The sequence below is a fragment of the Enterobacter hormaechei subsp. hoffmannii genome, from assembly GCF_001729745.1.
In the GTDB taxonomy this organism is placed as follows: Bacteria; Pseudomonadota; Gammaproteobacteria; order Enterobacterales; family Enterobacteriaceae; genus Enterobacter; species Enterobacter intestinihominis.
On record NZ_CP017186.1, the window covers coordinates 3,328,450 to 3,439,459 of the forward strand.

A 111,010-nucleotide genomic window follows, 5' to 3' on the forward strand; every position below is an offset into this window, starting at 1 on the left:
CATCGGGTGTAACCCAAGCACGGGGCCAGTGTGCGCCGCCAGCATTGCCTGTAACGGACCATTTTTAACGGAGGCCAGGTCCACTAGAATACAATCTTCCGGCAGCGGAGGAAGTTTCGCGATTATTTGCTCCGTCACATGGATCGGCACGCTGACGATAACCATTCCGGCGTCTTTCATCAGCTCCGGCGCGTGCGACCAGTCCTCTTTCTCCAGAATACGCACCTGATAGCCAGAAAGCGTCAGCATTTTCTCAAACAGACGCCCCATCTGCCCGCCACCACCGACGATAACCACCGGGCGCAGCGACGGACAGAGGGTTTTGAAGCCCTTGTCGTTTTCGCTGGAATAGGACTCCCGCATCACGCGACGCAGGACGTCCTCAATCAAATCAGGTGATACGCCCAGGGCCTGTGCCTCTTTACGGCGGGAGGCGAGCATAGAGGCCTCACGCTCCGGAACGTAAATTGGCAGGCCGTATTTGCTTTTAACTTCGCCGACCTCAGCAACCAGTGCCATGCGGCGCGCCAGAAGATCCAGCAACGCCTTATCCACTTCATCAATTTGATCGCGTAATGCGGTCAATTCAGCAACCATAACTACCCTCTTATGCCAGACGCGTCGCCAGCTGGCCGTTCAAATCTTTGTGGATCTCACGCAGCAGCGCATCGGTGGTTTCCCAGCTAATGCAGGCATCGGTGACCGAGACGCCGGGCTTCATCGCGCTACGCGGCTGTTCCGATGACTGATTGCCTTCATGAATATTACTTTCAATCATCAGGCCGATAATTGAACGGTTGCCATCTTTAATCTGTGCAATCACAGATTCTGCAACCGCAGGCTGGCGACGGTAATCTTTATTCGAATTACCATGACTGCAATCTACCATCAGCGCCGGACGCAGTCCCGCCTGTTCCATCTCTTTTTCACACTGCGCGACATCCGCCGGGCTGTAGTTTGGCGCTTTACCACCGCGCAGGATCACATGCCCGTCCGGGTTGCCCTGCGTTTGCAGCAGGCATACCTGGCCCGCCTGGTTGATCCCGACAAAACGATGGGGCATGGCGGCGGCGCGCATGGCGTTAATCGCCGTGGCCAGGCTGCCGTCGGTACCGTTTTTAAAACCAACCGGCATAGACAGGCCAGACGCCATCTCGCGGTGGGTTTGTGACTCGGTGGTGCGCGCCCCAATCGCAGACCAGCTAAACAGATCGCCGAGGTACTGCGGGCTGTTCGGATCCAGCGCTTCGGTTGCCAGCGGCAGCCCCATGCTGACCAGCTCCACCAGCAGGCGACGCGCAATCTTCAGGCCCGCTTCCACATCAAACGAGCCATCCATGTGCGGATCGTTAATCAACCCTTTCCAGCCAACCGTTGTACGTGGCTTTTCAAAATAGACGCGCATCACCAGATAGAGGCTATCGCTGACCTCCTCCGCTAATGCTTTAAATCGACGAGCGTACTCAATGGCGGTTTCAGGATCGTGAATGGAGCAAGGACCACATACCACCAGCAGGCGCGGATCGCGGCCTGCGATAATGTCAGAAATGGTCTGGCGAGAGTGCTCAATCTGAGCTTCCTGCGCGACGCTCAGCGGGAATTCCGCCTTCAGTTGATCCGGGGTGATTAACACCTGTTCGTCAGTGATATGTACGTTGTTCAGCGCGTCTTTTTGCATGATTGCGATCCTGTAAAACTCGTTTGCGATAGTGGTTTTCCTCGAAGAGGTGACACAACGATAACACATCAAGTAAAGATTTCAATCCAAAATACGTACAGATTATTTTACAGCAGCCATTTAAATGCCAAATTACAGGTTAAAATCGTAAACATAAAATTACACATACGCTTTTAACGCCAGTCTACGCTCACACCAGGCACGCTACCCCGGCGCTGGCCGTTAGCTTAATTATCCTCGGGTGAATTGAGGGAAAGTTGCGTGGCTACATAAATCCTGGCAACAAAAAATGAATAAAAGTATGAATTCCAGCAGACTTAATTGAGCCTGCCTAAATTACTTTGAATATCGTGCTCTGTAAGATTTAGCTTAGGTCAAGACAGGGATATTTCTGACATAATGACGGCTTTGAGAAAGAATGGTATTCTGCCGGAAATTCATAAGGGCATCTATTTCCGGGGCGGTTTGGCGGATTCTGATGAGAAATACATTCTTGATCGCTTTGCTTCACCTCCCCCTGGCGCTAATGCTGTTCATTTTGGTGAGCCCTGCAAGGGCTGGCTCGCTCACGGAAACGGATAAATCGGTACGTTCGATTGTTTCTGGTATTGTAAGCTACACCCGATGGCCAGCACTTTCCGGCCAGCCTAAGCTCTGTATTTATGCCTCTTCCCGTTACAGCCAGGCGCTCAGCAGTGAAGATGTAAATAACCCGTTGCCCTATAGTCCTGTCATTGTGCATAGCGATCGGGAAGCACTCACAGCAAGGTGCGATGCCCTCTATTTCGGGAGCGAATCACCGACAAAACAACAGGAAATAATAAATCAATATCAGGGCCAGGCGTTGCTATTAATGTCAGAGCAAAATCCTGAATGCGTTATTGGCAGCGCATTTTGTCTGATAATAGAGCACAACAAGGTCAGGTTTTCCGTAAATCTGGATGCGCTGACGCGCAGTGGCGTAAGAGTCAATCCGGATGTATTAATGCTCGCACGGAATAAGAAGCATGAATAAGGAAGTCACACCAACACCGCGTCCGACGTTTAAAAGAACGTTGCGGCGAATCAGCATGATAAGCGTCATTATAACGATGACGTTTATATGGTTGCTGCTGTGTTTCGCTTCCGTGGTGACATTAAAGCAATACGCGCAAAAAAACCTCGAACTCACCGGCGCCACCATGAGCCACAGCCTTGAGGCTTCTCTGGTGTTCAACGATGCCGTGGCGGCAAATGAAACGCTGGCGACCCTCGGCAAGCAGGGGCAATTTGCCGTGGCGGAAGTGCTTAATGCACATCATAAACGGTTTGCCTGGTGGTCGTGGAACCCGGCGGATAATACCGACACGCTGGGCGCGCTGGTCAACCGGTGGTTGTTCCCTGTTCCTGTCGCACAGCCCATCATACATAACGGTAATGTGATTGGCGAAATTCGTCTGACCGCACGAGACAGCCTGATTAGCCACTTTATCTGGCTCTCATTTGCGGTCCTCACCGGCTGCATTCTTTTTGCCTCTGCCGTCGCATTGACCATCACCCGCTCGCTACATCATGGCATGGTTGTTGAAATGCAAAACATCACTGACGTTGTGCATGACGTCCGTACCAACCGCAACTTCTCTCGCCGGGTAACGGAAGGCCGCATTGAAGAGTTCCACCAGTTTGGTGAAGACTTCAACAGCCTGTTGGATGAAATGGAAGAGTGGCAGCTCAAGCTACAGGCGAAAAACGCTCAACTGTTGCGTACCGCCATGCACGATCCGCTCACGGGGCTTGCAAACCGCGCCGCGTTTCGCAACAACATTGCGGCCTTAATGAATGACGCTTCGGCAAAGACCAATTCTGCCCTGCTCTTCCTGGACGGTGATAACTTCAAGTTTATTAACGACACCTGGGGCCATGCCGCGGGCGACTGCGTACTGATCGAAGCCGCAAAAAGGATGGTCGAATTTGGCGAAAAACGTCATCAGTCTTACCGTCTTGGCGGCGACGAGTTTGCCATGATCCTTTATGGCGTCCACACCGCGCGTGAGGTCGAATATATTTGCGCTGCGCTGTCGCAGCAATTTATCCGTCCGTTTGATCTGCATAACGGACACACAGCATCAATGTCACTCAGCATTGGCTTTGCTCTGGCGTGGGAAAATGCCTCCGTCGAGGCATTGCTTGAGCAAGCCGATCGCAATATGTACCTGGTCAAAAACCAGCGTTCGAAAACAATACCCTGAAAGGAAGACGATATGTTGAAGCGATACTTCGCGCCGTTGTTACTGGCATCTCTGGTTATGTCCGGGTGCCAGACGCCGGAGGGTAAATTCACACCAGAGCAAATCGCGGCCATGAAGTCCTACGGCTTTAACGAACTGAATGGCGACTGGTCCCTGGGCCTGTCGGATAAGATCCTGTTTGATAAAAATGACGCCAGACTGCGTCCGGAAAGTGAAACGCAGATCCAGACTATGGCCTCACGTCTGGCGGCAACCGGTCTGAATCACGCCCGGATGGACGGCCATACGGATAACTATGGCGAAGAGAGCTACAACGAAGCGCTTTCGTTAAAACGTGCCAATGTTGTAGCGGATGCCTGGGCGAAGGGCGCGAACATCCCGCGCAGCAACCTCACTACGCGGGGTTTAGGCAAAAAATACCCTCTCAGCAGCAACCGTACTGCGCAAGGGCGCGCTGAAAACCGCCGTGTTGCGGTAGTTATCAGCACGCCTTAAGGCTATTTAGCGGATGTGCCGGCGAGCGACACGCCTGAAGCCGCTCGCCAGCGCAGCCAGTCAATCACGATAAATACCGCCAGACTGACGCCCATTACCGGCAACGCCAGCCCCAGCAGGAGGCTTATCATGAACGTCACTCCCCTTCCCCACAGCGGCAATGCCAGCCAGCTTTGACAGAGCGTCTGTACCGGGTTCGCGGCTGACATCGCAGGACGACGCATCCACCACATCCGGTATCCCCAGATAATCAGCACGCACAGCGCAACGCCAAACGCGATGAGCAGCAGCTGATTTGCCAGACCAAACAGGATCCCCATATGGAAATCCACGCCCCAGCGGGTGAGTTTAGCCATCAGCGGGAAATCCCCAAAGCGAGTCCTGTCCAGCACCTTCAGAGAGTGGGGGTCCACGGCAACGGCATCAACCTGCGTCGGCCAGCGGCGATCGATTTCCGTCACCGTCCAGGCCTGGTCGACCCTGCTTGCCGGACGGATCTCAACGTTGTTCGCATCAATTCCTGACTGGCGGGCGGCCTGCAATACGCTGTCAAAAAGCGACAGTTCAACAGGCATTTCAGGCATCGACATTCCGCCATGATGACCACGATGTTCGGCGTGTTCATCCATCATTTCCGGCGCACCGGAAAGGGTGGTGTTTACCTGCGGCGTCAGCCAGTTCATCTCTGCACGCAGCTTATCGACGTTCCCACCGGCCCATTGTGACCAGGTTAACCCGGTGACTGAGAACAGCAGCATTCCCGCCAGTAAGGTCCAGCCTAAGATCACATGCAGGCGACGACGATTCTGGAAACGATTGTTAATACGGCGCTTCGGTCGGGTATAGAACCACAGCGCGATCCCGCCCAGGGCAGCAACCCACATCCACGAGGCGGCTAACTCGCTATAGAGGCGTCCGAGGTTGCCCAGCATCAGCGAGGTATGCAGGTAATCGATAGTCTGACGCAGCGGTAAAATCCCGCTGGTGCCGTAGACGGTCATATCCCCTCGAACCTCAAGGCTGGCGGGATCAATAAAAATAGCCCGATGCTCGGAGGGACCCAGCGCCGGGTCGGCAAACATCACGCGGGTCGTTTCGCCCTCTTCCAGCCCCGGACGAACGGCATGCAGACGCAGATCTGATTCTACGGCCTTTTCGGCCGCGGCAATTTGTGCAGCAAGAGGCTGCGCCTCACCCACGGCATCCGTGTGGAGTGCATGATGGTACAGCGCATTTTCAAGCTGCGGCGTGGCGACATACAGCGTACCGGTCAACGCTGCGAAGAAAATAAACGGACCAACAAACAGCCCGATATAGAAATGGAGGCGACGCAGCAGGTTTCCCCATGCCGCGCGCGGAGTGCAGGTAGTCATACTTTTCCTTTTTAAGGCAAAAAGTGAGTGATTTTGTTTTAAAGGGAGAAAGCAGACCGACGCGGCGGCGCGCGGGTATCGGGGTAAAGCCAGGGGAAAAAGTGCCAGTGGCTGACCGCCTGACGAGGCGGCTTCATGCGCAGCCGCTGCAACACCACGCTGAGCAGAACGATAAGCGCCAGCATCACGCCCGGCACATGCGCTAACAGCACGCAGTAGCCGCAGGCTTCCGCATGGTCAACTGGCATGGAATGCGGCATATCCCCATGATGCTCGTCCATCGACATCATGCTCATGTCATGGTGCATGCCCGGCATGGCGCTCATGGGATCTTTTTGCAGCGAGACGGAGATCAGCGGCGCCACGACGATCAGCAGGATCGCAAACAGCGCGGTCAATGCCGCTGCGCGTTTCCAGCTATGCTGATGCAGTACGTTATCCACTTACCCTCCACCCAAGAGGCGAACATTGTAAATGATTTATGACGGAAGGGTTAACGCGAGAGTTGCGATGAGATAAAAAAAGGGCCAGCCTTTCGGCCAGCCCTTTCTGACAGGATGTCGCTTAAGCGAATCTTAGTTCAGACGCTTTTATTCACATATCTTTAAAAACAATAAGTTACATAAATAACAGTTAGTTAAGCACATCCTCGGTATGGTCTCGCACATCCTCGCACATGCTCTGTGGTCATGCTGTGGACATTATGTCGTTCAAAGGGTTCAGCTCGACGGCCTGCTCAAGATGGTCTGGGGCAAAGTGCGCATATTTCATCGTTTCGCGGATGTTGGCGTGACCAAGAATTTTTTGCAGTACCAGAATGTTCCCGCCGTTCATCATAAAATGAGATCCAAACGTATGGCGTAGCACATGCGTTTTCTGCCCTTCGGTCAACTCGATATTGGTGAGCAGAAGCATCTTTTTGAACTCCTGATAGCAGGGCTTAAACATTTTGCCTTGACGCTGGCTCAATTCATCATAAAGCCATTTCGGGATCGGAACGGTTCGATTCTTTTTCCCCTTCGTTTTGGTGAAGGTTAATTTATAGGGGGAGAGCTGAGAACGGCTAAGCCTTTCCGCTTCCCCCCATCGCGCGCCAGTAGCCAAGCATACTTTTACTATCATCGTCAGGTCAGGTTTGCCGTATCTTTCACAAGCTTGAAGAAGCTGAGGAATTTGCTCACGTGTGAGCCATGACATTTCTTTTTCGGCTTCTTTAAACACCCTAACCCCGTCAAGCGGGTTCGGTAAACTCCACTCACCTAACCTTTTCAGCTCGTTAAAAACAGCTTCAAGGTAATGATGTTCACGGTTAACAGTAATCGGTTTCGCAACCCATTTAGCCGGGTCCTTGTGGTAGCCATTATCTATCTCACCACGGAGACGACGGTCTCGATAATGAGCCCAATCTTTCGCTGTTAGCTGGGAGGCTACTGGGTCGCCTAGGCCATTGCAGATAATATGCAGTTTAGCTAAGCGTGACTTACTTGCGACCAAAGCCTGCCCGTGGAGGTTATGCCAGAGCATGATTAACTCACTTAGCTTTCTGCGATCCTCTTTCTCTGACATCCACGGTTTATTAGCAGCTTGGTCACGGTAATACTGTTCATAGGCAACCGCCTCCCCTTTAGTGGGAAAGCGTTTCCGCACGCGACGGCTATCTCTGCCATCGACACGAAAATCACATAGCCACTCGCCGGAAGTCAGTTTTTTTACTGTCATGATTAAATACTTTTACTCAGGGTAATGAAGACCATACCGACGCAGTTGACCTCTGATACCTGACATTCAAAATTTGAAGCGTCGTTTTTAACTATCAGCTTATTGCCCGGTAAGCGCGCGATATCGTATACATCGCACGTTCCATCCACATCAATTAGCCATCGGCCATTGGCAATATTTTTTGTGTCGAGATCCACAAGCCAGCGAAGGCTGTTTTTCTCTATAAGTGCTGGTTTTTTCACTGAGGCATCAATGAGTGTTTCGTCGCAGTACCACACTCCATCGTTTATCAGATTGCCGGTATGAATATTGAATTTAGCAATCTGTTTTACTCCTTTAAGTGCCTCAGAAGTTGGTTTCGAATCAGTGGTACTCTCATACATCGAGCCAATACCTGTAGCCAGCCATAGAAGCGAGGCGCCGGTTTCAAGTGAGCAGACGATAACTACTTCACCGGGGAAATGCTCTCGGCGTACCCAAGCGCTCATGGTTCCTGATGGAATGTTAAGGTGATCTCCCAGCTCTTTTTGAAGTTTGAAACCGTAAGCATCCAGAATGCGGCGGAGCACAATTTTCCCACCAGAAGCTTCCATCTTTTCGCTCAACGCGATTCCTGATAATTCGCCAGCCGGGCGACCATCAAAACTTGCATTTGCAAGCTGACCCTTTTTAAGCCATACAACATCCGCACCTGTGTCAAGAGCACATTGAACAAGATAGTCACCTGGTAAGCTGTTTCTTTTGAGCCAGTTGTTAACCGTTCCTATCGGAATTCCCACTAAATCAGCATAAGCCTGTCGCGTGCTAACACCATAAGAACTAAGGATTCTTTCGAGAATTTCCCGTACATCTTCAGATGAAGTGACCAAACACACCCCCAAAACAACCAAATGACTACTTTACACATAGCCAATTGGTCACTATTATCAGGCTCAAGCACACCACGAATGTGCGAGAACATACCAAAAAGCAACTTAACCGGAGATATTCACTGATGAATCTTCAAATTGCAATCCCTGCTGGCCCAGACTTTGTCTCTTATGAGGAGTTTGCTGAGCAATACGGGTGTAGCCTAAACACCGTTAAGGAAATGGTTAAGCGTGGCGAATTGCTACTGGTGCCTCGCACTCGTGAAGGTGGCTTAGGCCGAATCAATATGATTGCCTTCCGTGCAAAATTGTTAGCTCAGGCTATCAATTCGCGTTACGCAGTGTTTCAGTAACTTGATTTTGCAAGTTGGAAGGAGCCGCAGCATGTTAGATTTTCGCGTTTCGTCACATTCACACTTCGATGACGCTTGTCGCAAATTCGCCTTGACTCATAACGTCAAGGAGTTAGCAAACAAGGCGGATATCAAGCCCCATACGCTTTACAACAAACTAAACCCAGAGCAACCGCATCAGTTAACACCCCGTGAAATTTGGACGCTGACCGACATTACCGAGGACTCTACTCTCGTTGATGGCTTTTTAGCTCAGATCCACTGTCTGCCATGTGTGCCGGTGAACGAACTAGCAAAAGAAAAATTGCAGACCTACGTCATGCGCGCCATGAGTGAACTTGGGGAACTGGCAAGCGGTGCCGTTTCGAATGAACGTTTAACCCCAGCTCGCAAGAGCACCATGATTGAAAGTGTAAATGCTGGGATTCGTATGCTCTCGCTTTCTGCCCTAGCATTACAGGCTCGCCTCCATGCTAATCCAGCAATGGCCAGTGCGTTAGATTCCGTGAGCGGTATTGGCGCATCGTTCGGGCTGATTTGAGGTGCTTATGCTGAAAAGTGAACCGTCATTCGCGTCTCTGCTCGTTAAGCAAAGCCCCGGCATGCACTACGGCCACGGCTGGATCGCAGGTAAGGACGGCAAGCGCTGGCACCCGAGCCGCTCACAGGCTGATTTACTGGCTGGCCTATCTACTCAAAAGCAGGGGGAATCATGGCTATCGAAGCTGTTTCCGCGACTGTTCCGCTAAAAGCGGGTGAACGTCTGGCCGGTCTCAATCATGTGGCTGAATTGCGCGCGAAATATTGGGGCGATAGCTGGAAAGAGGTCGAGCGTTTTGTCGATGATATGCGCGATAAACGTGACCCACAATTTGAAGAAAATAATCGGGCGCTGGCCGCTATTTTCTTTCTGGCAAAAATACCGGCGGCTCGTCATGAGCTCGAATTAAGTGAGCTGACTACTGACGAGAAAAAAGCGCTTATTACAGCGATGAATCATTTTCGTGCAGTAGTGAGCTTATTTCCCAAACGGCTAACCATGCCGAACTAATCCAGACAGAAATTTAATGGCGTAAACCCGCCGGGCTTCTTATTGCCCGAAATCAGGAGAGTTAATTATGCGTAATACCGAAACCCTTAGTTTGAACACTGATAGTGATGCGCTGGCCGTATTGCTGACAGATGCAAAAAAAGAAGAGCGTAAAGACCGCGCGCTCGCTGTTTCCATCCGCCTTGAGGCACTGGCGATTCATATCACCAAAGAGGGGATGAGTGGTACCGAAGCCGCCGAACTACTACGCCGTGAGGCCACTCGCTTTGAGAACGAATCACAGGAGCTGCATTAATGGCCGACGCAATGGATTTAGCACAACAGCGTGAGCAGGAAGACCGCGAGCGCCACATCAACACTGCGCGCAGCCGTATCGCTGCGCCTTCCCGTTTTCTTTGCGAAGAATGTGACGCACCAATCCCGGAAGCTCGCCGTATTGCGATTCCGGGCGTGGCCTTTTGCGTGACTTGCCAGCAAATCGCTGAACTCAAATTAAAACATTACAGGGGCGTGTAAATGAGTATTCGTATCGAAGTCGGCGACAAGTGGGTTATTACCAGCGACCAATATCAATTCATCCTGAATGAAAAGAAAGTCGTTAAGACTGGCAATAAAGCTGGCGAGGAATGGCTCGACACTATCGGCTATTACCCAAAAATTAATCAGCTTATTTCCGGCTTGATTCATCACCATATTCATAACTCCGCGATTACCTCTATTGAGTCTATGGTTGCAGAGATTGACCGCATCGGTGAGTTGTGCAGTGAAGCATTTGGTGTCACAAAGCCGAGCGAAAAAATTGGCGGTTGCGATTGGGTGTCCTGGAATGAATTAAGCGCGCGCGGTCTCATCGTTCGTATCAACAAAGAGATTTTACACCCCATCGGGCTGGCGGTATTTCGTGACCCCAATACAGGAATATCTCAGGGGGCTTTAATCGCTCCTGATGGTGTGTGGGAATATGACCAGTCAGTATCCGTGAAGGGGTAAGTGTGGGTATTTCTTACGCTTATCCGTGGAATACTCCACGGTCGGCAATAGCCAGCCCATATCTTACCTATGACCAACAGTACCGCCGCGACCGTATGTTCGCGGCTTTGCTGCATGCGAGAAAAGTGCTTTCTCTCCAGCCCGAGTGCGTGCGCTTTGACGTTTATCGCACCGCGGCGGTGCTGGAGCAAAGTCAGGGCAGTCAACGAGCCAATGCCTTTTTAATCAGCTTTTGTAAAAAGGCACTGCCGCGTCTTGAACTGGTTGCAAAAAAATATGAGTGCACAGGTATCAATAGCAAGGTATCAGCCGCTGTCTTTGGTGGTCATTTCGATACTGAGCTTATGCAGTATCTGGCATCACGTATGGTCAATATGGTCGCCAGATATAACCGACTTCCGGATATGGCGCGCGCCGATATTGACCTGCTGGCCGCTGATATCGCTAATTTCATTCGCGCTGAGCTGGCGAACATTGATGACTCTGACTTTGGTGAGTTCAGGACACTTTATGCCTGGTATATGCACGCCGGTTTTATCACTCAGCAATTTAATGTAACTCCCCCCAAGTGGGAGCGAGTGATTAATAAAGTTTTCGATAAAAATGATATCGCACCAGCAGTAATCCGTATGTTTACCGAGACATGGTGGCGTGGCCGTCTACGACGCATTGCGGCGTCATGGCGCGAACATCTGCAAATTGCAGTCGGCAACGTCAGTAAGAAACGACACGCCTACGCGAGTAAAAACTGCGTGACCGACTGGCGTGAGCAGAAGCGCCGCACGCGTGAATTTCTCAAGGGTCTGGATCTCGAAGACGAAGACGGCAACCGCATCAGCCTGATTGAAAAATATGATGGCTCGGTCGCCAACCCTGCGATACGTCGCTGCGAGCTGATGACCCGCATCCGTGGGTTTGAAAATATCTGCAATGAGCTCGGATACGTCGGGGAGTTTTACACCCTGACTGCACCGTCTAAATATCACGCCACGACTAAAGCGGGATACCGTAACAGCAAATGGAACGGTGCCAGCCCGTCTGACACGCAGAGCTATCTCACCGGCCTTTGGGCGCGCATTCGCGCCAAGCTGCACCGGGAAGAAATCCGCATTTTCGGCATACGTGTTGCCGAGCCTCATCACGACGGGACGCCGCACTGGCACATGCTTATGTTCATGTTGCCGGAAGACGTCGAGCGCGTGCGCCTCATTATTCGTGATTATGCGTGGGAGGAAGACCGCCACGAACTGAGAAGCGATAAAGCCAAAAAAGCGCGCTTTCATGCCGAGGCCATTGACCCGGAAAAGGGCAGCGCTACCGGCTATATTGCTAAATACATTTCGAAAAACATCGACGGCTATGCACTCGATGGTGAAACCGATGACGAAAGCGGTGAGCTGCTGAAAGAGACTGCTCCCGCTGTTTCAGCATGGGCGGCACGCTGGCACATCCGTCAGTTTCAGTTTATCGGCGGTGCGCCGGTGACGGTCTACCGTGAGTTGCGTCGCCTCGCTGATACAGAGACTGCCCACGGCCTGAGCGTTGAGTTTGCCGCCGTTCATGATGCCGCTGACGCCGGTGACTGGGCTGGTTACGTAAATGCGCAGGGTGGTCCGTTTGTCCGTCGCGATGATTTGCAGGTACGCACGCTGTATGAACCGCGCGCCGAGTTTAACCAGTATGGTGAGGAAACAGTCTGCATCCGTGGCGTGTACGATTCCGCTATCGGTGCCGGCACCCCTATTTTAACCCGGCTCACGCAGTGGAAAATTGTACCGAAGCGTGCCGTTGATTTGGCCGTTGACGTTAAGGGCGCTCCTGCGCCCTCTCGGAGTTCTGTCAATAACTGTACGGGAAGCGAAAGCGATCCACCGATACTGGATTTATCAAAACCACTCAGTAGGCGTGAAAGACGAGAGCTGACGAACCGACTCAGAAAGCAAAAGCCAGCAATACGGCGAAAATTCATCCACGGAACGGGTGAGCAAAACGCAGCTTTAGCGAAAATTATTGACGAGGTACACCTCACGACCGGAATCACTATTAGCCGGGGCGAAGCTCTGCACCTGATTGCAGGTGGTAAAAGTTGCATTAACGGAAAATGGCGCAGGGGAACTGCATGCGGCGAACTCCTGAGAGCGACCCCTTCTTACGAATCGAAAAGCAGAAACATTCTTGAAAGAGTCGCGACGCTGGCGCAAGCAGCACAAAATTGACACTCTATCTGTTTTCATATCAGACACATACAGCAGAGCTTTAGAAATTATTTTTTCTTTCATTTTCCTTTTCAATTGTTATACTGGATGCATATACAGTATTTTTTAGAGGGAGGAATTTGATGGTTGCAGAACATTTCAACCAAGCACAACATAAATGGGCTTGTGTACAATTTATCGCCGAGGTGTCGCTAATTGCGAATTGTAAGTCTTCTGACCTCAAGCTTGCCCTCTCCATCATTGCCGATTTAGCCAGCAGGGAAAACGACAAAGAAGAAAGCGATATTTTTTATGAGGTTCAGTAAGTTATGATAATTAACATCACTCTAACCCCTGTTCAAAACTTAGACGACACTAGGCTCAAATCGCTCGAGAAAGAACTCAATCGGAGAGTGAAAAATACATTCCCCTCCTCTACCGTCGTTGTCCAAAAAGGATCCATACCAAAAATCGACATTAAGGGTTTCCCGAGCGACTCAGACCGAGAACGATTGGGCATTATTTTTGAGGATGTCTGGCAGGACGTGACATGGCATTAGCCATATGAAGACTAAGCACTAACTTTTAACCCCATGTTTGATACCATGGGGTTGTTTTTTATGGGGATTACACAAAGGAAAATCATGGATACCGTAATAGCATTTTTATCTCTGGCTCTTTTTATTGCTTTTATCGTGGGGTTAATCAAGCCATCGCTGGTTCGAATGCCGAACCGTAAGCGATCCACTGCGTTTTATCTCGGTGGATGTCTGGCGCTGGGCGTTATTGGCTCAATCTTATGGCCGACTCAGAATAGTCAGCCTGTGCCACAAACTAATGCACCAGCGGTAAAAGCGGAACCGGTAACGCAAGCATTTGAGTACGCAGACCTAACGCTCAAAGAATATCGCAACGAACCAAAGCAAACTCGGCACGATATTGTTAAAGGCTATGTTGGTTACAAAGGTGTACCGGCCAGCTCTGCTGATGCCTTTTATGCCTGTATGAGTGAGTACACTTTTACTAAAGATGATGCGTTAACACTCGGTGATGTGTTGGGGTGGTGTTTCAACTACTACGAGAAGGATCCACAGTCACTGAATAATAAAATCAACCTTGACACATTTCAGGGTAATTTCAGCGGTTGGGATGGTTCATACCGACCGTTGGAAAAGCTGATAAAAGCCAGCATGAATGATGATTCCTCTTATAAGCATGTTTCAACGGTCTATCATCTGATTTTGAATAAAGACCCGCATGCCATTGTTAAAACAACGTTTCGTGGCACCAATGCTTATGGTGGGGTGGTCAAACAGACTGTAGCGGCTCGCGTTAACGTGCGAACGGGTGAGGTCGATTCGATACTCGACAATTAAGCAACAAAATGACAAACGCCACCGGTGCTGAAACTTGTTTTCAGTGCCGGTGGTGTTGAACAACGAGCCCGGCGAGGCGTTAGCGTTTACCCCGGATATCTGCTAAAAGACTGTATGCATATACAGTCTTTTTTTATGGGGGTTATATGGGCGTCAAAGACTCGAAATTTCAGGTTGTCTATCGTGGTGAGGTTTTAGAGCACTTTAAGCCGGGCGGGTGGGTATTCTTTCAGCGACCCAAAGAGTGCGGCGGTGGGTACTGGTTAGGACGCACATATCACGATGTTTTCATGATTGAATATGAGCGGCCTTTATCGCTGAACGAGGGAATGCAATATCTGCTCTTAATGGATGAGGTCGGGTCGAAAAGTGACGAATTTATAACGAATTTTTCGCTGTTTTAGCGGCGCATGCATCAGGTGCATGAGTTTGCATTCGTTTTTTACTCCAGTTTTTGCCAGCCAGCGCAAGTGCTGGCGCGGCTCGGGGCTGATGATGCACCTGCATTAAAAGCGCCCCGTTAAGCGCGCAGGCGAGGCGGGGATAGCACTGCGCGCCAGACGTGGTGACAGGATTTATTTTACGCGTCTGTGCGCGTCGTGGTGGCGCGCTGTTATGTGAGGTCGGTTAATGAGGTGGTGTCGTGGTTGCGCCGCGTGTGCGGCGTCTGGCTCGCTCTGAGGGGATGCCGCCCGGAGGCGGCATTTAGGCGGGGGTTACTCAGTTTCGATGTTGTAATCCTTAAAGCGGATCACCTCTAAACCGAGCCATTCATTGATTTCCTTGAAACGCTCCTGCAACGGCGTCAGTTCGTTACGCACAAACACCCGCGCCACCTTCTCGATATCACCCATTGAGCCGATATTCTCGGGCTTGCCGCCCATAAGCTGGAACGGTACGCGGTGCGCATCGAGCAGGTCGGCGGCGCTCACCTTTTTGATGTTGAAAAAATCGTCCTTTGTGGCGACTTCACTCAGCGGCACTATCTTGATGCCGTCCGGTTTCCCGTTCGGGGCATAGAAAAACAGGTTTTTGAAATTCCCGAGCCCTTTCGAGTCTCGCATCGCGGAGCGCAGCGCCTCGACGTCTGTGCTGCTCTGCGCCGCGTCGGTGACGTACATGATGTAACCCGCGTGCGCGCCGTTCTGGTAATACTTGCGACGAAACAGCGTGGCGGATTCATTCAGCCAGGCTGAATTAAGCGCGCTAAGGTATTCCGGCATCCCGTAGAGCTCCTGATTGATGTCGGGCTCAAGCAGATGACAGACTGAGCCGGGGGCGAACTGGTGCGGGTGCGTGAAGTCCGACACGTACCAGTAAACCCCATCCTCGACACCCCGGCGGGTGTATTTGGCCGGAGAGGTTTCAAGCTTCATGAGCTGGCCGGTCACGCTCATGCGCTTCTCAAGATAGCCGTTAGCAAAAACCAGATAATCGAGCACAAGGCGGCTGAAATCCTGCCGTGAAAGCAACGGATGCGGGATGTAGGTGCTCGTCAGGATATTACGCTTCACGTAAATCGGGGAGCTGTGATGCACGGCGGCGCGCAGGCTTTTCGCCAGCCCGGAGAAGTTGACCGGCGGCTCGTACCATTTGCCGTTATTGATGCACTCGACATAGTCGAGGATATCGCGGCGATCCAGAACGGGTGACGGCTCGCCAAAGGTGAACGCCTCCATTTTCTGCGGTGCGCTGGCGGTCATGTTGGTCTGTTTTGGCTGTTTCTTTTGGCGTTTTTTCATCTTAATTGATATCCAGAATCGAGGTTGAATGCATACCGCTACCGGCGGAAAGTGGCTCGTTTAACAGGGCGTGCATGGTCGCCCATGCGATATCCGCGTGGCTGGCTTCCTCACTGCGGCTGGCTTCATAGGTGGCACTGCGACCGCTGCTGGTCATGGTTTTGCGGATAGCCATGAATGACTGCGTGATGTCGGTCGCACCGGCGTCATACTCCAGACACCCGCGTCGGATGGTGTCTTTCGCTTTCAGCACCATTGCGGTTTTCATTTCCGGTGTGTAGCGGATAGCGCGCGCTGCCGGGAAGAATGAACGCACGAGCTGGTAAACCCCCTGGCCGATGCCGGTCGCATCGATGCCGATATAGTCGACGGTGTATTTCTCGGTCAGCGCACGGATGGCCTCGGCCTGCGCGGCAAAATCCATGCCTTTCCACTGATGACGCTCAAGGATGCGGAACTTGCCACCGGCAACCAGTGGCGGAGCCAGCACCGCACAGCCTGCGCTGTCGCCGGTATGTGACGGGTCGTAGCCAATCCAGACCGGGCGCCAGTTAAACGGACGGTCAGCAAACGGCTCGAAGTCCTCCCATTCTTCCATCGCATCGACCATGCAACGCTGGAGCTCCTCGAACGGGAATACCGACGCCTTATCGTCGACGAACTCACACATAAACAGGTTACGGAAGTCATCCGCGCTGTTTTCCTGTCTGAGCTGGTCGAGGTTAAACAGGGTACAGCCCCCGGCGAGCGCGTCCTCAATGGTGACAATCTGCCGCCACTGGCCGTCCCCGCATAACATGCCCCCGGCAAGCGCCTGATGACTGATATCGATGTCGACACGTTCGTCGCGGTTACTGCGTCCCCGGTTAAACAGCTCCCCTGACCAGAACGGATAAGCGCCGTGCGCCAGCGTCGACGGCGTCGAAAAATAGGTTGTGCGCAGGTGCGACTGCGACGCCATACCGGAGGCGACTTTTCGCAGCTTCTGGAAATTGGGTATCCAGAAAATTTCATCGACGTACAGGTCGCCGTTGTGACTCTGCGCAGTGTTGGAATTGGTACCGAGGAAAATCAGCTCTGCGCCGTTGTTGCCGATGACAATCGGGTCGCCTGACAGGTCGACGTCGACCAGACGCGCAAAAGCGATGATGTACTTACGGAAAACGTAAGCCTGCGTTTTACTGGCGGATAAAAAAATCTGGTTTTGCCCGGTCTTAAGGGCGCGCAGGAGCGCCTCACGCGCAAAGTAGAACGTTGCGCCAATCTGGCGCGATTTCAGGATGTGGCGGATGCGGTGCTCTAACCCGGCTTTATGCCACCTGAGCTGATACTCAAAGGACTGGTCAAAGAAAATCTCTTCCAGCTTTTCAATCGCTTCTTCACTGAAGAAATTACGTTTCGGCTTTTTGCGATCCCCTTTGTTGCGGCTGGCAATGTTGGGGTTTAAATCCACCTCGTTTCCGGTCTGGCTGTAGCGGTTCACGCGCGCGAGGCGCTCCATCTGTCGCGACAGAAAATCAGCGACCTTAAAGTCGTGCGGCGTCAGGTCGGGCTTGGCGTAAAGCTGGATGAGGCGCGCCTCTAACGTCGATTCAACGCGGTTAATCGGCGCGGTTTCCTCCCATCCATCACGCTGTTTCCAGCTCTGCACCGTGGGGCGCTTGAGTTGCAGCATGTCGCAGATTTGCGGCACGGCGAACCCCTGCCAGTACAACAGCCGCGCCTGTCGTCGAGGGTCATTGAGTAGTGAAAGGTCAGTTGAAATGGTCATGCTTACCTCGTTTTGATGTTACGAGGCAAGGCTAAGTAAATGACCGTGCTTAATCGCTAAACCCCTGTTGTGTCAGGGATTGCACTTCCGCAACAGGTGGCTGATGAGGGTCTGAGTCGGGAAACTAACCCCGACCCGAAAACCCAACATCAGGACACCTGAACAATGGCAAAGAAAGTTTCTAAATGGTTTCGCATCGGCGTCGAGGGTGACACCTGCGATGGCCGCGTCATCAGTGCTGATGACATTCAGGAAATGGCCGATACGTTCGACCCGCGCGTCTACGGCTGCCGCATTAACCTCGAACATATCCGGGGGCTGCTGCCTGACAGTCTGTTTAAGCGATACGGCGATGTAGTCGAGCTAAAAGCGGAGGTTATCAGCGATGGCTCTGCGCTCGACGGCAAAAAGGCGTTGTTTGGCAAAATCCAGCCCCTTGACGAGCTGGTCAGCATGGTTAAGGCCGGGCAGAAGGTTTACACCTCCATGGAGATCCGCCCGAATTTTGCCAACAGTGGCAAGTGCTATCTGGTTGGCCTCGCCGTCACCGATGACCCGGCAAGCCTCGGCACCGAATACCTTGAATTCTGTAGCCGCGCCACACAAAACCCGCTCGCCGGTAAAAAAGACCAGCCGGGCGATCTCTTCTCTGTGGCCTCACTGGCTGAGCTGGAATTTGAGGACGTTCCCGACACCATGCTCAACAGCCTGACCGACAAGGTTAAGGCTATTTTCAGCCGCAAACAGGCCAGCGACGACGCACGTCTTGCAGATGTGCATGAGGCTGTGACGACCGTTACCGAGCTGGTGCAAACCAACCTCACCGCCACCAACCAGCGCGTCACCGAGCTTGAGACCGAACTGGCGCAGCTTAAGCAGGACGTGACCAGCAAGGCCGAAGAAAGCGCGCAGGCGTTTAACGACCTCAAAAACTCCCTCGATAACACCGAAAGCCAGCGCCAGCCGCGCCGCGAGCTTTCTCGTGGTGGTACGGGCGACGAGCTGCTGACCAACTGCTGATAACCCGCCGGGCGCGACGCCCGGCCTGATACCTATTACCCGAACAGGAAAAACCATGCGTAAACAAACCCGCTTTAAATTCAATGCCTACCTGACCCGCGTCGCGGAGCTGAACGACATTTCCACCGATGACGTGGCGAAGAAATTCACCGTCGAGCCGTCGGTCACGCAAACCATGATGGACACCGTGCAGGAATCATCCTCATTCCTGACGAAAATCAACATCGTGCCGGTCGACGAACTGAAAGGCGAAAAGGTCGGTGTGGGCGTTAACGGCACAATCGCGAGCACCGCTGATACTGACGGCGACGGTGAGCGTGAAACCGCTGATTTTACTGCGCTGGAGTCCAATAAATACGAATGCGCACAGATTAACTTTGACTTCCATATCCGCTATAAACAGCTCGACCTGTGGGCGCGATTCCAGGACTTCCAGACCCGTATCCGTAACGCCATTATCAAGCGTCAGGCGCTCGATTTCATCATGGCCGGTTTCAATGGTATTGAGCGCGCCGCAAAATCTGACCGCAAAAAAAATCCGATGCTTCAGGATGTGGCGGTGGGCTGGTTGCAGAAGTACCGCAATGAAGCGCCAGCGCGTGTGATGTCAAAAATCACCGACGAGGACGGCGCGGTCATTTCCGATGTGATCCGCGTGGGTAAAAACGGCGACTATGCGAACCTCGACGCGCTGGTCATGGATGCCACCGGCAACCTGATTGATGAGATTTATCAGGATGACCCGGAGCTGGTTGTCATCACCGGTCGCAAGCTGATGGCGGATAAATACTTCCCTATCGTCAATAAAGACCAGGAAAACAGTGAGTCGCTGGCCGCTGACATCATCATCAGCCAGAAGCGAATCGGCAACCTGCCTGCCGTGCGCGTGCCTTACTTCCCGGCGAATGCCCTGATGGTGACGCGTCTCGATAACCTGTCTATCTACTTCATGGATGACGCGCATCGCCGCAGCATCATCGAAAACCCGAAGAAAGACCGCATCGAGAACTACGAGTCAATGAATACCGACTACGTGGTCGAGGCATACGCTGCCGGTTGCCTGATTGAAAATATCAAGCTCGGTGACTTTACCGCACCTGCTGTACCGGAAAGCGGAGAGTAAGCCATGACGAGTCCCGCAGCGCGTCACATGATGCGGGTCTCGGCCTCTGAAACAGCGCGGCGGGCTGCTGTCCCGCTGCGCAATGCAACTGCCTATGAGCAGATGCTCGTTAAGCTGGCCGCAGACAACCGCACGCTAAAACAAATCCGATCCAATGAGCGCAAGGCAGATAAAAAGCGTGAGCTGCTGCCGTTCTATCTGCCATGGGTGGCTGGCGTCCTCGCAAACGGCAAGGGCGCTCAGGATGACATCGTCATGACGGTCATGCTGTGGCGTCTCGATGCTGACGATATCGCCGGGGCGCTGGAAATTGCCCGTTACGCCATGACCTATGGCCTGACCATGCCGACCGGTCGACGTCCGACGCCTTACCTGCTGGCCGAAGAGGTGGCACTGGCCGCGCAGCGCCTGCTCGCTGCAAAACAGCCGGTCGAACTGGCGAACCTGCTCGACACCATTGCGCTGACTGAACGCGCTGACATGCCCGATATCGTGCGCGCGAAGCTGCACAAAATCACCGGCTATGTCCTGCGTGATGCGAATCAACTGCCCGAGGCGCTGGCGCACCTGCAACGTGCGATCCAGTTAGAACGCACAATCGGTGTGAAAAAGGATATCGAGCAGTTAGAGCGCCAGCTCAGGCCAAAACCCGAACCGGCACCGAAAACCAAAACGACTAAACCGCGCACGCGCAAACCTGCCGCCAAACCGGCGGCACGTCGCGGGCGTCCACCAAAGGCGGCAAAAGCCGCAGGTTAACCGAGCGCTCCCCGAGCCGGGCGGCACGCCGGTCAAAGCGGGTATCAATTGCCCTGACTGCGACCGGCGTCCACCGCCCACCTATTACCCGAGGTTGTCATGACGACGCTGATTATTGAGCAAAACAAAGAGCCGCAGGATGTGCCGGGCGTGGTGATACCGCCGCCGGGCGTGAGCGAGCCGGTAATCAAAAACACCCCGTTTTTTCCTGATGTTGATCCGAAGCGCGTGCGTGAGGAAATGCGGTTAGAGCAGACCGTTTCCCCTGTGCGCCTGCGCCGGGCAATTAAGACCGCCATCGCGGAGACGAACGCGGAGCTTGGCGAATGGCGCGAGCGTCAGCTCGATGCCGGTTACGCCACGCTGGCGGATGTCCCGACCGACAGGCTCGACGGCGAAAGTGTGCGTGTTTTCCACTACTTCAACGCCGTGTGTGCCATGACGACCGCCACGCTTTACGAGCGTTTTCGCGGCGTGGATGCGACCGCCAGAGGTGACAAAAAAGCCGACAGCATCGACAGCACTATCGATGAAATGTGGCGGGATATGCGCTGGTCTGTGGCGCGCATCCAGGACAAAGCACGCTGCATTGTGGGGCAAATCTGATGAAAGCGTATGCGCTACAGGGCGACACCCTCGACGCGATTTGTGTGCGGTACTACGGGCGCACCGAGGGCGTGGTCGAAACCGTCTTAGAAGCGAATCCCGGTCTGTCTGAGCTCGGCGTCATCCTGCCGCACGGCACGGCAATTGAACTGCCAGAGACCGACAGCGCGGCCAGAACCGAAACGGTGAATCTATGGGACTGAGTATGGAGAAAATCACCACGTTTATCGCCTACTGGCTGGCCGTCGCGCTGGCATACCTCGGCGCAATATCGCCCGAAAAGATGGCGCTTTACGTGGGCGGCGGATGCGCCATTTTTACCGCGCTTACGAATTACTGGTTTAAGCGCAAAACGTACCTCTATCTGACGTCACTCGGACTCGACAAGGGGGCTATTCGTGAAATCAATCGTTAAACGTTGCAGTGTGGCCGCAGTGCTGGCGCTGGCGGCGCTGATGCCTGACTTTCGTCTGCTTAACACCTCGCCCGAGGGGCTGGCGCTGATTGCCGACCTCGAAGGTTGTCGCCTGACGCCTTACCAGTGCAGCGCGGGAGTGTGGACGTCAGGCATCGGCCACACTGCCGGTGTCGTCCCGAAAGGGGAAATCACAGAACGTCAGGCGGCGGCGAACCTCGTCGCGGATGTGATGAACGTCGAGAGGCGTCTCGCAGTCTGCGTGCCGGTAGAAATGCCGCAGCACATTTACGACGCGCTGGTCAGCTTCTCATTCAACGTGGGAACCGGCGCGGCCTGCCGGTCGACGCTGGTCTCGTATATCAAGCGACACCAATGGTGGCAGGCGTGCGACCAGCTCACCCGCTGGGTTTATGTGAATGGCTCAATCAATAAAGGGCTGGAAAATCGCCGCGCGCGTGAGCGTGCTTATTGTCTGAAAGGAGTTTCTCAATGAAAAAGTTTTTACGTTCACTGATTTTAGATGCCCTGCTGGCTGTATTCCTGCTGTGGGGGCTGGCTTCCCCGCAAAGTGCAGCACTTAATTTTGTTGCAGCGTGGGCGCTGTTTGGCTGTGTTGTCTGTATTGCGGCGAGTCTCGCCGGTGTGGCTGTTTTTGACCACTGGCTACGAAATGCGGGGAAAGGTATTCCGGTAAAACCCGAGATTATGAAAATCTTCCGCGCTGTTTTCTGTAACAAGCCCTCAAAGGCGCGTCGCGCATGGTCTCTTATTATTTTTGTTGTAACCATTGGGTGTCTGCTCGGTGCTGGCTGGATCTTTACCGGGCTGCTTTACCTGATTTGCGTCCTGACCTTTACGGGGGTGCGCACTTCATACCGTCAGCGCATTGAGGAGGCGGGGCTGTGTCCAGATACATTGTGATGTTGATTGCCGCAGGTCTGGCGCTGGCGGCTGTGCTCTGGTTAAGGCATGAGAACGGTAATCTACGGCGCTCTTTTGACCGGGCAAATAAGGTCGCGACCGAACAGAAAAACGTGATCGGGATGCTGAAAAATCAGCTTTCCGTTTCGCAGGGAATCGCCAGGCGAAATGAAACCGCGCAGGTCAGTTTACGTGGTGAGCTGATTGCTGCCGGTGCGATGGCCGTGCGCCGGGAAGAAACCATTACGAGGCTGATGAATGAAAATGAAACGTTACGCCGCTGGTACAGCGCTGAGCTGCCTGATGTTGTGCGCAGGATGCACACCCGCGCCGGTTGCGCCTCCGCCGGTCATTGTTTACAGCGCCTGCCCGAAAGTGAGCTATTGCCCGATGCCGGGAAGCGACCCGGCCACTAATGGCGACCTGAGTGCAGATATTCGCAGGCTTGAGCACGCGCTCGCCGCCTGCGCGTTACAGATTGAAACCGTCAAAGACTGTCAGGATAAACTCGATGAAGAAAGCAATCAGCCTGCGAAAAGCGCTAACTGACGCCGTCCCGCAGCTTAAAACCAATCCCGAGATGATGCGCATTTTTGCCGACGAGGGGAATATCGATGCACGGCTCGCGGCCTCCCTGTCCCACGAGAAAATTTACACCCTGAATGTCATCGTGTGTGATTTTGTGGGCGACCCTGATTCGATTTTCGTGCCGGTGGCCGCGTGGCTCAGGGAAAACCAGCCGGATATCTGCACGCTCGATGGGGGGCGTAAAAAGGGCTACCGTTTCGAGATGGATTTAAACGACGGGGATACGGTTGATATCAGCATCAGCCTCCAGCTCACCGAGCGCACCCTCATCAAAGAGGAAAACGGCGCACTGCATGTGAGTTATGCCCCGGAACCGCCACCGCCTGAACCCGTCACGCGTCCAAAAGAGCTCTATATCAACGGCGAACTGGTGAGCAAGTGGGATGAGTGAATTTAAGCCCTTTGATAACCAGCTCGCCGGGCTGCTTGCTGCCCTGTCACCCGCAGGGCGTCGGAAGCTTGCCGGTGAGATTGCGAAGCAACTCAGGACGGCGCAACAGCAACGTATCAAACAGCAAAAAGCCCCGGATGGCTCACCGTATCAGGCGCGAAAGCGCCAGCCGCTGAGAGCCAAAAAAGGTCGAATTAAACGGGCAATGTTTCAGAAGCTCCGCACTAACCGGTACATGAAAGCCAGTGGCCGTGAAAACGGTGCTGTGGTGGAATTTACCGGAAAAGTGCAGCGTATCGCGCGTGTCCATCAGTACGGCCTCAAAGACCGGCCAAACGCACACGCTCAGGATGTGCAGTACGCAGAGCGCCAGCTACTCGGATTTAGCCAGGCGGATAAACAGCTCGTCGAAACGCTGACTATCAAACATCTTAGCCGCTGATTGTTGTCCCATCCCTCATAAAACCCGCCTTAATTGCCGCTGGCCTTGCCCGGCGGCATCCTTCCCGTATGAATAATTTAAATTCTCTACAGGAAATCGCACGCGCGATCCGCAACCTCATCCGCACCGGCATCGTGACCGACGTCGACCTCGACGAGGGGCTGTGTCGTGTCCAGACCGGCGGCATGCAAACCACCTGGCTTAACTGGCTCACCTGTCGAGCCGGGCGCTCTCGCGTGTGGTGGGCTCCATCCGTTGGCGAGCAGGTGTTATTGCTGGCCATCGGCGGTGAGCTCGATACGGCCTTTGTGCTGCCGGGCATTTTCTCAGATGACAATCCCGCGCCATCAGCCTCACCCGATGCGCTTCACGTTACTTTCCCTGATGGCGCGGTCATTGAGTACGAACCCGAAAACAGTGCGCTCACCGTGTCAGGTATCAAAACCGCCGACGTCACCGCGTCGGATTCCATTACGGCCACCGTGCCGGTGGTGCTGGTGAAGGCCTCGACCCGCATCACGCTCGATACGCCTGAGGTGGTGTGTACCAACAAACTGACGACCGGCACGCTCGAAGTGCAGAAAGGCGGAACGATGTCCGGGAATATCGAGCATACCGGCGGGTCACTGTCGTCAAACGGGAAAGTGCTGCACCTCCATAAACATCCGGGCGACAGTGGCGGGACAACGGGGGCACCGATATGACAGTGCTTTATCTGGGAATGAACAGCCAGACCGGCCTCAGTATCTCTGAGGTTGAGCATATCAGGCAAAGCGTGCGCGACATTCTCGTCACGCCGGTTGGCTCGCGCGTCATGCGCCGTGAATACGGCTCGCTTCTGTCGGCACTGATTGACCAGCCGCAGACACCGGCGCTGCGATTGCAGATTATGGCCGCGTGCTATTCCGCGATCCAGAAGTGGGAGCCGCGCGTCAGCCTGACAACCATCACCTTTGAGCGGTCGGAGACCGACGGCGGGCTGTATGTCGATATTACCGGCACGCGCTCGGCTAACGGCCAGCCCTTTTCCCTCACTATTCCACTGAGTTAAACGCTATGGCAATTGTTGACCTTAACCAGCTCGCCGCGCCTGATGTCGTGGAAGTGCTGGACTATGAGACCATCCTCGCGGAGCGCAAGGCGACGCTCGTCTCGTTATACCCGGAGGAACAACAGGAGGCAGTGGCGCGCACGCTGACCCTCGAATCCGAGCCGATTGTTAAGCTGCTGGAAGAAAACGCCTATCGGGAGGTTATCTGGCGACAGCGCGTCAACGAGGCCGCGCGTGCGGTCATGCTGGCGTATGCAGAAGATGCCGACCTTGATCAGATAGGCGGAAATTATAACGTCGAGCGCCTCGTCATCACCCCGGCAGACGACACGACGTTTCCGCCCACGCCAGCCGTAATGGAATCGAATACAGACTACCGTCTGCGCATCCAACAGGCTTTTGAGGGGCTGAGTACCGCAGGCTCAACCGGTGCATATCAGTTTCATGGCCGCAGCGCCGACGGGCGCGTGGCGGATATTTCCGTCATCAGTCCTGAGCCTGCGTGTGTGACCGTGTCCGTGCTGTCGCGTGAAAATAACGGCGTGGCCTCTGACGAGCTGCTCGCCAGCGTGCGCGATGCGCTGAACGACGAGGACGTCAGGCCGGTGGCCGACCGCGTGACCGTGCAGTCAGCGAAAATCGTCGACTACAAAATCACCGCATCGCTTTACCTTTACCCCGGCCCCGAAAGTGAGCCGGTGCTCAGTGCGGCAAAAGCAAAGTTACAGGCGTATATCACCGCGCAGCACCGGCTCGGGCGTGACATCCGTAAATCGGCCATCTATGCGGCGCTCCACGTCGAGGGCGTGCAGCGTGTCGAGCTGGCCGCGCCGGTGGCTGACATCGTTCTCGATGACACGCAGGCGTCATGGTGCAGCGAGTACAGCGTCACCATAGGGGGTAATGATGAATGACACACGACTGTTGCCGGTGGGCTCCTCGCCGCTTGAGGTGGCGGCGGCGCGCGCCTGCGCTGAAATCGAAAATACCCCCGTCCCCCTGCGCCGACTCTGGAGCCCGGACGACTGCCCGGCAAACCTCCTGCCGTGGCTGGCGTGGGCGTTTTCCGTAGACCGGTGGGATGAGAACTGGCCGGAGGCCACTAAACGGGATGTGATCCGCAATGCCTGGTATATCCACGCACACAAAGGAACGATTGGGGCAGTGCGGCGCGTCGTGGAGCCGCTCGGCTACCTGATAAACGTGTCTGAGTGGTGGCAGACAAACGACCCGCCCGGCACGTTTCGCCTCGATATCGGTGTGCTGGAGACCGGCATCACCGAGGAAATGTATTACGAAATGGAGCGGCTTATTGCCGATGCAAAGCCAGCCAGCCGCCATCTTATCGGCCTCAATATTATTCAGGACATTCCCGGCTATCTGTACACCGGCGCCCTGAGCTATGACGGCGACATCATCACGGTTTACCCCGGATAAGTGAGAGCACAATGACAGTGAAATATAAAACGGTCATCACCAAAGCCGGTGCCGAAAAACTCGCGGCGGCGACCGTCCCGAACGGGAAAAAGGTGAATTTTACGGCGATGGCCGTCGGTGACGGCGGCGGTACGCTGCCGGTGCCTGATCCGAACCAGACAAAGCTGGTCAAAGAGGTCTGGCGTCACTCGCTGAACAAAATCAGCCAGGACAGGAAAAATAAAAATTATGTCGTGGCGGAGCTGCTCATCCCGCCTGAGACCGGCGGTTTCTGGATGCGCGAGCTCGGCCTTTATGACGACACCGGCACGCTGATTGCGGTCGGTAATATGGCCGAAAGCTACAAGCCAGCACTGGCGGAGGGCTCAGGCCGCGCGCAGACAGTGCGCATGGTTATCATGGTGAGTGACATCGAGTCAGTCGAGCTGACCATCGACACCTCAACGGTGATGGCAACGCAGGACTACGTCGACGACAAGCTCGCTGAGCATGAGCAGTCCCGCCGCCATCCTGACGCCACGCTCACCGCTAAGGGTTTCACTCAGCTAAGCAGTGCGACCGACAGCGCGTCTGAGAGCGTTGCAGCGACGCCGAAAGCGGTTAAGGCAGCATATGACCTTGCGAAAGGGAAATATACTGCTCAGGACGCGACCACGGCGCAAAAGGGTATCGTCCAGCTCAGTAGCGCAACCGACAGCACGTCTGAGGCGCTGGCGGCAACGCCGAAAGCCGTTAAGGCCGCGAATGACAACGCTAACGGGCGCGTGCCGTCAGGGCGTAAGGTAAACGGTCGGGCGCTGTCATCCGATATCAGCATTACGGCGCAGGATATTTTTAACGGTCAGACTGTTGGCATTGGCAACGCTGCCGACCTGAACGCCTACACCACGCCGGGACTGTATTACCAGCCAGCGAACGCGCAGGCACAAACAGGCAGGAACTATCCAGAGGCTAACGCCGGTTCGCTGGAAGTCTATAAGCATGCCGGTATCACGCAGATTTACCGGGTTTACAACAGCTCCCGCTCGTACATTCGCACGCTTTACAGCGGGACGTGGTCAGCCTGGACAAAACAATATGATGCGGCGAACAAACCCACACCGGCTGATATTGGGGCGTTACCAATAACCGGCGGAACGGTGACGGGAAATCTGTATTCAAAAGGTCAGATATCAGCGGGGGATTCGCGTCTTTTTTCTATCTATTCCTCAAATACTTCATCCCTTGCAGGGGCTATTAACCTTTGGGGGAATGCTGACCGACCAACAGTATTAGAATTTAAAGATGCTACGGGATACCACTTTTATTCACAGCGTAATGTAAATGGTTCCATATCTTTTAATTTTAATGGTGCAGCAGAAGTCAGAGGCACAATCTCTGCTCATGGTGAAATTGTGTCAAGAGCTGCGAACGGCCTGCGTATCGCCTATGGTAATTTTGGCGCATTCTGGCGAAATGATGGCTCAAGTCTTTATTTGATGTTAACGAACGCTGGTGATTCGCTGGGAAGTTACAACTCACTTCGCCCGTTGTATGTGAATCTCACCACAGGCGCGCTTCAGTCAGGAACGCCGCTGTCGGTATACAACACAATCACTGCAAGCGAAGAAATTACCGCAGGCAAAGGAATGGTTGCAGGTTATAGCGGTCCATTTGCCTGGGCTGAACAGTACAAAGCGAAAGCGCCATTTTTCAATGCGTATTCAACTACCGCCACGAGTGAATACCATCCGGTAATCAAACAACAAGCGACCATTGTGAGTAAAAACTCCTGGGCATTTTCGATGGGGTCTCTGGTTGCTGGCGATGAACTTTCATGGCATCTGCATATGAAAGGCAGTGGCGGGTCAGAGGTTAATTTTAAATGGGACACTAAAGGAAACTTCAACGCGCCGGGACAGGTGAATCCGGGAAGCTATGCCAATTTTGATAACCGCTATTACAACAGAACGGAGAGCGACAAACGATATTATACAAAAGCCCAGACCGATGCCGGTTATATGGCGAAAACGGGCGCTTACACAAAAGCGGAGAGTGACGGGCGTTTCCAGCCAAAAGGCAATTACACCCCGGCGGGTCAGGCTTATACAAAGGCGGAGTCGGATGCGCGTTACGGGGTCGGTAAAACGACGACAGGCAATAACAGTGCTTACTACACGCATGGTAATGGTGCTGTATTTATGCAGTCTGTAAGAAATATTTCAGTCGGCAACAATGCCACTGTAACCGTGACACTGCCTACGTCGTTCCCTAACGGGATACTCGGTATCGGTTCGAGTTATTACGGTGCAGGGGGTAATAACTCCGCATCATTTTATCTCTGTTCGCCTGTCGGGAAAAATCAGGTGAAAATTGAAACCCATAACTGCAACGGAACATTTTATTTAAACGTAACGGGTTACTGATATGCAGAAATATTTCAGCAATACAGATAAAAGCTTTTACCTTGAGGAAACTGTCAGAACCTATGAAGAACAGGGTATTCCCGTTCCGTCAGACCTGATGACAATAACCGATGCTGAATATGAAGCCTTCATGGTTTCACCTGACCGGAAAGCGCCTCAGTACAATGTTGAATCAGAATGCATGGAATGGGTCGACATCGAACCGCCTACCCGCGAGGAAGCTATCGAAAATGCTGAGGCATTAAAGGCGCAGCTCTTGTCTGTTGCAGCTCAGGCCATAGCACCATTGCAGGATGCGGTCGATTTGTCGATGGCGACAGATGAGGAAATGGCGAGCCTGTCGGCGTGGAAGAAATACCGGGTTTTACTTAACCGGGTTGATACCAGTGAGCCCGACGAAATTGAATGGCCTGAATCACCGTTAACAGAGTAATAAAAAACCCGCGCTAAGCGGGTTTAATCATAGGGGCATTCTTCATAATCTTTTTCTGTTTCATCACCGACAAACAATCTGAGCCAGCAAAAGCCAAAGAGCCACCATGCAGCCAGACCTCCAACAATCCAGAGTAAAATCGTCATTATCGCTTCCTCGTTAATGGCGAAACGATAGCGACAATACCCATTCATTGATAATGGTTATCAGCGATCAATTAACCGTGATTGATCGCTGATAACGCTCAATGACGCTTTCCTCACACGGCAACCGGTCACTGCGCGTTGTGCTGTCACTCCCCCAACGGCCTTTCGTTTCTAATGTCCCGCACACAACAGAAAATAGTCGCACCCCTTAACCACGGAGTTAAACGGATGAGCGACTATCATCACGGCGTCGAGGTCATCGAGATTAACGATGGCACGCGCACCATTTCCACCGTTTCGACAGCTATCATCGGCATGGTCTGCACCGCCAATGATGCTGACGATTCAACATTTCCGCTAAATGAGCCGGTGCTGATTACCAGCGTGCAGAACGCTATCGGTAAAGCCGGTAAGCTCGGCACCCTGTCAAAATCCCTGCAAGCCATTGCCGACCAGTGCAAGCCGGTCGTTGTGGTTGTGCGCGTTGCCGAAGGTATTGAAGACCCGGACGACCCGGAAGCGGCGCAGAAAGAAACCATTTCCAACATCATCGGCACGACCGACGAAAACGGCAAATACACCGGTCTTAAAGCGCTGTTGACCGCCAAAACTGTGACCGGCGTTAAGCCGCGCATTCTCGGCGTGCCGGGGCTGGATTCTCTGGAAGTGGCGACCGCGCTCGCGGCGACCTGTCAGAGCCTGCGCGCGTTTGGCTATATCAGCGCGTGGGGCTGCAAGACCATTTCCGAAGCTATCGCCTACCGTGAGAATTTCAGCCAGCGTGAGCTGATGGTCATTCACCCTGATTTTCTGGCGTGGGACACCACGGCGAATCAGACCGATATTGCATGGGCGACCGCACGCGCGCTCGGCCTGCGTGCCAAAATCGACCAGGAGACGGGCTGGCACAAAACGCTCTCTAACGTCGGCGTGAATGGCGTCACCGGCGTCAGTGCCTCGGTCTCGTGGGACTTGCAGGAGAAGGCCACCGACGCGAACCTGTTAAATCAGGCCGGTGTCACCACGCTAATCCGTAACGACGGCTTTAAATTCTGGGGCAACCGTACCTGCTCCGACGATCCGTTATTCCTCTTTGAAAACTACACCCGCACGGCGCAGGTGCTGGCCGACACGATGGCGGAGGCGCACGCCTGGGCGATTGATAAACCCGTCACCGCAACGCTTATCCGCGACATCGTCGCCGGTATCAATGCGAAATTCCGCGAGCTGAAAAACAACGGCTATATCGTTGACGGCTCCTGCTGGTACGACCCGGAGTCAAACAGCGTGGAAACGCTCAAGGTGGGGAAACTGTATATCGATTACGACTACACCCCCGTCCCGCCGCTGGAAAACCTGACCCTGCGCCAGCGCATCACTGATACCTATCTGGCGAACCTGTCAGAGTCGGTCAACAGCTAAGGAGCTCTGAGCATGGCATTACCACGCAAACTGAAATACCTGAACATGTTCAACGATGGCCTGAGCTACATGGGCGTTGTTGAATCCGTCACCCTGCCAAAGCTGACCCGTAAGCTTGAGAAATACCGCGGCGGCGGGATGCCGGGCTCGGTGTCGATTGACCTCGGTCTCGATGACGATGCGCTGTCGTGCGAGTGGACGCTCGGCGGTCTGCCTGACGTCGAGCTGTGGGCGCAGTACGCCTCACCGGGCGCGGACAGCGTACCGTTACGCTTTACCGGCTCATACCAGCGCGATGACACCGGCGCGATTTCTGCCGTTGAGGTGGTCATGCGTGGCCGTCACAAAGAGTACGACGGCGGCGAAAACAAACAGGGCGAAAGCGGTACGACCAAAATCTCGACCGAATGCGCGTACTACCAGCTCACGATTGACGGCAGGGAGGTCATCGAGATTGACGTCATCAACATGGTGCTGAAAGTCGACGGCGTCGACCGTCTGGCAGAGCATCGCAAGGCCATTGGCCTGTAACCCTCTTAACCGGTCAGTCAGGCTGGCCGGTCACTTAACTTTGACGAGAGCAACATCATGGAAAACAACATCGAAACCGGCGTTACAGAAATTGAAGTCACCGAAACCAAAAAGCCACACGTCGTGATCCTCGATAACCCCCTCATGCGCGGTGAGCAAAAAATCGGAGAGGTGACGGTTTCAAAACCTAACGCGGGAATCCTGCGCGGGGTGTCGCTGGCCTCGCTGGCAAACTCTGACGTTGACGCGCTGATTAAGGTGCTGCCGCGTATGACCTACCCGGCACTCACCGAGCATGAGATTGCCCGTCTGGATGCCTCAGACCTGATGCAGTTCGCCGCTGAGGTGATTGGTTTTTTGTCGCCATCTTCGGCTCGCTGACGTTCCCCGCAAAACTTTCGGTCGATGACCTGATGGCGGATATCGCGGTGATTTTTCACTGGCCGCCATCAGAGCTGTATTCCCTTAGCGTGACCGAGCTCCTCACATGGCGCGACAAGGCGCTACAGCGAAGCGGAAACCACTATGAGCAATAACGTCAGAATCGAGGTGCTGCTTAACGCAGTAGACCGGGCAAGCCGACCGCTAAAAGCTATCCAGAACGCCAGCAAATCCCTCGCTGGCGATATCCGCAACTCACAGACGACCCTGCGCGACCTTAACGCGCAGGCGTCCAGAATTGACGGATTCAGGAAAGCGAGCGCACAGCTTGCCGTGACCGGTCAGTCGCTTAACAAAGCGAAACAGGAGGCCGCAGCGCTGGCCGTCCAGTTTAAAAACACGGAAAACCCTACCAAAGCGCAGGCGCGTGCGATGGAGGCGGCAAAAAAATCCGCTGCTGACCTGCAACTCAAATATAACGGGCTCAGGCAGTCGGTACAGCGCCAGCGCACCGAGCTTGCTCAGGCCGGGATTAATACCCGAACGCTGTCGGCTGACGAGCGTCGCCTTAAAACCAGCATCAGCGAGACGACCGCCCAGCTTAACCGGCAACGTGAGGCGCTGGCGCGGGTCAGTCAGCAACAGGCAAAGCTGAGCCGGGTTAAAGAGCGCTATCAGGCCGGAAAGAATATGGCCGGTAGCATGGCGGCGGCTGGCGCGGCGGGTACAGGTATAGCCACGGCTGGCACCATGGCCGGGGTAAAACTGCTGATGCCTGGCTATTCGTTTGCACAGAAAAACTCTGAGCTGCAAGCCGTGCTCGGGGTCGACAAACAGTCGCCCGAAATGGAGGCGTTACGCAAACAGGCCAGACAGCTCGGTGACAATACCGCCGCATCTGCTGACGACGCAGCGAGTGCACAAATCATCATCGCCAAAAGTGGCGGGGATGCTGATGCCATTCAGGCGGCAACGCCGGTTACGCTGAATATGGCGCTGTCGAATCAGCGCTCAATGGAGGAAAACGCCGCCCTGCTGACAGGGATGAAATCTGCGTTTCAGCTTTCCAACGACCAGATCGCGCACATTGGCGACGTGCTGTCGATGACGATGAACAAAACCGCCGCCGACTTTGACGGGCTGAGTGATGCGCTGACCTATGCCGCGCCGGTGGCGAAAAATGCCGGGGTCAGTATCGAGCAAACCGCCGCGATGGTCGGTGCGTTGCACGATGCCAAAATTACCGGCTCGATGGCGGGTACGGGGAGCCGTGCAATCCTGAGCCGCCTACAGGCTCCGACCGGTAAAGCCTTTGAGGCAATCAAAGAGCTCGGTGTCAAAACCTCTGACGACAGAGGAAACACGCGCCCGATATTTTCCATCCTGAAGGAAATGCAGCGCAGTTTTGAGAAAAACAATCTCGGTACCAGCCAGCGCGGCGAGTACATGAAAACCATCTTCGGTGAAGAGGCCAGCTCGGCGGCAGCGGTGCTGATGACCGCAGCGTCAACCGGCAAGCTCGACAAACTCACCGCAGCGTTTAAAGCCTCGGACGGTAAAACCGAGGAGCTGGTCAAAATCATGCAGGACAATCTCGGCGGCGACTTTAAAGAGTTTCAGTCTGCTTATGAGGCCGTGGGAACTGACCTGTTTGACCAGCAAAACGACGCTCTGCGCAAACTGACGCAGACGGCCACGCGATATGTTTTGAAACTCGATGGCTGGATCACCCGCAATAAATCACTGGCGACCACTATCGGTGTTGTAGCCGGTGGCGCACTGGCGCTGATTGGTGTTATTGGCGGGATTGGCCTGATTGCGTGGCCGGTGGTGATGGGGATTAACGCCATTATCGCCGCCGCAGGTCTGCTGGGAACGGTCTTTACCGTTGCCGGTGGCGCAATAGTGACTGCTGTCGGTGCCATCAGTCTGCCGGTGGTCGCGGTCGCCGGGGCGGTGGTGGCCGGGGCGCTCCTGATTCGTAAATACTGGGAGCCCATCAGCGCATTCTTTTCGGGCGTGGTGGAGGGGCTTAAAGCGGCATTTGTGCCGGTGGCGGAAATCTTCTCGCCGCTGACGCCGGTGTTTGATTCCATCATCGAGAAATTGCGCGGGGTCTGGCAGTGGTTCACTGACCTGATAGCACCGGTTAAGGCGACACAGGAAACGCTCGACCGTTTCAAAAATGTCGGTGTGGTGGTCGGCAAAACACTGGCTGATGCGCTGATGCTGCCGCTCAGTTCATTCAATAAGTTACGCAGTGGCGTCGACTGGCTGCTGGAAAAGCTCGGGGTCATCAAAAAAGAGTCGGACGGACTCGACCAGACGGCCGCTAAAGCCAGTGCCGCAGCCGGTTCGCAAAACGGGTCTTATATTCCGCAGACCTCAGTTTATGGCGGTTATCAGATGTACCAGCCAGTGACGGCGCCTGCTGGCCGGTCCTATGTCGACCAGAGCAAGCGTGAATACAACATTAATCTGTCGGGTGGCGTTGCGCCGGGAACTGACCTCGACCGGCAGCTCCGGGAAGCAGTCGAAAAACTCGACCGGGAAGAAAGAGCACGCCAGCGCTCAAGTATGCGCCATGACGGATGAGGGCTAAAACATGTTAATGGTACTGGGTTTATTTGTGTTTGAACGCCGCACGCTGCCGCATCAGTCCATGCAATATTCGAAGGATTACCGATGGGCGTCAAATGACCGCATCGGTAAACCCCCGGCTTATCAGTATCTCGGCGAGGGGGAAACCTCGCGCACGCTTTCGGGCGTGCTGTACCCCGAAATCACCGGCGGCCGCCTGTCGCTGACGACTGTCGAACTGATGGCCGACGAAGGGAGGGCATGGCCGCTGATTGACGGAACGGGCATGATCCACGGTATGTATGTCATCGATAAAGTGACCCACACGCACACCGAATTATTCAGCGACGGCGCGGCCAGAAAAATTGAGTTTAGCCTCTCGCTGAAACGGGTCGATGACTCGCTCGCGGCGATTTACGGCGACCTGAAAACGCAGGCCGACAATCTGGTGACGTCTGCCGGTAACTGGATTGGAGGGCTGTCGGGATGATTACGGGTCTGAATGTTCAGGCCGGGGCGCAGATTGCTCCGGCGTTTATGCTCACGCTCGATGGCGATGATATCACGCAGAATTTCAGCGACCGGCTAATCAGTCTGACCATGACGGACAATCGCGGATTCGAGGCTGACCAGCTCGACATCGAGCTCGACGACACCGACGGGCTTGTCGAGCTACCGCCGCGCGGTGCAAAACTGACGCTGTGGCTGGGCTGGCAGGGCTCAGCCTTGCTGAATAAGGGCAGTTTCACGGTCGACGAAATCGAGCACCGTGGCGCGCCTGATACGCTGACCATCAGGGGGCGCAGCGCTGATTTTCGCGGCACGCTGAATTCCCGCCGGGAACAGTCATGGCATGACACCACACTCGGTGTAATTGTTGAGACCATCGCAGCGCGCAACAAACTCACGGCCAGCGTGGCTGACACACTGAAAGCGATCCCCGTGCCTCACATTGACCAGACGCAGGAATCCGACGCGGTGTTTCTGTCCCGCCTGGCTGACCGTAACGGTGCATCAGTGTCGGTGAAAGCGGGGAAACTGCTGTTCCTGAAAGCCGGTAGCGGTCGGACGGTCAGCGGCAAGCCCATCCCGCAGATGACGATCGAACGCGGCGACGGCGACCGTCATCAGTTTGCGATTGCTGACCGTGAAGCCTACACCGGCGTAACGGCTAAATGGCTGCACACAAAAGACCCGAAGCCGCAAAAGCAAAAGGTGAAGCTCAAGCGCAAGCCGAAGGAGCAGCACCTGCGCGCGCTGCAACATCCAAAAGCGACAAAAACCACGTCAAAGGCCGGAGCCAAAAAAGAGCAGGAGGCGCGCGAGGGCGAGTATATGGTCGGTGAGTCTGAGAACGTGCTGGAGCTGACGACCATCTACGCGTCAAAGGCGCAGGCCATGCGTGCAGCTCAGGCGAAGTGGGACAAAATTCAGCGCGGAGTCGCGGAGTTTTCAATCTCGCTGGCTATTGGTCGTGCTGATTTATTTCCTGAGACACCGATAGCGGTCAGAGGCTTTAAGCGCGTTATAGACGAGCAGGCTTGGATAATCAGTCGGGTGGTGCACTACCTTAACGGGAGTGGCTACACGACAGGCTTGGAGCTTGAGGTTAGAGTTTCGGACGTGGAGTATGAATCACTGGAAGAATAAAAAAGCAAACTTTAACTTGCAAATGTAAGATGCGCGTTTATCATCCCCAATTGTTAACGAATCGGGGGAAAGAAAGATGATGCACTGTCCATTATGTCATGACGCTTCACATGCACGCTCAAGTCGGTACTTAAGTTCAGAAACAAAAGAGCGGTATCATCAGTGCCAAAACATAAACTGTGGCTGCACATTCGTAACTCATGAAACCCTTGCAAGGTACATTGTTAAACCAGGAGAGGTAGTGCCTGCCCCACCCCACCCCTCAAAATATCATCAAGGGAACCTCTGGTTATAAACCTGCTTCGGCAGGTTTTTTTTTACCTGAGAAAATGTAAAGGGTGGACACAGTGATATCTGCGTGGACATTCCGTGGACATCAGAATAAAAAAAGGGGTTAGCTATCAGCTAACCCCTTGATTATTAACACGCTTTGGATGTCGCGTGAAAGCGAATCTTAGTTCAGACGCTCTTTAATACGAGCAGACTTACCAGTACGCTCACGCAGGTAGTACAGTTTAGCTTTACGTACAGCACCACGACGTTTAACAGCAATGCTGTCAACTACCGGAGAGTGAGTCTGGAAGACACGCTCAACGCCTTCGCCGTTGGAAATTTTACGAACAGTGAATGCAGAGTGCAGACCGCGGTTACGAATAGCGATAACCACGCCCTCGAATGCCTGCAGACGTTTTTTGGAACCTTCAACAACCCATACTTTCACTTCCACGGTGTCACCTGGACGGAAGGAAGGTACGTCCTGCTTCATCTGCTCTTGTTCAAGTTGCTTAATAATGTTGCTCATAATTTAATCTCTTATCCTGGGTAAACTGATATTCGGGAGCGTATTACGCTTTCCCATCATGTTCATGCTGCTGGTGCGCGTGTTCAGTTTTGAACTCGGCCAGCAACTTTGCTTGCTCTTCAGTCAGAGCCAGGTTTTCCAGAAGTTCAGGTCTTCTAAGCCAGGTTCGGCCCAGCGACTGCTTCAAACGCCAGCGACGTATCTCGGCATGGTTTCCAGACAGTAACACTGCCGGGACTTCCATCCCTTCTAACACTTCAGGACGAGTATAGTGTGGACAGTCCAGCAATCCATCGGCAAAGGAATCTTCCGTTGCCGAAGCTTCATGGCCCAGAACCCCCGGAATAAACCGGGCGACGGAGTCAATCAACGTCATTGCTGGTAGCTCACCACCGCTGAGAACGTAATCGCCGATAGACCATTCTTCGTCAATCTCGGTTTGAATTACGCGCTCATCTATCCCTTCGTAGCGACCACAGACCAGAATCAGCTTTTGATTCGTCGCCAGTTCGCTCACGCCCGCTTGATCAAGCTTGCGTCCCTGAGGTGACAGATAAATCACCTTCGCGCCTTCACCTGCCGCGGCTTTTGCTGTGTGAATGGCGTCCCGTAAGGGTTGCACCATCATCAACATCCCCGGTCCGCCGCCGTAAGGACGATCGTCCACGGTACGGTGCCGGTCATGCGTGAAGTCACGAGGACTCCAGCTCTGGATGCTCAGCAGGCCATTCTTTACTGCCCGGCCAGTTACCCCGTAATCGGTAATCGCGCGGAACATTTCAGGAAACAGGCTAATTATGCCAATCCACATAGCGCCGTCTTTTACCGTTTATCCGGAGAATTTAAAAACCAGGATCCCAATCTACTTCAATGGTTTGAGTAGTGAGATCGACTTTCTTGATAACCTGTCCATCGAGGAACGGGACCAACCGCTCCTTGATGCCAAATGCATCTTTCAGGTTTGCCTTAATGACGAGAACGTCATTTGACCCGGTTTCCATCATGTCGATGACTTTCCCCAGGCTGTAGCCTTCAGTGGTCACTACCTGGCAACCCATAAGGTCTTTCCAGTAGTAGTCACCCTCTTCCAGTTGCGGCAACTGCGACGAATCCACGACAATTTCACAATTAGTCAGCGCATTCGCGGCATCTCGATCGTCAATGCCTTTCAGCTTGATGATGATGTCCTGATTGTGGTGACGCCAGCTTTCCAGCTCGACCTCTTCCCACTTACCGGCTTTCTGGATAAACCAGGGCTGGTAATCAAAAATGCTATCAGCGTCTTCAGTGGAGGAAAACACTCTGAGCCAACCACGGATACCGTAGCAAGAACCCATTTTTCCCAATACGATCGGTTCAACAGGTGCTTTATTGCTCATCATGACCACCGTGACAGATTAAGCTGCTTTGTTTGCTGCTTTGATCAGCGTAGCAACGCGATCGGAAACAGTAGCGCCCTGGCCAACCCAGTGAGCGATACGATCCAGATCCAGACGAGTTTCTTCTTCTGCGCCAGAGGCCAGTGGGTTGAAGAAACCAACGCGCTCAATGAAGCGACCGTTGCGTGCATTACGGCTGTCAGTCACAACAACCTGGTAGAACGGACGCTTTTTAGCGCCGTGACGTGCTAAACGAATAGTTACCATAACATCCTCTTGTGTGAATAAAACAACCGGGCCCCATCGAGGAACGGAGCCCGGGTGTCATATTAAAAGCCCGAAAATTTTACTCATTTTCGGGCAAAAAGCAATCTCAAAAGCGATTATCGCCCAGGAAAACCGGGCGGCATCATGCCTTTCATGCCGCGCATCATCTTCGCCATGCCGCCTTTCTTCATTTTCTTCATCATGCGCTGCATGTCGTCGAACTGTTTCAGAAGGCGGTTAACGTCCTGGACCTGCATGCCGCAACCGGCTGCGATACGGCGCTTGCGGGAACCTTTGATGATTTCTGGCTTCGCGCGCTCTTTCAGCGTCATCGAGTTGATGATTGCCTCCATACGCACCAGCACTTTGTCATCCATCTGGGATTTGACGTTGTCCGGGATCTGCCCCATACCCGGCAGTTTACCCATCAGACTTGCCATACCGCCCATGTTTTTCATCTGACGCAGTTGCTCAAGGAAGTCGGTCAGATCGAAACCGTCACCTTTTTTCAGCTTGCTGGCGAGTTTTTCAGCCTGCGCGCGGTCAACCTTGCTTTCGATATCTTCGATCAGCGACAGCACGTCGCCCATGCCGAGGATACGGGAGGCAATACGATCCGGGTGGAACGGCTCCAGCGCTTCGGTTTTCTCGCCCACGCCGAGGAACTTAATTGGCTTACCAGTGATATGACGTATAGACAGCGCCGCACCGCCGCGAGCGTCGCCGTCGACTTTGGTCAGCACCACGCCGGTTAACGGCAGGGCTTCGTTAAACGCTTTTGCGGTGTTTGCCGCATCCTGACCGGTCATGGCGTCGACAACAAACAGGGTCTCTACCGGATTGATAGAAGCATGAACCTGCTTGATTTCGTCCATCATCGCTTCGTCAACGTGCAGTCGACCGGCGGTATCCACCAGCAGCACGTCGTAGAATTTCAGCTTCGCCTCTTTCAGCGCCGCGTTAACGATGTCAACAGGCTTCTGCGCCACGTCGGACGGGAAGAAGTCTACGCCAACCTGCTCGGCCAGCGTTTCCAGCTGTTTGATCGCCGCCGGGCGATACACGTCCGCCGAAACCACCAGCACTTTTTTCTTGTGCTTTTCGCGCAGGAATTTCCCCAGCTTACCGACGCTGGTGGTTTTACCCGCACCTTGCAGACCCGCCATCAGCACGACGGCCGGTGGCTGAGCCGCCAGGTTAAGCACCTGATTCTCTTCGCCCATCGCCGAAACCAGCTCGTTACGGACGATTTTGACGAACTCCTGACCCGGAGTCAGGCTCTTGTTAACTTCATGACCAACCGCTTTCTCTTTCACGCGGTTGATAAAATCACGCACGACCGGCAACGCAACGTCTGCTTCCAGCAGCGCCATGCGCACTTCGCGCAGCGTTTCCTTGATGTTCTCTTCGGTGAGGCGTCCACGGCCGCTGATGTTGCGCAGCGTGCGCGACAAACGATCGGTTAAATTATCAAACATTGTCTCTCGCCTGGGGTAGAAACGTTAGGTCGCCTGGGCGACACATACACAGAATTTTGCCGGAGTATAACATGAAGGCGCCTTTGTTGTTATGCAACGGTTGGAGCAGGCGTCACGTAACGTTATACTGCTTCTCTTTCTTATTAAGACAACTGTCGACGCCTATATGCCTGTTTTCGCACTGATCGCCCTTGTTGCCTACTCTGTCAGCCTCGCGCTGATCATTCCTGGCCTGCTGCAAAAAAACAGCGGCTGGCGGCGCATGGCTATTCTTTCGGCAGTGATCGCACTGATTAGCCATGCGTTTGCGCTGGAATCACGCATCATTCCCGGCGACGGCAGCGTGCAAAATCTGAGCGTGCTGAACGTCGGCTCGCTGGTCAGCCTGATGATCTGTACGGTCATGACCATTGTCGCGTCTAAAAATCGTGGCTGGCTGCTGCTGCCGATAGTCTACGCCTTTGCGCTGATCAACCTGGCGTTAGCCACGTTCATGCCCAATGAGTTTATTACCCATCTGGAAGCCACGCCGGGGATGCTGGTGCATATCGGCCTGTCTCTATTCTCCTACGCGACGCTGATCATCGCCGCCCTTTACGCCATGCAGCTCGCCTGGATCGACTACCAGCTGAAAAATAAAAAGCTGGCGTTTAACCATGAAATGCCGCCGCTGATGGTGATTGAGCGTAAGATGTTCCACATCACCCAGGTCGGCGTGGTTTTGCTGACGCTGACGCTGTGCACGGGCTTGTTTTATATGAAGAACCTGTTCAGCGTGGAGAATATCGATAAAGCGGTCCTCTCCATCATCGCGTGGTTTGTCTATATTGTCCTGTTATGGGGCCATTATCATGAAGGCTGGCGCGGTCGTCGCGTGGTCTGGTTCAACGTTGCGGGTGCGGGCATTCTCACGCTTGCCTATTTTGGTAGCCGCTTCATACAGCAATTTGCTGGCTAAGTAACAAAAGGAGTTCCCCCTGGAACACATCTCTACCACCACGCTGATCGTCATTCTGGTCATCATGGTGGTCATCTCCGCTTATTTCTCTGGCTCTGAAACCGGCATGATGACGCTGAACCGCTACCGGTTACGTCATCGCGCCAAGCAGGGTAACCGTGCCGCGCGTCGTGTCGAAAAGCTTCTGCGTAAGCCGGACCGTCTGATTAGCCTGGTGCTTATCGGTAACAACCTGGTCAATATTCTCGCCTCTGCACTGGGCACCATCGTCGGGATGCGTCTGTACGGCAATGCAGGCGTGGCGATTGCCACAGGTGTGCTCACGTTTGTGGTACTGGTGTTTGCGGAAGTGCTACCCAAAACCATCGCGGCGCTTTACCCGGAAAAAGTCGCCTACCCGAGCAGCTTCCTGTTAGCACCGCTGCTTATTCTGATGATGCCGCTGGTCTGGCTGCTGAATATGGTGACACGGGTGCTGATGCGCATGGTTGGTATAAAGGCAGACGTCACCATCAGTAGCGCGCTCAGCAAAGACGAACTGCGTACCATCGTGAACGAATCCCGCTCGCAGATCTCCCGTCGCAATCAGGACATGCTCCTGTCGGTGCTGGATCTGGAAAAGGTCAGCGTTGACGACATCATGGTGCCGCGCAATGAAATCGTCGGGATTGATATTAACGACGACTGGAAGGCCATTGTCCGCCAGCTGACGCACTCCCCGCACGGGCGTATCGTCCTCTATCGCGATTCTCTCGACGATGCCATCAGCATGCTGCGTGTGCGCGAGGCCTATCGTCTGATGACTGAGAAAAACGAGTTCACCAAAGAGGTGATGCTGCGCGCCGCCGACGAAATTTACTACGTGCCGGAAGGCACCCCATTGAGCACGCAGCTGGTGAAGTTCCAGCGAAACAAGAAGAAAGTCGGTCTGGTGGTGGATGAATACGGCGACATACAGGGGCTGGTGACGGTCGAAGATATTCTGGAAGAGATTGTCGGGGACTTTACCACGTCAATGTCGCCTTCCCTTGCAGAAGAAGTCACCCCGCAAAACGACGGGTCAGTGCTTATCGACGGCAGCGCCAACATTCGTGAAATCAATAAAGCGTTTAACTGGCATTTGCCGGAAGACGAAGCGCGGACGATGAACGGAATGATCCTGGAAGCGCTGGAAGAGATCCCGGCGGCAGGCACGCGCGTGCGCATTGAGCAGTATGATATTGATATTCTGGACGTTCAGGACAACATGATTAAGCAGGTGAAGGTCCTGCCCGTTAAACCTTTACGCGAAAGTATCGCCGAGTAATGTTGTAGGCCGGGTAAGGCGAAGCCGCCACCCGGCACTACGGGTCGGCAAATTACGCTTTCGCTTTCGCCACGGTCACCATCGCAGCGCGAATAGTACGACCGTTCAGGGTATACCCTTTCTGCATCACGCCCAGCACGTTACCCGCGGCAACGTCTTCGGATTCCACCATCGCAATGGCCTGGTGAACGTTTGGATCCAGTGGTACATCCGTATCGGCAATCACTTCAACACCGAACTTACGCACCACATCCAGCATGGATTTCAGCGTCAGCTCGATGCCTTCAATCATCGCCGCATTATCCGGATTAGCTTTATCCGCCACTTCCAGCGCGCGATCCAGGCTGTCGATCACCGGAAGCAGTTCGTTGACGAATTTCTCCAGCGCAAATTTGTGCGCCTTTTCAACGTCCAGCTCGGTACGACGGCGCAGGTTTTCCATTTCCGCTTTGATACGCAGTACGCCATCGCGTTCGCGATTCTGCGCTTCTACCAACTGAGCTTCCAGATTGGCAATTTTTTCATCGCGCGGGTCCACCTGCTCAGCAGACGTGTCTGGCTCTACTGCCTCAACTTCATCGTGCTGTTCCGTGATAATTTCTTCAGGGGCTTGCCCCTCAGGCGTTTTCTGTTCTTTACTACTCATGAATTTCTCCGCGTTTTTCTGCATTCATCTCGCTAACTTCGCTTATTATGGGGATCAGTTTCCTGGATTCAAGGGAACAAGGCAGATTGTCATCATTCATCAGGCACAAGGACCTCCAGAAAATGAATAATCATTTCAGGTGTATTGGGATCGTCGGCCATCCGCGTCACCCTACCGCATTGACGACACATGAAATGTTGTATCGCTGGTTGTGTGGTAAAGGCTATGAAGTGATGGTCGAGCAGCAGATCGCCCAGGAGTTGCAGCTTAAAAGCGTCAGAACCGGCACGCTGGCGGAAATTGGCCAGCAGGCGGATCTCGCCGTGGTGGTCGGCGGCGACGGCAATATGCTGGGCGCGGCGCGAACGCTGGCTCGCTATGATATTAAGGTTATTGGTATTAACCGTGGCAATCTTGGTTTCCTGACCGACCTCGACCCGGACAATGCGCAACAGCAGCTGGCGGACGTGCTGGAAGGTCACTATATCAGTGAAAAACGGTTTTTACTTGAAGCCCAGGTATGCCAGCAGGATTGCCAGAAGCGCATCAGCACCGCTATTAACGAGGTGGTTCTCCACCCTGGTAAAGTGGCGCACATGATCGAGTTCGAAGTCTATATCGACGAAATCTTCGCTTTCTCGCAGCGCTCTGACGGGCTGATTATTTCAACCCCGACGGGGTCAACTGCCTACTCGCTTTCAGCCGGAGGCCCAATCCTGACGCCCTCGCTGGATGCGATCACCCTGGTGCCGATGTTCCCGCATACGCTCTCGGCGCGTCCGCTGGTGATAAACGGCGACAGCACCATCCGCCTGCGTTTTTCACATCGCCGCAGCGACCTGGAGATCAGCTGCGACAGCCAGATTGCGCTTCCCATTCAGGAAGGAGAAGATGTCCTCATTCGCCGTTGCGATTATCACCTGAACCTTATCCATCCAAAAGATTACAGTTATTTCAATACATTAAGCTCAAAACTCGGCTGGTCAAAAAAATTGTTCTGATTTTACATCCAGCGCTTTACTGTATATAAAACCAGTTTATACTGTATACAAACACAGTTATGGTTTTTCATACAGGAAAACAATTATGCTGGCACAACTGACCATCAGCAACTTTGCCATTGTTCGTGAGCTTGAGATCGACTTCCATAGCGGAATGACGGCGATTACCGGTGAAACCGGTGCAGGTAAATCCATTGCCATTGATGCCCTCGGCTTGTGCCTCGGGGGTCGTGCAGAGGGTGATATGGTGCGCACAGGTGCGGCCCGTGCCGATCTCTGCGCCCGCTTCTCGTTAAAAGACACGCCTGCCGCCCTGCGCTGGCTGGAAGCGAACCAGCTGGAAGATGGACGTGAGTGTTTACTTCGTCGCGTTATCAGCAGTGACGGCCGCTCCCGCGGTTTTATCAATGGTACAGCGGTTCCCCTTTCCCAGCTTCGCGAGCTGGGCCAGCTGCTCATCCAGATCCATGGTCAGCACGCGCACCAGCAGCTAATCAAACCCGAACAGCAGAAAGCCCTGCTCGATGGCTACGCGGGTGAGTACGCGCTTACTCAACTCATGGCGGAGCACTATCGTCAGTGGCATCAAAGCTGCCGCGAACTTGCGCAGCATCAACAGCAAAGCCAGGAGCGTACCGCGCGCGCCGAGCTGCTGGAATATCAGTTGAAAGAGCTGAACGAATTTAACCCTCAGGCGGGTGAATTTGAGCAAATCGACGAGGAGTACAAGCGTCTGGCCAACAGCGGTCAGCTGCTTTCCATCAGCCAGAATGCCCTGAACATGCTGGCGGATGGCGAAGACGTGAATTTGCAGAGCCATCTGTATACCGTGCGTCAGCTTGTGACCGAACTGACCGGCATGGACAATAAGCTTTCTGGCGTACTGGAAATGCTGGAAGAAGCCGCGATTCAGATTTCAGAAGCCGGGGATGAGCTGCGCCACTACTGTGAACGTCTGGATCTCGACCCGAACCGTCTGTTCGAGCTTGAGCAACGCATCTCCCGTCAGATTTCACTGGCGCGTAAGCATCACGTTACCCCGGAAGAGCTGCCGAATTACTATCAGTCTCTGCTGGAGGAACAGCAGCAGCTGGAGGATCAGGCCGATTCCCTCGAAACCTTGTCTCTGGCGGTTAATCTGCATCATCAGCAGGCGCTGGAAACGGCGAAACGGCTGCACGACGTGCGACAGCACTATGCTCTGGAGCTTAGCCAGCATATTACCGACAGCATGCATACGCTGGCGATGCCGCATGGGGTGTTCACTATTGATGTTCGCTTTGAAGAGCATCACCTGACGGCGGAAGGCGCAGACCGCGTAGAATTCCGCGTCACCACCAACCCGGGCCAGCCTTTACAGGCGATTTCGAAAGTGGCTTCTGGCGGTGAACTGTCGCGTATCGCCCTGGCCATTCAGGTGATTACCGCCCGTAAAATGGAAACCCCGGCGTTGATTTTCGATGAAGTGGATGTGGGTATCAGCGGCCCGACCGCGGCCGTTGTCGGCAAACTGCTGCGTCAGTTGGGTGAATCGACGCAGGTTATGTGTGTGACTCACCTGCCGCAGGTCGCCGGCTGTGGTCATCACCACTTTATCGTTAGCAAGGAAACCGATGGCGAAATGACGGAAACGCACATGAAACCGCTGGATAAACGCTCACGCTTGCAGGAGCTGGCACGCCTGCTGGGGGGCAGTGAAGTCACCCGTAATACGCTCGCGAATGCGAAAGAACTGCTGGCGGCATAAACTTTTTCGGGATCTCAGGGTCATACAGAACAACAAAAACGCCGCCAGACCAGTTTCAAAGTGGGGCAAGGTCTATTATCATCGGCATATTACATATGAGCCGCGTACTGCTCGGGCCCGAAAAGGAATCAAATCACTATGCGCTGTAAAACGCTGACCGCTGCCGCAGCGGTTCTTCTGATGTTGACCGCAGGCTGTTCCACTCTGGAGAAAGTGGTTTACCGTCCTGACATCAACCAGGGGAACTACCTTACTCCTAACGATGTGTCCAAAATCCGCGTAGGTATGACACAACAGCAGGTCGCTTATGCCCTGGGAACCCCGATGATGTCCGATCCGTTCGGCACAAATACGTGGTTCTATGTATTCCGCCAGCAGCCTGGTCATGAAGATGTGACCCAGCAAACCCTGACGCTGACCTTCAGCAGTGCCGGCGTGCTGACCAACATCGACAACAAGCCTGCCCTGACCAAATAATCAGGCGCCAGCAACGCAAAAAGGTGCTCAATGAGCACCTTTTTTGTGTATGTTTATTTGGCTACTTACCGGATTTCTCTGCTCGCTGACGGCGCAACTCTTTCGGGTCGGCAATCAGCGGACGATAGATTTCAACCCTGTCGCCCTCTTTCAGCACATCACCGAGCTTAACCGGACGGCTATAAATGCCGACTTTATTCTTCGCCAGGTCAATATCACGGCGAAGTTCAAGGATGCCGGAGGCCCGGATAGCCGCCTCAACGGTGGCGCCCTCTTCAAGCGTCACGCGCTGCAAATACTGCTTCTCCGGCAGCGCATACACCACCTCAACAGCAATCTTATGCGACACTGTAAACCTCTTTGGCGCGCGTGGTGAACGCCTGAACCATATTCGAGGCCAGCTCTTTAAAAATTCGGCCAAACGCCAGTTCGATCAGCTTATTGGTAAATTCAAAATCCAGATGAAACTCAATGCGGCAGGCGTCAGCGCTCAGTGGCGTAAACTTCCACCCTCCCATCAGTTTTTTAAACGGACCATCCACCAGATGCATCAAAATACTCTGATTGCTCGTCAGGGTATTGCGCGTGGTGAACGTTTTGCTGATCCCCGCTTTGGAGACATCCACGGCCGCAGTCATCTGAGTCGGGCCGGATTCCAGCACCCGGCTACCGGTGCATCCTGGAATAAATTCCGGATAGGACTGAACGTCGTTCACTAACTGATACATTTGTTCCGCGCTGTAGGGAACAAGCGCAGTACGGCTAATCTGAGGCATAGCATTTTCCATGGTCACACAACAGACAAATAATAACATTTATCACCTGTTAAAAAAACGCTAAGCCTTATCTCGTGCTAAGATAGCGCGTTAGACCTCACAGGACGCAATGAGGTGACTTTTTAAAATCAGATTACCGACGGCTTTACGACACTTATGACGAAGAAAAAAGCACATAAACCTGGTTCGGCGACCATTGCGCTCAACAAGCGTGCTCGCCACGAGTATTTCATCGAAGAAGAATTCGAGGCTGGCCTTGCGTTGCAGGGCTGGGAAGTAAAATCGCTGCGTGCCGGGAAAGCCAATATCGGCGACAGCTACGTGATCCTGAAAGACGGTGAGGCCTTCCTGTTCGGCGCGAACTTTACGCCGCTGACCGTCGCCTCTTCACATTACGTTTGCGATCCTACCCGCACCCGTAAGCTGCTGCTGAACAAGCGCGAGCTGGAATCCCTCTACGGACGCATCAACCGCGAAGGCTTCACCGTAGTTGCGCTCTCTTTGTACTGGAAAAACGCCTGGTGCAAAGTGAAAATCGGCGTGGCAAAAGGTAAGAAACAGCACGACAAGCGTACTGACCTGAAAGCACGCGAGTGGCAGCTCGACAAAGCACGTATCATGAAAAACGCAGGACGTTGATTCTGCGCGCTTATTGTACTATTCAATAAGTTAGCGTTTCGGGCTGGTATCGAGGAAGTGAAATCTGGTATACTGAGTTCAACACTATTGGGGCTGATTCTGGATTCGACGGGATTTGCGAAACCCAAGGTGCATGCCGAGGGGCGGTTTGCCTCGTTAAAAGCCGCAAAAAAATAGTCGCAAACGACGAAAACTACGCTTTAGCAGCTTAATAACCTGCTAAGAGCCCTCTCTCCCTAGCTTCCGCTCTTAAGACGGGGATCAAAGAGAGGTCAAACCCAAAAGAGATCGCGTGGAAACCCTGCCTGGGGTTGAAGCGTTAAAACCAATCAGGCTAGTTCGTTAGTGGCGTGTTTGTCCGCAGCTGGCGTGCGAATGTAAAGACAAACTAAGCATGTAGTACCGAGGATGTAGAAATTTCGGACGCGGGTTCAACTCCCGCCAGCTCCACCAATCATGATTGGACAGTGATAGGACATCACTAGCAATAACAGGAAGTTAGCAGTCTCGGCAGGACACCGACCAGACGGTGAGGAGACAAAAAAGGATACGCAAAGGAGCCGCGGCTCCCGAGTGACAAAAAAGCCCGCTTATGCGGGCTTTTTTGTTTTACTTCACCGACAAGCAAACCTCTGTATCATGCCGGTATGAAGATGAGCTAAGGAAGGGCTTTTGTATCAGCTCAATGTTCATATAAAAACATTTCGAACTTTGGTGCACAACACTACATAGGGATAACTTTATGTCTCTTCGTTTCAGACAAACCTTTACTTTGTTTCCTGGCGTTAGGCTCAACATTGGTAAGCGTGGAGTAAGTGCAAGCATCGGTGTACCCGGTGCAACTGTCAATGTTGGGAAAAAAGGGCTCAGAGCGACCGTAGGACTACCGGGTACAGGCTTATCTTATACTACACCTACCGTGCCCTATGATTATGGGCACTCAGTTACTAATCCATTAAATCCGTCCTCCACAGAACCTCATTTTGGAGTGCCGGAGACATCCCCAAGTAACACACCATCGAACGCTAAAATATATATGCCCATGGCTGGCATGAATGAAATTTCCAGCGCTTCGGTAGAAGTCCTGACAAGTTCCTCCCTTTTACCTTTACGAGATTTGATTGCTAAAGCACGAGAACAAAGGGCAGAGATAAAAGCGGATCTACAAGAGGCTCTTGCTGAAGAATCAAAACAAAAGAACGAGCTGGTTCGTCGCAAATCAAGTCTTTTCCGTTGGTTTTACAAACGGCGCATCGCAGAACTTGAGACAGAGCTCCCCCTAACGCAAGCTGAGATATCTCGCCTAGTATCCTGGGAAGACAACACAAAAGTAGCCATAACATTCGAGAGCAGTGATACTTCGCAACGCGCATATGCAGCAATGGTCCGTGCATTCGATATGTTAAAATCAAGTGTTAAAAAATGGGATATTACTGCAGATAAAGCTACAGACCAGTTCGTCGAAAGAACATTGGCAACCCGGTCTGTTAATCGTCACCCAGTTACCTTTGATTTCTGTTCAACAGATCTCATTCAATTTACAGGGCGTGCGATGCGGTTTGAAAATGTGAATGGCGACGATATTTTGCTTTATCCAGGAGTTGCAGTCATACCACGAGCTGATGGGGCGTTCGCTCTGATTGATTTACGCGAGTTACAAATCAGTTCAGAATATCGAAGATTCCATGAGGAAGAAGGTGTTCCCAGTGATTCACGCATAGATGGGTATACATGGGCGAAAACGAATAAGAATGGCTCGCCAGACCGCCGATTTAAAGACAACTACCAAATCCCTATTTGCGTTTATGGCAATATTACCTTCCATTCTCAAACAGGGGTGACTGAAGAATATATGGTATCAAATGCAGATGCAGCGCAAGCCTTTACTGATGCAGTAAAGCAGTATCAGACCTCACTCACAGAATCCGAAGCGTTGGGAATGGCCTAACTTATAGCTGACATGGGGTGTCGGGGGTCGGAGGTTCAAATCCTCTCGTGCCGACCAAAAACACATTTAAAACCAGCCTCTTACGGCTGGTTTTTTTATATCTATTTTCTGTACGGGGAATCACTGGGGAAAAATCGGGGAAAAATACCGTCAAAAAATCAGGCACAACAAGCTAATTGCCACCGATCCGTTTGTAAGACTTACCAGCACGCTACTTTTTCTCACTGCCCTATACTTTCAGTCTGACTGACTGGAGGTTTATATGTGTGGACGTTTTGCACAAGCCCAAACCCGTGAAGAATATCTGGCATACTTGGCCGATGAAGCCGACCGTGACATTGCGTATGATCCGGAGCCTATAGGTCGGTACAACGTCTCGCCAGGTACCAAGGTTCTGCTGCTGAGCGAACGCGAAGAGCAGCTGCATCTTGATCCTGTTTTCTGGGGTTACGCGCCAGGGTGGTGGGATAAGCCTCCGCTGATTAACGCACGCGTCGAGACGGCGGCCACCAGCCGAATGTTTAAACCTCTCTGGCAGAATGGCCGGGCGATCTGTTTTGCCGATGGATGGTTCGAATGGAAGAAGGAAGGCGACAAGAAACAACCCTACTTCATTCACCGGGCCGACGGCCAGCCGATATTCATGGCAGCAGTCGGCAGCACGCCATTCGAGCGCGGCGATGAAGCGGAAGGTTTTGTTATAGTGACATCTGCAGCTGACAAAGGCCTAGTAGACATTCACGACCGCCGGCCTCTGGTTTTGTCACCGGAAGCGGCCCGTGAGTGGATGCGGCAGGATATTGGAGGGAAAGAAGCTGAAGAGATAGCTGCCGACGGCGCAGTGCCAGCCGACAAGTTTGTCTGGCACGCCGTGACGCGTGCCGTGGGTAATGTGAAGAATCAGGGGGCTGAATTAATCGAAGCCATATATTAAAATCGGTTTTGTTAATGCATCTTCTATAAGGTATTTAAGCTGCCCTGTTTGCTTAAATATAACACTGAAATAAACAAAAGGATTCTGAACCTTTTCTTTTTAAATAACACTTAACTATAATTTTAGGAAAATAATAAACCTTCACCGCCACTGAAGTTCAAACACACATGAACCCCAGACAATAATTAATCCATACAAAACACGACTAATAAAAAAATTCAATATTAAAACACATTTATAAACAATGACCAACAGATTAATAACAAATTAAATCCTTTTGCATTCACATTTAACAAAGAACGATAAAAAATCTCTATAAATTCGTTAAAAACAACAAGTGAAGTTATTGTTTTTCAATTGCTCTTGTAATTTACCTAACGACATAATTGAACACTATTCATTTGAAAGTTAAGGCAATATGCACAAGAATGATACGGTGCAGTTAAAGCAATAACAAAGCAACACTAATTTGGGGGAAGATGTCCCCCTTTTTTTTCAATTATTGAATGAAATCACTACCAAGATGAATAACCCATAAAATTCATAATGAATCACTGGGTAGAAGTGGATCAATAAAAATGTGGCGCCGGGTGCCTCCCGGTGTTTCCCTTACAGTCCCAAGAAACGCGAGCATACTGCAAAATATTGACTGTTCGCCCCTCCGCTTAGGGGGATTCGCCACGGTAAAAAAGTAATGCATCATTTTTGATATGTCAAAATTAAAGCCATATAAATTATATATTCACGCATGGAATATGCACTTAGATAAATCGAAAACAAATAAATGCTTTACGAATTTCGTTGCAGATAAAAAACCCGTCTCGTAGAGACGGGCCTCTGAAATCCAGAAAAAGATTGTGTACCATAGCATAGCTTCATAAGAAGCTAATTAACTATAGACTACTCACAATAACGATTGTGTCAGAAATAATATTTTTTTAAAGATAATGATTTGCATTTCCAGAAAAACCACCCAACCAATTGATTTTTAATCATTTATTGTAATAGCAATACCTTGCCACCTAAAATTCCATCTATCATCTGAGCAAATCAAACCAGAAGCAGTTAATTACCTGACAACTAACAAATCTGAAAACCGGGTTGTATACCGCGGCGACAGCATTTCGCGTTTCATCTGCCACGGCTGCTGTATTCCCTGCCCGGCAAAGTAGAGTGTTCCTTTTCCGTCCTTTGCATTCAGGTGATCAAGCACCTCCATTAAACGGTCGCTGCCGGCGCGCGGTGCATTCTCGTCAAAGAGGTTCAGTTGGGCAACGCCCCGGCTGAAGAAATCCCCGAGCATAATGCCGGCTTTCTGGTACCGGTGCCCATCCTGCCAGATTTTGTCTAGGCATTTTACCGCTGCGTTAATGATGTCTCGGGAATCCTGTGTAGGGGTGAGAAGCGTCATTGACGCACTATTACCGTAATAAGGCTCATTAAGCGCAAAAGGGGATGTCTTCACGAATGCAGAAATAAAGCGGCAATATTGATGCTCTCCGCGAAGCTTTTCAGCACCTCTTGCCGCATAACTGCATATAGCCTGGCGTATCTGCTCATAGGCGGTAACGCGTTCACCGAATGACCGGCTACAAACGATTTCCTGTTTTGCGGGGGCAAACTCTTCCAGATCAAGACAGGGTTCGCCGCGCAGCTCCCTGACAGTGCGCTCGAGTACCACATTAAAGTGTTTCCGGATTATCCATGTACTCTGCTCTGAAAGGTCTAAGGCCGTTTTAATACCCATCGCGTTTAGCTTTTTACTGATTCGGCGACCAACACCCCAGACGTCCTCTACAGGTACCACAGAAAGCAGTCTGCGCTGGCGATCAACATTTGAGAGGTCAACTACCCCACCCGTCTGCCGCTGCCATTTCTTTGCGGCGTGGTTGGCCAGCTTAGCGAGTGTTTTTGTCTGCGCAATGCCAACCCCGACAGTCAGATGCGTACGCTTCAGAACTGTCGCGCGGATCTCTTTGCCGAAGTCAGTCAGGTCCCGGCAGTTCCTAACGCCCGTCAGGTCACAAAAAGCTTCATCGATACTGTAAATTTCGACGCGGGGGCTCATTTCCTCAAGCATCGTCATTACCCGGTTCGACATATCAGCATACAGCTCATAGTTGCTGCTGAAGCAGACAACGCCTGCGCGCCGGAAAAGCTCCTTTTGCTTGAAGAACGGCTCCCCCATAGTAATTCCAGCCGCCTTGGCCTCAGCGCTTCGGGCTATCACACAGCCATCGTTATTCGAGAGAACAACAACCGGCCGGCCTCTTAAATCGGGCCTGAACACCGTCTCGCATGATGCGTAGAACGAATTCACATCACAGAGCGCGAACATGTTTAGCTCGCCGATTTGACGATGAAAGTCACGACGCCGAAAACGTCCAGCGTGTCTTCGCAGCCAACAACAATAGGACTGTAGGCGCTGTTCATAGGATTGAGTTGCACGGTCGGGCGCAGTTGCAGGCGTTTAACAGTAAACTCCCCTTCCACCGCGGCGATGACTATGTCACCGTGCTCAGCAGTTCTGGAGCTGTCCACCACCAGCAGATCGCCGTCGCTGATCCCGGCTTCGATCATAGAATCACCCGCGGCTTTAACGAAATACGTTGAACTCGGGTGAGCGACAAGTAACTCATTGAGATCGATGCGCTGCTCAACGTAATCAGCCGCGGGGCTTGGGAAACCACACTGCACTATGTCACTGAAAAGCGGGAGAACAATAATTTCTCTCAGTTCTGTAGGTCTGAAGAATTCCATTACGCATACCTCTAATACTGTTTTTATATACAGTAGTTTCATTTGGGTTTGCGCGCAAGACACCACGGTTCCAGCGACTGAACGAAGCTTCACCGTTTCGTTTGTAAGTTTCTATCTCACTTCAAATTTCGGCTTTTGTAAATTTTCCTGGCATGCCCCTAACTGCACATAATTAAATCAATCTCAAGCACTAAATTTTATCTAAAGCGCTTAAAAAGCCAGTAGCCAGGTTTTCTATCCACAACTTAAACCCTGAACGTCCAATATCAGGGTCTGGTTTTAACACACAAATTTTTAAACACATATAAAACGCCCGCGTAATGCGGGCTAATTATTATTCTGATTCGAGCCCTAACTTTTCGGCCAGTCGATGTAGGGCGCAAACACTGATAACTCCTTCTACGCTGGCGGCAAATTCTTGCCAGTGCTCACCTATAAAACCTGTTATAAGCTCTGCCTCTTGCTGCGTAAGTTCCATAAATATCTCCTTAAAAAGCCAAGGAGATTGTTAATGCAATACCCACACACTTCAAATAGATATCACAGATCAATTCACCACGATTGATCGTTAGCAGCGATCAATCTAATACGTTACCTGCAACGGGAACGACTGGCCATTCAATATCAGGTGCGTTTGCTGTTGATACACGGCTCAGTCTGATTCGGTATGTTTTCCATACGCGCAACTGCTCAACCTCTTTCTCTGACGCCATCCCTAAGTCAACGGAGTCCTGAAGGATTGAAATTGTGAGACCCGCATCCTCAATGAGCTGTTTTCGGGTTTGTTCGGCAAGCGTTGTCGCGTCAGGGCGGATGTCGTAAAAAACACCATCCACATATTTGTAATTCCCTAACACATCTACCGGCACACTCAGGGGGTCGACCTCATAGACATTGCGGCCTTCTTCCATCCCCATATACGAAACATCCTGCTCGTAAGCAACGACAATCCCGTCATCATCCAGAGAAACAGCACCTTTCCAGCTGGTTAAGGTTTCGTACCAGTCCCGGCCATGCTCATCATGAAAATAAAGTCCGGTACGCATTATCCCGCTTACTTCAATGTGTTCGTATTTATAAATAACTGGATTAATAAACGTATCCATATTTAATCCCCGATATTGACCCATGCATTAGTTTGTTTATTCAGGTACTGCATTTGACGGAAATAAACGCCGAGCTTTCGGCCATCACTTCTGTTTTCCATCGTGATTCCCGTTACAACGCATCCTGCAGGTGATTCCCAGTTACCAAACCACGCATCAGTCGGGTTTCTGAGCTGTTGACCACCACGGCGAATACCATTTACCACCCCATAACGCGCATCCGACTCTGCTTTTGTATACGCCTGACCTGCCGGGGTGTAATTCCCTTTCGGCTGGAAACGCCCGTCACTCTCCGCTTTGGTATATGCATCGCCTTTTCTGGCTAGTTCGACAACGGCATTACTGGCCTTATGGCGCATGTATGGCCTTGCTGCATCATTGCTCGCAAAGCCCGCATAGCTGGCGCTATCTGCAATGATGAAACGAGCATCAAAGTTGCTGTAGTTTGTCGGTATTATCTGACCAGTGAATGAAAATGTTGTGGTGTTCCAGTACCCCATAACTTTTGAATTCGCCCACAGGTCGACCTGACCATCCTTAGAGCTACGCAGCCCGGAGTCGTTATCACCAATATTTAAAGCGGCAGAGCCAACCGCGCCAACCTGTAGAGGACCGTTAACTATTGCGGATTTCCCCTGGGTAGGGTTCAGGTTAACCGTGCCGTCAGAGTTTAAAATAATGCTGTTGTTTGCCCCTTTGTAATTAAGAAGCGTGACGTTAGCATTCGTTGTTGAACCTGCGCCCACATACCAGTGGTTAGTATTAGAAGAGTCATAACAAATGATATAGCTGGCATAACCCGCCGTTTTCGGCTGTAACCTGATAGCCTCGCCATCAACATTCATGATGAGCCTACCCGTCATAGTGTCGCTGCTTTTGTTCACCGCACCAATATCAGCCGGGGATGGTTTATTGGCCGCGTCATACTGCTTAACCCATCCAGACCACGTCCCGCTGTAGAGCGTACGAATGTACGAGCGGGAGCTGTTATAAACCCGGTAAATCTGCGTGATACCTGCATGCTTATAAACTTCCAGCGAACCGGCGTTAGCCTCTGGATAGTTCCTCCCTGTTTGCGCCTGCGCGTTTGCTGGCTGGTAATACAGCCCCGGCGTGGTGTAGGCATTTAAATCCTCAGCATTACCAATCCCCACAGCTTGTCCGTTAAAGATATCCTGCGCGGTAATGTTGATATCCGTACTCAGCCCCCGGCCATTGACCTTACGCCCTGACGGCACACGACCGTTTGCATTGTCATTAGCGGCCTTAACGGCTTTCGGCGTGGCAGCCAGTGCCTCAGACGTGCTGTCGGTTGCGCTACTGAGCTGGACAATACCTTTTTGCGCCGTAGTTGCGTCCTGGGCCGTGTACTTCCCTTTGGCAAGGTCGTATGCAGCCTTAACTGCTTTCGGTGTGGCCGCCAGCGCCTCCGACGAACTATCACTGGCGCTACTTAGCTGAACAAGACCTTTACGCACGGTCGTGGCATCCAGAACGCCAATGGCTTCACGCGAACTTTTTTGGGCTACCTCGCCTTTTGCCGCTATTTCAGCAAGATTTTTGTCGATACGCAGAAACAGGCCATCGCCGGTTGCCACTTTAAGCTCGATGTTTGCCTTCTCCGATACCGCAAGACGGTATTGCAGGCTCACGCTGACACCGTTTTCCGGTTTCTCAATGGCTGCACAGTTCGCAACGGAATAGAGCTCACCTGCATCTGTCAGCAGGCCGACTTCCCTGACAACAAATCCGCCAACATCAACGGGCAATACCAGTTGCGCGATGAACTGGTTCTCCTGGTCTGGCGAAACCTGCAGCGCCGATATCGCATTGCGATAGACTTCACGTACCAGTTTCGTCTGTACCGGATCCGGCTTAACGGCCTGGCCGTTACCATCGCCCACCACAAAATCTTTAATGATGACGGGTTTTCCGGTCGCAGAGGACTGCGCCTCCAGCTCCTTGCCCCGGTTGGTCAGTATGCTGTAATACTTCTCAGCCATGGTTAAACTCCTGCTTCTATAACAACATCAATCCAGGCGGTAACGGCACCGCCGGTGTAATAGGTTCCCTTCGCGCCCAGGTCGGCAATCACATCGATGGTGGTCAGCAGGCTGCGAAGGTTTTTCGCTTTATCTACCTGCCGGCGTATACGCTGGTACAGGGCCTCATCAATGGCCTGTATGCTGTAGACCTCCACGCGAAAGGTATACGGTGCTTTGCGGGGTTCATCCTCCCACCACTCCACGACAGTAGTCGGCAGGCTGACGGCACTGAGCGACCGGCGGACCGCACCGGCCGTACCGCGATGCTGATGGACATAGGCGGCATCCTTAATCACCTGCCGCTTTTCTTCTTCCGTCCAGGCCTCTTCCCAGGAGTCCACAGCAAATTCCCAGGCCAGCCAGGGCAGAAGATGAGCCGGACAGGTGTCAGGATTTTTCACCTTACGCACCATGTCGGTATCCAGCGCAACAATCTGCTCTGTGCCGGCCTGCTCCTGTGCCCGCTCCGGATGAATGGCGGAAGGCGGCAGAAGGGAGCGAAATTTATCCACCGGAGCCCCCTTTACGTGTGATATTTATGGCGCTGCACCACGGGGCCTGTCCTGCAGCCGCTTCCAGATCTGCAGTCGGGGTGATCAACTTAACTCTGGATACACCAGGCTGCTGAAGTGCTGAGTAAATCGCGGAGAGTGGTACGATGGCGTTAATGCGATGGGAAAGAAGTGTGTAGCTCGTCAGCGTGCTGATGGCATTTTCCAGTACCGTCTGCGCATCCGGTCCGTCAGGGATCTCGAGCTCCGCCGTGACGGCATAACTTGCGATGGTGGCACTTTTCACGCTGACAAAATCGGTGAGCGGCCTGACTTCATCCGCGCTGAGTTTATTCATCACCGCTTCGATCAGGATAAGACCAGCCACGCCGTTACCGGTTCGCGAAAGCACATACACATCCACCTCGCCAGGGCGGTTGTGCGTTTCTGGCCCATAAGCATCCGCGTCCAGCACATCGTTATCCGCAGATTTGGCATGGAAACGATAGGCGTTGCGCGCACCGGCCGTATTCAGCTGCGCCCAGGATAGCTGGATCCGCTCCCGAAAAGCATTATCGTCCTCGTATACAGGATCGACGGGGGGCACCGCATCCGGATCGCCTGGATTAATCACCAGACGGGAAACGTTAAAACCCGCGCCTAGCTGATCGAGATCGGCGCCTCTGGCACTGGCAAGGAATACTGCTCGTACCGCGTCGTTAACCCGCTGAAACGCCAGGGTGAGCTGGTAGGCGTTGATTTCGCCCTGTTTATACGCCGGGTCAGATTCCACCAGCGCATCAAATTCCGGATCCAGTTCCCGCAGGCGAGCCAGCCAGCGGGTAAAAATGTCGGCCGCATCCGGTACCACCAGGGCATCCGGTACCGCGAGGGTGGACAGGTTAATTACGTCATAGTTGTTTGCCATAAATCGGTATGCCTCCGGTGCTGACAGGAAGATTGTTCTCTTTGTTAATCCCTTCGATATCCACCACACACCCCGTTTCGTCAGCCGGGAAAGAAACGACAACGCGCGTGACCTTCAGCCGTGGTTCCCAGCGCGACAGCGCCGAGGCGGTCGCTGCGATAATGCGCAGCCTCGTAAGGTCGTCACGGGGGCTATCCACCAGCGAAAACAGATCGCTGCCATAGTCACGGACCAGCACACGGCTGCCGAGCGGCGTGGAGAGAATATCGCTGACGGACTGGCGCAGATGATCGCTACCGGACAGGCGTTTCCCGGTCCGGCTGTTTACACCGTTCATAATGTTTTTCCGTATCTGTTTGCCGGATGGCGGAGGGTTAGCCGAAGTAATCCGGGCCGGTCTTATCCTTGCTGCCGGATTTTTTTGAAGATTTCGCAGGTTTACGAATATCAACCACCAGGTTGTACGTGTAGCTGAACCCGGCGGGCGTCAGGGAAAAAACCAGTGATTCCACTACCCAGGCACGATCTTCCCGCTCGCCAAAACCGGATGTGGAAACGCCGGATTCTGCCGTAAGCGGGACATGTTTCGGGCGGCACGGTCCCGTCACCGTCATTTTCTGCTCATTGCGCCGGGCCTGCGTTTTTTTCGCTTTTGCCTGCTGGTCAGCAGTGGCCTTTGCGGGCTGGGTGTAGGGATTCGCCAAAGAGGGGCCGTCATGGTCAACTGAGGTAGTTTTGGTCTTGCCGTCAGCCTCATCGTAATAACGCACGCCGATTTTGCCCGATGACTTACCGCTGTTGCCGGTCGCTTTCCCCGTCGAACTCCCCCGCTCGCCTTCATTGTATGACCAGCTGGAGACCTCTTCAGGTGTGATGACCAGTGCGCATGTCTGCTCACCGGAGGCTTTCGCTGTGGCTCCCTGACGCAGAAACAGCCAGTAACCGCCCGACGGCTTGCTGACGGCGTTCCATGTGCGGGCAAGGCGGGTCAGCAAATTGGCGTCGGATTCTGCCACCTGATCAACATGATCGATATGGATATCGGCGAGCTCTGCGGCCACTTTCGGTACCAGACCGTTTTCAGTGGCCACAGTTTTAATCAGATCCGCCAGTCGTAGATTATCCCAGCTTCGGGTCTTCTGGCTGAGCACATCACCGGGCTGTTTCTGTGCGTTCATGGGCGCGGCGGTGGCATAAATCTCGATACGACGTGGCGGACCACTGCTGCCGACGCCGGATACCACGAACCAGCCCTTATCCACCAGCTGGTCGTTGAAGCCCAGTGCAACGCGTAGTCGCGCACCTTTTGTCGGTAAAGGGAGCGTTTCCGACAGCAGCGTAATTTTCAGCTCATCCGCTTTAGCCGTGGCGCCGCCGTAATCGGTCAGCGTCAGCTCTGCCAGGCTTTGCTGCAGCGCGCGGGTAATATCTTTTCCCTCCGCGCTGACGCTGAAAGCGGGAGCATATTCGGGTTTAACACTCTGTTCGGTCATTTTAATCCCACAGGCTGAACGCAGAATCCTCAACCGGCGGAGCCAGATCCGGCAGGGTGATAAACAGGCCAGACGGATAAATAGCACCGACATCGGCCAGCCCCGGATTCGCTTCGAGTATCTGCGTCACTAAATAAGAAAGGTTTTCCGTGCCGTAATGCGCCGCACAGACAGCATCCAGCACGTCACCGTCACGGGTTTGATATATCGTCTGCATAATGTTTCAGCGTCATCGTCCAGTTTTTATTACGGTGGCCGCCGCCAGGCAGAAATCGACTGGTCGTGTCGGAGAAGTCGATCACCACCCACCAGCCCAGCACATCCCCTTCGCCGCTGACCAGCTGCTGTGGCTTATTCTGATCGGCGAGGTCGTAGAGATCGTTAACGGCCTCCACCCCCTTACGAAAGAACGCATGCGACTCCCCCTCAAGCCGGACGGTGCGCCCGGGCTTACCGGTATATTGCAACAGGTCCTGTTTGCCGATCCGCTCCTGCTCGCTCCATCGCCAGCTGGCCTCGCGGGTCAGCTGGTTGTAAGCCGTGGTGTCGATGGAAAAGGCAAAGTCGCCCAGCATCATCATCACCCGGGCAGCCTGTGCGCCACGAATCGCACTGGACCGGGACTGCCCGAAGTCTTCAAAGACAGGAATGATTTCACTCACCAGATTTGTCCTCCGTCCAGCATGCTGCTGTCACCCATAAATGCCGGGTTACTTTTCGTCACAGCGCTCACTTCATCAGCAATCCCTCGCTCGTCCTGCCCCGGCGCACCGTAAATTTCAAACCGGTATTCAAACTTACGATTATCTGTCAGTTGGTGGGGAGGTGGCGCTTTGTCCGCTGAATCCAGCCTCTGCAATAAGATTTCCCAGCCACTGCCACCCTCTTCGCCTGATTTGCCTGCTGGCGGGAGAGGCTCCTGGGCCGGATACCGGGGTAAGGCAATTTCAGGCGGGTAAAGCAGAGGATCCGCGCGGTTATCCCGGAGGCGTTGATTATCAGTGAACGCCTCCCGCATACCGCCAGATTCAGATGGAGGATAAACATCAACATTCACCTTCGGATTAACCGTTAAAGGCTTGTCTGAGGATCCTGTCAATTGCTCGGCTACGGGCCAGTTGAGGCTTTTTTCAAACGCAGGTAAGGAAGGGAATGTGTAATTATCCCAGGCACCCGCAGACTGATCGGATGTTTCACGCCCGGGCTGCGCCGGTGCCTCCTTGTTCTGGTTCAGTGCTGAGTCCCAGGAGAACGGTGCGACACTTCTTTCCGGCGTCACATACTTATCGAGTGTATTGTTGAAAGCATCCTCGTCGTCCCGGAAAAATCCCCGGGTGTCCCGGTATGATTTTTTCACGTCATCCACCAGCGCCGGTTTTTCAGTGAGCTGCTGCTCAAACCATTCGCCCTGCCCGTTTTTCTGGGCCGTCATGCGCGCGATATCAACCGAACCCGTCATTGCCAGCGACTTAAGTACATCCCGCTGATCGCTTCGCTCATCCGGTAAAAGCCAGGACAGTTTTTTCGCCAGCGCGTAGGCTACTTTCCCGACAAACACAATGCCCTGGCCGAACGTCAGCACGCCCGGGTACAGGTCGTTGCGCAGGAAGCTGACAATCCGCTTTATACCGCCACCCTTAAACCACTCCGCCAGATCGTCCGTCAATCGGCGGATATCCGGGGCCAGTTCATTACCCAGTTGTCCTGAAATCTCCGCTACAGCGGAGGATAAGACGGTGCGCAGGTTCGTGACAGCACGGTTGCCGGCCATAGCCCCTTCAGCCCCCTCTTTCGTGACGAGGTTATAGCGCCGCTGCTCGTCCATCAGGTCACGGTAGCTCTTGCCGGACTGCTTGAGCAGCATCAACAGTTTGCTGGCCTCACCACCGAACAGCGAATCCAGTGCAAACGAGGCCTTCGATTCATCCTGCAGGCTGAGTGCACGCTCAACAATTTTTTCGAACTGCGCCATATCGCTGAGCCCGGCAAAATCACCAGCTTTAAAACCCAGCGTTTCAAACGCATCCTGCAAAGAACCCTGCTTGCCGTTCTGCTTGTACTCTCCCGACTTATGCAGATACTCCTCAAACAGATCGCCGATATTCTCCCCGTTCATGTCGTACTGTTTTGCGAGCGTGTCCCAGGCGTCAAAGGTGGTGACATCGACACCATAACTTTTCGCCACGCCTGTACGACGAGCGGTTTCTGCGTTGGTTGCCGCCGGTGCAATAAGGGTACCCAGTGCGGAGGCGATAACCCCACCGCCGCCGATGGCGAGCCCGGGGGCCATCATGCCCCCCAGTTGACTGGCGATCCCCATCCCCCGGCGAAACAGGCCTTTCCCGGCCCCCTTGAACGCTGCCAGTCGCTGGGCCTTTTGCATCTGCTGATTCAGCTTCTGCTGCTCGGCCTCCGTTTTACGGATTTCACGGGAAACATCGCTGTAACGCCGTTTAAGGTCTCCCAGGCTTTGCCCGGCCAGCTTCGCTCGCTTAATCTCCGCCGCCAGCTTAGTCTGGTCTTTCGTCAGCTTTTCTGACTGCTTCCCGACGTTCTTCAGGCTCTTTTGCAGGCCGTTCGCTGAACGGCTCCAGGAGCTGTCGATATTGCCGCCAAAGGTAATGACGGCCTTAAGGTTCTGGGTTAATCCGGCCACGGTTTACCGCCTCCAGTTCGTCGGTTAGAAAATCAGAAAATACGCTGAACGGCATATCCAGGTATTCCGTCATAGGAAAATGCAGACGTCGCCCCAGAAAACGCATCGCCCGAATCAGCCCTCTTTCGGACGCTCCCTGGGCGGGAGCATAAAAACGTTAAATGCGTCCAGCAGCTGCGCATAATCCGCCGCCGTCAGCTGCCAGATATCCTGCTCGCTGAGGTTGCACAGCAGCGCAATCATGCGCGCTTCTTTTTCTTCTTCACTGCCGCGATCTTTGGAAAAGGCGATACGGTCACGCACCAGGGGCTCACGCAGCGTCACCTGGTTGAGCGCACTACCATTTTCAAGCGTGACGGGGGAATACAGTTTGATCACGCGGGTTTCACCAGGAAAAGACATGTTTATCTCCATAAAAAAACGGCCCGCAGGCCGTTGTAAGTTCTTTTGAATTAAAGGCGTACTTTCGCCGCAAGGCCGGACAGGACATCCACACCATTCACCCGTCGCGCAAAACGCTCGGTATCAATAGCAAAAAGCTCCCGGCCATCTTTGGTCTGGCGGTAATAGCTCACCGCGATTTCCACCGTGATGGCATTTTCCGACAGACTGTCCTTGCCCCGCGCATCCGGCGTAACGGTCTGCACAAAGCCTTCGATCTCCTCGATGGTGCCCAGTGCGGTACCGTTCGCCAGATAACCCTGATACGCCGTAAAGCGCGGGCGGCTGCCGCTGACAAAACCAAAAGCGGTCAGCATGTCCGTGTCCACACCGTAGAATTTCAGCTGACAGGTCAGCGCCTCCATGCCGTCATCCACGGGTGTGGGTGCGTCCTGCGCGCCGGTGCGCAGGTCAGTTTTGACAATGGACAGCGTCGGCGGTGTGAATTCATGCGCCCCCTGAATGCGGACCCCCTGCCGGAAGAAGGTCCAGACGCGTAATGTGTTTTTTTCGCTCATGCTGCCAGCATCTCCTCAAGCGCATAGTTGTTATTCACCCGGACGCGCAGGCTGATAAGCTCAGTCGGCGATTTCGGACCAAAGTCATAGTTGATGTACAGCACGCCCGCCGCCATGCTCTCAGCGGTGTTAAGCTCCTCATCCAGCCAGGCGCGGCCGCCAAAAATGGCGCCGAGCCCGACCAGCTGACGCATATAGGCGTTGATGGTGCCGATAATGTCGTCGGCATTCTCCCTGTCCAGCGGGCGGTCAACGTATTCCAGCATCGTTTCCTGAATGCTGTCCTCGATGACGTCGGCGGTACGGCGAACCGATTCAAAGCGCCACTGCGGGTTGGTACCGCACAGGCGGCTCCCCCAGTGTTTAAATCCGGCACGGCGGATAATGGTGGACACGTTCTGCATGTTGAGCAGGTTCGCGTCGCAGTTTTCATCGCCGAGAATAAACTCGTCGATCTGCTCCACGCCGAGGATATTGTTAATGTCCTGGTTGGATTTGCTCCACCACCAGCCCTTCTCGAAGTCGATACGGGCGCGCAGCCCCGCCGCAAACGCAGAATACGGACGATAAACCAGCTGGCCGTCGGCGTTGCTGACCTGAACACGCGGGCGCAGCAGCTCGGTGCGGGTACCGTAAGACTGGCGACGCTGCACCACATCCTGCAGCGTGGCACCGGACTCACAGTCAACATACGCCACCGCCCGCAGCTTGCCGGCAACGGTTTCCAGCGCCTTGCCCACCGCATCATCCTCACTGAACCCCGGCGCAATCACGATTCGCGGCTGGTATGTCGTCACGGATTTCGCCGATGACAGCGCCCCAATCCCGGCCAGCACCGCTGCACGTTTCTCCTCTTCACTGGCCCCTTCCGCCACACGCACCACCACGGTCAGGGCATTTCGCTGGTCATTGATTTCGGTGAGCGCCTGTTTCAGCGTGCCTTTATCACCGAGACGGGAAAGCATCGTGGTACCGACAATCGCAACGGGCGTATTCATCGGGAACGGCTCATCCTCACCGCCTTCAAGCTGCTGCCTGAACGGTGAGACAATACCGCTACCGCTGCCCGCTGCGGTCACTTTCACCTCTGCCACCGCGCTCACCGCAGCAACAACGGCTGAAGGGGTTGACGTCAGCTTCCCGGCTTCATCGCAGCCAAGCGTGATGGTCAGCGTTAAAGCTGCCGCATCCCAGACGGCGGAAGTCTCCACCTCCGCAGGATTTTCCAGATCGGGAATACCGGCTACCGCCTCAACCACCACCACGTTGCCTGCCCTGCCGGTGATTTTCGCGGCAAAATCAACAACGTTATCCAGAATGGGGGTTCCTGTGCTGACACTGGCCGGCGTACCGGCAGAGGCATCAGGCGCAGTACCTACCAGACCGATAATGGCCGTCTGGATCGTCGTGACCGCGACCGTACCGGATGTCAGCTCGATCGTTTCCACACCATGTAAATTCGCCATTCATTTTCTCCAGGCATAAAAAAACCTGCCGCGGCAGGTCACATTTTTTGATTGGGAGGATTCGTGGTACCACCGCCGTCACCATTTTCTTTATGGTTATGGCCGTTGTAGGTTTCGCGGATCCCGCTCATTTTCCCGGCACCGTCCGAAATCTCCTGTGTTGCACCGATATTTCCGGCCACGTTCGTGTCGGCATTTATCTGCGTTTTCCCCTGAACGGTCAGGGTGTCGGTGATTTCCACCGGGCCGTCCAGCGTGCCTTTCCCGATAATTTTGTAGGTCCCATTCTCCACCAGCGTGATGGTCAGGGCATGCGCCGCCCGGTCATAGCGAATCTCGGTACCGTCGCCGTAGCGGGTGATATGCTCACTGTCGCTGCCCTTCGGCACCGGCAGACCGCCGGTATTCCAGCCGGGAAACACCCGGCCATTATTCAGCTCGCCCGCCTCCGAGAGCACCGTGACCGCATCCCCGACCGCATACGGATTGGAATCAGCCCGGTTTTCCCCGGAAAAGCCCTGACAAAGCGGCAGCCAGGTGGTGACGATATCGCCCAGATCAACCCGGCATTTCGGTATACCATCATGCTTAACGGAGTGAATAACCCCACGCCGGACGATATTCGCCAGACGGCGCTGTAAATCGCCCTCGATATCACTCATCGGGTTTTGCCTCGTAAATCAGCTGATAGTCATCCACATGTGTCCGACCGATATCCGGTGCCTTACCCAGCCAGGCTGCTTTCAGCGGGGCATTCAGCTGTGCAAACGGATCCGCACCAAAGGCGGCTGACTGTGTGAAGGAGATTCGCCAGACCAGGTAATCATCCATGCGCGGATCAAACTCATCGCGTGCTGCATCGACAAAGATGGCTGGCTCCAGATGGGTCAGGCCGAACTGCTGGCCGTCAATCCACTGGGTGATATCTGCGGCCGCCGTGCGCAGGAAAATTTCCGGGCGACTGACACCTGCCCCGGCCGCATCCACCACCACGAACAAATCGCAGGACAGATTAACGTTGAGCTGCCCCTCGTTGCCCCCGCCCTGCTCCCAGCCGTTAATGGAGAAATAGACCGCCGGGGTTGTCAGTCCGGTAAATCGGGGGACATTTTTTTCCGGATAGGCATCGGCGTCGCGAACCCAGTCAATTTTTTTCAGCGCGCCGGTGACAGCATCGTGATACTGCCCCAGCAGCAATGGTTCGGCCATGGTTTACCTCAGACAGAAATACGGGCTTTCACGCGCCCGCGCAGATCGGTTTCAAAGTGATGCATGAAAATCTCAATCGCCTCAGCAAAGGCGTTATCCTCGATGTAGTTCAGCATCGGCTCATAAATATCGACTTCCGCCTCGCGGGTACGACGGGTATCAGGATCGCGAATAACCACCGTGCGCCGGTTTTCACGACGGGAGCGTGCCACCTCACCGTTTTCAAAAGTACGCGGGGAAAGCAGGCTGCCCTTTGGGGTAAATCCGGCGTTTTCTGCCTGGCGTCGCGCCTTGATATACCTCCCGGTGGATTTATCCCGCCGGGTATGGTGAGGCCTTACCCGCCCGTTAATCCTGCCTTTCAGGTCTTTTACCTTGATGGCATTGAGTCCAAACCAGAGACGAAAATTATCAAGTTGTGACTGAGAAGCGCGATTAAGACGAAAGGAAAGCAGACGCCGGCGCACCAGATCCAGGCTGCGGGGGGCCAGTCCGTCTTTCAGGTCTGACATCGCTTTTTTACGCAAGGTGGTGGCGGTACGTTTCAGCGCGCGGGAATACGCTGCCCGAAACTGTTTATGGGTGGCACCGATGTGCTCTGCTATCCGCCAGATGGCATCCACATCGATATCGACGGGTAAATCCCGTCGCAGTCTGGACTCACGCGCCATATCAGCTCCACTTATTGATGTCCGGCTGCACCTTACCCGGTGTGCCATACGCCAGCGTGACGCGGGTCCGCCCTTCCTCATCAGCGCCGACGTGCGTCACACGATAAGCCGTACCGTTGATCTCCACACCGTGATGCTTCTCAAGCCCCGCGATATCTGTCGTCAGCGCGCTGAATCCCGGAGAGCGATCCTGAATTTGTCCACCGGCAGGAACGTCAACCGGCGCATCGGGCGTCTCGAAAATCACTGTGACAGGACGCACCTCAGTACCGATAAACAGGACCGCCGGCAGTGCTTCCGCAAATGCCCGGGAGATCCGGGCATCTGCACGGGCCAGTCGGGCACGAAAGCGGTTCATCAGTAACCCAGCCGCACCGGAACAGTATCGACATCTGCAGCTGCAGCTGCCCAGGCGGTACCGGCCAGAGGATTCGGTGTCGCCGCTTCTCCCGCTTCAACCGTTAGTTTTCCGTCTGCCAGATACAGCTTCTGGCCGGGAGTAACCGCTTCCGCCACCTTTGGCAGAACGAAAACGCCCGTGGTATGCAGCACACCCCACAACCCTGCCGGGATGTCATCGTGAGCGACGCCAACCAGCGCCCCTGAAAGCACGGCGTCACCCGAATGAATATCGGTTGTACCGATATTCTGAAAATCAAGGGTGTTGCCGTCCTGCTGATAATTTTTCGCCATTTTTCTCTCCAGACAAAAAAGGAGCAGCACGCGCCGCTCCGTAATAAAAAACCGTAAGATGACGGTCGTTATTTTTTGGTGACTTTAACCATGCCGCGCCAGTCAAGCGGTGCCACACCTGCATCGATACGCACCTTAAACGCGGCACCGTCAACGGTGAAGCCCTGCTGCTGCTCCAGATATGGCGTATCGATACCGTCCAGATACGCCACTTCAATAGTGTCGCGTCCCTGTGCAGCAGTCAGGTAGTAATCCGTAGGGCTGCTGTCATCCAGACGGGCCTCAGAGGCCACGGTCACAAAGTTCTGAATCGGGTTAACAATACCGCTGTTCGCATCCGCGCCCGGCACGCTTGCAGACTTGATCAGCTGGTTAGCCCGGGACTCGATAGCCACTGGCGTCAGCATGTAGGCCGGGCGAATATTCAGGCGGCGATCGCCAGATTTTTGCAGCAGCATCGCCTTACGCGCCGTATCAAGACCTTCGATACTCAGGTCGGCGGAGACCAGGTTGCCGTGGTCAGCGTGGAACAGCGGCTTACCGTCCGACATTTTCGGGTTGCTGGTCAGCACTGCCCACACCAGATCGCCCACGGTGGCACGCGCAGCGAGCCCCATTGCCTGCGGGATACGGGTCAGCATGTCCAGGTCATCGTTAATGATGGTCTGGCGGTCAATGCTGAAAAGTTCTCCGTAGGTCGCCAGCGCAATTGGCTCACCGCGATCCTTAATGGTGACATATTTATATTCCGCCCCGGCGCGGACCTTGCGAAGCGATGCCAGAGATTCCAGGCCGACGCGGTGCGCGGTTTTGAAATCGGTCAGCGTGCCCTTGCGGGTCCACTGTTCGAACGACTCTGTAGCCTCATCCCAGCCCATCAGCGCCGCCTTGTGCGCCACATCCATCAGGATATTGCCGAAATCGCTGCTGCTGTGGGTGAACGCTAGCCCGACCATCGCCTGTGCCGTACCAGCGCCGGAGATACCGATGCCGCGCTCGACCAAGGAGGCGCGCGCCAGTTCGCGCAGGGTGTAACCGTTGTAAGCGTTATCCTTCTCGGCCTGCGCATAGCCCGCGCGGGTCATTACCGCAGCGCGAATGGAATCACCGACCAGATTGCCGTTACCGGCATAAAGGTGAATGGCACCCGGACCGGCGCTCGGGGTGGTGCCCGCCGCCAGCGCCTGCAGCAGTTTATCGCGGGCTTTTTCAGCGTTGCAGGTGAAGTCGGCCAGGCATTCCGCCTTCAGCGTCGCGAAGGCCGGGAACGCCTCAAATACGGCTGAGACGGAATTGACGCGCTCCGCGTTCGCCGTCTGCATCTGCAGCTGCAGCTGCTGGGCCAGCGCGGTGATATCGATGTTTGCCATCTGCGGGGCGGGCTGTTGTGGTGCTGGCGGGTTAAGGTTTGCCTGTACCGGCGCGGGCTGCTGTACCGGAGCAGGTTGCTGTGGCTGATTCACCGGAGCTTCGGCGCGCGGCGCAAAAAGGGATTTAATCTGTTCTGGCATGTTCTGGTAATCCTTAAGTTTATTTTCATTCACACAGGCCGCGGCCTGCAGTTCAGGTTCAAGCTTGTCGGCAAAGCCTTTTTCCACTGCCTCGGCACCGTTAAGCCAGGTCTCCGCTTTCAGCATCGCTTCCAGCTCCTCCTGCCCCAGTCCGGTTTTGTTCATGTAGGCGCTGAGCATCAGGGCTTCGTTACGATCAAGCCAAGCGGCGTAATCGCGCATGTCGTCAGAATCCCCGGCGATACCGCCCCACGGTTTGTGGACCATGATCCAGGCGTTTTCTGGCATGTGCACCGTGGCGCCGGGCAGGCAGACAATCATCGAGGCCATACTGGCCGCCACGCCATCCACCCAGATATCCACCTTTGCTTTCAGCCGCGACAGGGTGTTGTAGATGGCAAAGCCCTGCATGACATCGCCACCCGGGCTGTGGATATGCAAATCCACCGCGCTGGCCTCAAACACCCCCGCCTCTTTACAGTCAGCGACAAACTGCTGAGCCGTAATACCCCAGCCGCCGATCACGTCATAAAGGAAGATTTCGACGCGACCTGCAGCCAGCGCACGGATTTCATACCAGCACTGGCCGTTTGCCGCATCGACACCCGCCAGACTGGCGCGGGGGTTAATCATCATCGTCCGGCTCACGCCGTTTATCGTCTGGTTTTGCCGTTGCATCTGGCATCGCTCCTTTGTCATTGGCGGCGTCGGAATCAAACACCAGCCCGTGTTTACGGTTAAATTCGGTTTCACGCAGTCGCTGGCGCTTAACCTCCTGCGGATTTTTACCCCTGGCCCGCGCCCATTCCGCTTCAGTACCGGCACCGCCACGCACAATGGCTTTCCAGGCGTTAGCCTCTTTCCCCGGATCTATCCACGGCATCACCGGACCGAGATAGAGCGCGTTATAGAGGGAATTCGGATCCACGTCCGGCGGGACTTCAACGCCGCTCAGCAGTGCCATCGCCAGCCATGCGCGGTAAACGGGTCGACTGTGCTGACCCACAAACCACTGCTGCAGGACGTTGTACCCTTCGAAGCTCTCCACAAGCTCCTGACGCTGGGAGCTGTAGGTGCCGTTGTAGTCACGGGCAATGCTGGAATAGCTCCCGCGAGTGCCTGCAGCCACGGCCCGCATCTGCCCGTTACGGAATTCGTAAAGGTGAACGTTCGGGCGGTTTGATTCCACCATGCCCAGGTCTTCGCCGGGCCGGAGTTCGTCGTAAATCATGCCCGGCGCGATATCGTAGTGACGCTGACCACCGGGCGTTGAAAACTCACTTTCATCGCCAAGGGACTGGGCATCGCCACGCTTGATATAGAACCCCAGCGCGGCGGCAATACGGGCGGCCACGCGCTCGCTCTCTTCATAATCCTTGATGTCTGACAGACGGGTAATGACTCCGTGGATCAGGCTGATACCGCGCAGCTGGTGCAGACGCTTGCGCTGCGCCAGGTGAAGCATGTTGTCAGCAGAGACGGTTTTAAGTTCGGCGCTGAACCGCGTCATGTTCGCCGGGTGGTATTTGTAAACCCGGTACCCGACAGGACGGCCCCAGTCGTTCACGATGATGCCCTGCCGAACCTGCTGGCCGGCGGTGCTGTTCAGGTTGAACGGTACAAAATCCGCCTCCAGCATTTCCAGCGAGAACGGTACCGAGGTGGCATGATGCAGGCCCGGCACATTCCCCCTGACCAACTGCGTGAACACTTCCCCGTCACGCAGCGCAGAACGCAACAGCAGGCGCTCGGCTTCCGGCCGGGTAAACATGCCGGTCACTTCCGGACGCACGGACCATTCCGCCCAGAGTGCCGAAAGCTGCCCGGCAAAATCGGAATGGAGATTGCCCTCAAGATCGAGTGGCTGAGGCTCAACATGGATGCCGTGGGCGCCAATTACCCGGTCTTCCATTTTGTCGAACAGGCCGATCACCAGGTCATGGTTTTCATCGAGCCAGCGGGCCTGTTCCCGCAGAGACTGGCCTGCTGCAAATACCGAGGTGTCCGCTGACTGGCTTTGCTTTTTGGCCTTGTGCAGCCGTGACGGGTTGGCCGCTTCATACGCATTAAGCCGGAGTCTGTCCCGCGCGCGCGCCGCCGCCCACCCGGGGGAAATAGCCCCCAGTGTTCTTTCAAGAATGCCCATAGAACGCCTTACAAAAAGTTAGCGAGTTTGTACGAACCACCACGGCTGTTAACCGTGCGCCAGCGACGCTCCCAGTATTCAAGCTCGTCGCGCAGCGCTTTCGGGTCGTGGTTGGTAATGGCGCGACCATTTACGCCAGTAAAGGAAATACTCTTTCCATCCAGCGAGTCCTGATAGGCCTGACGCACCATTAATAACGTTCTCCAGATGTCGTCTTTCGTCACAGCCAGCCTCCCTTACCTGAAGACCCCAGCCAGCTGCTGGACAGTCCGGCTCCCTTTTCAGGTTCAGCCTGGACAGGCGACTGAACGGGTTTTGTTTTTTTCACGGTTATCTCCCGGGGGCGTTCCCCTTCGTGAATATTTGGGTTGAGATCCTGCGGCTCAGCCCATGCAGGGGGTTTTTCCCAGTCACGAATTTTTTCGTAGCCGCGCAGAACCGCAACGGCATGGGCATAGCAGAACAGGTCAAAGGCTTCGTTGGCACCCTTGCCAGGCTTGCGCCATTTGCCGTCCACTCCGCGCTCTTCGTAGGTCAGTTCCTCGTAGAACCATTCCCCCAGCCAGTCAGGAAAATGGATATAGCCCGCACCGGGGGTTTCACGGTCCAGATTGTTGCTGAGCTGATCCTTGAGCAGGTCGGTCTGCAGCAGATACACCGGCACCTCGCCACGCGCATCGGCCCGACGGTCGCTGCGTTCGGTATTATTTGGATGGGTTTTAGTGATGATTTTCTGGCGCTTTGTACTGTCGCCCTTGACCAGGTAAACACGTTTACCCAGACCGTCACGGCGGCACTGTCGCCAGAATTTATAGGCGTTGTCGGTTACGCCCTCTTCACCGCCGCTGTCGACAGCCATGGCCAGCACCGGCATACGGCGCGTCGGGTCAGACTGAAGCGCATACGTTTTTTCCAGCACATCGGAAACCAGCAGCTGCCAGTCCTCCGGATACGCGCCGGGATGGATCGGCTCCGCCTCACCATGCTCACTGCAGCGCAGCGACTGGCGGATGTTGTAGCGATCAACCAGCCAGCGTTCACCGTTTTCGCCATAACCGATAATCTGCACGACGAAACGGCGCTTTTTGCCGCCCTGGACGTCAACGGCCGCCAGCAGGAAACGCACTTTTGGCGGGACCAGCCGTTTACCGTAATCCTCCACGCGAAGCATCAGCGCATCGGCGCGTCGCTGTTCGCTGGCAGAGCGCGGCAGGTACGGCAGCCCCCAGTCGGTGTTGATAACCGCCTTAAGGGTTTCTTCGCTGCCGGTCGCTTCATACTCCTGCTCAGCGGTCAGCAGTTTGTACACCAACTGTGCCCATGTCTGGTACGCGGCTGCCGGGCCTTCCATCCAGAAAGATGCAATGCGAGAACGCCGTGGCTCACCGGAAATATTGCCGTCACGGTCAATACTCTGACCTTCACGCAACCAGACTCCCACCCCGTTCAGCGCGCGCTTTTTGTCTGCCGTAATAATGCCGCTGCAATGCGGGCAAAGCAGATGTGCCGCCTCACTGGCTTTTACCGGGTCAGGCTCATCACGGTAGCCGCTCATGGCCGACATTTCCGGCTGAAAGTATTCGCCACAGTGCGGGCACGGCCAGTACCAGCGACGACGATCGCCACGGTTATACAGTGAAAGTGCGCCTGTTGTTGGTGGCGCTTCATGAGGAGATTTGCGACGCCATTTACTGTCGCGAATATCCCGACCCGGGGAACACTCCACCAGGGTCATACCGGCAGACATAAACGTCGTGGTACGTTTGGAAGCCAGGGTAAAGCCATCGCCCTCGCCGTCGATGTCCTCAGGAAAGCGGTCATAATCCGTGAGCGCCACACATTTAAAATCTGACGAGGACATGATGTTGATGGAGGGCCAGCCAATCTTGAGATAGTTCCCCGCCAGAAAAGTACGATCATGCACGTTGTTATCGTTTCGCAACGGGCTCAGGCGTTTTGCTACCTCAGGACTGACACGGAAGGTTCTGGCCAGTCGCTTTTTTGAGTGCTCGCGGGCTTTCTCTTCGGTCATCTGAACGACGAGCATATCGGACGGGTCACAGACAATGTTGTATACAACCCAGCCATCCACCAGGCCGATCGTTTTCCCCGTTCGTGCCGGCCCCACAAACACCACCGCATCGTATTCACGCATCGCGAGGCAGTTCATCGGATCAATCACATACGGGGCGACGGCTGGGTCCCACGGTACCGAGTTACCGGCCCCCATGGGTACGCGCATAAATTTCTGAACCGCCTCAGCCACAGGCATACGGCGCGGGGCTTTGAGAATGGCGGAAGCGTTACGCCTGACTTCCGCTGCCGTGGCCTGTCGCATGACTTACTCCTCTTGTTGCGTATCCTCCTGTTCCGGTGAGTCGGCCTGCTCAACTTTGAGGGCTATCTGATCGCGCAGATCGTCAATAACCTGCTGCACCCTGACAACCGCTGCAGGGGTCATGGCGCAATCGCGCTCAAGAATATCGGGTAACGTTTCCAGCACCTGAACCATTGCTTTCGCCATGGAGGAAAACTCTCTGGTGACTTCGGATGCCGGGATCAGCTCCCCTGTTTCCTGTTGAAACTTGAGCCGCTCACGCTCCGACTGAAACCAGGCTTTACGATCCGGGGGAAGCATTTTGTCGACGTCCACCAGCTCGGACGGTGTGGTGCTTGTCAGCAGCTCCCGCAAAATATCGGTGATGGAATAAAGCTTAAGTTTCGGATTGCTGCCGGGTGCGGGTTGCACATTTGCCAGCTTGCCTGCGACCGTCTGACGGTGCAGATCAGTGATGGCGGCCAGCTGAGTGATATTCAGCCGGAAATTTTTCAGTTCGTTATCCATGATGGTGAACAAAAAATGGTCATTTCGACATCCTGCAGATGCTCAGGACAGAAATATCAAGAGGTTAAACGGATGATGATGAAACCCATAAAATGCAAAAAACTAGCCGATTTCCGCGTGTCGTCGCCCCCTCGGTGTTCATAATCACCAGGAGTACCTGTCCCAATCAACGATGTTTATCCGGTTCTCATGAAAAGTTTCAATCAGTGATCAACATCACAAAGGTAGATATTGAAAACATTGATAAAGCCCATATTTTTTATATGACTGCAATTCAGAGGTCAAAAGGAGCAGTGATGACAACCGAAGAAAAAAAGTTATTTTTGTTTGAGCAAACTTGCGTGTTACTGGCGGGAAGGTTAGGCAATGAAAAATGCACCCTGTCGCCTAAAACCTGCATTGATGAGCATTTTGAAAAAACATACAAGGCATTGGCGGATGAGTTTGATAAACACTATACCATCCAGCATGCAAAATAATTACCCCTCGTAATTAAAGCGCTCTTAATGAGCGCTTTTTCCATTCAGTAGTAACGAGTAGCTTAATTGATTGGAGAAATGCGAGACCTTAAGATCGCATCGTCAACATCTACAGTCGTTAAATCATCGTTTGATGCTATGAAGAAATGCTTTCCATCTTCACGAATATGCTCGATGACATTGTAGGCGATAACCTCATAAACCATTGTCTCAGCAGGGACATCAGGTGCATACATCTTCGCCATCGCGAGGGGCTCACGGAGAGGAACTTCAAGAATTCGCTTGAGTGTGCTATTAAAGACTTGCTGATCGTGTACGCCACCTAAGACCAGATAATCGTAGTATTTCTCTTCGCTCATTTGTTATCTCTTACAAAGTGTTTGTTTTTTTACTATCGCATATTCAAGCCCTCAAAGCATTACCGCAGGCATGAAGAGAATACTGATGATCTGTTCATCGGAAAAACGCTTCTTCATGGGGATGTCCTCATGTGGCTTATGAAGACATTACTAACATCGGGGTGTATTAACCAAAGGGGAGCAGGTCAGCCTACCTATGGTGATGGCAGCAAAAACCGTCCGGAGACGGCTTCATCAATTTTGTTGCTTCAGCTCTTTTTTCCCTGCAGCTGCAGCAACTATTTTCTCTGATCTAAGTCGTCTGTTTTCTCGTTCAACATACCAATCGCTAAGCAACGTCTCTATCAAGCTAATGAGTAGCTCAGCCTCCTCTTTGTCGACATCAATAATCAGATCAATGTCTTTTTCCATGTGGGCACCAATATTACCAATACTTCTTATTGCATCTATTGCATGCCATGTATCTGAGTCGACTTTTTCTTGAATGGCCTTAATCTCTTCAAAGAGATTTTTTTCTTTTACGCCCCAAAAGTCTCTTATCATCCCTTGCAAACATCGGCGCGCTAATGTTGCGGATGCCTTTGGCGAGAGCGTCGCAATCATCGCAGACTCTCTATAATCATTAAGAATCGCTTTTGGTATGTAATTTGGAAACTGCTTGACTACTCCTTGAGGGCGGTGCATCCAACTTTCGATGGGCTCTGCTATAACATACTTGTTCCCTTCTATCTTCGCTGAGCCTATCTCTGAAATATAAGTAAATTCCTTACAGTCAGGATTTGGACAGACCTGAACCCACGATTGCACAAAAAGCTTGCCCTGCTTTGTATCAGCGTCAACAACATAGTTACTATACTTTTGTTGGATTTTGGCCTTGACTGACAGGCGGCCACAAAACGGACATTCCCAAGATGACATTTTAACCTCCGTACATTATTGAAGGTTAATATATTGCAAAACATCATATTGTTAAACGAACTAATTACTTGCTGCATTGCTCTTTGATGAAGTCCTGCAGATAGTCAACCTGCTTTGTCACTGTGACGATCCGCTCTCTGAGGGTGAAATAATCCCGTTCAGCGGGGTCAGTAAGTCTGGGGCTGGTAGCATCGCCCATGCCGCTGGCGTCGGTCGTTCCGTTCGCGGGACATCTTGCATTGATGTGCAGCCCACACTTACCAGAGCTAACGCAACGCTGCAGATCTTCAAGCTGAGATTTCGCATCGGCTAATTCCTTCGTGTATTTAGCATCCAGAGCTGCTGCGTCGCGCTGGCGGGTCTGCATGTCTTTGATGGCGGCGTTCGCTAGGCTCAGTTGTTCGGTAGCTTTATCGCGCTGGTCTTTGTAAGTTATGGCGTGGACGCGATAGTGATCAATCGCCCATGCCATAGAAACCAGAATACAGATAACCAGCACGGTGATAATGGCGGTTATTCGACTCACTGGTCTATCCCCCAGCATGCCAAAGCGCTTTCCTGATCGCGTCGTTCCACCTGACCATAGCAGCCATTTTTCTGGCTTTTAGTCAGGCGGCAATCACGTCCACCGTCTTTAATCCACCAGCGGATAGATTCACAGGCCCCTTTCCGGTCACCAGCATTGATGCGCTTATAGAAAGTGGAAGGGAAACATTTGCCCGGTCCGATGTTATAGGGACAAAAGGAAGCAATCCCAGCCTTCTGTGGAGCACTTAGGGGAACGTGAATATTACGTTCAACCCACGCAAGCGCCTTATCCCGTTCGATGGCGTTTACCTGGTCGCATTTCGCCTGAGTCAGCTTCATGCCCTGCACCACCGGTTTGCCCTCAACCATTGTGGCACCACGGCAAATCGTCCAGATGCCTCCACCGTCTTTGTATGCAGTGAGGCTGTTCCCCTCTTTCTCATTCAGAAACTGATCGAGAATGACGGATGCCGGTGCACCTGCGAGTACCAGCCCCAGAACAGCAGCACTCAATTTTGCTCTGGTTCCCATCACTCACCTTCCTTTTGTAATGCCTCAACGACCACGCTTGCAGCTGCAGGACGTTCGTGAAGCGGTTTGTCACCAACGCCTTTCAGGTAGTCATTGACCATTTTTGTTCGCTTCTCATCCTCTTTACGCCTGCGGTGTGCATCTATACGCCCGTTGATGTAGGAGGCAAGCGAGATAAGCAAACCAGCAGCGCCAAAGAACATGAACACCAGATCCTGAGTGGTAAATCCAATGGCAGAAGCCAGAGCTGCTACCCACGCAAAGAACTGCGTGAAGATGTTCCCTGAATCATTCATTTTCATGGTCTCTCACCTCGCTGTGTGCGGGTGTTATTGAGGTAATAAAAAAGGTCGCTATCGCGACCTCACGTTTATTCCCCTGCCAACGCCCGTATTTCCCCCAACGTCTGATTAAACCTTTCCTCTTCGAGTTCAACGCCAATAGCCTGGCGGCCAAGTTCCAGCGCGACTTTCACGGTCGAACCGGACCCCATAAAGAAATCAGCCACCACATCACCAGGCTTACTGCTGGCGCTGATGATCTGCCGCAACATATCTGCGGGTTTTTCGCATGGGTGTTTACCTGGGTAAAACTGAATGGGTTTATGTGTCCAGACGTCGGTATAAGGAACGGATACGGAAACAGAGAAATGCCGCCGAAGTGATTTGTACTCTTCGAGCAGCTCTGAATATTTGCGATTCAACGAATGCCACAGAGCCACCAGCTGGTGGTGTGGTGTTGCCAGTTCGCCGTTCTGGTGCTTTTCGATGGCTACCTGCGTGAAAAGGGACTGAAGTTTCCGGTAGTCTGATTCATTCGGTAATTGCCACTGGCTACCGCTGAACCAGTGAGACACCATGTTCTTCTTTCCTGTCGCATCGGCTATTTGTTTTGAGGATATGCCAAGCGCTTCACGTGCATCCCGGAAATAAGAAATTAGGGGAGTCATTACATGCTGCTTCAGCTCGCTTCCCTTCTCAGCGTACCCGTCGCTCTTTGGTTTATACGGGCCCTAGTAATGCTCAGCGAAGAGGATGCGCTCTGTTGCAGGGAAGTAAGAGCGCAGGCTCTCTTTATTACAGCCATTCCAGCGGCCCGACGGTTTAGCCCAGATGATGTGGTTAAGGATATTGAACCGCTCACGCATCATGATCTCAATGTCTGCAGCCAAGCGGTGACCGGAGAAAAGATAAATACTGCCAGCAGGTTTAAGCACTCGCCAGAATTGTGCGAGGCTCATATCAAGCCAGCGAAGATAATCCTCATCCCCTTTCCATTGGTTGTCCCAGCCGTTGGGTTTCACTTTGAAGTACGGCGGATCCGTAACTATCAGGTCAACGGAGTTATCAGGGAGAGTGGCGATGTATTGCAGGCTATCAGCGTTGACTAACTCAACACTGTTTATATTTACAGTATTTTTCATAGATCAATAAGCGTAACTCTGATAGGCTCTCTTTGCTTTTGCGCTAAAGCAATGGGCCTTGGTTAGCTTGTGACCTGAAAGCATGAGCTGATGGCTGGCCGGGTGCTACAACACTCGCCAGCCGCCCATTTTCACAAAAGGAACTCCCTTAGAGGAGCGTGAGATCAGTTCCCGATAGTATCTACCAGGCCTGTAATTTCTTTACGTATATTTTCTATAAATCTGAAACATATCTGACTACATTTACCCATAGCTGTCCCTAAGTCAGTACCCGTTCCATCTCCTCCTGAAAAGGCGATTTCGCTAACCTCATTAAGACAGTCATATAATTTTCTTGCATTCTGGTCATTCAAGTCCAAATACGAATCCAAAAGAAATTTTGCTTCCATTATTAACTGTGATTTATCCATAATCAGCTTATGTAATTCAATCCCTCGTACTCTACTGGCTGAGTCTTTATTATTAATAACATCTTTATATTCATTTTTAGCTTGATATTGTTCAAGATGATGTTTAATAAACTCAACATACGCTAACCTTACTTCTTTGCAGACATCCTTTTTCAATTCTATCTCTGTCGCCAATTGGGTATTAAGCTTTAAAGTTTTTAATTGTTGCTCAATACCTAAAGTGTACTGTTCGCTTTGTTTACGAATATTAACTTTGAATTGAATATATGAAAACAATAATGCAATGAAAGAGATAAATGCAGGGAGAATGGCTATTAACACTTTGCTCGCAGAATCCCAGATACTGGAACTATTCTCCATTTTAACTGTAACAATATGACTGGCTGGTTTCAAAACCTCTAAAAGATTCAGTATGTCCATAATGAATTCCTTGCAAAAAGAAATCATCATAACAAAAAACCCCGCCGGAGCGAGGTGGTTACAAATTTAGCAATATATCAAATTAGCTTCAAATATGGCTCATTTTGTTGCATTTTGCAAGCGCAATTGGGGGAGTTAGTGAAATTTACCTCACATTTCCGCCACTTTCAGCTCCTGGTACTCTTCGTACCGTGAAAAAATTTCGCTTAGTGCCTGGCTGTCCATTTCAGCAAACGACGCTTTGAAAGCCGCCCAGTGGCCTGAATACACTCTGAGCCAGGTGGAACGCTCAACGCTGACCATGCGCGCCAGAGCTGCACCAGCATACTCTTGGTATGTATCGTTATTACGCGAGGCAGCAACTTCTTGCGCCGCAAGCCAGACAAGCCCTACCAGTTTTTTAATGACACGGTCCTGGATTTTTTTGCCGCTATGCTGACGCTGAAACTGTTCCCACACGTGCTGGCACATTAATGTCTGGTACCGGAAAGTCAGGTCATACCCATAGCAGTACCGCACCCATGCCTGCAAATGCTCCCCCAGACCATTCACCGACCGACGCCATGCTGAACAAGCGAACTCCGTATCCTTAATAGGCGGTAAAGGTCGTCGACGGCTCCTTGTCTCAAGAACATAAAGTGGAGTGGCCAGCGTTTTTACAACCTTTGATCCACAACCTTCACCACCCTCCATGACGATTTCGGGGTGGTGTCGGGGGTATTTGTTCTTATCTGCTGGTGGATGCTCACTGAATGCCTGCAGCTGTCCTTTTGTCGATCCTGATAAATCCGCCAGCGCGCGGTGCAGTTCAATCCGCGTAAATTCCAGTTCTTGTAAATTCATTATGCTCAGCGCTCCATACAATTACGCTTTTGTTATTACGCCGATCGCCAGCGCTCGATTCATAAACCGGAATAGCAGCTCCAGCTGGGTACCGTGTTTTTTCTCGAACGCTGCAACATCAGCATGTAATTTGTCGTGACACTCTCTGCACAGAGGGATCACGAACAAATCGTGGGCTTTAGTGGCGGTACCGCCCATGCCGTGACCAATGACATGGTGTGGATCATCCGCTGGCCGCCGGCAACCTTCACAGGGCTGGGTTTTAACCCACCGGGTATAGTCCTCATTCATCCACCTGCGGTGTTTTGGGCGCAACATGAATGATTCAGGGGATTCAGGATCCGCATGCAGAGCCAGAACCTTTGGCTGTTCATAGGCCACTTCCTGATTTGCTCCATGCTTTAATTTCGCAGCCGTGACCGCAGGGGTGACCTTCTTCTGCATAATTCTTTTTGCCGGGGGCATCGGCACAATGTCACTTTCTCGATATACGGATAAAAACGGCTCATCCGGTAATCGAAGCGCAAGCTGGGCCATCCTTTCCGTGATTGCATCAGCAATGCCTGAGTAAACGGCCCACCAGCACAATTCACCGAGTGATAGTTCACGCTCGTTGTTGTAGCCAAGCGAAGACAGGATGGAACTGATCAGCCAATTAATGAGATTACGCCGGGCCAGTTCTGCCAGCGCCGCGGTGGTTTGCTCGCGCAGCTGGTTATCGCAATGCCAACAGAGCAACATTGATCCAGGGGGATGTCGCATCGATACCAGCTCATGATGGTGATAATCAGTGTGCGGGTACTGGCATTCCTTCACGTTACGCTCTAACCAGGATTCCAGCGAGGACAAACCGCCTGCTGCACGGATCACTCTTTCGTCGGTGAAGAATTCCTCGAGATCCTTATCTTCTGCCAGCGGCTGCCTGGCATCAGGGACGAGCCCCGACGGAAGCCCAGCCATGTTTTTTGGCTGAGGCTCCACCAGCACACGCCCCTGTTGAAACAGAGACATCAATTCGCTACCCGGCTTTAACAGAACAAGCCCCAGGCGCGGAACAGTCTCGGCTGTAAACAGTCCTCTCACGCGGCATGCCCCTTAGCGATGTGTGCCGTCCACAGGCCGCCGATCCACTCGATGCCTTTTGGTGTGAATCGCGCCTGGCTGAATGCGTAGTTTGTTTCGCTCGAAGTACCCGTTTTCACTTCAAATCGTCCGGCAGCAATGTGCTGGTGCCGCGGTGTCAGCACTCCGCCGAGCCGGTACATGATGTCGCTCTCAATCAGGAACAAGCGGAAATCTGTTTCCTTGGCCTGCAACAGCTTTGCTACCTGGCGGAAAGACATTGAGCCTTTGGCAGTACAGTACCGATCGACAAATTCAATTTTCGGTGCGGCAGCGGCTAACTGCTGGCTGAGTTGTTCTTTCTGCTCGGCCAGATCCGCAGCGAGACGTAATGCCTCCGGCAATGTCTGCGGGACGCTTACGGCCTCGCTGTTCTCCAGCTCTTGCCAGCGATCGACAACTGCGGCGGTAAATTCTGGCGATAGCCTGGCGACGATAACCAGAGAATCACGTTTGTTGAACCAATACTCCTCGTATGTTTGCCCGTTTTGAGGGTGTGTGTAGGGGGTGTGCGCCAACGGCGCGGTTAAAATACCAGCAGATGCAAGGCGCTCAGCTGAGCGTTTCACATCACCATGTTTGCTCTGCACCAGCCTGGCAATTTCACGGCTGGACATTGTCACAACACCCTTTGCGGTTAACTGATTCATGCTATTTCTCCATATCAGGCGGCTGCACCCGCCTTTTGATTTGCACATAATTCAGGAAGATTTGCCTCAACCAACGCACGGGCGAACGGCGGAGGTACTGCATTACCGCAGCGCGCTACCTGCTTATCTTTGGCGTAACGATTGCCGCGATAGTCCTGATCAATAACGTAGCCATCTGGGAAACCCTGCGCCTTATAAAGCTCATGCGGTTGCAGCATGCGCATTCCGATATCGACGATCTGGTACTTAACCCCATCGATCGACACCAGCCATTCATCCTCGCTTTCACCGCAGTAGGTTTCGAGAAATGTCCGGACCTCGCCAACGTGCTGGCCACCAGCGGTAATCGTCGGCATAGGTGTATCCATGGTCTGACCGTCGCGGCAGGTTCCGCGCAGCTTCACCAGGTGGGACGCAACTACCGCGTGATGATCAACAGTAGTCACTGAGTGGGCAGGCTCATCCATACCAACACCCGGCCCCGTGTAATTCCCACCATAGTGCTTCGCCAGGAACGCGCTCACCGTTGCAAACTTATTACCACCAGCAGTGACCGTGCCGAGCGGGTTATTCAGTTGAAGAACACGCGGTTCTTGCCCTGGGCGTTCGCCGTACCCCATCTGGATCAGTGTTGGGGTTACCAGCTGCGACTTACCGCCACCACCTGCAGTAATCGTCGCGCTCGGTTCGTCAGCCCTGTGCCCAACACTGGCACCAAACTGGCGGGCGATGACCGGCGCAACCACGCACGCGCGGGACTGCCTGAGAATTGTATGAGCGGGTTTATCCAGCGGACGCGGCTTTGCCTGGTACTCACTCCCGCCATTGCCAGCCAGGAACGGTGTCAGGGCAGCCTCAACTATGCCAAGCGCATGCCCATTCCCGCCCGGGCGCGCCGACGTGCCAGCGGTGACAGTTGGTATCGGCTCGGTCACTGGCTGTCCGGTGGCCCCGGTACGGAATTTAGTAAGATGCGGTACCGCCAGCGCATAGCCGTGGGTTTTCGTGATGGTCTGTAAAGGAGCCTCAAGCTCCTGCCCACGGAAACAATCATATTTGCCGTGTGAAGTGGTGTGGTTGCACTTAACGATAAACGGCGAAGCATTCTCGATAACGAAACGCTGGATGCCGCGGGCTATACGTTTGAGCGTATTTTCCGCCAGCGGCTTTTTGCGGTCGAAGATAGACCGGGCCGGGATATTCCAGTCAATGCACTCTGCCGCGGTACGCCATGGCGCTAGCTTGCCGCTTTGTACCTCAAGTGATTTGGGATCCCCATGGGTCGCTTCAGGCCAATGAATCTTGCGGCCGTCACAGCGCATGACCATAAAGAAACGCTTTCTGATTGTCGGCGCGCCGTAGTCACACGCGCGCAGCTCGCGATAATCGACATCATAACCAAGCCCGGCGATCAGCTGTTGCGCCTGATGGCCGTGCGGTTCAATGGCAAGGAATTCGCAAACCTCAGCCAGTGCAGTGTGATTCGCCGCGATCCCCGTCGACAGCATGCCGACAAATGCCTCGAATGTTTCACCAGCGCGCTCAGGATCCGGGCGTAATTCCTCATTCAGCAGCGGGCCCCATGTCTTAAATTCTTCGACGTTCTCCAGCATCATGACGCGGGGACGTACTGCCAGCGCCCAGCGCAGGACAATCCACGCCAGCCCGCGAATTTCTTTCTTAACTGGCTTGGCCCCCTTCGCTTTGGAAAAGTGGCGGCAGTCAGGGCTGAACCAGGCCAAACCGACAGGTATACCGCTGGTGGCTGCTATTGGGTCAACGTCAAATACCGACTCGCAATAATGCAGCGTGTCCGGGTGATTCGTCTTATGCATAGCAATAGCGTTTTCGTCGTGGTTGATAGCGATATCCACGCTACGCCCGATCGCCAGCTCAATGCCGGTACTTGCGCCGCCGCCACCGGCAAAGTTATCAACGATAATTTCACGCATTGACGGCCCCCTGCATGCTGCTGACCAGACCACCAGCAACGCTGATTATTTCGTTAGTAGGCACGCGCTCAAGCCAGAGTTGGTTGATGTTGGCCTTCAACTTGTTCTGTTGGTTCACCCCCAGAGAGTTCGCCCCCTGGACCTGATTGAATACCAGACCAACCTCCAGCGGCCAGATGCGCGACTCTACCTCAGGCGTTTCAATTGGAGCAGGCATCACCTTTTCCGGCAGTGTCGGGAGGGCCATTTTTGCCGCGGCGAATTGAGCCAATGACAATGCAGCCCGCCCTTTTTCTTCCAGTTCGTTGCGGTTGATATAGCCGAAGCTTTCACCGCGCCACGTTTTGTCGAAGACTGCGATAGCCCCGGCAAAAAAAGCGCTGGTGGGCTGCAGCTTCTCGTCAGCGGGAACAAACCAAACAGGAAGATCAAACCCAATACGACCACGAATAAACATGATGTGATCGGCATCTTCCGGCCACCATGTTTCGCTTGTGGCTGACTTCACGAGGTATATATAACGACCACCTTTTTCACGCATCGCCATCGTGTGATTCATGATGTGAGTCATGCCGGTGATGGCCTGCTTTTCATGATACTGAGAGCGGCTGTATGGCGGGTTAGCAAACGCGGCGCCACCGAGTTCTGCCAGACGCTCTGACCAATCCTGCGTCAGTGCGTTATCTTCAGCGGTATACCAGGCAGGGCATTTAGCGTTGCTGTCGTCTGCGAACAAATCCAGAACCAGCGGTCCAAATATCGAATTTATGCCCCAAAACAGTAAATCTGGTGTGCGCCACTGATCACCAACCTCTTTCAATTCATGCGCTGGTTTTGAACGGAGTTCAGCCAGTGCGTGGCAGTATTTATTTTCCGTCATCCTCTGAACCCCTCTGGAATCTTGGTATCTACCGGGCCGAACTTCATCGGGTCATGTTTCTTCTCGCCCCACCTTTCACGCGGGGGACGGCCTTTCTTATCCCAGCGGATCCCGCTTTGCAGATAACCCTCAAATTTTTTCGGGCCAAATAGCGTTTCAGGGCGCATGTATTGGTACTGCACGTCATTTCCGTTCCAGTGCTCATGCTTAAGGTCAATCACCAGCTTTAAGTCGCTAACGGTGTAACCTTCACGCAAACGAGCACGGATGTTTTCCAGAGAGGTTTTTGATTTCTGATAGCGGGAGCCGCTAACCAGGTTCAGATGATTCAGTACCAGGATTGCGTTATCGGTGATCATCACTTCAGGGTCTGGTTGCGGCGCAACCGGACAAGAAGGTTTTTTATCTGATGGATCAGTAGTTGTATTTACTGACGGATCCCCCCCAGATTCTGACGGGTGAAAACCGCCTTTTTCATCGTTTTCTGATGCCTCAGATTTTGACGCGTCGGTTTTTGAGGCATCAGATTTTGATGCGTCAGAATCTGACAGGTGAGAAAAGGCAGCAGCCTGTAATTTCGCAACATTGAGCTGGTAAACGTTCGATGCATTGCGGTTACCTTTACGGCGCTGTTGACGGGTTAACCAACCGTCTTTCTCCAACTGAGATATGGCTGTGCGAACCGTGCTCTCACCAGCACCAATCTGGCGCGCGATGGTAGCAATGGAGGGCCAGCTAACCCCTTCATCACTGCTGAAGTCAGCCAGACGCGCCATGATGGCAACGCTGGACAGCTTCATGCCAGAAGCGGCACAAGCGTCCCAAACGTAACCCGTTAATTTAGTGCTCATGGTCGTCCTTTAACTCTGTAAACTTGCGCTTGAATTGTTCGAGCGGGCTGAAACATTCATGGCTGTAACCATCCCGCAGGTTGATAACTCGTTGAGTTTCTGGCTCCCATCGGATAACCCGAACGGGGATCCCTCTGTGGTCTTTGAACCTTCGGTTAACTTCGCGCATAAGCGTTTCGCCTTCCTGTAGTAAACTCCCACAATTGCGACCACCCGACTGTGGTTACATGGCACCCAGCGGTTTGCTATTCTGCGTTCATACCGAAACAACGGAGCGCCCGGTACAGGGATCATCCTGAGTTGCGGTAAACGGTTAAAAGCCGTTAAACTGGTCATGCGGATTACTTCTCCATACAAGATTTGTCTGCCACGACGCCCGGAGCTGCACACTCGCGGGCGTCACTCTTTTCCGGCGCGCAAAACACACGGAAAAGCAGCGTCAAATGTTCCTGCCACTTAACCATCACCTGATAGCTGTTCTCTTCGATCTTGGCGCGTTCCTGAGCATCAATAACGCCGTCAGCGGTAGCTTTACGAACGTATTGCGAATGCCTGCCGATCCACTCAACTGACTCCATGAGACGCTGGTTGATATCGCCGTTCTCAATCTCTTCAACATCAGCCAATGGCACAAAAACACCGTTCGAGTGACGTGCAATAGCGTTCGCTATGTGGTTTAAACCACCAGCACGCTGAAGCACCATCGCCCAACCGAGCGGGAAGATCTGATCACCATCGGTACGCAGCCGGTTAAACAGCGCGTTCTCGGTCACACCCAACCACTCAGCAGCTTCGGAATAACCGCCAGGAAGCTCGGTGATCGTTTTTTTGATTGCGGCCACCAGCCAAGCTGGCTGTTTATCTACTTTCCACTCAGGTTCATTACCCACGGCTAACCCCTTATTTCTGTGGTATTAAAACTGGACTACCCTGTTACTATTTCGGATAAATATCCGGTCTAAGATCTGATTTGGTGATAGCCCGAGCAGTGGCTGATTCCAACTTCTTAGCCAGGGAGAAACCCGCTTTTTTGTACCCGTTGAACACCAAACGCAGGTAGCCAGGGGTAGATCCAACACTACCTGCCAGCTTGCTCTGCTGCTCTTTGGTTAAAGAGTCCCAATACTCTTTCATAATATGTACCTCCCGTGTACATATTACACGATTAAAATGAACCATCAAGGTACTTGTACCTTTCTGGTACAAGCTGTGTAATTTCAGAATGAAAACTATCCAAGAGATACGGCGCTCAAACGCCAGAAAATTGCGAGATGGTGTTGGTGGAAATTCGTATTTTGCCAACATGATTGATCGCGAACCGACCCAAACGAGCAGGTTTATGGGGGAAGGAGCTACCAAAAATATTGGTGACGCAATGGCACGCCATATCGAAAAGTGTTTCGATCTGCCACAAGGATGGCTAGATAAGGAACATCAAACTACTAATGTTGCTAAAAACCCTGATGTTTCCGACACTAATAGAAATATTACTATGGTTCCGGTTATATCCTGGGTACAGGCAGGAGCATGGACCGAAGTTGGCTATGCTGAGGTAGATTTGAGTAGTACAGAGACTTACCCTTGCCCTGTTCCTTGTGGCCCGATGACATATATTCTCAGAGTTATTGGCGATTCCATGATCTCGGAATATCGCCCTGGGGATATGATTTTTGTTGATCCAGAGATTGCAGCCGTTCATGGCGATGATGTGATCGCTTTGATGCATGAGACGGGAGAAACAACCTTCAAGCGTCTAATCGAGGATGGGGGTCAAAAGTTTCTTAAGGCTCTAAATCCGAACTGGCCAGAGCCTTACGTCAAAATCAATGGTAACTGCTCAATAATAGGTACCGTGATATTTTCTGGAAAACCAAGAAGATAAGGATCAAAAACTTAATGGTTTCCTAATGAACCTGCTTCGGCAGGTTTTTTTATACTTGACAATGTACCCACTAGATACATAATGTACCAATAAGAAACAGCGAACAGGCATGAAGCCCACGAAGTAGCCGCCCGGGGCGTATGAAGACCGGGATGATTCGCTTACAGATATCTTCGCGAAGGTTTAGGGGCTGGAGTAACTATCATCATCAATAGCTTTATGCGAAGAAACGAAAACGTATAGCCTGCAGTCGTCGGTGCAAAGTTTAGTAGGAATGCGAGCTAACCACTTGCCCTCTACCTATCACCGATCCTTAACTAGACAAATAGGCTAACTTAATAACAATTATAACCAAGATATGGTGGCCCTACGTTTTTACGTTTGTCCGGTAACTACCAGTTTTTCAATAGCACAAATTGTAATTGCATGAGGTATAATACTTGCAACAATTATCGTATACAGGAACTTCTCCACATGGAATACTTATTGATTGACACTATAAAATCCCTTCTTCCTTTTGCGCTGATGATATCATTTGCTATAACACCCCTAGGGCGAAAAATAATATCTTCATTCAAAAACACCTTTCTTGATAAGGGTATAAATGAACCAGAAAGAAATACGATTAGTGACGACAAAACGACTACACCAAAAAATAGTGACATAATTGAATTAATTAGAGAAGAAATATTTAAAATCGGCGATGATCAGAACGAAAACATAAAACTAGCAAAAGAAAAAATCAATCATGAAGTAAACACACAAATATCATCATATCTTGATGACAAAAACGACAACATTAATAGTATTGTATCAGAAAGAATAAAAAGAGAAGTATCTACTCTCGTTGATAAATACCTAGAAAACTCTGAAACATTTGCTAAAATTAATGACCAATATAAGCTACATCAAAAGAAACGTAATAATGAAAACTTAATGCGACATCTTGACTCCGAGTATTTCTCATCTCAACGAACTAAGCAACTGATGAGTAACTTATTTATTATGATAAATTTCATTTATTTCACTGGGCTTTTATTCTTTTTTCTAAAAACAATGTTTCTAACCTCTACCGGAATTACTGATAGTCAGATTCCAACGAAATTAGCAGTGTCTATTTCACTGGCCTATCTTGGATTTGGAGCATTTATTGTTTACATGATAAAATTTTGCAACGCGAGAACATTAACAATCCTTAGTCTTAAAGAGGATTTATCAAAGAAAGATGATATTATCGATATAGTAAAAGATATGATTTCTACCGATATATCTGAGAATCATGTGGCAATTTTAAAACTAACAAACTCAAATTATTCAATGAGGGAACAAGCTACAAAACATCCATATGAATTGTTACTCAATGGTGTAAAGGATTCAAATATCGTACTAAAAAATGGCAAATTTGAACTATCAAAAAATAGCTCAAAGAATAATTAATCTCCCGAGTGCAGTCGGGATTGTATGGAGAAGTATATGCTGAGCCTCGATTGTGTTCCCATCTCAACTTATTGCAAAGAGACTGGCGAAACCCCAGATGCGATCAATAAGCGTGTACAGCGCGGCGTTTGGCGTGAAGGGGTGCAGGTGCTTAAGGTTGAAGGCGTTAAGGAGAGATGGATAGATCTTAGTGAGGTTGCAAAATGGGCACGAAAGAATCGCCTAAACTCCCACGTGGTGTAACCATCAGGAAGCACAGCAGTGGTGAAACCATCAATATAACGTTCACATACAAAGGGGTGAAATGCAGAGAACCCCTATCAAATCTAGAAGCGAACAACAAAAACCTTAAATATGCCGAGCGTACGCTCGGCGAAATACACAACAAAATCGAGCGTGGAACATTTATCTATGCTGAGTATTTCCCTCGTTCGGTGAAGTTAAAAATTTTCGGTAATGCTGCGACCGGGAAAACAGTGAAAATGTATCTCGATGAGTACCTGAAGATTTGCGAAACGAGGAATCTTTCCCCCTCCACCATTGGCGGGTATAAAAAATGCCGTAGCGCACTGTCTGAACTTCACATTTTCCCGGCCAGTGAGTTAACGCCAGCAGCATTAAAAACATGGATACAGAATCAGAAAACAACATTGAAGACGATACGTAACCAGTTATCGTTTCTTCGCTCCTCACTTGATGAAGCTGTAACAGATGGTGTTTTGCAAATTAATCCAGTTTCACAGGTAACAGCATCACGGTATCAAAGTAATAAAAGTGATGCAGAAAGTAGGTATATTGTGGATCCGCTGTCACCAGCTGAGGTAAACGCGCTGTTGACATCAACAGGCAATAAGCAGTGGGAGAACTTATTCAGGTTTGCGATCCAGACGGGGCTTCGCAGTTCAGAACTATGCGCACTCCGCTGGAGGGATATTGATTTTGTTGAAAAGACGGCGCATGTGCAGAGCGCCAGTGTATCAGGCGTGACGAAAGGTACGAAAACTCAGGCGGGAACGCGCAAAGTAGAATTAACTGAGGAAGCGATGAAAGCGCTAAACGATCAGAAGCCCTTTACTTTCATGAAGGATGGCTGTGTCTTCGAGGATCCAAAGACCTGCAAGCCATGGGCAAGCGCGGATGCAATAAGGAAAAAAGCCTGGGTTCCAACGCTACGGAAAGCCGGAATTAGGTACCGCAACCCTTATCAAACAAGGCACACCTACGCCACTCGATTGATCAGTCGGGGAGTAAACCTGTTCTGGCTGTCAACACAGATGGGTCATAAAGGGCCGGAAATGCTCTTCCGTCATTATGGCCGATATCTGAAAGAGTACGACAATTCAACTTCAATTAATGGATTGAACAAAAAAAGCATTTAACTGATAATCCTCACTTACTTGCTAAGTGGGGATTGTTTTAAATGGCATCCGAGAATTGGATAACTATAGGTGGATTCATTGCAACGACAGCTTCAGCAGTAGCAGCTTTCTTTGCAGTTAAACAAACGATGTTACAAAGAATCATATCAACTAAACCACAAATTATTATTAATAATAAAGAAGTTAAAACTGTTCTTACTAATAAGAATTCTTTTTCATTAAGTATCGAAAATCCCGAACTCTACTATAACATACCAATTTCTATAATGAATGTCGGGTTGGGCACAGCATTAAATATAAATTATAGCTGGTTATTTGATTATAATAAGTTTATTGAATCATGTGGTTTTAGGCACATAAATGATGACCCCATGATTTCATCCATTAAAAAAATGTTTAATGATAGAGGGAAATATTTCTACTCCACCGAAGAAAAAGATTCTAAATTTAAATATTATAAATTAATCAAGAATGGGAAATTTAATATATATAGCATTGCAAAGGTGAACAATGAACTTGAGTACATTATGCCTGTTAACCAAGAAAAATCGCCTTCAATACTTTTATTCCCATCATTGATTCTTTTAGCATTAGCAGAAAGTAAAAATTCTAACAATACTTTCGCGGACAGCCTTTTTTTCGATGTATTGGATGCTGGAAAATTAATAATTAATTATCAAGATATTTCAGGAAATAATATTACCATTAATTATAAGTGTACATTACAGACGACAGGATTCAAAAGTAATAGCGAGTATGGTGCCGAATTAACATTTAAAATCGGGTTTCATCGGATACACTCAAGGTCTATGCCTAGACTGGAAAGGCTACGCAAAAGCTACACCGATTTTATAGATGAATATGATTTCAATAAAAACAAATAGTTACACATAGTCGGGCGCGGGTTCAACTCCCGCCAGCTCCACCAAATAAAACAAGGGGTTACGTGAAAACGTAACCCCTTTTTTTGCCCATGTCCACATTACGTCCACTCGGCAAAACTTTGGCCAGCGCTAACTTCAGTAACCCCAGTTTTACATTTTTGCATCCAGTGCCCATATGCCGCTTGCCACGCCTCTTGTTCATCGGCAATAGATGTTCTGCAATAGGCAACTACTCAATGCCTTTTGAACCAAACTCCGAGTACAAGGATGACCAGCTCTGTCGCTATATCCTTACAGCATTCCCGACCCCATAGGACAAATGGATTATGCAAAATTTCTATCATATTGATCAGCTGATTCAGGGTTATTTCAATCAGGATCATGACCTCATAAATGAGGGAGAGGATACTATTGAGGGCACTATTGAACTCTATAAAAAAACAGCCCCAGATTGGATGTTAAAAGAGTTAGCCGAAGAGGTCGATTGTTTCCTTGAGCTTTACGAAGACAGGCTGGATGAGCAATTCAAAAGCCGGTATGGATTTGATTTCTCACCTGAGTTGTGGGATTCAACCCCATTCGATTTCCTGATGACTGTGCGCAGACTTGCCCTTTCTTAGAAGTAGCTACAGGAAGACAAACCCGTAACGGCTTAACCGACCTCAGACCGGCAACAGCCGGTCTTTTTCTTTCTAAATATAAGTTAAGGGTGAACAGTTAAATCCAAAAAAGCTTTTTCTTGATGTGATCCATTCAAAAAACAGGTTTGCTTAACCACAGGAAACACTGCAACAAATCGCCATTGGCATACCCGTGAAAGTTGAATTTATAAATTATCAACAAAAAAACAGCCTATTAATGAATTTATTCAGACTCCACCAGTCCAAAAATCCTCCATCGGTGATTACCAGAATCACCCGATGAAGTGCTGAAAGCCCGCACGGCGCAAGCTCTGCGGGCTTTTTATATCTGTCCCTTCCCGTCCAGCGCCCCCTCACACGCCAGCGCCAGCACCATCAGCGCCGTCTCATTCTCCTGCACCGATAACATCTCCATCCCCACCGGCAGACCGATACGACTTACGCCGCACGGCAACGTTATAGCTGGCAGGCCGCTGATGGCGGCCAGTTCCGGCGCGCAGCCTGGCGGCATCTTCGCCATACTTTCTGGTAATCGTTGTACGGTGGGATACACAAATCCGTCGATGCGCTGCGCCTCCGCCACCTGGCAAAGGCTCTGCCGTAACAGGCGCTGAAAGCGACGCCCCGCCAGCCAGTGCGGGGTTTTCAGCGTGTTACTCACCAGCATCTGACGTAGAAACGGCGCAAACTCTGGCAGGAAAGCGCCGGAGTCCACAATGCTTGTTAGTCCGGAGGGAGCGCCAGGCTGTTTGCTAAGCCAGTCGTCAATCGCCACGCGAAATTCATACAGGCTCAGGCATGTCGCCTGACTTACGTCGTCCAGCAAAGGTAATGATACCTCCACCAGCGTTGCTCCGGCACGACGCAACGAGTGCAGCGCCGACTGCCAGACCTCCAGCTGTACCTCATCTTCTCCCTGTAATGCGGTTACCACACCAAAGCGAACGCCTTTCAGCGAACGCACAGGAAGCGCAACCGGTGGCAAACCATGGATCACCGCATGCAGCAAGGCGGCATCTTCAACGCTATGTACCATTGGCCCAACGGTATCTTTGCTGGGCGAGAGCGGCGCTACCCCGTCCAGCTGTGAACGGCGAAAAGCAGGCCGTAGCCCCACCAGCCCGGTATAGCTACAGGGAATGCGGATAGAGCCGCCGGTATCGGTACCCAATGCGCCATCCGCCATCCCCGCCGCCACCGCCGCGGCGCATCCTCCGCTGGAACCTCCGGCGGTGAGTGACGGGCGAAGCGGGTTTGCCACATCGCCCCCCAGCGAGCTTCGCGAGCGCACGTCAAAAGCAAACTCGGACATATTCGCTCTGGCGAGGATAATCGCTCCTGCCCTGCGCAACCGCTGTATAACAAGCGCATCCGACGTCGCGTTAAGTGAGGCCAGCGCCCGGCAGCCAAGAGTAATGGGCATCGGTGCGCAGGCAATATTATCTTTGACGATCAACGGCACGCCGTGCAGGGGGCCGATCGGCTCCCCGCGTCGACGCTGCTGCTGATGCTGTTCCGCCTGAGACATGGCGTCAGGGTTAACCCCGAGGATCGCGTTGAGCGCCCGGTGCTGCTGAATGACGTCGAGACGGCGGGCAATTTCCTCCGGGCAGTCGTCTGGCGGTATCAGGCGCTTCATAGTCTCAGGCTCCCTCGTGATGAAAACCGGGCAGAAGGCTGCCCGGGATACGTTTTAGTCCCGCATGCCGGTAGTAATGGCATCAATGTCCTGCGGACGCAGACGAATTTCCGCCGCCCGTCGGTGCCCCTGCATCCCCTCGGTACGGCTCTGGCGGATCGCCGGTTCTGCGATTGCCGGGATACCCTGCTCGTCAATCCACTGATGGGTACAGATTTTGACGTACGCCCCAACCCACAGACCGCCGGTATAGCGTGCCGCCGCCATCGTCGGTAACGTATGGTTGGTGCCGCAGCATTTATCAGAGAACACCACGCTGGCGTTCTGACCAATAAACAGCGAGCCATAGTTGCGGATCTTCGCCGCCGTCGCGTGCGGATCGCGGGTATGCACCTGCAAATGCTCCGTCGCCATATGGTCAGCAAACGCAATCAGCTGCGCTTCATCTTCACAGAGCACAATCTCACCCTGCCGGCGCCACGCCTCCCCCGCCGTGGCGGCCGTTGGCAGGCTGGCAAGCTGACGCTCAACCTCCGCCAGGGTACGCTCAGCGATATCCCGGCTGGTTGTCGCCAGCCCGACGCGGGTATGAATATCGTGCTCTGCCTGCGCCAGCATATCGGCGGCCAGAATGCGCGGATCGGCGCTGTCGTCAGCGATAGTGAAAATCTCGCTCGGCCCGGCGAGGGCATCAATGCCGACTCGACCAAACACCTGGCGTTTCGCTTCGTTAACGAAGGCGTTGCCTGGCCCAACGATTTTGTCCACCGATGGAATGCTCTCCGTTCCCCAGGCCATGGCCGCAATGGCCTGCGCGCCACCTACCCTGAAAATGCGGTGCGCGCCCGCCAGATGGCAAACCGCGATCATCGCCGGATGCGCTCCCGGCGGCAGACAGGCGATGATCTGTTCGCAGCCCGCCACCGTCGCAGGGACAATTGACATCACCGGCGCAGAGAGGATCGGGTAACGCCCACCCGGCACGTAGCAGCCCACCGTCTGCACCGGGATGATCCGGTGACCGAGATGCACGCCAGGCAGCGTCTCAACTTCCAGCGGCTGCATGGTCGCCAGCTGCGCCTGCGCAAAACGACGCACCTGATTAATAGCAAACTCGCTGTCGCGGCGCGTCTGGGCATCCATCCCCTGCAGTGCTTCGGCGATCTCCTGCTCGCTCACCTCAAAGTGCGTCGGCACGACGTTATCAAACTGCTGCGAAAAGGCTCTTAGCGCCGTATCGCCTTCGGTTTTCACGCGCTCGATAATGGCGCTGACCTTCTCCGTCAGGGAACGATCAGCCTGCGCATCCTGCCCCTGCGGGCGCTTAATCCAGCTCACCTGATTTAACATTTACGCGTCCTCCATCTGGCCGAGTTTGATTTGCGCCAGCAGCGCCAGGTGGTCATACACGACCCATTCATCAACAATTTTGCCGTTGACGATGTGGTAGTGCGACATGCCCATCACGAACAGTCGTTCTCCGGTCGGCTTGCCCAGTTCGCCGTAACCCAGGTGATGCCCTTCGATGATCCAGCGAACCGCCACTTTGACGCCGCCTTCATCGCACGGGTTGGAACAGATATGCTGCGGCAGCCACGCGCCGTCAGGGATCATCCCCACCAGCGCCAGCGTCTGATGGGTTACCGCCGCGGTGCCGTACAGCTCTTTCATCAGCGGGCCATGCCACTGCACGTTAGGGGCGTAAACCTCTTTGATTTTGCCGAACATCCGACGATTGTAGATCTCATGCAGCCAGCGCAGGCACTGCTCTTCCGTATCGGTGTGTGCAATGGATACATCGCACTCCATCTCCGGCGGATATTGCCCCAGTATGCGGCCGTTTTCGCCGATGTCCATCACGCGGAAGCCTTTATCAAACTGCTCCTTTGCCATATTAAATGCGATTTGATCGGTATTCAGGCCAAGCTGTTTCATTAACGACATGTTGTCGCTGACTACCCACTCCCGGTAAATTTTATTCTCGTGGATCATGCAATCTGCCACGGTACGGGTAACGAAGGTGCGGTTGGTCGGCTTGCCTAAATGGCTGTGCTGGGTATGCCGCCCGCTTCCCGTCACCAGGTGAGAGGTATAAAAACCGTCAACATCATTTCCGTTCCAGATAACCTGGGTTGCCATTCCGCGCCGTTCCGGGAAGGCAATTAAGCGTTGCAGCGTATCCTGTACCACCTGTTCACGGTTATAGAGTGTCCCCAGCGCGTTATACAGCACGCAGTTATGGGTATAGTGAGAATAAATTAAGCCGACATCGCGCTCGTCTCATATTTTATGGGTGCAGCGAACTATATAATCGACAATATCGGTATAGCAGTCATCAAAGCCGCGTAATGATTGCACGCGCGGTCTTTTTTCCGGTACCAGATCGACAAAATCACGACGTTCCACCTGTAATACAGGTTCCTCTTTCAGCGATTTCACGCTGCTTTTTTCGGGTACGGCTGGTGCTTTATTTGTTGCTTCGGTGGAAGACATATAAACTCCTGCTCTGTTTTCAGACAATAAGAACCCGCACCCGTAAGTGAGGGTGAATTAAACTCGATTATTTTCGGCAGCCAGAATAAGGGGGCTGCCGCCCCTGTTAATTCACTATTTGCGACCAGATCGCTAATTCATCGATCCCCAGATATTCACGGAAAATTAAACCATCACGTAATTCAAGCTGGCTGATACCGGTAATTGATATGGGTTTACGGGTTGGCGCACCAAATTTGCCGTAACCGTCATGCCAGGTTAATAACGACCAGCGCAGGGAAAGCCGAATCGGCTCGTTAGGATCTTTACGCACAATCAGATGATGGAGCTGCGTTTCGCTGTCGGCAAATGAAGCGCGGTAGCCAGAAAGCTGTGCGCCAATTTCCTGCTCACCGGTGCAGAGGCAATGACCCGGCGCGTAAAGCGTCGCCGCCGGGTGATAGAGACCAGGCACCACGCCACTGTTACCGCCCGCCCACATGGTTAAGTAGCGCTCAACGACGCCTGCCAGCGCCCCTTCTACGTCGTCGCCCTCGGGCCCGCCCGCCCAGCGGGCATCCAGCGTCTCGGCAGAGACCGCCTCCACGCCAAGCTGCTGGCGCATGGTCGCCAGGTTAAAGGCAAATTCGCGGATATCCAGCCCCAGTTGCGCCACAATCGCAGCACGATCCTGAAGCAGCCACTCCTGGCGTACGGCCCCATCAACACAGATGCGATCGGCCCAGGTGCGGACCCAGACATTTTTCCCGGTCGGCGGGCCAAAAAATCCCTCCCCCTGATGCTGAATGCGGGCTACGGTACGCTGAGCCGCATAGTACTCGTCCCCCGGGTTCTGGCTGCACAGAATATCCTCCGTCAGCACCGCTCGCTGCGGGAAGCTGTGCATCGCCTCAAGCGTCAGGCGCATAAACTGGGAAAGCTCATGCAGCTGTTTTTCGGGGGTAGTGAAAACCACCGGCGTGGCGTAAAAATCCGCCAGCTGGCCGATATCTTTCTGCTCCCAGACGACATGCGTCAGCGTCAAAATGAACTGCTGGATAGAGTCGAATTGAGGGCTGAAGCCCCGCAATCTGGTCATGTGCGCTCCTTAGACTGGAATAGCGTTAAACCATTGTTTTCGATAACGCCGCTGCGTGGGCGACGCGCCGAGTGGCGTATCACCAGCGTACCGGGCACCGTAATCTGTTCAGGCTCTATGGTTCCGCTGTCAATTTGCTTCATTAACAGTTCCACCGTGGCATCTACCATCGCGCCGACCGGCTGCGACGCCGAAGTCAACGCATAAGAGGGCCAGCCGGAAGGGCCGATGTCGTCATACCCGACAATGGAGACCTCCTCCGGAATGCGCAAACCAAACTCATAGCGCGCCACATCCATTACCGTGACGGCCATATGATCGTTGGCGACAAAGACCGCATCCGGCGCTGGCGACGCCGAAAACAGGGTATAAGCCGCCCGGGTGGTTTGCTGAGCGTCGTAATTCCCGTGCACCACCCGCACATCGGTGATGCCATGTTCTTCCAGCGTGGAGATGAACCCGCGCTGGCGGGCGATATTGACCGGGGAATCCGCCACGCCGCCCACGTAGGCAAAACGCTTGTGCTCCCCCGCCAGCAGAAACTCGGCAATCTGCCGCGCGGCCGCTTCGTTATTACTGTTGACGCTGGAGGCCATGCCACTCTCTTCGCTGCGGTTAAACAGCACTACCGGGATCCCGGCGGCAAGACACTCCTCAGATAACTCCAGCGACAGCGTCACCGAGGCCAGCACAATGCCATCCACCCGGTACTGCATTATCTGGTCAAAAATACGGTCAACGTTACCTTCCCGGTCGCCAACGAACAGCAGCAGGTGATAGTTCAGCGTATCCAGCTTTTGTGCCAGCGCCTCCAGCACCTGCGAGTAAAAGGGATTATCAAAGTAAGAAATGACGACACCGATAATGCGCGAACGCGCCGTGTTGAGCGAACGGGCTATCGCATTCGGGCGATAGCCCAACTCGCGCGCCGCCTTCAGCACTTTTTCACGCGTTGCCGGTGAAATGCTGGCCCCCGGCGTGAACGTTCGCGACACCGCAGATTGTGATACCCCCGCCAGTTGAGCGACCTGTTGGGATGTGACTGCTGCAAAAGTCTTACGTTTCATTACCCCTGATTCCTTATCAACGTCCTGCCCATTTGCGCGTGCTTCAAACGCCTCAGCAAGTGGGTGTTTTTTATACTTACACCACCTTTGCATGCGTATGCAACACAAAAAATTAAAATTCTCACAATAAGATCGAGATCACTTTACAAACATGAAACCTTTTCGTAACTTCAAACATTGAATACGTATGCAAAGAGTTTTCATACCGTCAAAGGTACCGGAGAAAACAGGAGTCGCCCAAAGGATTGAACCGGTAAACGTCGTCCCTGACTGGTTATAACCCATTAATTCTTAAGAGGTTCAAAACCATGTTTCAAGCACTGTTACGCCGTCGGGAAGCCCGGCTCTTTTTCATCATCAGCATCCTGTTCTTTATCTGCATCCATAGCATTGATGCATTCCTGGCCCCCATGATGATCAACCAGGGCATTGAGCCACAGATCATGGGCATCATCATGGGCGCATCCGGGCTGGCAACCCTTCTGATACGCTTCCCGTTAGGCATTATTTCCGACGTGGTTAAAAGCCGCAGGATCTTCATCCAGATTGGCCTGCTGCTGCCAATTATCGCCTGGCCAATTGCCTGGCTTGAACCCAATGCCATTACGCTGTATCTGGCGAAAGCGGCAGACGGCGTCACGGCGGCGACATGGGTGCTGTACAACATCCTGTTCATGCGTTACTTCGGTCGCAACGAAGCCCCTGCCGCCGTCGCGCTGCTGGCGCTGGCAGGGCCCATCGGCGTGTTTCTCGGCAACTGTATTGGCGCGGTGCTGATTCACTATTTTGCCAATAACATCGCCTTTTTTGTCTCCTGCATCTCCGCCCTGGTGGCGTTGATCCTGACGACCCGCATTCAGGACGTGCACGACCCGGTGCAGGCCCCCACGCTTAAAGCCTGCATTACCGGCGCGCGCCAGCAGCTGGCCGACCGTTCCGTCTGGCTGATTGGCATCCTGGCGACCGTCGTCATTCTGGTGCCCTTCGCCACCCGGGACACGCTGACGCCGGTCTACGCCGAACAGCTCGGCGCCCGGGCGGGGATCCTCGCGGTGCTCGGAAACATCCACCTTCTGTTTTACGGGCTGGCCATCGCCCTGTGCAGCTCGGTGTTTTATCAGCGCCTTGGGCTGGTAAAAACCGCCGTGCTCGGCATCGTTTTACAGGTGATCTCCACCTTCGGCATTCCCTTTACCAGCAATATGTACGTCATTTACCTGTGGCAGGCGCTGGCAGGTTTTTCGTTCGGTATGGCCTTTGCCGCATTCATGTCGCTCAGCGTAGTGAATACCTCGTCCGATGAACAATCCACGCGAATGGGACTATTCCAGACCATTTATTCCTGCGGGATGTTTGTCGGGCCGGTAATGATGGGCGTAATGATGCAACATATTAACCTGTCGTCCGGTTATATATTGATTGCCGCCCTTTCCGTTGTGGCCGCTATTGCCACGCCGCTGTCCGCTCGATGGGTATATGCCCGTAAAACGCAAACCTCAGCCCAATTATTAAAAAACGGTGCGTACGCCGCCGCGCCGGATCAATAACCCACTCTGAAGTAAACACCCTTTCCCGGTCTGCCGGGAGGACAACTGACATCTAAAAAAGGTAAGGAGAAGCGTGTGTCCTGGAAATTAAAAACCGGTAAATCTACCGAAGAGCGCCAGCAAGCCAACCAGCAAATAAGAGAAACGGTTGAGCAAATACTTGCGGATATTGAAAAGCGTGGAAATAAAGCCATTCGCGAATTATCCATTAAATTCGATCGTTATGACCGTCAGGATTATCGTCTGACCCCCGCGGAGATCGACCGCTGCATAAAACAGTTAAGCCGCCAGGATATTCAGGATATTGAATTCGCCCAACAGCAGGTGGCGAATTTTGCCCGCGCGCAGAAAGAATGCCTGCGGGATCTGGAAATTGAAACGCGTCCCGGCGTTATTCTCGGGCATAAAAATATTCCGATTAACGCCGTGGGATGTTACGTGCCTGGCGGAAAATATCCCCTGCTCGCCTCCGCGCACATGTCGATTATCACCGCCAGCGTGGCGGGGTGCTCAAGAATTATCAGCTGTGCCCCGCCGTTTAACGGTCAGCCCGCCCCGGCGATTGTCGCGGCGCAAAAAATGGCTGGCGCAACGGAAATCTATGCCCTTGGCGGCATTCAGGCGATAGGCGCCATGGCGCTGGGCACGGACTCGCTGGCACCGGTCGACATGCTGGTCGGCCCCGGTAACGCCTTCGTCGCGGAGGCCAAACGCCAGCTGTTCGGCCGGGTAGGTATCGATCTGTTTGCCGGTCCGACGGAAACGCTGGTGATTGCCGATGACACCGTTGACGCGGAAATGTGCGCCACGGATCTGCTGGGCCAGGCCGAACACGGCGTCACCACCCCTGCCATCCTGCTGACGAACTCGCTCCAGCTTGCCAAAGAGACGCTCAGCGAAGTGGAACGGCTGCTGGAAAAGCTCCCTACCGCCGACATTGCCCGCCAGTCCTGGCAGGACTACGGGGAAATCATCGTCTGCGACAGCTACGAAGAGATGCTGCTGGAGGCAGATCGTATCGCTTCCGAACATGTTCAGGTGATGACCGACCGGGACGACTGGTTCCTGGCTAACCTGACCAATTACGGCGCGCTGTTCCTTGGGCCGCGTACTAACGTGGCCTACGGCGATAAGGTGATCGGAACCAACCACACCCTGCCGACGCAAAAAGCCGCACGCTATACCGGCGGCCTGTGGGTGGGCAAGTTCATGAAAACCTGCACCTTCCAGAAAGTCCTCAGCGACGAAGCCACTGCCGAAATCGGCAGCTATTGTTCGCGTCTGTCGTTGCTGGAGGGTTTCGCCGGACATGCCGAGCAGGCCAATATTCGCGTGCGCCGTTATGGCCAGACGGAGGTTCCCTACGCCACACCGGCCCCGGTCAGGGAAAAGGTGTAAGCCATGACGCTTTTGCAAACGCCCTCTTTCACCCTACACGGCAAACGCGCGCTGGTGACCGGCGGGTCAAGAGGGATTGGCTTCGCTGCCGCCGTCGCCCTCGCACAGGCGGGCGCAGAGGTATGGATCGCCGCCCGGGGCCGCGAGGCGCTGGCGCATGCCGCAAGTCTGGCAGCGGAACACAGGCTCGCATTTCACCCGCTGGAGCTGGATATTACCGACGCTCAGGAGGTGGAGCGTGTGCTGGCGACATTGCCCACGCCCGACATTCTGGTGAACAGTGCCGGGCTGGCACGCCACCAGCCGTTTCTTGAGGTGAACGAGGACAATTTCGATGCGGTGATGGCGCTTAACCTGCGCGCCACCTTTTTTGTCAGCCAGCGCGTGGCGCGCAGAATGCGGGCGGGCGGTAAGGGAGGGTCGATTATTCACATCTCATCGCAAATGGGACACGTTGGTGGCCCCGAGCGTAGCGTGTACTGTGCCTCCAAATTCGCGCTTGAAGGGTTAACCCGAACGATGGCGCTGGAGCTGGGCGATGCGGGGATCCGCGTTAATACGCTGTGCCCGACCTTCATTGAAACCGACCTGACGCGCCCGGCGCTCGCCGATCCGGCGTTCCGCAACTACGTGCTGGACAACATCAAGCTGCGCCGGTTAGGCAGGCTGGAGGACATTATGGGCCCGGTAGTGTTTCTCGCCTCAGATGCCGCCGGGCTGATCACCGGCAGTGCCCTGATGGTTGACGGCGGCTGGACGGCTACGTGAGGGATGCAATGGAATATCCGCTTCTGGACAATACCGATCTGCCTCTGGTGCTGCTTGGTGGCACGCTTTGTAACGCCCGGCTCTGGCAGCCCGTTATTGAACGGCTGAATGTCGCAGCGGTGTCGTGTATTACGCTGACGGGTGCGGAGTCCGCGCCGCAGGCGTCACGGCGGTTATTAGAGGTTCTGCCGCCGCGCTTTCTGCTGGCAGGGTTTTCTCTCGGTGCCATAGTCGCGCTGCAAATGGCCGCCGACGCGCCAGAAAGAGTGAACGGGCTGACGCTGATTTCCGTTAATCCGTTGCCCGTTGCGCCAGACACCCTCGCTTCACGCCGGGAAGCGGTACGCACCGCACAGGCGCGGGGCCTGGCCGACTGGCTGGCCTCCTCGCTGTGGCAGAGCTATGTCGCCCCGTCACGTCTGTCCGATCGGATCCTGCAAGAGACTATTTGCCGAATGGCGCAAGAGTGCGGCATTGAGACCTTTGCCGGGCAAACGGAAATGGCCATTCACCGGCAGGACAACCGGACTGCGTTTAACGCCCTCTCCTGCCCCACATTACTTCTAAACGGCGCGCAGGACGTTATCTGTACGCCCCATCATCATCAGCTACTGGCCGCAGGCAACGCGAACGTGACCAGGCATACGGTGGAGGCTGGCGGGCATTTTATTCCGCTGGAAACCCCGGATGAGATCGCGCCGCTGCTGCGTCAGTGGATAACGGAGTGCATACAGTGCGCAAAAACAGTTTAAAGACCGCATTTCTGGAAAATACTCCCATCATAAACGGCTGGCTGGCGATCCCGTCCGGTTATAGCGCGGAAATTATGGGCCATCAGGGTTACGACGCCGTCACCGTCGATTTGCAGCACGGCATGATTGATTTTGCCAGCGCGCTGTCAATGCTACAGGCGCTATCGGCCACGCCTGCCGTGCCGCTGGTGCGGGTGGCAGATAACGATCCGGCGCAAATCATGCGCGTATTAGACGCAGGAGCCTACGGCGTAATCTGCCCGATGATCTCCAGCGCGGAACAGGCTCGCCGTTTTGTCGCTGCCTGTCGCTATCCACCGCTGGGTGTTCGCTCCTTTGGTCCGGCCAGAGGTCTACTCTACGGCGGCATTGATTATCCACAGCACGCTAACAACGAGATCCTGACGCTGGCGATGATTGAAACCCGCGAAGGGCTGGCTGATCTTGACGCCATCCTTGATACCGAAGGGCTGGACGGTGTGTTTATTGGCCCCAACGATCTCTCACTGACGCTGACCGGCAGCGCCAGCGCCGAATCGCAACATCCCGAAATGCTTGCTGCTATTGAGCGGGTGATTCACTGCTGCCGCCAGCAGCAGAAGATTGCCGGAATTTTCTGCACTTCCGGCGCGGCCGCCGCAGCGCGCATTGATCAGGGTTTTCAGTTTGTTACCCCTGCAAACGACGTTATGCAACTGGGTCGCGCCTCGCGTGAAGCCATTGCCCTCGCCCGCGGCAACGCTATCCCTACCACCGGTGCATCCGGTTATTAAAAGGAGAAATAATGAAAACCATCCATCTTACCCAGAGTCAGGCTCGAACACGGTTAATCGCCCCCGAGGACATGATTTCCTGTAATCTTGCTTTTATTGATTGCAAGCTACCCGGCTCGCATCTCAAACAAAACTATTCCTTCATCGGCCCGGGTGTAACCCAGTCCAGCGAGCAGGTCGTCAATATTCCCGAGCCGCACGGCTTTAACATTGGCGCGGCGGCTATGCCGAAAGGGGTGACGAATAACCTACATCTGCATTTCACCGCCGAGGTGTTCCTGATCCATGAAGGAACATGGCGTTTTCGCTGGGGCGCCAACGGCGAGCATGAAGCTGAATTTAGCGCACCCACTATCCTTTCAATACCGACCTGGATCTTCCGCGGTTTCACCAACGTCAGTAAAGAAGAGACCAGCGGTATGGTGTTTACGGTGCTCGGCGGGGACAACACGGGCGGCATCATCTGGCATCCTTCCGTGCTGGCGGCAGCCAGTGAATACGGAATGTATTTGAGTAAAGACAACATGCTCATCACACAGGAAACCGGCGACCCGCGGCCTGACCCCGCCGCGCTGCTGACGCCGCTGTCAGAGGAATATATTGCCGGGCTGCGTGACTACAGCGTTGAGGAGATGCGCCAGCGTGCGGTAACCAGCGATGACCGCTGCTGGTCAGCCCAGGGACTGCTGGATTCGGTGCTGCCAGGACACGGCGGCGAAATTGCGCCGGTTATCGGTTTCGGCATTTCACAGGATCGGGATTCCGCTCCCGCTATCGTGAGCCCGCACGGTTTTTCCGTCGAATGGCTGCGTCTCGCCGAGGATCACGTTGTGGGCCGCCATCTCTGCCCGGATATTCAGGTCATTATGGTCTTTAAAGGCCAGCTGGAGATCACCTGGAACGAGGCGGGCGAAGAAGTGAGCGTTATCGCTCCGGAACGTTCGGTGATCTCTGTTCCGGCAAACAGCTGGCGTCGCTACCGCGCGGTTGACGGCAAAACGGAGTTTATTCTGACGACCCGCGGCGATCAGCGTAAGCGCCTCTACTGGGATGAAGCGATCCTGCAACAGGCGAGAGAACACAATCGCTGTCTCGATCCCGATGGCTACGTGGCCGATGCCGACATCCTGCCTGCCACGGCCCGTCGGGCCGGTGCGATACTGGAGACATGCAACAGCAACAAAACCTGAATTATCCGTTGAGCTCACTTGCCGGATCCGCTGCGTTCGTTGAGAGGCATGCCAGCCTGCATTTTCAGCCTGTTAACGAACCAGCGTCCGGCCGGGCCGGGCGGATGTTCCTCCAGGTGCACCGCCTGCATGGAAAAACCGGGCCCGACGTCGGGCTGCATCGGCACGTTCAGCGTAACCAGTTTTCCCGCTGCGAGATCTTCCTCGACCATTGGCAGCGGCATATAACCCCACCCCAGTCCGGCACGCAGGAAGGCGTGCTTCGCGCCCATATCCGCTAAATGCCATGTCTTTGACGACATGACGCCAAAGCTTCGGCCCACGGTGAGAGAGGAGCGATCGGTCAGCACCAGCTGGACGTGTTCCTGTAAAAGTGAACGAAGGATCGGACCGGACGCGTTCGCCAGCGGATGCTCAGGGGAGACAACGGCCACCGCAGGCACGCTGAGAAGGAATTCTGAGATGCATCCCGCCGGAAGATGCGGCAGCGATCCGGTTATCGCCACCCGGCAATGACCGTCCAGTAAAGGCTGGAACACCGCCCCCAACGCTTCCACATACAAACGCAGCGGGGTGTCAGGAAATGCCTGCTGAAACGCCTGCACCGCAGCGGTGAGCTGCGCTACGGGAAACATCACGTCGACGGACACCGCCAGTTCAGGCTCAAGACCTTCGGCTAAGGTGCGCGCCTTCGCCTTAAAGGCGTCCATCCCGGCAGTGGCAAGACGCGCCGCTTCCAGCATGGCGACGCCCGCCTCCGTCAGCGTCGGATAACGCCCGGTACGATCGAATAATGGAAACCCGACCTGTGCCTCAAGGTTTGCCAGCGTCGCGCTGACAACCGACTGCGCGCGCCGCAGCCTGCGACCGGCGGCGGAAAAACTCCCTTCATCAACGGCAGCAATAAAGGTGCGGAGTTGATCAACAGACATACCGTCCAGCATGTATCGCTCCAGCAGATGGATCCCATCTAATTATATAGGCTATTCAGATAGGTCAAAGATTACTACTCTCAGTGCATGTTCACTACTCTTCAATGAAGGAAATACAATATGAAAACGACTACTGTAGGTATCATCGGCGCTGGCGCTATCGGGCAAGCCTTTGCAGAACAACTGGTTAAAGCGGGCATGAACGCTATTCTGAGTAACAGCCGCGGGCCGGAAAGCCTGACTGCGGTGGTTGAGAAACTGGGCCATGGGGCTCGCGCTGGCACCGTAGAACAGGCCGCCCAGGCCGACATCGTTTTTGTCAGCACAAACTGGGAGAAAACCGAGGCCGCGTTACGCGGCATCAACTGGGAGGGGCGTATCCTGATCGACGCGACCAACCCGGTCATACTGCCAGGCTTCACGCTGGCTGAACTGGGCGGAAAAAACTCAAGCCAGGTGGTGACACAGTGGGCTCCGGGTGCACGCGTCGTTAAAGCCTTCAATACTCTCCTTGCAGGGGTGCTGGCTCAGGATCCGGCGCAGGCGGGTGGCCGTCGTGTCGTCTTTATCTCCGGAGACCATCCTGACGCAAAGGCGGAAATAACAGCCTTAGCCGGGCAACTGGGCTTCGCAAGTATTGATTTAGGCAGCCTGGAGGTTGGCGGTACGCTACAACAATTCCCCGGAGGGCCTCTTCCGGCGGTGAACCTGGTGCAACTGGCATAGCTAAAGGCAACGATAAATATGACGCAGCGTACTTCCGCAGAGACCTTTGAAGAATACCTTCCCGGCAAGCTGATCAGGGAACATCGGGCGCAATCTTCCCGGGATGTATTCGTGCAAATTCTGGCGCGCAGACACGTGCAGGAAAACGTCATTATTCCGGCAGTGCCGGAGCCTTTTATCGTCTGGATCCTCTCAGGTAATGCCGTCGTTGAGGAGCGTTCCCCCGGTGAGCCGTGGTTAGCAAACCGCGTTACCGCAGGCGATTTCTTTCTCACAACGGCGGCTTCTCCTACTGAAATGCGCTGGCACGCCGGGCCAGATACGCCTTTCGTCGTTATGCATGTTTATATGGGAGTGGCTATGATGCAGGAGTATGAACTGCGGGAAGTCTCCGGCGCGCGCGACGACACGCTATCCGCCCTGCTGGAGCAGATACGTCAGGAGCTGTATCTGCAAAATCCACCCAGCGGCCCGTTTATCCAGGGCATTGCGCAGGCGCTGGCAGTACATCTGATTCGCACCTATGGCACACATGCGAAACGACACCGCGGGGGCTTGCAAGCATTTAAGCTGCACCGGGTCTTCACGGCAATGCGTGAAGGGTTAGCCCAGCCGTTTGACCTGGCACGCCTGGCTGAACTGACCGATCTTAGCGAATACCATTTTAGCCGCGCCTTTAAACAGTCAACCGGACTTTCCCCTTCTCACTACTTTATCCGGCTACGCATGGAGGAGGCGCGTCGCATGCTATCGGAAAGCAATGATTCCATTATCAATATTGCACTGAACGTCGGATACACCAGCCCCAGCCACTTTGCTGCCGTATTCCTCAGGCATAACGGCGTGACGCCCTCCCACTATCGCAGCGATGCCGTTCGCAGCAAAAGCCCGACAGTTTGAGCAAAAGCCCGCGCGAAGCGATTGCCAGAAAGATCCATTATTGACCCGTACTTCAGACATTCTTTCTGAAGCGTTGAAATCAACTCTCAAGAGGATCAACTATGGAACTCAACGGTAAAGTCGCGCTCATCACCGGTGCTTCAAGCGGAATTGGTGCCTCCACGGCCAAAAAGTTAGCGGAACAGGGCGTCAGGGTGGGTCTCGCTGCCCGCCGTCTGGATCGTCTTCAGGCGCTGGTGTCTGAAATTGAGGCTGCTGGCGGGGAAGCCATGGCGCTGGCAATGGATGTCACTGACCCGGCCTCAGTTAATAAAGGGGTGGAGGCACTGCACAAACGCTATGGCCATATTGATATCGCCTTTAATAACGCCGGGCTGATGCCGATTTCGGATATCGCCAGCCTCCGGGTTGACGAGTGGCATCGAATGGTAGATGTAAACGTAAAGGGCCTGTTTAACACGGTCGCGGCCGTATTGCCGATTATGCAGTCACAGCGCTCGGGTCATATCATCAATACCTCGTCGATCGCCGGGCGTAAAACGTTTCCCGGACTGGGCGTATACTGCGCGACGAAGCACGCGGTTGCCGCCTTCTCGGATATTTTGCGTATGGAGCTGGCCCCTCAGTTCAACATTCGCGTCACCTCGCTTCAGCCGGGTGCCGTTGAAAGTGAATTATTCGAGCATATCAGTGACGAAAATTATCGTGCACAGATGGAACAGCTGAAGGAGAAGATGACGTTCCTGAAAGCCGATGATATCGCCGACTCGATTCTTTACGTATTGCAGGCACCGGAACATGTGGACGTGGCAGAGCTGTTTATTATGCCGACCGAACAGCCGTGGTAAGAGGGTGAAGCGGGTCAGGCTGGTGCCTGACCCGCAACGTTAGTTTGCAGAGGCCGTAGGTCTGATGGTGATTTCGGTGGTATCGACACTCTCAGGCGCCTCGATGATGTGGCGCACGGCGCGAGCGATATCAGCCGGTTTGAGAGCAATAGCCCGGTACGCATCCATCACCGCCATGGTTTCTTCGTGCGTAATGGTCGAGGCCAGTTCGCTTTCCACTACCCCAGGGTTGACGCAGGTCACACGGATGTTCGAACTTTCCTGACGTAAACCATCGGAAATGGCCCGTACCGCAAATTTGGTCGCGCAATAGACGGCGGCCGTGGGCACGACGGACAAGGCACCAATCGAGCCTATATTGACGATCTGCCCCGAGCCCTGGGCTTCCATAATCGGCAAAACAGCACCAATACCCCACAGTACGCCCTTGATATTTACGTCAATGGTGCGCTCCCATTCATCCTGCTTGCCAGCCGAAAGCGGAGAGAGAGGCATAATGCCCGCGTTGTTAATAAGTACGTCAATTCGGCCCCACTTATCCCGTGCTGCCTGAACGAAGGCGGCCATCGACTGGCGGCTGGTAACGTCTAATACCTGAGCCTCTGCCTCCCCTCCTGCGCTGCGGATTTCATCAGCCAGAGCGTGGATGCGATCCAGCCTGCGTGCACCCAGGAACACTTTTGCGCCAGCCTTGCCGAGCTCTCTGGCGATACCTTCTCCGATACCGCTGGAGGCGCCGGTAATTAAGATGACTTTGTTCATGTTTTACTCCTTCAGTTGAGTTCACTGCAATCATAGATACAGACCATTGTTTCTTGTATCCTGCCTTTACTGGACTCACTGGTTAGCAATGTTAAACAATGAAAATCGATCTTAATTTGTTACCGCTTTTTCTGGCGGTCGCCGAAGAACGCAGCTTCAGCGCTGCCGCCGGGCGCCTGGGCATAACCCGTTCCGCTGTCAGCCAGGGAATAAGACGTCTCGAAGATGGGTTTCAGACCCTGCTGGTGATGCGCACCACGCGCTCGGTAAGGCTCACCGAAGCGGGTGAACGGTTGCATAAATCGTTGCTGGGGCCCATCGCCAACATTGAGGCGGCCTTTGACGACATCACCTCGGACAGCATACCGCGCGGACAGCTCAGGATCGCTGTCACCTCAATTGCGGAAGCGTTTCTTTCGGGCCCACTGCTCGCCTCGTTTACGGCCGCGCATCCTGCGGTATCGCTTGATGTTTTCGTGTCAGATGAGGAATTCGATATCGTGGCAGCGGGCTATGACGCCGGGGTGAGGCTGGGCGAAGTTATCGAAAAAGACATGATCGCTATTCCCCTTACGGGCCAGCAGCGTGAACGGGTGGTGGCTTCACCTTCCTATCTGGCGACACACTGCGCACCGACGCACCCCCGTGAACTGGTCGCTCATCGGTGTATCGGCTGGCGCCCTTCCCCGGACGTTGCCCCCTATCGCTGGGAGTTTGAGGAAGCAGGCGTCCCTTTCGATGTGGCAATTGAACCACAAATCACCACTAACGATCTGCGTCTTATGCTCAGCCTCGCGCTGGCCGGTGGTGGTATAACCTTTGCCACGGAGGACACCTTCACACCGTACATTGAATCAGGACAGCTGGTTTCCTTACTGGATGTGTTTCTTCCATCTTTTCCTGGTTTTTATCTCTATTTTCCCCAGCGCCACAATATGGCCCCCAAGCTCAGAGCCCTGATCGAGCACATCCGCCAGTGGCGACAGCTCCCCGCCACGCAGCCGACACTGCGTTAAATGGTTCCAACCCTGAATGCAGATTTTCCTCAATCTACTGCGTCCCTTTGATGAGCATCAACGACAGCACGTCATTACCATGGAAAATGACAACGGACACGATGGGCAGGACTTCACACAAGGATGGAACCTTAAAAATGTACAGACCAATAGTTGTTATCCTCTTTATTCTTTTGACATTAGCCGCCCTCGTGGAAATCGGCATAATTTCTTTAGGCTAATACCGATAGCCTCTGAAAGGCCACGCTTGCGGCCTTTTATTTATTAAACATGAGAAGAAAATACGTAATTTTTTGAGTAGCAGAAATTAACCCGCCCGTAAAAATATATTTTATAAATGAGAGAGTTTTAAATATATCATACACCAGATATTTTACCCTAACTTAAACCATAATTAAGCAGCAATTAAACCTAACCAAAATTAGATATTTATCGCATATTATAATTATTAATATCGCCCCACCAGCACCGTTTTAAGGGTTGCACCTTTTACGCCAAAACCCTTTATCCACGCGCCCTCATAGCTAACGAAATATATTCACGCTATCAATTAATCTCCCCTGCAATAGCCGCGTTGGGTTTACGAACACTTAATTTGCGTATTCAGACATTTATAGCTATATCATTTTTATAACGAAATAATTTAATACCTGCACAAATAATAAGGCTTATAAATCGCAAACATATAAATAAACAACTATTTCCTGTGTAAATAATTAGCTTTGCCCTGAGGTTGCCACTTTTAATCCTGGCGGGCATCGGTCGCGCTAAAGAAAGTAACGGTAAATCCTGTTTATTAAACAGTATTTTCGCCGGGAGCGCGTTCATCTCTTCAGAAACGATGGCTTTGTTTGACACGCCGTAACCAATCACTCTGCTGGAGTAATAACTGTATGAGCCAAATATCTGTTATATCTAAATTAACTGGCGTGGAAACGACCACGGAAGGGACACAGATAACACTCGATCACTCCTCAATCGTTAAGCTTAACGTGGATCGAGCCAACATCGCAGATTACTCCCGCAGCGGAAACGATCTGGTGATTACCCTCAATTCGGGCGAAGTGATTACCCTCAAGAATTTCTACGTCACTGATGCGCAGGGCGTAAGCCAGCTGGTGCTTGAAGAGAGTGACGGAGCGCTGTGGTGGATTGAAGATCCAACCGGTGCCGCGACCTATGAATCCATCGCCTCCACCGATGCATTACTGGCGGCGTCAGGGAGTGATGCTGGTGGCGCCGCTGCGTGGCCCTGGGTGCTGGGTGGCCTGGCCGCCGCAGGTGGGATTGCTATTGCGGCGGGAACCGGCGGTGGAGGTGGCGGAGATGACGATAACAACAACCCGAATCCCGGTAATCCGGGAAATCCTTCCGAACCTGATACTACGCCTCCGAATACTCCCACTAATCTTCAGGTATCACCTGACGGCAAAACCGTAACAGGTACGGCTGAACCGGGCAGCACGATTACCCTTAAAGATGCCGATGGCAACACCATTGGAACGGGCAAGGTCGGCAGCGACGGCAAATTTACTATCGATCTCGGTACGCCGCTCACCAACGGGGAGCAGATCACCGCCACGGCCACCGACCCGTCCGGCAATACCAGCCAGGGTGGTCAGGTCACAGCACCGGATCTCACCGCGCCGGATGCACCTGCCAATCTGGAGGTTTCGCCTGACGGCAAAACCGTCTCCGGTACGGCTGAGCCGGGCAGCACCGTGACACTGAAAGATGCCGATGGCAACACCATCGGAACGGGCAAGGCTGGCAGCGACGGGAAATTTACTATCGATCTCGGCACGCCGCTCACCAACGGGGAGCAGATCACCGCCACCGCCACCGATCCGTCCGGCAATACCAGCCCGGGCGTTCAGGTCACGGCACCGGATTCAACCGCGCCGGCTGCCCCCGAGATTGTCACCGTCAATGATAACGTGGGCACCGAAGCGGGCCCGCTGAGCAACGGACAACGCACGGACGATGCACGCCCGACGTTCAGCGGCATCAGTGAAGCTGGCACCGTTATTACCTTCTATGACAACGGCAAG

The 111,010-nt window shown here is 53.3% G+C and carries 131 protein-coding genes, 1 other RNA gene and 2 pseudogenes (2 of these 134 running past the window's edge); 68 read left to right on the plus strand and 66 right to left on the minus strand.

All coding sequences use genetic code 11. The features are described from left to right. Both tyrA and aroF read right to left on the minus strand, forming a co-directional pair. On the minus strand, positions 1–597 hold the 5' portion of the coding sequence (tyrA, locus tag BFV65_RS15520; protein ID WP_006811631.1) for a bifunctional chorismate mutase/prephenate dehydrogenase. The gene continues 525 nt to the left of window position 1, outside the view; the window shows 597 of its 1,122 coding nt (coding positions 1–597); its start codon is at positions 595–597; its stop codon lies beyond the left edge, outside the window. A 10-nt stretch (positions 598–607) separates the two neighbouring features. Beyond that, the gene (gene aroF / locus BFV65_RS15525) at positions 608–1,678 is read right to left on the minus strand and encodes a 3-deoxy-7-phosphoheptulonate synthase AroF (RefSeq protein ID WP_006811632.1); all 1,071 of its coding nucleotides are present in this window, start codon (positions 1,676–1,678) and stop codon (positions 608–610) included. Positions 1,679–2,156: 478 nt separating this feature from the next. On the opposite strand from aroF, the gene yfiR reads away from it, so the two are divergent. Genes yfiR through BFV65_RS15540 form a run of 3 tightly spaced genes read left to right on the plus strand, consistent with a single transcriptional unit; the run spans position 2,157 to position 4,401 of the window. Further along, positions 2,157–2,693: a regulatory sequestration protein YfiR gene (gene yfiR, locus BFV65_RS15530; RefSeq protein ID WP_069597111.1), complete on the plus strand. Its 537-nt coding sequence runs from the start codon at positions 2,157–2,159 to the stop codon at positions 2,691–2,693. Further along, a complete protein-coding gene (dgcN, locus tag BFV65_RS15535; RefSeq protein ID WP_045308387.1) occupies positions 2,686–3,906 on the plus strand; it encodes a diguanylate cyclase DgcN/YfiN in 1,221 nt (406 codons plus the stop codon). The genes yfiR and dgcN overlap by 8 nt, the downstream gene beginning before the upstream one ends. Positions 3,907–3,918: 12 nt before the next feature. Beyond that, a complete protein-coding gene (locus tag BFV65_RS15540) occupies positions 3,919–4,401 on the plus strand; it encodes an OmpA family protein (protein WP_023298405.1) in 483 nt (160 codons plus the stop codon). Positions 4,402–4,403: 2 nt separating this feature from the next. Here the strand turns inward: BFV65_RS15540 and BFV65_RS15545 are convergent, their stop codons facing one another. The 4 genes from BFV65_RS15545 to BFV65_RS15560 all read right to left on the minus strand — a co-directional run bounded on the left by BFV65_RS15545 (position 4,404) and on the right by BFV65_RS15560 (position 8,362). After that, positions 4,404–5,774, minus strand: coding sequence for a PepSY-associated TM helix domain-containing protein (locus BFV65_RS15545; RefSeq protein WP_069596831.1), 1,371 nt, complete (start codon positions 5,772–5,774; stop codon positions 4,404–4,406). A gap of 38 nt (positions 5,775–5,812) precedes the next feature. Next, the gene (locus BFV65_RS15550; protein WP_022649065.1) at positions 5,813–6,217 is read right to left on the minus strand and encodes a DUF2946 domain-containing protein; all 405 of its coding nucleotides are present in this window, start codon (positions 6,215–6,217) and stop codon (positions 5,813–5,815) included. A gap of 244 nt (positions 6,218–6,461) precedes the next feature. Beyond that, on the minus strand, positions 6,462–7,493 hold the full coding sequence (locus BFV65_RS15555; protein ID WP_047738488.1) for a site-specific integrase: 1,032 nt from the start codon (positions 7,491–7,493) through the stop codon (positions 6,462–6,464). 2 nt (positions 7,494–7,495) lie between these two features. Then, entirely contained in the window at positions 7,496–8,362 is an 867-nt protein-coding gene (locus tag BFV65_RS15560) for a phage repressor protein CI (RefSeq protein WP_052951382.1), read from the minus strand. Positions 8,363–8,583: 221 nt separating this feature from the next. On the opposite strand from BFV65_RS15560, the gene BFV65_RS23285 reads away from it, so the two are divergent. The 12 genes and pseudogenes from BFV65_RS23285 to BFV65_RS15610 all read left to right on the plus strand — a co-directional run bounded on the left by BFV65_RS23285 (position 8,584) and on the right by BFV65_RS15610 (position 14,327). Beyond that, positions 8,584–8,715 carry a hypothetical protein gene (locus tag BFV65_RS23285; RefSeq protein ID WP_162197024.1) on the plus strand — a complete coding sequence of 44 codons (132 nt, stop codon included), beginning with the start codon at positions 8,584–8,586 and terminating at the stop codon, positions 8,713–8,715. A 31-nt stretch (positions 8,716–8,746) separates the two neighbouring features. Then, a complete protein-coding gene (locus BFV65_RS15570) occupies positions 8,747–9,256 on the plus strand; it encodes a phage regulatory CII family protein (protein WP_017382962.1) in 510 nt (169 codons plus the stop codon). A 7-nt stretch (positions 9,257–9,263) separates the two neighbouring features. Then, complete coding sequence (locus tag BFV65_RS22570) at positions 9,264–9,464, plus strand: phage filamentation protein Fil family protein (protein ID WP_000920169.1); 201 nt, start codon at positions 9,264–9,266, stop codon at positions 9,462–9,464. Beyond that, on the plus strand, positions 9,428–9,766 hold the full coding sequence (locus BFV65_RS15575) for a DUF5347 domain-containing protein (RefSeq protein WP_020316748.1): 339 nt from the start codon (positions 9,428–9,430) through the stop codon (positions 9,764–9,766). The genes BFV65_RS22570 and BFV65_RS15575 overlap by 37 nt, the downstream gene beginning before the upstream one ends. A gap of 67 nt (positions 9,767–9,833) precedes the next feature. Further along, on the plus strand, positions 9,834–10,061 hold the full coding sequence (locus BFV65_RS15580) for a DUF2732 domain-containing protein (RefSeq protein WP_047738486.1): 228 nt from the start codon (positions 9,834–9,836) through the stop codon (positions 10,059–10,061). Beyond that, positions 10,061–10,282: a TraR/DksA family transcriptional regulator gene (locus BFV65_RS15585; RefSeq protein ID WP_047738484.1), complete on the plus strand. Its 222-nt coding sequence runs from the start codon at positions 10,061–10,063 to the stop codon at positions 10,280–10,282. The genes BFV65_RS15580 and BFV65_RS15585 overlap by 1 nt, the downstream gene beginning before the upstream one ends. Then, positions 10,283–10,537, plus strand: a pseudogene (locus tag BFV65_RS15590) (DUF5405 family protein); the annotation flags it as partial. 45 nt (positions 10,538–10,582) lie between these two features. Then, positions 10,583–10,756, plus strand: coding sequence for a DUF7415 domain-containing protein (locus BFV65_RS23590; protein WP_418744695.1), 174 nt, complete (start codon positions 10,583–10,585; stop codon positions 10,754–10,756). Between the two features lie 2 nt (positions 10,757–10,758). After that, entirely contained in the window at positions 10,759–12,972 is a 2,214-nt protein-coding gene (locus tag BFV65_RS15595) for a replication endonuclease (protein ID WP_047738482.1), read from the plus strand. Positions 12,973–13,094: 122 nt separating this feature from the next. Continuing rightward, positions 13,095–13,277 (plus strand): hypothetical protein, encoded by a 183-nt coding sequence (locus tag BFV65_RS15600; RefSeq protein ID WP_017382969.1) that lies wholly within the window; start codon positions 13,095–13,097, stop codon positions 13,275–13,277. Positions 13,278–13,280: 3 nt separating this feature from the next. Continuing rightward, positions 13,281–13,511, plus strand: a complete 231-nt coding sequence (locus BFV65_RS23595; RefSeq protein WP_047727381.1) for a DinI-like family protein — start codon at positions 13,281–13,283, stop codon at positions 13,509–13,511. Positions 13,512–13,595: 84 nt separating this feature from the next. Next, positions 13,596–14,327, plus strand: coding sequence for a hypothetical protein (locus tag BFV65_RS15610; RefSeq protein ID WP_047727393.1), 732 nt, complete (start codon positions 13,596–13,598; stop codon positions 14,325–14,327). A 716-nt stretch (positions 14,328–15,043) separates the two neighbouring features. On the opposite strand, the gene BFV65_RS15620 is transcribed toward BFV65_RS15610, so the two are convergent. Further along, a complete protein-coding gene (locus BFV65_RS15620) occupies positions 15,044–16,069 on the minus strand; it encodes a phage portal protein (protein WP_032618971.1) in 1,026 nt (341 codons plus the stop codon). A 1-nt stretch (position 16,070) separates the two neighbouring features. Next, positions 16,071–17,840, minus strand: a complete 1,770-nt coding sequence (locus BFV65_RS15625; protein WP_045339905.1) for a terminase ATPase subunit family protein — start codon at positions 17,838–17,840, stop codon at positions 16,071–16,073. 165 nt (positions 17,841–18,005) lie between these two features. On the opposite strand from BFV65_RS15625, the gene BFV65_RS15630 reads away from it, so the two are divergent. The 18 genes from BFV65_RS15630 (at position 18,006) to BFV65_RS15710 (ending at position 29,434) form a co-directional block, all read left to right on the plus strand. Further along, the gene (locus tag BFV65_RS15630) at positions 18,006–18,860 is read left to right on the plus strand and encodes a GPO family capsid scaffolding protein (RefSeq protein ID WP_047738479.1); all 855 of its coding nucleotides are present in this window, start codon (positions 18,006–18,008) and stop codon (positions 18,858–18,860) included. Between the two features lie 55 nt (positions 18,861–18,915). After that, a complete protein-coding gene (locus tag BFV65_RS15635) occupies positions 18,916–19,983 on the plus strand; it encodes a phage major capsid protein, P2 family (protein WP_032671891.1) in 1,068 nt (355 codons plus the stop codon). 3 nt (positions 19,984–19,986) lie between these two features. Beyond that, on the plus strand, positions 19,987–20,742 hold the full coding sequence (locus tag BFV65_RS15640) for a phage terminase small subunit (RefSeq protein ID WP_023323597.1): 756 nt from the start codon (positions 19,987–19,989) through the stop codon (positions 20,740–20,742). Between the two features lie 99 nt (positions 20,743–20,841). After that, entirely contained in the window at positions 20,842–21,348 is a 507-nt protein-coding gene (locus tag BFV65_RS15645; protein ID WP_032609900.1) for a head completion/stabilization protein, read from the plus strand. Then, complete coding sequence (locus BFV65_RS15650; RefSeq protein WP_017382979.1) at positions 21,348–21,551, plus strand: tail protein X; 204 nt, start codon at positions 21,348–21,350, stop codon at positions 21,549–21,551. Before BFV65_RS15645 ends, BFV65_RS15650 begins: the two co-directional genes overlap by 1 nt. Next, a complete protein-coding gene (locus tag BFV65_RS15655) occupies positions 21,542–21,763 on the plus strand; it encodes a phage holin family protein (RefSeq protein ID WP_014170137.1) in 222 nt (73 codons plus the stop codon). The genes BFV65_RS15650 and BFV65_RS15655 overlap by 10 nt, the downstream gene beginning before the upstream one ends. Next, the gene (locus BFV65_RS15660) at positions 21,747–22,259 is read left to right on the plus strand and encodes a lysozyme (protein ID WP_023295248.1); all 513 of its coding nucleotides are present in this window, start codon (positions 21,747–21,749) and stop codon (positions 22,257–22,259) included. The genes BFV65_RS15655 and BFV65_RS15660 overlap by 17 nt, the downstream gene beginning before the upstream one ends. After that, complete coding sequence (locus tag BFV65_RS15665) at positions 22,256–22,687, plus strand: DNZ54_00345 family protein (RefSeq protein WP_047738475.1); 432 nt, start codon at positions 22,256–22,258, stop codon at positions 22,685–22,687. The genes BFV65_RS15660 and BFV65_RS15665 overlap by 4 nt, the downstream gene beginning before the upstream one ends. Continuing rightward, on the plus strand, positions 22,687–23,103 hold the full coding sequence (lysB, locus tag BFV65_RS15670) for an Rz-like lysis system protein LysB (RefSeq protein ID WP_017382983.1): 417 nt from the start codon (positions 22,687–22,689) through the stop codon (positions 23,101–23,103). The genes BFV65_RS15665 and lysB overlap by 1 nt, the downstream gene beginning before the upstream one ends. Continuing rightward, positions 22,991–23,236, plus strand: coding sequence for an Rz1-like lysis system protein LysC (lysC, locus tag BFV65_RS23440; protein ID WP_072202857.1), 246 nt, complete (start codon positions 22,991–22,993; stop codon positions 23,234–23,236). The genes lysB and lysC overlap by 113 nt, the downstream gene beginning before the upstream one ends. Beyond that, on the plus strand, positions 23,199–23,666 hold the full coding sequence (locus BFV65_RS15675; protein WP_045911509.1) for a phage tail protein: 468 nt from the start codon (positions 23,199–23,201) through the stop codon (positions 23,664–23,666). Before lysC ends, BFV65_RS15675 begins: the two co-directional genes overlap by 38 nt. Continuing rightward, positions 23,659–24,108: a phage virion morphogenesis protein gene (locus BFV65_RS15680; RefSeq protein ID WP_047738472.1), complete on the plus strand. Its 450-nt coding sequence runs from the start codon at positions 23,659–23,661 to the stop codon at positions 24,106–24,108. Before BFV65_RS15675 ends, BFV65_RS15680 begins: the two co-directional genes overlap by 8 nt. Positions 24,109–24,176: 68 nt before the next feature. Further along, positions 24,177–24,812 carry a phage baseplate assembly protein V gene (locus BFV65_RS15685; protein ID WP_045339915.1) on the plus strand — a complete coding sequence of 212 codons (636 nt, stop codon included), beginning with the start codon at positions 24,177–24,179 and terminating at the stop codon, positions 24,810–24,812. Next, the gene (locus tag BFV65_RS15690) at positions 24,809–25,159 is read left to right on the plus strand and encodes a GPW/gp25 family protein (protein WP_047738471.1); all 351 of its coding nucleotides are present in this window, start codon (positions 24,809–24,811) and stop codon (positions 25,157–25,159) included. The genes BFV65_RS15685 and BFV65_RS15690 overlap by 4 nt, the downstream gene beginning before the upstream one ends. A 5-nt stretch (positions 25,160–25,164) precedes the next feature. Then, on the plus strand, positions 25,165–26,073 hold the full coding sequence (locus BFV65_RS15695; RefSeq protein WP_069596832.1) for a baseplate assembly protein: 909 nt from the start codon (positions 25,165–25,167) through the stop codon (positions 26,071–26,073). Further along, positions 26,066–26,596 carry a phage tail protein I gene (locus BFV65_RS15700; RefSeq protein WP_047738468.1) on the plus strand — a complete coding sequence of 177 codons (531 nt, stop codon included), beginning with the start codon at positions 26,066–26,068 and terminating at the stop codon, positions 26,594–26,596. The genes BFV65_RS15695 and BFV65_RS15700 overlap by 8 nt, the downstream gene beginning before the upstream one ends. 11 nt (positions 26,597–26,607) lie before the next feature. Beyond that, positions 26,608–29,001 carry a phage tail-collar fiber domain-containing protein gene (locus BFV65_RS15705; RefSeq protein ID WP_047738466.1) on the plus strand — a complete coding sequence of 798 codons (2,394 nt, stop codon included), beginning with the start codon at positions 26,608–26,610 and terminating at the stop codon, positions 28,999–29,001. A gap of 1 nt (position 29,002) precedes the next feature. After that, positions 29,003–29,434, plus strand: a complete 432-nt coding sequence (locus tag BFV65_RS15710) for a tail fiber assembly protein (protein ID WP_047738464.1) — start codon at positions 29,003–29,005, stop codon at positions 29,432–29,434. A 23-nt stretch (positions 29,435–29,457) separates the two neighbouring features. On the opposite strand, the gene BFV65_RS23505 is transcribed toward BFV65_RS15710, so the two are convergent. Beyond that, the gene (locus BFV65_RS23505; protein WP_023295234.1) at positions 29,458–29,580 is read right to left on the minus strand and encodes a hypothetical protein; all 123 of its coding nucleotides are present in this window, start codon (positions 29,578–29,580) and stop codon (positions 29,458–29,460) included. 228 nt (positions 29,581–29,808) lie between these two features. Between BFV65_RS23505 and BFV65_RS15715 the strand changes: the two genes are divergently transcribed. The 8 genes from BFV65_RS15715 (at position 29,809) to BFV65_RS22580 (ending at position 36,439) form a co-directional block, all read left to right on the plus strand. Beyond that, positions 29,809–31,002, plus strand: coding sequence for a phage tail sheath protein (locus BFV65_RS15715; RefSeq protein WP_047727360.1), 1,194 nt, complete (start codon positions 29,809–29,811; stop codon positions 31,000–31,002). 12 nt (positions 31,003–31,014) lie between these two features. Further along, complete coding sequence (locus tag BFV65_RS15720) at positions 31,015–31,533, plus strand: phage major tail tube protein (RefSeq protein WP_023295232.1); 519 nt, start codon at positions 31,015–31,017, stop codon at positions 31,531–31,533. Positions 31,534–31,590: 57 nt separating this feature from the next. Then, positions 31,591–31,914, plus strand: a complete 324-nt coding sequence (locus BFV65_RS15725) for a phage tail assembly protein (protein WP_047738462.1) — start codon at positions 31,591–31,593, stop codon at positions 31,912–31,914. Positions 31,915–31,946: 32 nt separating this feature from the next. Further along, a complete protein-coding gene (locus tag BFV65_RS15730) occupies positions 31,947–32,069 on the plus strand; it encodes a GpE family phage tail protein (RefSeq protein ID WP_017382998.1) in 123 nt (40 codons plus the stop codon). After that, a complete protein-coding gene (locus BFV65_RS15735) occupies positions 32,059–34,509 on the plus strand; it encodes a phage tail tape measure protein (RefSeq protein WP_047738460.1) in 2,451 nt (816 codons plus the stop codon). The genes BFV65_RS15730 and BFV65_RS15735 overlap by 11 nt, the downstream gene beginning before the upstream one ends. 10 nt (positions 34,510–34,519) lie before the next feature. Continuing rightward, positions 34,520–34,984 carry a phage tail protein gene (locus BFV65_RS15740; protein ID WP_047727357.1) on the plus strand — a complete coding sequence of 155 codons (465 nt, stop codon included), beginning with the start codon at positions 34,520–34,522 and terminating at the stop codon, positions 34,982–34,984. Next, positions 34,981–36,144: a phage late control D family protein gene (locus BFV65_RS15745; protein ID WP_047738457.1), complete on the plus strand. Its 1,164-nt coding sequence runs from the start codon at positions 34,981–34,983 to the stop codon at positions 36,142–36,144. Before BFV65_RS15740 ends, BFV65_RS15745 begins: the two co-directional genes overlap by 4 nt. A gap of 76 nt (positions 36,145–36,220) precedes the next feature. Further along, entirely contained in the window at positions 36,221–36,439 is a 219-nt protein-coding gene (locus BFV65_RS22580) for a DNA-binding transcriptional regulator (protein WP_017383002.1), read from the plus strand. Between the two features lie 159 nt (positions 36,440–36,598). Here BFV65_RS22580 and rplS read toward each other — a convergent pair whose 3' ends face one another. The 5 genes from rplS to ffh all read right to left on the minus strand — a co-directional run bounded on the left by rplS (position 36,599) and on the right by ffh (position 40,070). Further along, the gene (gene rplS, locus BFV65_RS15750; protein ID WP_002914145.1) at positions 36,599–36,946 is read right to left on the minus strand and encodes a 50S ribosomal protein L19; all 348 of its coding nucleotides are present in this window, start codon (positions 36,944–36,946) and stop codon (positions 36,599–36,601) included. Between the two features lie 43 nt (positions 36,947–36,989). Then, positions 36,990–37,757 (minus strand): tRNA (guanosine(37)-N1)-methyltransferase TrmD, encoded by a 768-nt coding sequence (trmD, locus tag BFV65_RS15755; RefSeq protein WP_003863138.1) that lies wholly within the window; start codon positions 37,755–37,757, stop codon positions 36,990–36,992. A 31-nt stretch (positions 37,758–37,788) separates the two neighbouring features. Then, positions 37,789–38,328, minus strand: coding sequence for a ribosome maturation factor RimM (gene rimM, locus BFV65_RS15760; protein ID WP_003863136.1), 540 nt, complete (start codon positions 38,326–38,328; stop codon positions 37,789–37,791). Between the two features lie 15 nt (positions 38,329–38,343). Next, positions 38,344–38,592 (minus strand): 30S ribosomal protein S16, encoded by a 249-nt coding sequence (rpsP, locus tag BFV65_RS15765; protein ID WP_022649067.1) that lies wholly within the window; start codon positions 38,590–38,592, stop codon positions 38,344–38,346. A gap of 116 nt (positions 38,593–38,708) precedes the next feature. Continuing rightward, positions 38,709–40,070: a signal recognition particle protein gene (gene ffh, locus BFV65_RS15770; protein ID WP_003863132.1), complete on the minus strand. Its 1,362-nt coding sequence runs from the start codon at positions 40,068–40,070 to the stop codon at positions 38,709–38,711. Between the two features lie 166 nt (positions 40,071–40,236). On the opposite strand from ffh, the gene BFV65_RS15775 reads away from it, so the two are divergent. Then, on the plus strand, positions 40,237–41,028 hold the full coding sequence (locus tag BFV65_RS15775) for a cytochrome C assembly family protein (RefSeq protein WP_014832951.1): 792 nt from the start codon (positions 40,237–40,239) through the stop codon (positions 41,026–41,028). Positions 41,029–41,047: 19 nt separating this feature from the next. Further along, positions 41,048–42,334 (plus strand): HlyC/CorC family transporter, encoded by a 1,287-nt coding sequence (locus BFV65_RS15780; RefSeq protein WP_026094274.1) that lies wholly within the window; start codon positions 41,048–41,050, stop codon positions 42,332–42,334. 52 nt (positions 42,335–42,386) lie between these two features. On the opposite strand, the gene grpE is transcribed toward BFV65_RS15780, so the two are convergent. Beyond that, entirely contained in the window at positions 42,387–42,980 is a 594-nt protein-coding gene (grpE, locus tag BFV65_RS15785; RefSeq protein ID WP_003863126.1) for a nucleotide exchange factor GrpE, read from the minus strand. A gap of 122 nt (positions 42,981–43,102) precedes the next feature. Here grpE and nadK point away from each other — a divergent pair, with 122 nt between their 5' ends. From nadK to bamE, 3 genes are all read left to right on the plus strand, one after another. After that, positions 43,103–43,981 carry an NAD(+) kinase gene (gene nadK, locus BFV65_RS15795; protein WP_022649070.1) on the plus strand — a complete coding sequence of 293 codons (879 nt, stop codon included), beginning with the start codon at positions 43,103–43,105 and terminating at the stop codon, positions 43,979–43,981. Between the two features lie 85 nt (positions 43,982–44,066). Then, the gene (gene recN, locus BFV65_RS15800; protein WP_069596833.1) at positions 44,067–45,728 is read left to right on the plus strand and encodes a DNA repair protein RecN; all 1,662 of its coding nucleotides are present in this window, start codon (positions 44,067–44,069) and stop codon (positions 45,726–45,728) included. Positions 45,729–45,866: 138 nt separating this feature from the next. After that, positions 45,867–46,205 carry an outer membrane protein assembly factor BamE gene (gene bamE / locus BFV65_RS15805; RefSeq protein ID WP_003863121.1) on the plus strand — a complete coding sequence of 113 codons (339 nt, stop codon included), beginning with the start codon at positions 45,867–45,869 and terminating at the stop codon, positions 46,203–46,205. Between the two features lie 61 nt (positions 46,206–46,266). On the opposite strand, the gene BFV65_RS15810 is transcribed toward bamE, so the two are convergent. Further along, positions 46,267–46,554: an RnfH family protein gene (locus BFV65_RS15810; protein WP_003863119.1), complete on the minus strand. Its 288-nt coding sequence runs from the start codon at positions 46,552–46,554 to the stop codon at positions 46,267–46,269. After that, on the minus strand, positions 46,544–46,981 hold the full coding sequence (locus tag BFV65_RS15815; RefSeq protein WP_003863117.1) for a type II toxin-antitoxin system RatA family toxin: 438 nt from the start codon (positions 46,979–46,981) through the stop codon (positions 46,544–46,546). Before BFV65_RS15815 ends, BFV65_RS15810 begins: the two co-directional genes overlap by 11 nt. Positions 46,982–47,137: 156 nt before the next feature. Between BFV65_RS15815 and smpB the strand changes: the two genes are divergently transcribed. The 4 genes from smpB to BFV65_RS15835 all read left to right on the plus strand — a co-directional run bounded on the left by smpB (position 47,138) and on the right by BFV65_RS15835 (position 50,502). After that, positions 47,138–47,620, plus strand: coding sequence for an SsrA-binding protein SmpB (smpB, locus tag BFV65_RS15820; protein WP_003863115.1), 483 nt, complete (start codon positions 47,138–47,140; stop codon positions 47,618–47,620). 89 nt (positions 47,621–47,709) lie between these two features. Then, positions 47,710–48,073, plus strand: a transfer-messenger RNA (tmRNA) gene (gene ssrA / locus BFV65_RS15825). Positions 48,074–48,362: 289 nt separating this feature from the next. Continuing rightward, on the plus strand, positions 48,363–49,568 hold the full coding sequence (locus tag BFV65_RS15830; protein WP_045347940.1) for a DUF4236 domain-containing protein: 1,206 nt from the start codon (positions 48,363–48,365) through the stop codon (positions 49,566–49,568). A gap of 262 nt (positions 49,569–49,830) precedes the next feature. Further along, positions 49,831–50,502, plus strand: a complete 672-nt coding sequence (locus BFV65_RS15835) for an SOS response-associated peptidase (protein ID WP_069596834.1) — start codon at positions 49,831–49,833, stop codon at positions 50,500–50,502. Between the two features lie 1,069 nt (positions 50,503–51,571). Here the strand turns inward: BFV65_RS15835 and BFV65_RS15840 are convergent. The 25 genes from BFV65_RS15840 to BFV65_RS15955 all read right to left on the minus strand — a co-directional run bounded on the left by BFV65_RS15840 (position 51,572) and on the right by BFV65_RS15955 (position 73,481). Beyond that, on the minus strand, positions 51,572–52,840 hold the full coding sequence (locus tag BFV65_RS15840) for a Y-family DNA polymerase (RefSeq protein ID WP_069596835.1): 1,269 nt from the start codon (positions 52,838–52,840) through the stop codon (positions 51,572–51,574). Positions 52,841–52,842: 2 nt separating this feature from the next. Next, positions 52,843–53,262 (minus strand): translesion error-prone DNA polymerase V autoproteolytic subunit, encoded by a 420-nt coding sequence (locus BFV65_RS15845; protein WP_069597112.1) that lies wholly within the window; start codon positions 53,260–53,262, stop codon positions 52,843–52,845. Positions 53,263–53,596: 334 nt separating this feature from the next. Next, a complete protein-coding gene (locus BFV65_RS23210; RefSeq protein WP_157886693.1) occupies positions 53,597–53,740 on the minus strand; it encodes a hypothetical protein in 144 nt (47 codons plus the stop codon). Positions 53,741–53,840: 100 nt separating this feature from the next. Then, positions 53,841–54,368, minus strand: coding sequence for a tail fiber assembly protein (locus tag BFV65_RS22960; protein WP_157886694.1), 528 nt, complete (start codon positions 54,366–54,368; stop codon positions 53,841–53,843). Between the two features lie 2 nt (positions 54,369–54,370). Continuing rightward, positions 54,371–56,371 carry a phage tail-collar fiber domain-containing protein gene (locus BFV65_RS15855; protein WP_069596836.1) on the minus strand — a complete coding sequence of 667 codons (2,001 nt, stop codon included), beginning with the start codon at positions 56,369–56,371 and terminating at the stop codon, positions 54,371–54,373. A gap of 2 nt (positions 56,372–56,373) precedes the next feature. Further along, on the minus strand, positions 56,374–56,925 hold the full coding sequence (locus BFV65_RS15860) for a phage tail protein I (protein WP_069596837.1): 552 nt from the start codon (positions 56,923–56,925) through the stop codon (positions 56,374–56,376). Further along, complete coding sequence (locus BFV65_RS15865) at positions 56,918–57,832, minus strand: baseplate assembly protein (RefSeq protein WP_069596838.1); 915 nt, start codon at positions 57,830–57,832, stop codon at positions 56,918–56,920. Before BFV65_RS15865 ends, BFV65_RS15860 begins: the two co-directional genes overlap by 8 nt. Continuing rightward, a complete protein-coding gene (locus BFV65_RS15870) occupies positions 57,816–58,169 on the minus strand; it encodes a GPW/gp25 family protein (protein WP_069596839.1) in 354 nt (117 codons plus the stop codon). The genes BFV65_RS15865 and BFV65_RS15870 overlap by 17 nt, the downstream gene beginning before the upstream one ends. Before the next feature lie 37 nt (positions 58,170–58,206). Beyond that, positions 58,207–59,325 carry a contractile injection system protein, VgrG/Pvc8 family gene (locus tag BFV65_RS15875; RefSeq protein WP_069596840.1) on the minus strand — a complete coding sequence of 373 codons (1,119 nt, stop codon included), beginning with the start codon at positions 59,323–59,325 and terminating at the stop codon, positions 58,207–58,209. 1 nt (position 59,326) lies between these two features. Further along, the gene (locus BFV65_RS15880; RefSeq protein WP_069596841.1) at positions 59,327–59,542 is read right to left on the minus strand and encodes a tail protein X; all 216 of its coding nucleotides are present in this window, start codon (positions 59,540–59,542) and stop codon (positions 59,327–59,329) included. Beyond that, entirely contained in the window at positions 59,517–59,978 is a 462-nt protein-coding gene (locus BFV65_RS15885) for a phage tail protein (protein WP_395031303.1), read from the minus strand. Before BFV65_RS15885 ends, BFV65_RS15880 begins: the two co-directional genes overlap by 26 nt. Before the next feature lie 5 nt (positions 59,979–59,983). Further along, a complete protein-coding gene (locus BFV65_RS15890; RefSeq protein ID WP_069596843.1) occupies positions 59,984–61,981 on the minus strand; it encodes an AAA family ATPase in 1,998 nt (665 codons plus the stop codon). 114 nt (positions 61,982–62,095) lie between these two features. Then, positions 62,096–62,383 carry a phage tail assembly protein gene (locus tag BFV65_RS15895; protein ID WP_069596844.1) on the minus strand — a complete coding sequence of 96 codons (288 nt, stop codon included), beginning with the start codon at positions 62,381–62,383 and terminating at the stop codon, positions 62,096–62,098. A gap of 50 nt (positions 62,384–62,433) precedes the next feature. Continuing rightward, on the minus strand, positions 62,434–62,940 hold the full coding sequence (locus tag BFV65_RS15900) for a phage major tail tube protein (protein ID WP_063435351.1): 507 nt from the start codon (positions 62,938–62,940) through the stop codon (positions 62,434–62,436). Continuing rightward, positions 62,937–64,406 (minus strand): phage tail sheath C-terminal domain-containing protein, encoded by a 1,470-nt coding sequence (locus BFV65_RS15905; RefSeq protein WP_069596845.1) that lies wholly within the window; start codon positions 64,404–64,406, stop codon positions 62,937–62,939. The genes BFV65_RS15900 and BFV65_RS15905 overlap by 4 nt, the downstream gene beginning before the upstream one ends. 38 nt (positions 64,407–64,444) lie before the next feature. Beyond that, positions 64,445–65,068 carry a phage baseplate assembly protein V gene (locus BFV65_RS15910; RefSeq protein WP_069596846.1) on the minus strand — a complete coding sequence of 208 codons (624 nt, stop codon included), beginning with the start codon at positions 65,066–65,068 and terminating at the stop codon, positions 64,445–64,447. After that, a complete protein-coding gene (locus BFV65_RS15915; protein ID WP_069596847.1) occupies positions 65,061–65,615 on the minus strand; it encodes a hypothetical protein in 555 nt (184 codons plus the stop codon). The genes BFV65_RS15910 and BFV65_RS15915 overlap by 8 nt, the downstream gene beginning before the upstream one ends. A gap of 8 nt (positions 65,616–65,623) precedes the next feature. After that, positions 65,624–66,286 (minus strand): hypothetical protein, encoded by a 663-nt coding sequence (locus BFV65_RS15920; RefSeq protein ID WP_069596848.1) that lies wholly within the window; start codon positions 66,284–66,286, stop codon positions 65,624–65,626. A 1-nt stretch (position 66,287) separates the two neighbouring features. Then, positions 66,288–66,644: a head-tail joining protein gene (locus tag BFV65_RS15925; RefSeq protein WP_069596849.1), complete on the minus strand. Its 357-nt coding sequence runs from the start codon at positions 66,642–66,644 to the stop codon at positions 66,288–66,290. Further along, positions 66,644–66,979, minus strand: a complete 336-nt coding sequence (locus BFV65_RS15930; RefSeq protein ID WP_069596850.1) for a DUF2190 family protein — start codon at positions 66,977–66,979, stop codon at positions 66,644–66,646. Before BFV65_RS15930 ends, BFV65_RS15925 begins: the two co-directional genes overlap by 1 nt. 68 nt (positions 66,980–67,047) lie before the next feature. Then, the gene (locus BFV65_RS15935) at positions 67,048–69,168 is read right to left on the minus strand and encodes a ClpP-like prohead protease/major capsid protein fusion protein (RefSeq protein ID WP_071892866.1); all 2,121 of its coding nucleotides are present in this window, start codon (positions 69,166–69,168) and stop codon (positions 67,048–67,050) included. Then, a complete protein-coding gene (locus tag BFV65_RS15940) occupies positions 69,116–70,636 on the minus strand; it encodes a phage portal protein (RefSeq protein WP_069596852.1) in 1,521 nt (506 codons plus the stop codon). Before BFV65_RS15940 ends, BFV65_RS15935 begins: the two co-directional genes overlap by 53 nt. Before the next feature lie 8 nt (positions 70,637–70,644). Further along, complete coding sequence (locus BFV65_RS15945) at positions 70,645–70,860, minus strand: hypothetical protein (RefSeq protein ID WP_069596853.1); 216 nt, start codon at positions 70,858–70,860, stop codon at positions 70,645–70,647. Further along, positions 70,857–72,974: a phage terminase large subunit family protein gene (locus BFV65_RS15950; RefSeq protein WP_069596854.1), complete on the minus strand. Its 2,118-nt coding sequence runs from the start codon at positions 72,972–72,974 to the stop codon at positions 70,857–70,859. Before BFV65_RS15950 ends, BFV65_RS15945 begins: the two co-directional genes overlap by 4 nt. 3 nt (positions 72,975–72,977) lie before the next feature. Next, positions 72,978–73,481 carry a DUF1441 family protein gene (locus BFV65_RS15955; protein ID WP_069596855.1) on the minus strand — a complete coding sequence of 168 codons (504 nt, stop codon included), beginning with the start codon at positions 73,479–73,481 and terminating at the stop codon, positions 72,978–72,980. 296 nt (positions 73,482–73,777) lie between these two features. Between BFV65_RS15955 and BFV65_RS15960 the strand changes: the two genes are divergently transcribed. Next, on the plus strand, positions 73,778–73,960 hold the full coding sequence (locus tag BFV65_RS15960; protein ID WP_069596856.1) for a hypothetical protein: 183 nt from the start codon (positions 73,778–73,780) through the stop codon (positions 73,958–73,960). 62 nt (positions 73,961–74,022) lie between these two features. Here BFV65_RS15960 and BFV65_RS15965 read toward each other — a convergent pair whose 3' ends face one another. The 16 genes and pseudogenes from BFV65_RS15965 to BFV65_RS16040 all read right to left on the minus strand — a co-directional run bounded on the left by BFV65_RS15965 (position 74,023) and on the right by BFV65_RS16040 (position 85,981). After that, positions 74,023–74,319, minus strand: coding sequence for a hypothetical protein (locus BFV65_RS15965; protein WP_069596857.1), 297 nt, complete (start codon positions 74,317–74,319; stop codon positions 74,023–74,025). A 234-nt stretch (positions 74,320–74,553) separates the two neighbouring features. Further along, positions 74,554–75,237: a DUF4145 domain-containing protein gene (locus BFV65_RS15970; protein WP_069596858.1), complete on the minus strand. Its 684-nt coding sequence runs from the start codon at positions 75,235–75,237 to the stop codon at positions 74,554–74,556. A 64-nt stretch (positions 75,238–75,301) separates the two neighbouring features. Continuing rightward, on the minus strand, positions 75,302–75,763 hold the full coding sequence (locus BFV65_RS22965; RefSeq protein ID WP_069597114.1) for a lysis protein: 462 nt from the start codon (positions 75,761–75,763) through the stop codon (positions 75,302–75,304). After that, positions 75,760–76,296 (minus strand): lysozyme, encoded by a 537-nt coding sequence (locus tag BFV65_RS15980; protein ID WP_069596859.1) that lies wholly within the window; start codon positions 76,294–76,296, stop codon positions 75,760–75,762. The genes BFV65_RS22965 and BFV65_RS15980 overlap by 4 nt, the downstream gene beginning before the upstream one ends. Further along, positions 76,296–76,598, minus strand: a complete 303-nt coding sequence (locus tag BFV65_RS15985; protein WP_052953277.1) for a hypothetical protein — start codon at positions 76,596–76,598, stop codon at positions 76,296–76,298. Before BFV65_RS15985 ends, BFV65_RS15980 begins: the two co-directional genes overlap by 1 nt. A gap of 68 nt (positions 76,599–76,666) precedes the next feature. Continuing rightward, a pseudogene (locus BFV65_RS15990) lies at positions 76,667–77,719 on the minus strand (DNA methyltransferase). A gap of 164 nt (positions 77,720–77,883) precedes the next feature. Further along, positions 77,884–78,549 carry a hypothetical protein gene (locus BFV65_RS15995; protein ID WP_069596860.1) on the minus strand — a complete coding sequence of 222 codons (666 nt, stop codon included), beginning with the start codon at positions 78,547–78,549 and terminating at the stop codon, positions 77,884–77,886. 150 nt (positions 78,550–78,699) lie between these two features. Beyond that, a complete protein-coding gene (locus BFV65_RS16000) occupies positions 78,700–79,392 on the minus strand; it encodes a bacteriophage antitermination protein Q (RefSeq protein ID WP_069596861.1) in 693 nt (230 codons plus the stop codon). 21 nt (positions 79,393–79,413) lie between these two features. Beyond that, positions 79,414–80,475 (minus strand): DUF968 domain-containing protein, encoded by a 1,062-nt coding sequence (locus BFV65_RS16005; protein ID WP_069596862.1) that lies wholly within the window; start codon positions 80,473–80,475, stop codon positions 79,414–79,416. Next, positions 80,472–81,164, minus strand: coding sequence for a phage antirepressor KilAC domain-containing protein (locus BFV65_RS16010; protein ID WP_069596863.1), 693 nt, complete (start codon positions 81,162–81,164; stop codon positions 80,472–80,474). Before BFV65_RS16010 ends, BFV65_RS16005 begins: the two co-directional genes overlap by 4 nt. A gap of 14 nt (positions 81,165–81,178) precedes the next feature. After that, positions 81,179–83,116: a DNA cytosine methyltransferase gene (locus BFV65_RS16015; RefSeq protein ID WP_069596864.1), complete on the minus strand. Its 1,938-nt coding sequence runs from the start codon at positions 83,114–83,116 to the stop codon at positions 81,179–81,181. Next, positions 83,109–83,996, minus strand: coding sequence for a phage N-6-adenine-methyltransferase (locus BFV65_RS16020; RefSeq protein WP_069596865.1), 888 nt, complete (start codon positions 83,994–83,996; stop codon positions 83,109–83,111). The genes BFV65_RS16015 and BFV65_RS16020 overlap by 8 nt, the downstream gene beginning before the upstream one ends. After that, positions 83,993–84,847, minus strand: a complete 855-nt coding sequence (locus BFV65_RS16025) for a conserved phage C-terminal domain-containing protein (protein WP_069596866.1) — start codon at positions 84,845–84,847, stop codon at positions 83,993–83,995. Before BFV65_RS16025 ends, BFV65_RS16020 begins: the two co-directional genes overlap by 4 nt. Continuing rightward, positions 84,837–85,016, minus strand: a complete 180-nt coding sequence (locus BFV65_RS16030) for a DUF4222 domain-containing protein (RefSeq protein WP_069596867.1) — start codon at positions 85,014–85,016, stop codon at positions 84,837–84,839. Before BFV65_RS16030 ends, BFV65_RS16025 begins: the two co-directional genes overlap by 11 nt. A 172-nt stretch (positions 85,017–85,188) precedes the next feature. Further along, on the minus strand, positions 85,189–85,737 hold the full coding sequence (locus tag BFV65_RS16035) for a YmfL family putative regulatory protein (RefSeq protein WP_069596868.1): 549 nt from the start codon (positions 85,735–85,737) through the stop codon (positions 85,189–85,191). Positions 85,738–85,783: 46 nt separating this feature from the next. Continuing rightward, positions 85,784–85,981: a helix-turn-helix domain-containing protein gene (locus BFV65_RS16040; RefSeq protein ID WP_069596869.1), complete on the minus strand. Its 198-nt coding sequence runs from the start codon at positions 85,979–85,981 to the stop codon at positions 85,784–85,786. 88 nt (positions 85,982–86,069) lie between these two features. On the opposite strand from BFV65_RS16040, the gene BFV65_RS16045 reads away from it, so the two are divergent. The 6 genes from BFV65_RS16045 to BFV65_RS16065 all read left to right on the plus strand — a co-directional run bounded on the left by BFV65_RS16045 (position 86,070) and on the right by BFV65_RS16065 (position 91,049). Continuing rightward, positions 86,070–86,729, plus strand: a complete 660-nt coding sequence (locus BFV65_RS16045) for a LexA family protein (protein ID WP_069596870.1) — start codon at positions 86,070–86,072, stop codon at positions 86,727–86,729. A 474-nt stretch (positions 86,730–87,203) separates the two neighbouring features. After that, positions 87,204–88,166 (plus strand): hypothetical protein, encoded by a 963-nt coding sequence (locus tag BFV65_RS16050; RefSeq protein ID WP_069596871.1) that lies wholly within the window; start codon positions 87,204–87,206, stop codon positions 88,164–88,166. Between the two features lie 36 nt (positions 88,167–88,202). After that, entirely contained in the window at positions 88,203–88,409 is a 207-nt protein-coding gene (locus BFV65_RS23445; RefSeq protein ID WP_071892875.1) for an excisionase, read from the plus strand. Continuing rightward, the gene (locus tag BFV65_RS16055; protein WP_069596872.1) at positions 88,370–89,545 is read left to right on the plus strand and encodes a site-specific integrase; all 1,176 of its coding nucleotides are present in this window, start codon (positions 88,370–88,372) and stop codon (positions 89,543–89,545) included. The genes BFV65_RS23445 and BFV65_RS16055 overlap by 40 nt, the downstream gene beginning before the upstream one ends. Before the next feature lie 41 nt (positions 89,546–89,586). After that, positions 89,587–90,429 carry a hypothetical protein gene (locus tag BFV65_RS16060; RefSeq protein ID WP_069596873.1) on the plus strand — a complete coding sequence of 281 codons (843 nt, stop codon included), beginning with the start codon at positions 89,587–89,589 and terminating at the stop codon, positions 90,427–90,429. A 326-nt stretch (positions 90,430–90,755) separates the two neighbouring features. Beyond that, the gene (locus tag BFV65_RS16065) at positions 90,756–91,049 is read left to right on the plus strand and encodes a contact-dependent growth inhibition system immunity protein (RefSeq protein WP_022649090.1); all 294 of its coding nucleotides are present in this window, start codon (positions 90,756–90,758) and stop codon (positions 91,047–91,049) included. A 343-nt stretch (positions 91,050–91,392) separates the two neighbouring features. Here BFV65_RS16065 and BFV65_RS16070 read toward each other — a convergent pair whose 3' ends face one another. The 6 genes from BFV65_RS16070 to BFV65_RS16090 all read right to left on the minus strand — a co-directional run bounded on the left by BFV65_RS16070 (position 91,393) and on the right by BFV65_RS16090 (position 97,347). Continuing rightward, positions 91,393–92,709: an amidase gene (locus BFV65_RS16070; RefSeq protein ID WP_069596874.1), complete on the minus strand. Its 1,317-nt coding sequence runs from the start codon at positions 92,707–92,709 to the stop codon at positions 91,393–91,395. A 54-nt stretch (positions 92,710–92,763) separates the two neighbouring features. Further along, on the minus strand, positions 92,764–94,059 hold the full coding sequence (gene hisD, locus BFV65_RS16075) for a histidinol dehydrogenase (RefSeq protein WP_045308434.1): 1,296 nt from the start codon (positions 94,057–94,059) through the stop codon (positions 92,764–92,766). Continuing rightward, entirely contained in the window at positions 94,060–94,941 is an 882-nt protein-coding gene (locus BFV65_RS16080) for a nuclear transport factor 2 family protein (RefSeq protein WP_236724039.1), read from the minus strand. A 48-nt stretch (positions 94,942–94,989) separates the two neighbouring features. Further along, positions 94,990–95,202, minus strand: coding sequence for a hypothetical protein (locus BFV65_RS23450; RefSeq protein WP_236724040.1), 213 nt, complete (start codon positions 95,200–95,202; stop codon positions 94,990–94,992). A 106-nt stretch (positions 95,203–95,308) separates the two neighbouring features. Further along, positions 95,309–96,280: a nuclear transport factor 2 family protein gene (locus BFV65_RS16085; RefSeq protein ID WP_022649093.1), complete on the minus strand. Its 972-nt coding sequence runs from the start codon at positions 96,278–96,280 to the stop codon at positions 95,309–95,311. Next, a complete protein-coding gene (locus tag BFV65_RS16090) occupies positions 96,277–97,347 on the minus strand; it encodes a LacI family DNA-binding transcriptional regulator (RefSeq protein ID WP_069596875.1) in 1,071 nt (356 codons plus the stop codon). The genes BFV65_RS16085 and BFV65_RS16090 overlap by 4 nt, the downstream gene beginning before the upstream one ends. Before the next feature lie 308 nt (positions 97,348–97,655). Here BFV65_RS16090 and BFV65_RS16095 point away from each other — a divergent pair, with 308 nt between their 5' ends. The 6 genes from BFV65_RS16095 to BFV65_RS16120 all read left to right on the plus strand — a co-directional run bounded on the left by BFV65_RS16095 (position 97,656) and on the right by BFV65_RS16120 (position 103,775). Continuing rightward, positions 97,656–98,894, plus strand: coding sequence for an MFS transporter (locus BFV65_RS16095; RefSeq protein WP_022649095.1), 1,239 nt, complete (start codon positions 97,656–97,658; stop codon positions 98,892–98,894). A gap of 75 nt (positions 98,895–98,969) precedes the next feature. Next, the gene (gene hisD, locus BFV65_RS16100; RefSeq protein ID WP_022649096.1) at positions 98,970–100,292 is read left to right on the plus strand and encodes a histidinol dehydrogenase; all 1,323 of its coding nucleotides are present in this window, start codon (positions 98,970–98,972) and stop codon (positions 100,290–100,292) included. 3 nt (positions 100,293–100,295) lie between these two features. Beyond that, positions 100,296–101,060 carry an SDR family NAD(P)-dependent oxidoreductase gene (locus tag BFV65_RS16105; protein WP_069596876.1) on the plus strand — a complete coding sequence of 255 codons (765 nt, stop codon included), beginning with the start codon at positions 100,296–100,298 and terminating at the stop codon, positions 101,058–101,060. 8 nt (positions 101,061–101,068) lie between these two features. Continuing rightward, a complete protein-coding gene (locus BFV65_RS16110; RefSeq protein ID WP_069596877.1) occupies positions 101,069–101,812 on the plus strand; it encodes an alpha/beta fold hydrolase in 744 nt (247 codons plus the stop codon). Then, positions 101,794–102,585 carry an HpcH/HpaI aldolase family protein gene (locus BFV65_RS16115; protein WP_023306782.1) on the plus strand — a complete coding sequence of 264 codons (792 nt, stop codon included), beginning with the start codon at positions 101,794–101,796 and terminating at the stop codon, positions 102,583–102,585. Before BFV65_RS16110 ends, BFV65_RS16115 begins: the two co-directional genes overlap by 19 nt. Positions 102,586–102,596: 11 nt before the next feature. Further along, positions 102,597–103,775 carry a cupin domain-containing protein gene (locus tag BFV65_RS16120; RefSeq protein WP_069596878.1) on the plus strand — a complete coding sequence of 393 codons (1,179 nt, stop codon included), beginning with the start codon at positions 102,597–102,599 and terminating at the stop codon, positions 103,773–103,775. Positions 103,776–103,789: 14 nt separating this feature from the next. Here the strand turns inward: BFV65_RS16120 and BFV65_RS16125 are convergent, their stop codons facing one another. Beyond that, positions 103,790–104,719, minus strand: a complete 930-nt coding sequence (locus BFV65_RS16125; protein WP_022649101.1) for a LysR family transcriptional regulator — start codon at positions 104,717–104,719, stop codon at positions 103,790–103,792. A 108-nt stretch (positions 104,720–104,827) separates the two neighbouring features. On the opposite strand from BFV65_RS16125, the gene BFV65_RS16130 reads away from it, so the two are divergent. From BFV65_RS16130 to BFV65_RS16140, 3 genes are all read left to right on the plus strand, one after another. Further along, the gene (locus BFV65_RS16130; protein ID WP_069596879.1) at positions 104,828–105,433 is read left to right on the plus strand and encodes an NADPH-dependent F420 reductase; all 606 of its coding nucleotides are present in this window, start codon (positions 104,828–104,830) and stop codon (positions 105,431–105,433) included. An 18-nt stretch (positions 105,434–105,451) separates the two neighbouring features. Beyond that, a complete protein-coding gene (locus BFV65_RS16135) occupies positions 105,452–106,333 on the plus strand; it encodes a helix-turn-helix domain-containing protein (protein ID WP_022649103.1) in 882 nt (293 codons plus the stop codon). Between the two features lie 101 nt (positions 106,334–106,434). After that, the gene (locus BFV65_RS16140; RefSeq protein WP_022649104.1) at positions 106,435–107,181 is read left to right on the plus strand and encodes an SDR family oxidoreductase; all 747 of its coding nucleotides are present in this window, start codon (positions 106,435–106,437) and stop codon (positions 107,179–107,181) included. Between the two features lie 39 nt (positions 107,182–107,220). Here the strand turns inward: BFV65_RS16140 and BFV65_RS16145 are convergent, their stop codons facing one another. Continuing rightward, positions 107,221–107,943, minus strand: a complete 723-nt coding sequence (locus BFV65_RS16145) for an SDR family oxidoreductase (protein WP_023298428.1) — start codon at positions 107,941–107,943, stop codon at positions 107,221–107,223. Between the two features lie 98 nt (positions 107,944–108,041). Between BFV65_RS16145 and BFV65_RS16150 the strand changes: the two genes are divergently transcribed. Together BFV65_RS16150 and BFV65_RS16155 are read left to right on the plus strand one after the other, a co-directional pair. After that, entirely contained in the window at positions 108,042–108,959 is a 918-nt protein-coding gene (locus tag BFV65_RS16150; RefSeq protein ID WP_069596880.1) for a LysR family transcriptional regulator, read from the plus strand. A gap of 893 nt (positions 108,960–109,852) precedes the next feature. After that, on the plus strand, positions 109,853–111,010 hold the beginning of the coding sequence (locus BFV65_RS16155) for a BapA/Bap/LapF family large adhesin (protein ID WP_069596881.1). 10,266 nt of this gene lie beyond the right edge of the window; the window shows 1,158 of its 11,424 coding nt (coding positions 1–1,158); the start codon lies at positions 109,853–109,855; its stop codon lies off the right edge, out of view.

Bases quoted from the DNA above. Each gene is read 5' to 3' on its own strand.
- BFV65_RS15710 (WP_047738464.1), top strand. From the start codon at position 29,003: ATGCAGAAATATTTCAGCAATACAGATAAAAGCTTTTACCTTGAGGAA.
- BFV65_RS23285 (WP_162197024.1), top strand. From the start codon at position 8,584: ATGGTTAAGCGTGGCGAATTGCTACTGGTGCCTCGCACTCGTGAAGGT.
- BFV65_RS16110 (WP_069596877.1), top strand. From the start codon at position 101,069: ATGGAATATCCGCTTCTGGACAATACCGATCTGCCTCTGGTGCTGCTT.
- BFV65_RS15635 (WP_032671891.1), top strand. From the start codon at position 18,916: ATGCGTAAACAAACCCGCTTTAAATTCAATGCCTACCTGACCCGCGTC.
- BFV65_RS15840 (WP_069596835.1), bottom strand. From the start codon at position 52,840: ATGTTCGCGCTCTGTGATGTGAATTCGTTCTACGCATCATGCGAGACG.
- BFV65_RS15545 (WP_069596831.1), bottom strand. From the start codon at position 5,774: ATGACTACCTGCACTCCGCGCGCGGCATGGGGAAACCTGCTGCGTCGC.
- BFV65_RS22960 (WP_157886694.1), bottom strand. From the start codon at position 54,368: ATGGATACGTTTATTAATCCAGTTATTTATAAATACGAACACATTGAA.
- BFV65_RS16150 (WP_069596880.1), top strand. From the start codon at position 108,042: ATGAAAATCGATCTTAATTTGTTACCGCTTTTTCTGGCGGTCGCCGAA.
- aroF (WP_006811632.1), bottom strand. From the start codon at position 1,678: ATGCAAAAAGACGCGCTGAACAACGTACATATCACTGACGAACAGGTG.
- lysC (WP_072202857.1), top strand. From the start codon at position 22,991: ATGTTGTGCGCAGGATGCACACCCGCGCCGGTTGCGCCTCCGCCGGTC.
- rplS (WP_002914145.1), bottom strand. From the start codon at position 36,946: ATGAGCAACATTATTAAGCAACTTGAACAAGAGCAGATGAAGCAGGAC.
- BFV65_RS15935 (WP_071892866.1), bottom strand. From the start codon at position 69,168: ATGCAACGGCAAAACCAGACGATAAACGGCGTGAGCCGGACGATGATG.
- BFV65_RS15775 (WP_014832951.1), top strand. From the start codon at position 40,237: ATGCCTGTTTTCGCACTGATCGCCCTTGTTGCCTACTCTGTCAGCCTC.
- BFV65_RS15625 (WP_045339905.1), bottom strand. From the start codon at position 17,840: ATGACCATTTCAACTGACCTTTCACTACTCAATGACCCTCGACGACAG.
- BFV65_RS15920 (WP_069596848.1), bottom strand. From the start codon at position 66,286: ATGGCGCGTGAGTCCAGACTGCGACGGGATTTACCCGTCGATATCGAT.
- BFV65_RS15900 (WP_063435351.1), bottom strand. From the start codon at position 62,940: ATGAGCGAAAAAAACACATTACGCGTCTGGACCTTCTTCCGGCAGGGG.
- BFV65_RS15995 (WP_069596860.1), bottom strand. From the start codon at position 78,549: ATGGACATACTGAATCTTTTAGAGGTTTTGAAACCAGCCAGTCATATT.
- BFV65_RS15555 (WP_047738488.1), bottom strand. From the start codon at position 7,493: ATGACAGTAAAAAAACTGACTTCCGGCGAGTGGCTATGTGATTTTCGT.
- BFV65_RS15980 (WP_069596859.1), bottom strand. From the start codon at position 76,296: ATGGGAACCAGAGCAAAATTGAGTGCTGCTGTTCTGGGGCTGGTACTC.
- BFV65_RS15880 (WP_069596841.1), bottom strand. From the start codon at position 59,542: ATGCAGACGATATATCAAACCCGTGACGGTGACGTGCTGGATGCTGTC.
- trmD (WP_003863138.1), bottom strand. From the start codon at position 37,757: ATGTGGATTGGCATAATTAGCCTGTTTCCTGAAATGTTCCGCGCGATT.
- BFV65_RS16085 (WP_022649093.1), bottom strand. From the start codon at position 96,280: ATGACCAGATTGCGGGGCTTCAGCCCTCAATTCGACTCTATCCAGCAG.
- BFV65_RS15570 (WP_017382962.1), top strand. From the start codon at position 8,747: ATGTTAGATTTTCGCGTTTCGTCACATTCACACTTCGATGACGCTTGT.
- BFV65_RS16095 (WP_022649095.1), top strand. From the start codon at position 97,656: ATGTTTCAAGCACTGTTACGCCGTCGGGAAGCCCGGCTCTTTTTCATC.
- BFV65_RS15970 (WP_069596858.1), bottom strand. From the start codon at position 75,237: ATGTCATCTTGGGAATGTCCGTTTTGTGGCCGCCTGTCAGTCAAGGCC.
- BFV65_RS16090 (WP_069596875.1), bottom strand. From the start codon at position 97,347: ATGAAACGTAAGACTTTTGCAGCAGTCACATCCCAACAGGTCGCTCAA.
- BFV65_RS16050 (WP_069596871.1), top strand. From the start codon at position 87,204: ATGGAATACTTATTGATTGACACTATAAAATCCCTTCTTCCTTTTGCG.
- BFV65_RS15940 (WP_069596852.1), bottom strand. From the start codon at position 70,636: ATGGGCATTCTTGAAAGAACACTGGGGGCTATTTCCCCCGGGTGGGCG.
- BFV65_RS15740 (WP_047727357.1), top strand. From the start codon at position 34,520: ATGTTAATGGTACTGGGTTTATTTGTGTTTGAACGCCGCACGCTGCCG.
- BFV65_RS15585 (WP_047738484.1), top strand. From the start codon at position 10,061: ATGGCCGACGCAATGGATTTAGCACAACAGCGTGAGCAGGAAGACCGC.
- bamE (WP_003863121.1), top strand. From the start codon at position 45,867: ATGCGCTGTAAAACGCTGACCGCTGCCGCAGCGGTTCTTCTGATGTTG.
- BFV65_RS15870 (WP_069596839.1), bottom strand. From the start codon at position 58,169: ATGAACGGTGTAAACAGCCGGACCGGGAAACGCCTGTCCGGTAGCGAT.
- BFV65_RS15715 (WP_047727360.1), top strand. From the start codon at position 29,809: ATGAGCGACTATCATCACGGCGTCGAGGTCATCGAGATTAACGATGGC.
- BFV65_RS16020 (WP_069596865.1), bottom strand. From the start codon at position 83,996: ATGACGGAAAATAAATACTGCCACGCACTGGCTGAACTCCGTTCAAAA.
- BFV65_RS15725 (WP_047738462.1), top strand. From the start codon at position 31,591: ATGGAAAACAACATCGAAACCGGCGTTACAGAAATTGAAGTCACCGAA.
- BFV65_RS15925 (WP_069596849.1), bottom strand. From the start codon at position 66,644: ATGAACCGCTTTCGTGCCCGACTGGCCCGTGCAGATGCCCGGATCTCC.
- lysB (WP_017382983.1), top strand. From the start codon at position 22,687: ATGTTGATTGCCGCAGGTCTGGCGCTGGCGGCTGTGCTCTGGTTAAGG.
- yfiR (WP_069597111.1), top strand. From the start codon at position 2,157: ATGAGAAATACATTCTTGATCGCTTTGCTTCACCTCCCCCTGGCGCTA.
- BFV65_RS15690 (WP_047738471.1), top strand. From the start codon at position 24,809: ATGACAGTGCTTTATCTGGGAATGAACAGCCAGACCGGCCTCAGTATC.
- BFV65_RS16015 (WP_069596864.1), bottom strand. From the start codon at position 83,116: ATGCGTGAAATTATCGTTGATAACTTTGCCGGTGGCGGCGGCGCAAGT.
- BFV65_RS16145 (WP_023298428.1), bottom strand. From the start codon at position 107,943: ATGAACAAAGTCATCTTAATTACCGGCGCCTCCAGCGGTATCGGAGAA.
- BFV65_RS16105 (WP_069596876.1), top strand. From the start codon at position 100,296: ATGACGCTTTTGCAAACGCCCTCTTTCACCCTACACGGCAAACGCGCG.
- rimM (WP_003863136.1), bottom strand. From the start codon at position 38,328: ATGATGAGCAATAAAGCACCTGTTGAACCGATCGTATTGGGAAAAATG.
- BFV65_RS15700 (WP_047738468.1), top strand. From the start codon at position 26,066: ATGAATGACACACGACTGTTGCCGGTGGGCTCCTCGCCGCTTGAGGTG.
- rpsP (WP_022649067.1), bottom strand. From the start codon at position 38,592: ATGGTAACTATTCGTTTAGCACGTCACGGCGCTAAAAAGCGTCCGTTC.
- BFV65_RS15650 (WP_017382979.1), top strand. From the start codon at position 21,348: ATGAAAGCGTATGCGCTACAGGGCGACACCCTCGACGCGATTTGTGTG.
- BFV65_RS15910 (WP_069596846.1), bottom strand. From the start codon at position 65,068: ATGAGTGATATCGAGGGCGATTTACAGCGCCGTCTGGCGAATATCGTC.
- BFV65_RS15645 (WP_032609900.1), top strand. From the start codon at position 20,842: ATGACGACGCTGATTATTGAGCAAAACAAAGAGCCGCAGGATGTGCCG.
- BFV65_RS23210 (WP_157886693.1), bottom strand. From the start codon at position 53,740: ATGGAACTTACGCAGCAAGAGGCAGAGCTTATAACAGGTTTTATAGGT.
- dgcN (WP_045308387.1), top strand. From the start codon at position 2,686: ATGAATAAGGAAGTCACACCAACACCGCGTCCGACGTTTAAAAGAACG.
- BFV65_RS15610 (WP_047727393.1), top strand. From the start codon at position 13,596: ATGGATACCGTAATAGCATTTTTATCTCTGGCTCTTTTTATTGCTTTT.
- BFV65_RS16135 (WP_022649103.1), top strand. From the start codon at position 105,452: ATGACGCAGCGTACTTCCGCAGAGACCTTTGAAGAATACCTTCCCGGC.
- BFV65_RS15985 (WP_052953277.1), bottom strand. From the start codon at position 76,598: ATGAAAATGAATGATTCAGGGAACATCTTCACGCAGTTCTTTGCGTGG.
- BFV65_RS16120 (WP_069596878.1), top strand. From the start codon at position 102,597: ATGAAAACCATCCATCTTACCCAGAGTCAGGCTCGAACACGGTTAATC.
- BFV65_RS15620 (WP_032618971.1), bottom strand. From the start codon at position 16,069: ATGAAAAAACGCCAAAAGAAACAGCCAAAACAGACCAACATGACCGCC.
- BFV65_RS16140 (WP_022649104.1), top strand. From the start codon at position 106,435: ATGGAACTCAACGGTAAAGTCGCGCTCATCACCGGTGCTTCAAGCGGA.
- BFV65_RS16040 (WP_069596869.1), bottom strand. From the start codon at position 85,981: ATGAAAGAGTATTGGGACTCTTTAACCAAAGAGCAGCAGAGCAAGCTG.
- BFV65_RS15695 (WP_069596832.1), top strand. From the start codon at position 25,165: ATGGCAATTGTTGACCTTAACCAGCTCGCCGCGCCTGATGTCGTGGAA.
- BFV65_RS15705 (WP_047738466.1), top strand. From the start codon at position 26,608: ATGACAGTGAAATATAAAACGGTCATCACCAAAGCCGGTGCCGAAAAA.
- BFV65_RS15830 (WP_045347940.1), top strand. From the start codon at position 48,363: ATGTCTCTTCGTTTCAGACAAACCTTTACTTTGTTTCCTGGCGTTAGG.
- BFV65_RS15895 (WP_069596844.1), bottom strand. From the start codon at position 62,383: ATGTCTTTTCCTGGTGAAACCCGCGTGATCAAACTGTATTCCCCCGTC.
- BFV65_RS15655 (WP_014170137.1), top strand. From the start codon at position 21,542: ATGGGACTGAGTATGGAGAAAATCACCACGTTTATCGCCTACTGGCTG.
- BFV65_RS16055 (WP_069596872.1), top strand. From the start codon at position 88,370: ATGGGCACGAAAGAATCGCCTAAACTCCCACGTGGTGTAACCATCAGG.
- BFV65_RS16070 (WP_069596874.1), bottom strand. From the start codon at position 92,709: ATGAAGCGCCTGATACCGCCAGACGACTGCCCGGAGGAAATTGCCCGC.
- BFV65_RS15575 (WP_020316748.1), top strand. From the start codon at position 9,428: ATGGCTATCGAAGCTGTTTCCGCGACTGTTCCGCTAAAAGCGGGTGAA.
- BFV65_RS15735 (WP_047738460.1), top strand. From the start codon at position 32,059: ATGAGCAATAACGTCAGAATCGAGGTGCTGCTTAACGCAGTAGACCGG.
- BFV65_RS16000 (WP_069596861.1), bottom strand. From the start codon at position 79,392: ATGAATTTACAAGAACTGGAATTTACGCGGATTGAACTGCACCGCGCG.
- BFV65_RS15845 (WP_069597112.1), bottom strand. From the start codon at position 53,262: ATGGAATTCTTCAGACCTACAGAACTGAGAGAAATTATTGTTCTCCCG.
- BFV65_RS15580 (WP_047738486.1), top strand. From the start codon at position 9,834: ATGCGTAATACCGAAACCCTTAGTTTGAACACTGATAGTGATGCGCTG.
- recN (WP_069596833.1), top strand. From the start codon at position 44,067: ATGCTGGCACAACTGACCATCAGCAACTTTGCCATTGTTCGTGAGCTT.
- BFV65_RS23450 (WP_236724040.1), bottom strand. From the start codon at position 95,202: ATGTCTTCCACCGAAGCAACAAATAAAGCACCAGCCGTACCCGAAAAA.
- BFV65_RS15680 (WP_047738472.1), top strand. From the start codon at position 23,659: ATGAGTGAATTTAAGCCCTTTGATAACCAGCTCGCCGGGCTGCTTGCT.
- BFV65_RS15960 (WP_069596856.1), top strand. From the start codon at position 73,778: ATGACAACCGAAGAAAAAAAGTTATTTTTGTTTGAGCAAACTTGCGTG.
- BFV65_RS15730 (WP_017382998.1), top strand. From the start codon at position 31,947: ATGGCGGATATCGCGGTGATTTTTCACTGGCCGCCATCAGAGCTGTAT.
- BFV65_RS16045 (WP_069596870.1), top strand. From the start codon at position 86,070: ATGAAAACTATCCAAGAGATACGGCGCTCAAACGCCAGAAAATTGCGA.
- BFV65_RS16060 (WP_069596873.1), top strand. From the start codon at position 89,587: ATGGCATCCGAGAATTGGATAACTATAGGTGGATTCATTGCAACGACA.
- BFV65_RS15905 (WP_069596845.1), bottom strand. From the start codon at position 64,406: ATGGCGAATTTACATGGTGTGGAAACGATCGAGCTGACATCCGGTACG.
- BFV65_RS16125 (WP_022649101.1), bottom strand. From the start codon at position 104,719: ATGCTGGACGGTATGTCTGTTGATCAACTCCGCACCTTTATTGCTGCC.
- BFV65_RS15955 (WP_069596855.1), bottom strand. From the start codon at position 73,481: ATGGATAACGAACTGAAAAATTTCCGGCTGAATATCACTCAGCTGGCC.
- BFV65_RS15630 (WP_047738479.1), top strand. From the start codon at position 18,006: ATGGCAAAGAAAGTTTCTAAATGGTTTCGCATCGGCGTCGAGGGTGAC.
- BFV65_RS23445 (WP_071892875.1), top strand. From the start codon at position 88,203: ATGCTGAGCCTCGATTGTGTTCCCATCTCAACTTATTGCAAAGAGACT.
- BFV65_RS15540 (WP_023298405.1), top strand. From the start codon at position 3,919: ATGTTGAAGCGATACTTCGCGCCGTTGTTACTGGCATCTCTGGTTATG.
- nadK (WP_022649070.1), top strand. From the start codon at position 43,103: ATGAATAATCATTTCAGGTGTATTGGGATCGTCGGCCATCCGCGTCAC.
- BFV65_RS15675 (WP_045911509.1), top strand. From the start codon at position 23,199: ATGAAGAAAGCAATCAGCCTGCGAAAAGCGCTAACTGACGCCGTCCCG.
- BFV65_RS15815 (WP_003863117.1), bottom strand. From the start codon at position 46,981: ATGCCTCAGATTAGCCGTACTGCGCTTGTTCCCTACAGCGCGGAACAA.
- BFV65_RS16130 (WP_069596879.1), top strand. From the start codon at position 104,828: ATGAAAACGACTACTGTAGGTATCATCGGCGCTGGCGCTATCGGGCAA.
- BFV65_RS15835 (WP_069596834.1), top strand. From the start codon at position 49,831: ATGTGTGGACGTTTTGCACAAGCCCAAACCCGTGAAGAATATCTGGCA.
- BFV65_RS16025 (WP_069596866.1), bottom strand. From the start codon at position 84,847: ATGAGCACTAAATTAACGGGTTACGTTTGGGACGCTTGTGCCGCTTCT.
- BFV65_RS15950 (WP_069596854.1), bottom strand. From the start codon at position 72,974: ATGCGACAGGCCACGGCAGCGGAAGTCAGGCGTAACGCTTCCGCCATT.
- BFV65_RS22570 (WP_000920169.1), top strand. From the start codon at position 9,264: ATGCTGAAAAGTGAACCGTCATTCGCGTCTCTGCTCGTTAAGCAAAGC.
- BFV65_RS15915 (WP_069596847.1), bottom strand. From the start codon at position 65,615: ATGGCCGAACCATTGCTGCTGGGGCAGTATCACGATGCTGTCACCGGC.
- BFV65_RS15640 (WP_023323597.1), top strand. From the start codon at position 19,987: ATGACGAGTCCCGCAGCGCGTCACATGATGCGGGTCTCGGCCTCTGAA.
- BFV65_RS23595 (WP_047727381.1), top strand. From the start codon at position 13,281: ATGATAATTAACATCACTCTAACCCCTGTTCAAAACTTAGACGACACT.
- BFV65_RS15685 (WP_045339915.1), top strand. From the start codon at position 24,177: ATGAATAATTTAAATTCTCTACAGGAAATCGCACGCGCGATCCGCAAC.
- BFV65_RS15855 (WP_069596836.1), bottom strand. From the start codon at position 56,371: ATGGCTGAGAAGTATTACAGCATACTGACCAACCGGGGCAAGGAGCTG.
- BFV65_RS22580 (WP_017383002.1), top strand. From the start codon at position 36,221: ATGATGCACTGTCCATTATGTCATGACGCTTCACATGCACGCTCAAGT.
- BFV65_RS16010 (WP_069596863.1), bottom strand. From the start codon at position 81,164: ATGAATCAGTTAACCGCAAAGGGTGTTGTGACAATGTCCAGCCGTGAA.
- BFV65_RS16030 (WP_069596867.1), bottom strand. From the start codon at position 85,016: ATGCGCGAAGTTAACCGAAGGTTCAAAGACCACAGAGGGATCCCCGTT.
- BFV65_RS15600 (WP_017382969.1), top strand. From the start codon at position 13,095: ATGGTTGCAGAACATTTCAACCAAGCACAACATAAATGGGCTTGTGTA.
- BFV65_RS15930 (WP_069596850.1), bottom strand. From the start codon at position 66,979: ATGGCGAAAAATTATCAGCAGGACGGCAACACCCTTGATTTTCAGAAT.
- BFV65_RS15665 (WP_047738475.1), top strand. From the start codon at position 22,256: ATGAAAAAGTTTTTACGTTCACTGATTTTAGATGCCCTGCTGGCTGTA.
- ffh (WP_003863132.1), bottom strand. From the start codon at position 40,070: ATGTTTGATAATTTAACCGATCGTTTGTCGCGCACGCTGCGCAACATC.
- smpB (WP_003863115.1), top strand. From the start codon at position 47,138: ATGACGAAGAAAAAAGCACATAAACCTGGTTCGGCGACCATTGCGCTC.
- BFV65_RS15965 (WP_069596857.1), bottom strand. From the start codon at position 74,319: ATGAGCGAAGAGAAATACTACGATTATCTGGTCTTAGGTGGCGTACAC.
- BFV65_RS23505 (WP_023295234.1), bottom strand. From the start codon at position 29,580: ATGACGATTTTACTCTGGATTGTTGGAGGTCTGGCTGCATGGTGGCTC.
- BFV65_RS15745 (WP_047738457.1), top strand. From the start codon at position 34,981: ATGATTACGGGTCTGAATGTTCAGGCCGGGGCGCAGATTGCTCCGGCG.
- BFV65_RS15720 (WP_023295232.1), top strand. From the start codon at position 31,015: ATGGCATTACCACGCAAACTGAAATACCTGAACATGTTCAACGATGGC.
- BFV65_RS15865 (WP_069596838.1), bottom strand. From the start codon at position 57,832: ATGGCAAACAACTATGACGTAATTAACCTGTCCACCCTCGCGGTACCG.
- hisD (WP_045308434.1), bottom strand. From the start codon at position 94,059: ATGTTAAATCAGGTGAGCTGGATTAAGCGCCCGCAGGGGCAGGATGCG.
- BFV65_RS15875 (WP_069596840.1), bottom strand. From the start codon at position 59,325: ATGACCGAACAGAGTGTTAAACCCGAATATGCTCCCGCTTTCAGCGTC.
- BFV65_RS16065 (WP_022649090.1), top strand. From the start codon at position 90,756: ATGCAAAATTTCTATCATATTGATCAGCTGATTCAGGGTTATTTCAAT.
- grpE (WP_003863126.1), bottom strand. From the start codon at position 42,980: ATGAGTAGTAAAGAACAGAAAACGCCTGAGGGGCAAGCCCCTGAAGAA.